80 protein-coding genes and 4 pseudogenes (1 of these 84 cut by a window edge) are annotated in these 115,343 nt (G+C 62.1%); 42 read left to right on the forward strand and 42 right to left on the reverse strand.

Translation table 11 applies throughout. The features are described from left to right. On the forward strand, nucleotides 1-1,696 hold the 3' portion of the coding sequence (gene lapD / locus ACZ5M5_RS01050) for a cyclic di-GMP receptor LapD (RefSeq protein WP_464738458.1). 251 nt of this gene lie to the left of the window's left edge; the window shows 1,696 of its 1,947 coding nt (coding positions 252-1,947); the start codon falls outside the window, past its left edge; the stop codon is at nucleotides 1,694-1,696. Nucleotides 1,697-2,323: 627 nt separating this feature from the next. On the opposite strand, the gene ACZ5M5_RS01055 is transcribed toward lapD, so the two are convergent. Beyond that, entirely contained in the window at nucleotides 2,324-2,662 is a 339-nt protein-coding gene (locus ACZ5M5_RS01055) for a hypothetical protein (protein ID WP_060739744.1), read from the reverse strand. Nucleotides 2,663-2,783: 121 nt separating this feature from the next. Beyond that, entirely contained in the window at nucleotides 2,784-18,323 is a 15,540-nt protein-coding gene (locus tag ACZ5M5_RS01060) for a LapA family giant adhesin (protein ID WP_464738459.1), read from the reverse strand. A 358-nt stretch (nucleotides 18,324-18,681) separates the two neighbouring features. On the opposite strand from ACZ5M5_RS01060, the gene ACZ5M5_RS01065 reads away from it, so the two are divergent. From ACZ5M5_RS01065 to ACZ5M5_RS01095, 7 genes and pseudogenes are all read left to right on the forward strand, one after another. Further along, complete coding sequence (locus ACZ5M5_RS01065; protein WP_060739742.1) at nucleotides 18,682-20,031, forward strand: TolC family outer membrane protein; 1,350 nt, start codon at nucleotides 18,682-18,684, stop codon at nucleotides 20,029-20,031. Between the two features lie 37 nt (nucleotides 20,032-20,068). Further along, the gene (locus ACZ5M5_RS01070; protein ID WP_092169421.1) at nucleotides 20,069-22,225 is read left to right on the forward strand and encodes a type I secretion system permease/ATPase; all 2,157 of its coding nucleotides are present in this window, start codon (nucleotides 20,069-20,071) and stop codon (nucleotides 22,223-22,225) included. Beyond that, entirely contained in the window at nucleotides 22,215-23,582 is a 1,368-nt protein-coding gene (locus ACZ5M5_RS01075; RefSeq protein ID WP_060739741.1) for an HlyD family type I secretion periplasmic adaptor subunit, read from the forward strand. Before ACZ5M5_RS01070 ends, ACZ5M5_RS01075 begins: the two co-directional genes overlap by 11 nt. Before the next feature lie 359 nt (nucleotides 23,583-23,941). Further along, nucleotides 23,942-24,844, forward strand: a pseudogene (locus tag ACZ5M5_RS01080) (TauD/TfdA dioxygenase family protein). A gap of 37 nt (nucleotides 24,845-24,881) precedes the next feature. Then, on the forward strand, nucleotides 24,882-25,907 hold the full coding sequence (locus ACZ5M5_RS01085) for an ABC transporter substrate-binding protein (RefSeq protein ID WP_060739739.1): 1,026 nt from the start codon (nucleotides 24,882-24,884) through the stop codon (nucleotides 25,905-25,907). 5 nt (nucleotides 25,908-25,912) lie between these two features. Continuing rightward, nucleotides 25,913-26,772: pseudogene (locus ACZ5M5_RS01090) on the forward strand (ABC transporter ATP-binding protein). A 12-nt stretch (nucleotides 26,773-26,784) separates the two neighbouring features. Next, complete coding sequence (locus ACZ5M5_RS01095) at nucleotides 26,785-27,651, forward strand: ABC transporter permease (RefSeq protein WP_464738460.1); 867 nt, start codon at nucleotides 26,785-26,787, stop codon at nucleotides 27,649-27,651. A 167-nt stretch (nucleotides 27,652-27,818) separates the two neighbouring features. Here the strand turns inward: ACZ5M5_RS01095 and ACZ5M5_RS01100 are convergent, their stop codons facing one another. Next, nucleotides 27,819-28,190, reverse strand: a complete 372-nt coding sequence (locus tag ACZ5M5_RS01100) for a DUF6124 family protein (protein WP_103310446.1) — start codon at nucleotides 28,188-28,190, stop codon at nucleotides 27,819-27,821. A 405-nt stretch (nucleotides 28,191-28,595) separates the two neighbouring features. On the opposite strand from ACZ5M5_RS01100, the gene ACZ5M5_RS01105 reads away from it, so the two are divergent. The 3 genes from ACZ5M5_RS01105 to ACZ5M5_RS01115 are packed head-to-tail and all read left to right on the forward strand — an operon-like array spanning nucleotide 28,596 to nucleotide 32,979. After that, on the forward strand, nucleotides 28,596-29,084 hold the full coding sequence (locus ACZ5M5_RS01105; RefSeq protein ID WP_464738461.1) for a cell division protein: 489 nt from the start codon (nucleotides 28,596-28,598) through the stop codon (nucleotides 29,082-29,084). Beyond that, nucleotides 29,077-30,519, forward strand: coding sequence for a TIGR01777 family oxidoreductase (locus ACZ5M5_RS01110; protein ID WP_464738462.1), 1,443 nt, complete (start codon nucleotides 29,077-29,079; stop codon nucleotides 30,517-30,519). Before ACZ5M5_RS01105 ends, ACZ5M5_RS01110 begins: the two co-directional genes overlap by 8 nt. A gap of 9 nt (nucleotides 30,520-30,528) precedes the next feature. Next, on the forward strand, nucleotides 30,529-32,979 hold the full coding sequence (locus tag ACZ5M5_RS01115) for an alpha/beta hydrolase (protein ID WP_464738463.1): 2,451 nt from the start codon (nucleotides 30,529-30,531) through the stop codon (nucleotides 32,977-32,979). Here ACZ5M5_RS01115 and ACZ5M5_RS01120 read toward each other — a convergent pair. Further along, the gene (locus tag ACZ5M5_RS01120) at nucleotides 32,960-33,649 is read right to left on the reverse strand and encodes an NYN domain-containing protein (RefSeq protein ID WP_060739732.1); all 690 of its coding nucleotides are present in this window, start codon (nucleotides 33,647-33,649) and stop codon (nucleotides 32,960-32,962) included. The two genes, ACZ5M5_RS01115 and ACZ5M5_RS01120, sit on opposite strands and share 20 nt — an antisense overlap. A 474-nt stretch (nucleotides 33,650-34,123) precedes the next feature. Between ACZ5M5_RS01120 and ACZ5M5_RS01125 the strand changes: the two genes are divergently transcribed. From ACZ5M5_RS01125 to ACZ5M5_RS01140, 4 genes are read left to right on the forward strand one after another with little or no spacing between them, the layout of a single operon-like run. Next, entirely contained in the window at nucleotides 34,124-34,903 is a 780-nt protein-coding gene (locus ACZ5M5_RS01125) for an efflux RND transporter periplasmic adaptor subunit (RefSeq protein WP_464738464.1), read from the forward strand. Continuing rightward, nucleotides 34,900-36,219 (forward strand): efflux RND transporter periplasmic adaptor subunit, encoded by a 1,320-nt coding sequence (locus ACZ5M5_RS01130; protein WP_060739730.1) that lies wholly within the window; start codon nucleotides 34,900-34,902, stop codon nucleotides 36,217-36,219. Before ACZ5M5_RS01125 ends, ACZ5M5_RS01130 begins: the two co-directional genes overlap by 4 nt. Nucleotide 36,220: 1 nt before the next feature. Next, nucleotides 36,221-38,317 carry an efflux RND transporter periplasmic adaptor subunit gene (locus tag ACZ5M5_RS01135; RefSeq protein WP_464738465.1) on the forward strand — a complete coding sequence of 699 codons (2,097 nt, stop codon included), beginning with the start codon at nucleotides 36,221-36,223 and terminating at the stop codon, nucleotides 38,315-38,317. Nucleotides 38,318-38,332: 15 nt separating this feature from the next. Beyond that, a complete protein-coding gene (locus tag ACZ5M5_RS01140) occupies nucleotides 38,333-38,824 on the forward strand; it encodes a GNAT family N-acetyltransferase (RefSeq protein WP_092169367.1) in 492 nt (163 codons plus the stop codon). 132 nt (nucleotides 38,825-38,956) lie between these two features. On the opposite strand, the gene ACZ5M5_RS01145 is transcribed toward ACZ5M5_RS01140, so the two are convergent. Both ACZ5M5_RS01145 and ACZ5M5_RS01150 read right to left on the reverse strand, forming a co-directional pair. Beyond that, on the reverse strand, nucleotides 38,957-39,268 hold the full coding sequence (locus ACZ5M5_RS01145; protein ID WP_060739727.1) for a DUF6916 family protein: 312 nt from the start codon (nucleotides 39,266-39,268) through the stop codon (nucleotides 38,957-38,959). 45 nt (nucleotides 39,269-39,313) lie between these two features. Next, nucleotides 39,314-39,901 (reverse strand): phage tail protein, encoded by a 588-nt coding sequence (locus ACZ5M5_RS01150; RefSeq protein WP_060739726.1) that lies wholly within the window; start codon nucleotides 39,899-39,901, stop codon nucleotides 39,314-39,316. 306 nt (nucleotides 39,902-40,207) lie between these two features. Here ACZ5M5_RS01150 and ACZ5M5_RS01155 point away from each other — a divergent pair, with 306 nt between their 5' ends. From ACZ5M5_RS01155 to ACZ5M5_RS01175, 5 genes are read left to right on the forward strand one after another with little or no spacing between them, the layout of a single operon-like run. Further along, nucleotides 40,208-41,053: a sulfotransferase family protein gene (locus ACZ5M5_RS01155; protein WP_060739725.1), complete on the forward strand. Its 846-nt coding sequence runs from the start codon at nucleotides 40,208-40,210 to the stop codon at nucleotides 41,051-41,053. A 50-nt stretch (nucleotides 41,054-41,103) separates the two neighbouring features. Next, on the forward strand, nucleotides 41,104-48,339 hold the full coding sequence (locus tag ACZ5M5_RS01160) for an Ig-like domain-containing protein (protein WP_464738466.1): 7,236 nt from the start codon (nucleotides 41,104-41,106) through the stop codon (nucleotides 48,337-48,339). Between the two features lie 40 nt (nucleotides 48,340-48,379). Beyond that, nucleotides 48,380-49,891 (forward strand): TolC family protein, encoded by a 1,512-nt coding sequence (locus ACZ5M5_RS01165; RefSeq protein WP_060739723.1) that lies wholly within the window; start codon nucleotides 48,380-48,382, stop codon nucleotides 49,889-49,891. Nucleotides 49,892-49,903: 12 nt separating this feature from the next. After that, nucleotides 49,904-50,689, forward strand: coding sequence for an aspartyl/asparaginyl beta-hydroxylase domain-containing protein (locus tag ACZ5M5_RS01170; RefSeq protein ID WP_060739722.1), 786 nt, complete (start codon nucleotides 49,904-49,906; stop codon nucleotides 50,687-50,689). Next, nucleotides 50,677-51,621, forward strand: a complete 945-nt coding sequence (locus tag ACZ5M5_RS01175; protein ID WP_060739721.1) for a sulfotransferase family protein — start codon at nucleotides 50,677-50,679, stop codon at nucleotides 51,619-51,621. The genes ACZ5M5_RS01170 and ACZ5M5_RS01175 overlap by 13 nt, the downstream gene beginning before the upstream one ends. Nucleotides 51,622-51,757: 136 nt before the next feature. On the opposite strand, the gene ACZ5M5_RS01180 is transcribed toward ACZ5M5_RS01175, so the two are convergent. Continuing rightward, the gene (locus tag ACZ5M5_RS01180; RefSeq protein WP_371919238.1) at nucleotides 51,758-52,513 is read right to left on the reverse strand and encodes a slipin family protein; all 756 of its coding nucleotides are present in this window, start codon (nucleotides 52,511-52,513) and stop codon (nucleotides 51,758-51,760) included. 7 nt (nucleotides 52,514-52,520) lie between these two features. Further along, nucleotides 52,521-53,045, reverse strand: a complete 525-nt coding sequence (locus ACZ5M5_RS01185) for an NfeD family protein (RefSeq protein ID WP_207283284.1) — start codon at nucleotides 53,043-53,045, stop codon at nucleotides 52,521-52,523. A gap of 148 nt (nucleotides 53,046-53,193) precedes the next feature. Here ACZ5M5_RS01185 and ACZ5M5_RS01190 point away from each other — a divergent pair, with 148 nt between their 5' ends. The 8 genes from ACZ5M5_RS01190 to ACZ5M5_RS01225 all read left to right on the forward strand — a co-directional run bounded on the left by ACZ5M5_RS01190 (nucleotide 53,194) and on the right by ACZ5M5_RS01225 (nucleotide 59,740). Next, complete coding sequence (locus ACZ5M5_RS01190) at nucleotides 53,194-53,448, forward strand: DUF2789 domain-containing protein (protein ID WP_060739718.1); 255 nt, start codon at nucleotides 53,194-53,196, stop codon at nucleotides 53,446-53,448. A gap of 205 nt (nucleotides 53,449-53,653) precedes the next feature. Beyond that, the gene (locus ACZ5M5_RS01195; protein WP_060739717.1) at nucleotides 53,654-54,235 is read left to right on the forward strand and encodes an alpha/beta hydrolase; all 582 of its coding nucleotides are present in this window, start codon (nucleotides 53,654-53,656) and stop codon (nucleotides 54,233-54,235) included. A gap of 47 nt (nucleotides 54,236-54,282) precedes the next feature. After that, the gene (locus ACZ5M5_RS01200) at nucleotides 54,283-55,218 is read left to right on the forward strand and encodes a sigma 54-interacting transcriptional regulator (protein WP_060739716.1); all 936 of its coding nucleotides are present in this window, start codon (nucleotides 54,283-54,285) and stop codon (nucleotides 55,216-55,218) included. A 281-nt stretch (nucleotides 55,219-55,499) separates the two neighbouring features. After that, nucleotides 55,500-56,282, forward strand: a complete 783-nt coding sequence (locus ACZ5M5_RS01205; protein ID WP_060739715.1) for a MetQ/NlpA family ABC transporter substrate-binding protein — start codon at nucleotides 55,500-55,502, stop codon at nucleotides 56,280-56,282. Nucleotides 56,283-56,777: 495 nt separating this feature from the next. After that, nucleotides 56,778-57,443, forward strand: coding sequence for an amino acid ABC transporter permease (locus tag ACZ5M5_RS01210; protein WP_060739714.1), 666 nt, complete (start codon nucleotides 56,778-56,780; stop codon nucleotides 57,441-57,443). Then, a complete protein-coding gene (locus ACZ5M5_RS01215) occupies nucleotides 57,424-58,083 on the forward strand; it encodes an amino acid ABC transporter permease (protein ID WP_060739713.1) in 660 nt (219 codons plus the stop codon). The genes ACZ5M5_RS01210 and ACZ5M5_RS01215 overlap by 20 nt, the downstream gene beginning before the upstream one ends. Then, nucleotides 58,080-58,862: an amino acid ABC transporter ATP-binding protein gene (locus tag ACZ5M5_RS01220; protein ID WP_060739712.1), complete on the forward strand. Its 783-nt coding sequence runs from the start codon at nucleotides 58,080-58,082 to the stop codon at nucleotides 58,860-58,862. The genes ACZ5M5_RS01215 and ACZ5M5_RS01220 overlap by 4 nt, the downstream gene beginning before the upstream one ends. Beyond that, the gene (locus ACZ5M5_RS01225) at nucleotides 58,859-59,740 is read left to right on the forward strand and encodes a transporter substrate-binding domain-containing protein (RefSeq protein ID WP_060739711.1); all 882 of its coding nucleotides are present in this window, start codon (nucleotides 58,859-58,861) and stop codon (nucleotides 59,738-59,740) included. Before ACZ5M5_RS01220 ends, ACZ5M5_RS01225 begins: the two co-directional genes overlap by 4 nt. A gap of 109 nt (nucleotides 59,741-59,849) precedes the next feature. On the opposite strand, the gene ACZ5M5_RS01230 is transcribed toward ACZ5M5_RS01225, so the two are convergent. Beyond that, nucleotides 59,850-61,010 carry an AAA family ATPase gene (locus ACZ5M5_RS01230; protein WP_464738467.1) on the reverse strand — a complete coding sequence of 387 codons (1,161 nt, stop codon included), beginning with the start codon at nucleotides 61,008-61,010 and terminating at the stop codon, nucleotides 59,850-59,852. 240 nt (nucleotides 61,011-61,250) lie between these two features. On the opposite strand from ACZ5M5_RS01230, the gene ACZ5M5_RS01235 reads away from it, so the two are divergent. The 3 genes and pseudogenes from ACZ5M5_RS01235 (at nucleotide 61,251) to ACZ5M5_RS01245 (ending at nucleotide 66,458) form a co-directional block, all read left to right on the forward strand. After that, nucleotides 61,251-62,354 (forward strand): efflux RND transporter periplasmic adaptor subunit, encoded by a 1,104-nt coding sequence (locus tag ACZ5M5_RS01235; RefSeq protein ID WP_060739709.1) that lies wholly within the window; start codon nucleotides 61,251-61,253, stop codon nucleotides 62,352-62,354. Next, nucleotides 62,351-63,414 (forward strand): annotated as a pseudogene (locus ACZ5M5_RS01240) (efflux RND transporter periplasmic adaptor subunit). Before ACZ5M5_RS01235 ends, ACZ5M5_RS01240 begins: the two are co-directional and overlap by 4 nt. Continuing rightward, nucleotides 63,411-66,458 carry an efflux RND transporter permease subunit gene (locus tag ACZ5M5_RS01245; RefSeq protein ID WP_464738468.1) on the forward strand — a complete coding sequence of 1,016 codons (3,048 nt, stop codon included), beginning with the start codon at nucleotides 63,411-63,413 and terminating at the stop codon, nucleotides 66,456-66,458. Before ACZ5M5_RS01240 ends, ACZ5M5_RS01245 begins: the two are co-directional and overlap by 4 nt. Before the next feature lie 241 nt (nucleotides 66,459-66,699). On the opposite strand, the gene ACZ5M5_RS01250 is transcribed toward ACZ5M5_RS01245, so the two are convergent. Further along, nucleotides 66,700-68,919: a heavy metal translocating P-type ATPase gene (locus ACZ5M5_RS01250; protein ID WP_464738469.1), complete on the reverse strand. Its 2,220-nt coding sequence runs from the start codon at nucleotides 68,917-68,919 to the stop codon at nucleotides 66,700-66,702. Nucleotides 68,920-69,005: 86 nt separating this feature from the next. Between ACZ5M5_RS01250 and cadR the strand changes: the two genes are divergently transcribed. The 3 genes from cadR to ACZ5M5_RS01265 all read left to right on the forward strand — a co-directional run bounded on the left by cadR (nucleotide 69,006) and on the right by ACZ5M5_RS01265 (nucleotide 70,716). Next, nucleotides 69,006-69,452, forward strand: coding sequence for a Cd(II)/Pb(II)-responsive transcriptional regulator (cadR, locus tag ACZ5M5_RS01255; protein WP_003196623.1), 447 nt, complete (start codon nucleotides 69,006-69,008; stop codon nucleotides 69,450-69,452). 125 nt (nucleotides 69,453-69,577) lie between these two features. After that, entirely contained in the window at nucleotides 69,578-69,883 is a 306-nt protein-coding gene (locus ACZ5M5_RS01260) for an IS3 family transposase (protein WP_060738273.1), read from the forward strand. Then, nucleotides 69,880-70,716 carry an IS3 family transposase gene (locus ACZ5M5_RS01265; protein ID WP_060738274.1) on the forward strand — a complete coding sequence of 279 codons (837 nt, stop codon included), beginning with the start codon at nucleotides 69,880-69,882 and terminating at the stop codon, nucleotides 70,714-70,716. Before ACZ5M5_RS01260 ends, ACZ5M5_RS01265 begins: the two co-directional genes overlap by 4 nt. A gap of 148 nt (nucleotides 70,717-70,864) precedes the next feature. Here ACZ5M5_RS01265 and ACZ5M5_RS01270 read toward each other — a convergent pair whose 3' ends face one another. From ACZ5M5_RS01270 to ACZ5M5_RS01280, 3 genes are all read right to left on the reverse strand, one after another. Beyond that, complete coding sequence (locus ACZ5M5_RS01270) at nucleotides 70,865-71,836, reverse strand: thymidylate synthase (RefSeq protein WP_192262018.1); 972 nt, start codon at nucleotides 71,834-71,836, stop codon at nucleotides 70,865-70,867. 49 nt (nucleotides 71,837-71,885) lie between these two features. Further along, on the reverse strand, nucleotides 71,886-72,695 hold the full coding sequence (gene lgt / locus ACZ5M5_RS01275; RefSeq protein ID WP_030140534.1) for a prolipoprotein diacylglyceryl transferase: 810 nt from the start codon (nucleotides 72,693-72,695) through the stop codon (nucleotides 71,886-71,888). A gap of 68 nt (nucleotides 72,696-72,763) precedes the next feature. Then, nucleotides 72,764-73,546 (reverse strand): sulfite exporter TauE/SafE family protein, encoded by a 783-nt coding sequence (locus ACZ5M5_RS01280; protein ID WP_060743096.1) that lies wholly within the window; start codon nucleotides 73,544-73,546, stop codon nucleotides 72,764-72,766. A 359-nt stretch (nucleotides 73,547-73,905) separates the two neighbouring features. On the opposite strand from ACZ5M5_RS01280, the gene ACZ5M5_RS01285 reads away from it, so the two are divergent. Further along, nucleotides 73,906-74,652, forward strand: a complete 747-nt coding sequence (locus ACZ5M5_RS01285) for an NRDE family protein (RefSeq protein WP_464738470.1) — start codon at nucleotides 73,906-73,908, stop codon at nucleotides 74,650-74,652. A gap of 115 nt (nucleotides 74,653-74,767) precedes the next feature. On the opposite strand, the gene ptsP is transcribed toward ACZ5M5_RS01285, so the two are convergent. Both ptsP and ACZ5M5_RS01295 read right to left on the reverse strand, forming a co-directional pair. Then, complete coding sequence (gene ptsP, locus ACZ5M5_RS01290) at nucleotides 74,768-77,047, reverse strand: phosphoenolpyruvate--protein phosphotransferase (RefSeq protein WP_053180992.1); 2,280 nt, start codon at nucleotides 77,045-77,047, stop codon at nucleotides 74,768-74,770. A gap of 22 nt (nucleotides 77,048-77,069) precedes the next feature. Continuing rightward, the gene (locus ACZ5M5_RS01295; RefSeq protein ID WP_003186867.1) at nucleotides 77,070-77,549 is read right to left on the reverse strand and encodes an RNA pyrophosphohydrolase; all 480 of its coding nucleotides are present in this window, start codon (nucleotides 77,547-77,549) and stop codon (nucleotides 77,070-77,072) included. A gap of 143 nt (nucleotides 77,550-77,692) precedes the next feature. On the opposite strand from ACZ5M5_RS01295, the gene ACZ5M5_RS01300 reads away from it, so the two are divergent. Further along, entirely contained in the window at nucleotides 77,693-78,349 is a 657-nt protein-coding gene (locus ACZ5M5_RS01300; protein ID WP_060739703.1) for a histidinol-phosphatase, read from the forward strand. 106 nt (nucleotides 78,350-78,455) lie between these two features. Here the strand turns inward: ACZ5M5_RS01300 and ACZ5M5_RS01305 are convergent, their stop codons facing one another. Together ACZ5M5_RS01305 and ilvA are read right to left on the reverse strand one after the other, a co-directional pair. Further along, nucleotides 78,456-78,884, reverse strand: a complete 429-nt coding sequence (locus ACZ5M5_RS01305; RefSeq protein WP_060739702.1) for a DUF2269 family protein — start codon at nucleotides 78,882-78,884, stop codon at nucleotides 78,456-78,458. A gap of 47 nt (nucleotides 78,885-78,931) precedes the next feature. After that, entirely contained in the window at nucleotides 78,932-80,446 is a 1,515-nt protein-coding gene (gene ilvA / locus ACZ5M5_RS01310) for a threonine ammonia-lyase, biosynthetic (RefSeq protein WP_072409243.1), read from the reverse strand. A 253-nt stretch (nucleotides 80,447-80,699) separates the two neighbouring features. On the opposite strand from ilvA, the gene rpiA reads away from it, so the two are divergent. Then, nucleotides 80,700-81,374 carry a ribose-5-phosphate isomerase RpiA gene (rpiA, locus tag ACZ5M5_RS01315; RefSeq protein ID WP_060739700.1) on the forward strand — a complete coding sequence of 225 codons (675 nt, stop codon included), beginning with the start codon at nucleotides 80,700-80,702 and terminating at the stop codon, nucleotides 81,372-81,374. Nucleotides 81,375-81,515: 141 nt separating this feature from the next. On the opposite strand, the gene ACZ5M5_RS01320 is transcribed toward rpiA, so the two are convergent. The 4 genes from ACZ5M5_RS01320 to ACZ5M5_RS01335 all read right to left on the reverse strand — a co-directional run bounded on the left by ACZ5M5_RS01320 (nucleotide 81,516) and on the right by ACZ5M5_RS01335 (nucleotide 85,814). After that, entirely contained in the window at nucleotides 81,516-82,430 is a 915-nt protein-coding gene (locus tag ACZ5M5_RS01320) for an SdiA-regulated domain-containing protein (RefSeq protein WP_060739699.1), read from the reverse strand. A gap of 121 nt (nucleotides 82,431-82,551) precedes the next feature. Then, nucleotides 82,552-83,481, reverse strand: coding sequence for an SdiA-regulated domain-containing protein (locus tag ACZ5M5_RS01325; RefSeq protein WP_464738471.1), 930 nt, complete (start codon nucleotides 83,479-83,481; stop codon nucleotides 82,552-82,554). 231 nt (nucleotides 83,482-83,712) lie between these two features. Continuing rightward, nucleotides 83,713-84,378, reverse strand: coding sequence for a fumarylacetoacetate hydrolase family protein (locus tag ACZ5M5_RS01330; protein ID WP_103310236.1), 666 nt, complete (start codon nucleotides 84,376-84,378; stop codon nucleotides 83,713-83,715). A 41-nt stretch (nucleotides 84,379-84,419) separates the two neighbouring features. After that, a complete protein-coding gene (locus ACZ5M5_RS01335; RefSeq protein ID WP_464738472.1) occupies nucleotides 84,420-85,814 on the reverse strand; it encodes an FAD-binding oxidoreductase in 1,395 nt (464 codons plus the stop codon). A 205-nt stretch (nucleotides 85,815-86,019) separates the two neighbouring features. Here ACZ5M5_RS01335 and serA point away from each other — a divergent pair, with 205 nt between their 5' ends. After that, nucleotides 86,020-87,249, forward strand: coding sequence for a phosphoglycerate dehydrogenase (gene serA / locus ACZ5M5_RS01340; RefSeq protein WP_025211258.1), 1,230 nt, complete (start codon nucleotides 86,020-86,022; stop codon nucleotides 87,247-87,249). 190 nt (nucleotides 87,250-87,439) lie between these two features. Here the strand turns inward: serA and ACZ5M5_RS01345 are convergent, their stop codons facing one another. Next, nucleotides 87,440-87,865 (reverse strand): DUF4399 domain-containing protein, encoded by a 426-nt coding sequence (locus ACZ5M5_RS01345; protein WP_060743095.1) that lies wholly within the window; start codon nucleotides 87,863-87,865, stop codon nucleotides 87,440-87,442. Nucleotides 87,866-87,998: 133 nt separating this feature from the next. Between ACZ5M5_RS01345 and ACZ5M5_RS01350 the strand changes: the two genes are divergently transcribed. Then, nucleotides 87,999-88,568: a transporter substrate-binding domain-containing protein gene (locus ACZ5M5_RS01350; protein ID WP_060739695.1), complete on the forward strand. Its 570-nt coding sequence runs from the start codon at nucleotides 87,999-88,001 to the stop codon at nucleotides 88,566-88,568. Between the two features lie 160 nt (nucleotides 88,569-88,728). Here the strand turns inward: ACZ5M5_RS01350 and ACZ5M5_RS01355 are convergent, their stop codons facing one another. From ACZ5M5_RS01355 to ACZ5M5_RS01410, 12 genes are all read right to left on the reverse strand, one after another. Then, nucleotides 88,729-89,358, reverse strand: coding sequence for a class I SAM-dependent methyltransferase (locus tag ACZ5M5_RS01355; RefSeq protein ID WP_103310232.1), 630 nt, complete (start codon nucleotides 89,356-89,358; stop codon nucleotides 88,729-88,731). A gap of 163 nt (nucleotides 89,359-89,521) precedes the next feature. Next, complete coding sequence (locus ACZ5M5_RS01360; RefSeq protein WP_025211262.1) at nucleotides 89,522-90,166, reverse strand: methionine ABC transporter permease; 645 nt, start codon at nucleotides 90,164-90,166, stop codon at nucleotides 89,522-89,524. After that, the gene (locus ACZ5M5_RS01365; protein WP_464738473.1) at nucleotides 90,156-91,280 is read right to left on the reverse strand and encodes a methionine ABC transporter ATP-binding protein; all 1,125 of its coding nucleotides are present in this window, start codon (nucleotides 91,278-91,280) and stop codon (nucleotides 90,156-90,158) included. The genes ACZ5M5_RS01360 and ACZ5M5_RS01365 overlap by 11 nt, the downstream gene beginning before the upstream one ends. Nucleotide 91,281: 1 nt before the next feature. Continuing rightward, nucleotides 91,282-92,091 (reverse strand): MetQ/NlpA family ABC transporter substrate-binding protein, encoded by an 810-nt coding sequence (locus ACZ5M5_RS01370; protein ID WP_464738474.1) that lies wholly within the window; start codon nucleotides 92,089-92,091, stop codon nucleotides 91,282-91,284. A 14-nt stretch (nucleotides 92,092-92,105) separates the two neighbouring features. Continuing rightward, the gene (locus ACZ5M5_RS01375) at nucleotides 92,106-93,488 is read right to left on the reverse strand and encodes an LLM class flavin-dependent oxidoreductase (protein WP_060739691.1); all 1,383 of its coding nucleotides are present in this window, start codon (nucleotides 93,486-93,488) and stop codon (nucleotides 92,106-92,108) included. Next, nucleotides 93,488-94,681 (reverse strand): SfnB family sulfur acquisition oxidoreductase, encoded by a 1,194-nt coding sequence (locus tag ACZ5M5_RS01380; protein ID WP_464738475.1) that lies wholly within the window; start codon nucleotides 94,679-94,681, stop codon nucleotides 93,488-93,490. The genes ACZ5M5_RS01375 and ACZ5M5_RS01380 overlap by 1 nt, the downstream gene beginning before the upstream one ends. A 23-nt stretch (nucleotides 94,682-94,704) precedes the next feature. Beyond that, entirely contained in the window at nucleotides 94,705-95,946 is a 1,242-nt protein-coding gene (locus tag ACZ5M5_RS01385) for an SfnB family sulfur acquisition oxidoreductase (RefSeq protein ID WP_060739689.1), read from the reverse strand. A gap of 333 nt (nucleotides 95,947-96,279) precedes the next feature. Beyond that, on the reverse strand, nucleotides 96,280-97,050 hold the full coding sequence (locus tag ACZ5M5_RS01390) for a hypothetical protein (protein ID WP_464738476.1): 771 nt from the start codon (nucleotides 97,048-97,050) through the stop codon (nucleotides 96,280-96,282). 507 nt (nucleotides 97,051-97,557) lie between these two features. Next, complete coding sequence (tcyN, locus tag ACZ5M5_RS01395; RefSeq protein WP_060739687.1) at nucleotides 97,558-98,319, reverse strand: L-cystine ABC transporter ATP-binding protein TcyN; 762 nt, start codon at nucleotides 98,317-98,319, stop codon at nucleotides 97,558-97,560. A 3-nt stretch (nucleotides 98,320-98,322) separates the two neighbouring features. Then, entirely contained in the window at nucleotides 98,323-98,988 is a 666-nt protein-coding gene (gene tcyL / locus ACZ5M5_RS01400; RefSeq protein WP_060739686.1) for a cystine ABC transporter permease, read from the reverse strand. Continuing rightward, nucleotides 98,988-99,788, reverse strand: coding sequence for a cystine ABC transporter substrate-binding protein (gene tcyJ, locus ACZ5M5_RS01405; RefSeq protein ID WP_060739685.1), 801 nt, complete (start codon nucleotides 99,786-99,788; stop codon nucleotides 98,988-98,990). Before tcyJ ends, tcyL begins: the two co-directional genes overlap by 1 nt. Before the next feature lie 308 nt (nucleotides 99,789-100,096). Continuing rightward, complete coding sequence (locus ACZ5M5_RS01410; protein WP_060739684.1) at nucleotides 100,097-101,089, reverse strand: D-cysteine desulfhydrase; 993 nt, start codon at nucleotides 101,087-101,089, stop codon at nucleotides 100,097-100,099. 507 nt (nucleotides 101,090-101,596) lie between these two features. Here ACZ5M5_RS01410 and betT point away from each other — a divergent pair. After that, nucleotides 101,597-103,558: a choline transporter BetT gene (gene betT / locus ACZ5M5_RS01415; RefSeq protein WP_177431747.1), complete on the forward strand. Its 1,962-nt coding sequence runs from the start codon at nucleotides 101,597-101,599 to the stop codon at nucleotides 103,556-103,558. 152 nt (nucleotides 103,559-103,710) lie between these two features. On the opposite strand, the gene ACZ5M5_RS01420 is transcribed toward betT, so the two are convergent. Further along, nucleotides 103,711-104,451 carry an SDR family oxidoreductase gene (locus tag ACZ5M5_RS01420; RefSeq protein WP_060739682.1) on the reverse strand — a complete coding sequence of 247 codons (741 nt, stop codon included), beginning with the start codon at nucleotides 104,449-104,451 and terminating at the stop codon, nucleotides 103,711-103,713. Nucleotides 104,452-104,581: 130 nt separating this feature from the next. Here ACZ5M5_RS01420 and ACZ5M5_RS01425 point away from each other — a divergent pair, with 130 nt between their 5' ends. Together ACZ5M5_RS01425 and mgrA are read left to right on the forward strand one after the other, a co-directional pair. Next, complete coding sequence (locus ACZ5M5_RS01425; protein ID WP_464738477.1) at nucleotides 104,582-105,472, forward strand: LysR family transcriptional regulator; 891 nt, start codon at nucleotides 104,582-104,584, stop codon at nucleotides 105,470-105,472. Nucleotides 105,473-105,670: 198 nt separating this feature from the next. Then, a pseudogene (gene mgrA / locus ACZ5M5_RS01430) lies at nucleotides 105,671-106,707 on the forward strand (L-glyceraldehyde 3-phosphate reductase). Between the two features lie 185 nt (nucleotides 106,708-106,892). On the opposite strand, the gene tauD reads toward mgrA, so the two are convergent. From tauD to ACZ5M5_RS01465, 7 genes are all read right to left on the reverse strand, one after another. Further along, entirely contained in the window at nucleotides 106,893-107,735 is an 843-nt protein-coding gene (gene tauD, locus ACZ5M5_RS01435; RefSeq protein ID WP_060739679.1) for a taurine dioxygenase, read from the reverse strand. A 49-nt stretch (nucleotides 107,736-107,784) separates the two neighbouring features. After that, entirely contained in the window at nucleotides 107,785-108,624 is an 840-nt protein-coding gene (tauC, locus tag ACZ5M5_RS01440; protein ID WP_464738478.1) for a taurine ABC transporter permease TauC, read from the reverse strand. Beyond that, nucleotides 108,621-109,415 carry a taurine ABC transporter ATP-binding subunit gene (tauB, locus tag ACZ5M5_RS01445; RefSeq protein ID WP_060739677.1) on the reverse strand — a complete coding sequence of 265 codons (795 nt, stop codon included), beginning with the start codon at nucleotides 109,413-109,415 and terminating at the stop codon, nucleotides 108,621-108,623. Before tauB ends, tauC begins: the two co-directional genes overlap by 4 nt. Before the next feature lie 20 nt (nucleotides 109,416-109,435). Next, nucleotides 109,436-110,413, reverse strand: a complete 978-nt coding sequence (gene tauA / locus ACZ5M5_RS01450; protein ID WP_464738479.1) for a taurine ABC transporter substrate-binding protein — start codon at nucleotides 110,411-110,413, stop codon at nucleotides 109,436-109,438. A gap of 249 nt (nucleotides 110,414-110,662) precedes the next feature. Continuing rightward, nucleotides 110,663-112,246 carry a glutamate--cysteine ligase gene (gshA, locus tag ACZ5M5_RS01455; protein ID WP_060739675.1) on the reverse strand — a complete coding sequence of 528 codons (1,584 nt, stop codon included), beginning with the start codon at nucleotides 112,244-112,246 and terminating at the stop codon, nucleotides 110,663-110,665. Between the two features lie 269 nt (nucleotides 112,247-112,515). Then, on the reverse strand, nucleotides 112,516-112,899 hold the full coding sequence (locus tag ACZ5M5_RS01460; RefSeq protein ID WP_060739674.1) for a PaaI family thioesterase: 384 nt from the start codon (nucleotides 112,897-112,899) through the stop codon (nucleotides 112,516-112,518). Then, a complete protein-coding gene (locus ACZ5M5_RS01465; protein ID WP_072409192.1) occupies nucleotides 112,899-115,223 on the reverse strand; it encodes a Tex family protein in 2,325 nt (774 codons plus the stop codon). Before ACZ5M5_RS01465 ends, ACZ5M5_RS01460 begins: the two co-directional genes overlap by 1 nt. Nucleotides 115,224-115,343: the final 120 nt, after the last annotated feature.

Genomic DNA, 115,343 nt, shown 5'->3' on the forward strand with positions numbered 1-115,343 from the left:
GGCCACCGACAAGATCCTGGTCGAGCGCACCGGCACGCCGGACGCTGGCAGCGTGCCGCAATGGTTCGTCAAGCTGATCGGCCTGGAACCGGCCGGTGGCGACGCCATCGTCAGTCGCGGCTGGGAGCAGGCGGCGCGGGTCGAAGTGATCAGCCACCCGATGTTTGCCCTCGCCAAGCTGTGGCAGAGCGCGTTGGGCAGCCTGGGTTGGCTGTTGCTGTGTGGCGCCGTGAGCGCGGTGCTGGGGGCCTTGCTGCTGCGTCGCCAGCTCAAGCCGCTGGACTACATGGTGCATCAGTCCCATGCCATTGCCCGACGTGAGTTCCTGAGCCTGCCGGAGTTGCCCCGTACGCCTGAGTTGCGGCGGGTGGTGCAGGCGATGAACCAGATGGTCGAGAAGCTCAAGGCGCTGTTCCAGGAGCAGGCCGAGCGTAGCGAGAAACTGCGGGTCGAGTCCTACCAGGACACCCTCACGGGCCTGGCCAACCGGCGCTATTTCGAAATGCAGCTCAATGCCCGGGTGAGTAACCCGGAGCAGGCCAGTTCCGGTTATCTGCTGTTGCTGCGGGTCAAGGACCTGGCCGGTTTGAACCAGCGGTTGGGCGGGCAGCGCACTGACCAGTTGTTGATAGCGGTGGGTGAGCAATTGCAGCGTGAGTGCGCCCGCTACCCGGAAACCCTCAACCTGGTCACGCGTATTCGCGGCGGCGAGTTCGCGGTGCTGGCTCCCGGGCTGGTGCGCGAGGAGGCGCTGCAACTGGCGCAGAACCTCGAAGCAGCCCTGGCGAGCCTGCATGCCACTGGCGCGACGGACGTGGCTTCGGTGGCCTCTATCGGGTTGGCGCCGTTTGTCCACGGCGACTCGCCACAAGCGGTGCTCCAGCTTGCCGACCAGGCCCTGGCCCAGGCCGAAAGCCAGGGTGAACCCGGCTGGGCCTGCCTGGACCACAGCCTGGCGGCCAGTGTCGGCGACGATCACCATGCCTGGCACACCTTGCTCGACCAGGCTTTGAGTCATCAGCGCTTCGAGCTGTACTTCCAGCCGGTGGTGGCCGCCCAGGACACCCAGGTGGTGCTGCATTACAAAGTGTTGTCGCGGCTGTTGGACGAGCAGGGCCAGACCATCCCCGCCGGGCGTTTCCTGCCCTGGCTGGAGCGTTTCGGCTGGACCGCACGCCTGGACCGTTTGATGCTCGAACAAGTGCTCAGGCAAATGGCCGGGCATGAACAGTCCCTGGCGTTGAACCTGTCTTCGGCGACCTTGGCCGATCCTCAGGCGCTGAACAAGATCTTTGAGATCCTGCGGGCCCATTCCAACCTTGGGTCGCGCTTGACCCTGGAGATTGGTGAAGAGCAATTGCCGGAGCAGGCCGTGCTGGAGCAGTTGACCCGGCGTTTGCGCGAACTTGGTTTCTCCTTGAGCCTGCAGCGTTTTGGTGGGCGCTTCAGCATGATCGGCAACTTGTCGCGGCTGGGGTTGGCTTACTTGAAAATCGATGGCAGTTATATCCGCGCCATTGATCAGGAAAGTGACAAGCGTTTGTTCATCGAGGCTATTCAGCGTGCTGCTCACAGTATCGATTTACCGTTGATTGCCGAACGGGTTGAGACGGAGGGGGAGTTGGCGGTGATTCGGGAGATGGGGTTGTTTGGGGTGCAGGGGCAGTTGGTTGGGGAGCCTCGGCGTTGGGGGTGAGGTTTGTTGACGAGGTGGCCTGGTAGCCGGCCTGGATGTTGTTGACCGAGTACATATCCGTTCTTTTCGTAACGGCGACTTATGGTTCCGCCCTTACGGCGGCTCACTTTTGAGAAGCGCAAAAGTAAGCAAAACGCTTTATGCCCCACCACTCGGCACCTCGCTTAGGCTCGGTGTGCCCTCACTCCGGCATTGCTCCGTGGGCCCGCCGCGAAGGGCCATCCATGGCCCAGCGCGGCTATCCCGGCATCCATGCCGGGATGCCCACTGCGCAATGCCTGCGTTCGGCCAGCGTGGTTAACGGGGCGCCGAGATCAACGTCCACCGCGAGGCGGCCTTATAGCCGACCTGGTTCTTGATGGGGACCGCGTTTCCCCTGTGGGAGCGGGCTTGCTCGCGAAGGCGGCGGTACATTCAGCATTGATGCAAGCAGACCCACCGCCATCGCGAGCAAGCTCGGCTCCCACGGGGCTCGGCGGTGGACGCTGATCTTGTAATCGACCAAAAACCTATGTGGGAGCGGGCTTGCTCGCGAAGACGGCGGTACATTCAGCATTGATGCAAGCAGACCCACCGCCATCGCGAGCAAGCTCGGCTCCCACAGGGATCGGGTTGTGTCATTTGAGGCTAGATCAACCCCTTCTCATCATCGTCGATCAACCGGCTCAACCCGCCCAAGGCTTCCCGGGCCTGGGTGCGGTCCATCAGCTTGGCCTGGGCCGCCGCGGGCAGGTCGGTGACGCGGATGACGCCTTTGCTGGTCAGCACCTGGATCAAGTCATCGAGTACCCGGATCATTTCCAGGTCGCTCTGCTTGAGCTGCTTGAGGCTGTTTTCCACCGCCTGGTTGGCGAACCAGTCCTGGATCTCGTGGCTGTCGGCCGGCAAGGTCTCGGTGGCTTCGGCATAAGCGGTGGCTTCTACGCGCACCAGCAGGCCTTGTGCATCGCGTTGCACATAAAACATCGGGCATCCCTCATGTATGAAGCGGCGTCATGCTGGGCAGCATAGGCCAACTGTGGGGGAGTATGAACACTTATCCCGTGGCGAGGGAGCTTGCTCCCTCGCCACGGGTTTTGTGTCAGGTTCAGCTGTTGTTGTGATCGACCTTGATGGTCGGGTCACTGCCGGCGATCAACGAGTTCAGGTTCACGTTCGACCAGTTGTTGCCTTCGAGCTTGATCGTCACGTCCGGCGCCGCTGCGGCACCGTTGGCCCCATTGAACTGGCCAGAGGTACTGACCTGCAGCGACGACACGCCATCGACCGTGCTGATCTTCAGGAAGTGGTCGATGGTGCTGCCGGTTTCGCCCTGCAACAGATCCCGCAGGTCGATCCGGTCGCCTTCGCCGGCGTTGAAGTTCTTGATCACGTCGGTGCCGGTGTCGCCGGACTTCCAGACAAAGGTATCGCCCCCCAGGCCGCCGATCAGGGTGTCATTGCCCTGGCCGCCGATCAGCGTGTCGTTACCTGTGCCACCCAGCAGGATGTCATTGCCCTTGCCACCGTTGAGCGTGTCGTTGCCGCCCTGGCCGAAAATGATGTCGTTGCCGGCGCCGCCCAGCAGGGTGTCGTTGCCATCGTGGGCACCGGACACATCGAACGCGGTGTAGTGCTCGGTGATGTACTGGTGCACGTTGCTGGTGGTGACCTTGCTGACGTCCACGCCGTTCTGCTGGGCGACGAACGCCTGGATGGCCTGGTAGCCCTCGCCGGCGATGCCGTTGAAGCTCACCAGGTCGCCGAACAGGATGTCATTGCCGTCGCCACCGTTGACCGTATCGGCGCCCGGCAGGGTCGCTTCGGTGTGGCCGATGATCGAGTTGGCCAGGTTGTTCGGGTCGATGTTGGTCTGTGGTGTCGAGTCCGAATCGTAGGGCTTGAGGTCGTTCAGGGTCACATCACTGTTCAGGCCAATGGCTTCCACGCTGCTCAAGCCTTTGAGCAGCGTGAAGCTGTCGGTCGAGCCCGCTGCTGAATCGACATAGTTCCAGTATTCGCCATAGCCGGTGCCGCCCTGGTTCGACAGTTCAAAGGTGCCATTGCCCTCGGCATGCACCGTGCCCACATAACTGTCGGTCCATTTCTTGCCGCTTTTGGTCGACAGGTACATCTCGCCGTTTTCGTAGATGGTGTACTTGTGCGTGCTGTCGATCGTCTGGGTGTAGTACTTGCCGACGCTGTAATTGGCGGCGCTCAAGACATCATCGAGCTTGACGGTGCCGTAAAGCGTCGGATTGGTCTGTTCGCCGGTCTGGTAGTAAGTCGGCTTGCCGTCGGTAATGAAATACGTCAGGTTCTTCGCCCCAGTATTGTTCAGGGCGTCGGTGCTCTTGAAGAAGTTCGCCGTGGTCTTGAACACGTCTTCATAGTTGGTACCGCCGCCGGACACCATCGAGTCGAGTACGCCCTTGAGCAGGGTCAAGGCGTTCGGGTCGTTGAGGTTGACCGAGACCGTGTTGTTCACCTGGCTGTCGAAGTCCGCCAGGAAGATGTTCACCGTCCCGGAGTTGCTGCCCAAGCTTTGCTTGAGGGTGTTGAACACCGAGGTCAGCGAGGCTTTGGCCGCTGCGATGGACGAGTCGCTCATGCTGCCAGAGCTGTCGACCATGAAGGCGATGTTGTAGTTGACCCCCGGCACCACGGTCAGCCCGCCGATGTCGGCGACCACGATGTCGTTGCTGTCGGTGCCGGTGACGTTGTCGCTGCCAGACGTGGCGGTGACCGCGTTGTAGGTCGCCGGGTAGACGGTGACCGGGATCTGCGCCGTACTGACCGCCGAACCGCCGAGGGCCTCGGTAGAGGTCGACGTCACGGTCAGGTTGAACTGGCCGTTGTAGTAGGTCGGTGGCGTCAGGGTCAGGCTGCCCAGGTTCCAGCCGGTGACCGAGGCCTCGCCGTTGCTGCCCACGGTCGCGGTATGGCCCGCGCCGTCGCTCAGCACGCTGCCTTCCGGGATGCCGCCGATCTTCACGCTCAGGCTTTCGGAGCCGTCGGTGTCGGTCAGGGCGGTGGTGATCTTCGACAGGTGCACGCTGGTGCCTTCGGCGCCTTCGTTGAGCTTGAAGCCGTCGTAGTAGCCTTCGCCGTTGCTGCCGTGCAGGTCGGAGACGGTCACGCCAGCGTTCGCCAGGTCGGTCACGCCGGTGTAGAGCGGCACGCCGGCACTGCTCAGGTCCACGGGTGTGCTGCCGTTGACCGACAGGTTCACGTCGTAGCTGCCCGGGCCGGTCTGGTTGTGGTGGTAGATGTCCAGGGTGTAGTAGCCGCTGGTGGTCGGCGTGAACGAACCGTTCAGCTTGCCGCCTGCGCCCCAGGTAATGCCCGCCACATCCTTGCCGCCAATGGTCACCAGCAGGCTGTCATCCCCCGTGCCGCTGAAGGTGTAGGTCTTGCCGGCTTCGAGGAAGATCAGGCCCGAGGTTTTCGACGCGGTGCCCGGGTTGACGTTGCTGTCGGACTGCACGTTGGTCACGTTGGTGCTGCTGTTTGGCGTGCCGGCGGCATCGATCACCGATTTGAGCGTGCCGGACGGCGCGCCGCTGCCATCAGTGCCCAGGCCCGACAGGCCGGTCCAGACTTCCTTGATCAGACCGGTGGAGGTCACGCTGTTGCCAGCCACGTTGAGGCTCGGTGCGTCGGCGACCGGCGTGATATCGATCTTCACGGTGCTGGTATTGCCCAGCGCCTGGCCGTCGGTTGGTTGGAAGCTGATTTGCGCGTAATCGGCCTTTTGATCGCCCACGCCGGTCGGGTTGCCGTTGGCGCCGGATTCGTTGGCATCGGGGGTAAAGCGCAGCTTGCCGGCGTCGATGTCGGCCTTGGTGAACGTCTGGTTGTTGGCCACGTCCTTCCAGGTTGCGCCGTCCAGGTACTGCAGCTTGCCGTCACCCGGCAGCCCGGTGATTTTCACACCCTGGCTGGCGGCGGCGCTGTCCACGTCACTGATACCGAACGTCGACCAGCCGAGCACCAGCGAAGTGTCTTCGGTACCGGTCACCGCGCCACCGGTGGCTACTGGTGCGTCGTTAACCCCGACCACGTTCACGGTAGTGGTCGCGGTGTTCGAGTAGTTGCTGCCGTCGGTCACCGTCACGGTGATGATGCGCGGTACGGTGCTCGGATCTTCGCTGTTGTTGATGAAGCTGATGTTCTTGATCTGCTGCATGTAGTCAGCCAGCGTCGCGTTGCCCGACAGCGTCAGCACGACCTTGCCGTCGGTGCTGTTGGCGTTGATGCTGACGCCGTTGACGCTGTTGCCCAGGTTCAGCGCATCGCCAGGCTGACGGTTGGTCAGCACGATGGTGGCGCCGGTCAGCATGGTGCTGTCCGGGTCGGTGATCTTCAGGTCGGTGTCGGCGATGGACACGCCCGGGCCAGTGGTGCCTTCGGTGAAGGTCACCTGGTAATCGGCACCCGTCTTGCCGCTGGAGTTGTTGGCATCCAGGTCGAGTACCGGCGGCGCATCGTTGTCGATGATCGAGGTGCTGACGCTGCCGTTGGTGCCGCTGACGCCCAGGTGTTCGAAATTGCCCCCGGTGGCCGAGTCGATCTTGACCACGAAGTTTTCGGTGCCTTCGGTGATCTTGTCGTCCAGCGTCGCCACGTTGAAGGTAGCGCTGGTGGCGTTGGCCGGGATCTTCACGGTGTAGACACCGGTGAAGTCCGTGCCGTCGGCGGCGGTGCCGCTGTAGACGATCTTGACGGTCACTTCCGTCTGCGCCGGGTTGGTCAGGCTGACGGTGTACGTCGCGGTCTGGCCTTCGGTGACGGACGTGCTGCCGCTGATGCTGACGGTGGTGTTGTCGACGGTATCGCCCACCGCCGTCGACGCGCCGGTCTTGTCGACAGCGATGGCTTCGAGGTTGCCGCCGGAAGCCGATTTGATCGTTTCGGTGATGGACGGAGCACCGGTGTAGACATCGTTGCCAGCAGCCACATCCAATACGCCCGAGCTTGCGCCGGCGGCGATGGTGATGGTTTTACCGCTGTCCAAGGTAACCGTCACAGGACCGTTCTGTGCGGTGACGGGTTTGCCGTCGGCGCCGGTCAACGTGGCGGTGTAGGTGATGGTGCCGTTTTCGTTCACGGTTGGTGTGGCGGTCAAGGTCACGGTGGTGGTGTCGTTGACATCGCTAACGATGGTGCTGACTGGCGCGGTGTTTGGCGCGATGGCTTCCAGATTGCCACCGGATGCACCTTTGATCGACTCGGTGACGGTGGTCGGGCCTTGATAGACGTCGTTGCCGACGGCTACGTCCAATACACCCGAGCTTGCGCCGGCGGCGATGGTGATCGTTTTGCCGCTTTCCAAAGTCACGGTGACCGGACCGTTTTGTGCGGTGACGGGTTTGCCGTCGGCACCGGTCAGGGTGGCGGTGTAAGTGATGGTGCCGTTTTCGTTCACGGTTGGTGTGGCGGTCAACGTCACGGTAGTGGTGTCGTTGACGTCGCTGACCACGGTGCTGACTGGAGCCGTGTTTGGAGCAATGGCTTCCAGATTACCGCCTGTGGCGGTACTGATGCTTTCGGTGACGGTAGTCGGGCCTTGATAAACATCATTGCCAACCGCTACGTCCAACACACCCGAACTCGCGCCCGCTGCGATGGTAATGGTCTTGCCGCTTTCCAACGTCACGGTCACAGGACCGTTCTGCGCGGTGACCGGTTTGCCGTCGGCACCGGTCAGGGTCGCGGTGTAGGTGATCGTGCCGTTTTCGTTCACGGTCGGCGTAGCGGTCAACGTCACGGTAGTGGTGTCATTGACGTCGCTGACCACGGTGCTGACTGGAGCCGTGTTTGGAGCAATGGCTTCCAGGTTACCGCCTGTGGCGGTACTGATGCTTTCGGTGACGGTAGTCGGGCCTTGATAAACATCATTGCCCACAGCGACATCGAGCACGCCCGAGCTCGCGCCAGCAGCGATGGTGATCGTTTTGCCGCTGTCGAGGGTAACGGTGACCGGGCCGTTTTGCGCGGTGACCGGTTTGCCGTCGGCACCGGTCAGGGTGGCGGTGTAAGTGATGGTGCCGTTTTCGTTCACGGTTGGTGTCGCGGTCAACGTCACGGTGGTGGTGTCGTTGACGTCGCTGACCACGGTGCTGACCGGCGCGGTGTTCGGAGCGATGGCTTCCAAGTTACCGCCCGTGGCGGTACTGATGCTTTCGGTGACGGTAGTCGGGCCTTGATAAACATCATTGCCAACCGCTACGTCCAACACACCCGAGCTTGCGCCGGCAGCGATGGTGATGGTTTTGCCGCTTTCCAACGTCACAGTGACCGGACCGTTTTGCGCAGTGACGGGCTTGCCATCGGCACCGGTCAGCGTGGCGGTGTAGGTAATCGTGCCGTTTTCGTTCACGGTCGGCGTAGCGGTCAACGTTACCGTAGTGGTGTCATTGACGTCGCTGACGATGGTGCTGACTGGAGCGGTGTTCGGTGCGATGGCTTCCAAGTTGCCGCCCGTGGCGGTACTGATGCTTTCAGTGACGGTGGTCGGGCCTTGGTAGACGTCGTTACCCACAGCGACATCGAGCACACCCGAGCTTGCGCCGGCGGCGATGGTAATGGTCTTGCCGCTTTCCAAAGTTACGGTGACCGGACCGTTCTGCGCGATGACGGGCTTGCCATCGGCACCGGTCAGCGTGGCGGTGTAGGTAATCGTGCCGTTTTCGTTCACGGTCGGCGTAGCGGTCAACGTTACCGTAGTGGTGTCATTGACGTCGCTGACGATGGTGCTGACTGGAGCGGTGTTCGGTGCGATGGCTTCCAAGTTGCCGCCCGTGGCGGTACTGATGCTTTCAGTGACGGTGGTCGGGCCTTGGTAGACGTCGTTACCCACAGCGACATCGAGCACACCCGAGCTTGCGCCGGCGGCGATGGTAATGGTCTTGCCGCTTTCCAAAGTTACGGTGACCGGACCGTTCTGCGCGATGACGGGTTTGCCATCGGCACCGGTCAGGGTCGCGGTGTAGGTGATGGTGCCGTTTTCGTTCACGGTCGGCGTAGCGGTCAAGGTCACGGTGGTGGTGTCATTGACGTCGCTGACCACAGTGCTGACTGGAGCGGTGTTTGGCGCGATGGCTTCGAGGTTGCCGCCGGATGCCGAGGCAATCGATTCAGTAACCGTCGTTGGACCTTGGTAAACGTCATTGCCAACCGCTACGTCCAACACGCCCGAGCTTGCGCCTGCGGCGATGGTGATCGTTTTGCCGCTGTCGAGGGTGACGGTGACCGGGCCGTTTTGCGCGGTGACGGGCTTGCCGTCGGCACCGGTCAAGGTGGCGGTGTAAGTGATGGTGCCGTTTTCGTTCACGGTTGGTGTGGCGGTCAGCGTCACGGTGGTCGTGTCGTTGACATCACTCACCACGGTGCTGACTGGAGCGGTGTTCGGTGCAATGGCTTCCAGGTTGCCGCCGGATGCGGAAGCAATCGATTCAGTTACCGTCGTCGGACCTTGGTAAACATCGTTGCCTACAGCGACATCAAGCACGCCCGAGCTTGCGCCGGCGGCGATGGTGATGGTCTTGCCGCTGTCGAGGGTGACGGTGACCGGACCGTTCTGCGCGGTGACGGGCTTGCCATCGGCACCGGTCAGCGTGGCGGTGTAAGTGATCGTGCCGTTTTCGTTCACGGTCGGCGTAGCAGTCAACGTCACGGTAGTGGTGTCATTGACGTCGCTGACGATGGTGCTGACTGGAGCGGTGTTCGGTGCGATGGCTTCCAAGTTGCCGCCCGTGGCGGTACTGATGCTTTCAGTGACGGTGGTCGGGCCTTGGTAGACGTCGTTACCCACAGCGACATCGAGCACACCCGAGCTTGCGCCGGCGGCGATGGTAATGGTCTTGCCGCTTTCCAAAGTTACGGTGACCGGACCGTTCTGCGCAGTGACGGGTTTGCCATCGGCACCGGTCAGGGTCGCGGTGTAGGTGATGGTGCCGTTTTCGTTCACGGTCGGCGTAGCGGTCAAGGTCACGGTGGTGGTGTCATTGACGTCGCTGACCACAGTGCTGACTGGAGCGGTGTTTGGCGCGATGGCTTCGAGGTTGCCGCCGGATGCCGAGGCAATCGATTCAGTAACCGTCGTTGGACCTTGGTAAACGTCATTGCCAACCGCTACGTCCAACACGCCCGAGCTTGCGCCTGCGGCGATGGTGATCGTTTTGCCGCTGTCGAGGGTGACGGTGACCGGGCCGTTTTGCGCGGTGACGGGCTTGCCGTCGGCACCGGTCAAGGTGGCGGTGTAAGTGATGGTGCCGTTTTCGTTCACGGTTGGTGTGGCGGTCAGCGTCACGGTGGTCGTGTCGTTGACATCACTCACCACGGTGCTGACTGGAGCGGTGTTCGGTGCAATGGCTTCCAGGTTGCCACCGGATGCCGAAGCAATCGACTCAGTCACCGTCGTTGGACCTTGGTAAACATCGTTACCCACAGCGACATCGAGCACGCCGGAGCTTGCGCCGGCGGCGATGGTGATGGTCTTGCCGCTGTCGAGGGTGACGGTGACTGGACCGTTCTGCGCGGTGACGGGCTTGCCATCGGCACCGGTCAGGGTGGCGGTGTAAGTGATGGTGCCGTTTTCATTCACGGTCGGCGTAGCAGTCAAGGTCACGGTAGTGGTGTCGTTGACGTCGCTGACGATGGTGCTGACTGGAGCGGTGTTCGGTGCGATGGCTTCCAAGTTGCCGCCCGTGGCGGTACTGATGCTTTCGGTGACGGTGGTCGGGCCTTGATAAACATCATTGCCGACAGCCACATCCAAGACGCCCGAGCTTGCGCCGGCGGCGATGGTAATGGTCTTGCCGCTTTCCAACGTCACGGTCACAGGACCGTTTTGCGCGGTGACGGGTTTGCCGTCAGCGCCGGTCAGTGTGGCGGTGTAAGTGATGGTGCCGTTTTCGTTCACGGTTGGTGTGGCGGTCAACGTTACCGTGGTGGTGTCATTAACATCGCTGACCACAGTGCTGACTGGAGCGGTGTTCGGTGCGATGGCTTCCAGATTACCGCCTGTGGCGGTACTGATGCTTTCGGTGACGGTAGTCGGGCCTTGGTAGACGTCGTTGCCGACGGCTACGTCCAAGACGCCCGAGCTTGCGCCGGCAGCGATGGTAATGGTCTTGCCGCTGTCGAGCGTGACGGTCACAGGACCGTTCTGCGCGGTGACCGGTTTACCGTCAGCACCGGTCAATGTGGCGGTGTAAGTGATGGTGCCGTTTTCGTTCACGGTTGGTGTGGCAGTCAAGGTCACCGTGGTGGTGTCGTTGACATCGCTGACGATGGTGCTGACTGGAGCCGTGTTCGGTGCAATGGCTTCCAGGTTGCCACCCGATGCCGAAGCAATCGACTCAGTAACCGTCGTTGGACCTTGGTAGACGTCGTTGCCGACGGCCACGTCCAAGACGCCCGAGCTTGCGCCTGCCGCGATGGTGATGGTTTTGCCGCTGTCCAGCGTCACGGTCACCGGACCGTTTTGCGCGGTGACGGGTTTGCCGTCGGCGCCGGTCAATGTGGCGGTGTAAGTGATGGTGCCGTTTTCGTTCACGGTTGGTGTGGCGGTCAAGGTCACCGTGGTGGTGTCGTTGACGTCGCTGACGATGGTGCTGACAGGCGCGGTGTTCGGTGCGATTGCTTCGAGGTTGCCGCCCGATGCCGAGGCAATCGATTCAGTAACTGTCGTCGGACCTTGGTAGACGTCGTTGCCGACGGCAACGTCCAATACGCCCGAGCTTGCGCCGGCCGCGATGGTGATGGTTTTGCCGCTGTCCAGCGTCACGGTCACCGGACCGTTTTGCGCGGTGACGGGTTTGCCGTCGGCGCCGGTCAATGTGGCGGTGTAAGTGATGGTGCCGTTTTCGTTCACGGTTGGTGTGGCGGTCAAGGTCACCGTGGTGGTGTCGTTGACGTCGCTGACGATGGTGCTGACAGGCGCGGTGTTCGGTGCGATGGCTTCCAGATTACCGCCTGTGGCGGTACTGATGCTTTCGGTGACGGTAGTCGGACCTTGGTAGACGTCGTTGCCGACGGCAACGTCCAAGACGCCCGAGCTGGCACCTGCGGCGATGGTGATGGTTTTGCCGCTGTCCAAGGTCACAGTGACCGGACCGTTCTGCGCGGTGACCGGTTTGCCATCGGCGCCGATCAGGGTGGCGGTGTAAGTGATGGTGCCGTTTTCATTCACGGTTGGTGTCGCGGTCAACGTCACGGTGGTGGTGTCGTTGACGTCGCTGACCACGGTGCTGACCGGCGCGGTGTTCGGTGCGATGGCTTCCAGGTTACCGCCCGTGGCGGTACTGATGCTTTCGGTGACGGTGGTCGGGCCTTGGTAGACGTCGTTGCCGACGGCTACATCCAACACGCCCGAGCTTGCGCCGGCAGCGATGGTGATGGTTTTGCCGCTGTCCAGCGTCACGGTCACCGGACCGTTTTGCGCAGTGACCGGTTTGCCATCGGCGCCGGTCAGGGTGGCGGTGTAAGTGATGGTGCCGTTTTCATTCACGGTTGGTGTCGCGGTCAACGTCACGGTGGTGGTGTCGTTGACGTCGCTGACCACGGTGCTGACCGGCGCGGTGTTCGGTGCGATGGCTTCCAGGTTACCGCCCGTGGCGGTACTGATGCTTTCGGTGACGGTGGTCGGGCCTTGGTAGACGTCGTTGCCGACGGCTACATCCAACACGCCCGAGCTTGCGCCGGCAGCGATGGTGATGGTTTTGCCGCTGTCCAAGGTCACAGTGACCGGACCGTTTTGCGCAGTGACGGGCTTGCCGTCAGCACCGGTCAGCGTGGCGGTGTAAGTGATCGTGCCGTTTTCGTTCACGGTTGGTGTGGCGGTCAAGGTCACCGTGGTGGTGTCGTTGACGTCGCTGACGATGGTGCTGACAGGCGCGGTGTTCGGTGCGATGGCTTCCAGATTACCGCCTGTGGCGGTACTGATGCTTTCGGTGACGGTAGTCGGACCTTGGTAGACGTCGTTGCCGACGGCAACGTCCAAGACGCCCGAGCTGGCACCTGCGGCGATGGTGATGGTTTTGCCGCTGTCCAAGGTCACAGTGACCGGACCGTTCTGCGCGGTGACCGGTTTGCCATCGGCGCCGATCAGGGTGGCGGTGTAAGTGATGGTGCCGTTTTCATTCACGGTTGGTGTCGCGGTCAACGTCACGGTGGTGGTGTCGTTGACGTCGCTGACCACGGTGCTGACCGGCGCGGTGTTCGGTGCGATGGCTTCCAGGTTACCGCCCGTGGCGGTACTGATGCTTTCGGTGACGGTGGTCGGGCCTTGGTAGACGTCGTTGCCGACGGCTACATCCAACACGCCCGAGCTTGCGCCGGCAGCGATGGTGATGGTTTTGCCGCTGTCCAGCGTCACGGTCACCGGACCGTTTTGCGCAGTGACCGGTTTGCCATCGGCGCCGGTCAGGGTGGCGGTGTAAGTGATGGTGCCGTTTTCATTCACGGTTGGTGTCGCGGTCAACGTCACGGTGGTGGTGTCGTTGACGTCGCTGACCACGGTGCTGACCGGCGCGGTGTTCGGTGCGATGGCTTCCAGGTTACCGCCCGTGGCGGTACTGATGCTTTCGGTGACGGTGGTCGGGCCTTGGTAGACGTCGTTGCCGACGGCTACATCCAACACGCCCGAGCTTGCGCCGGCAGCGATGGTGATGGTTTTGCCGCTGTCCAAGGTCACAGTGACCGGACCGTTTTGCGCAGTGACGGGCTTGCCGTCAGCACCGGTCAGCGTGGCGGTGTAAGTGATCGTGCCGTTTTCGTTCACGGTTGGTGTGGCGGTCAAGGTCACCGTGGTGGTGTCATTGACGTCGCTGACCACGGTGCTGACAGGCGCGGTGTTCGGTGCAATGACTTCCAGGTTGCCACCGGATGCCGAAGCAATCGACTCAGTAACCGTCGTTGGACCTTGGTAGACGTCGTTGCCGACGGCAACGTCCAATACGCCCGAGCTGGCACCTGCGGCGATGGTGATGGTTTTGCCGCTGTCCAAGGTCACAGTGACCGGACCGTTCTGCGCGGTGACAGGTTTACCGTCAGCACCGGTCAGGGTCGCGGTGTAGGTGATGGTGCCGTTTTCGTTCACGGTTGGTGTGGCGGTCAACGTCACGGTGGTGGTGTCGTTGACATCGCTGACGATGGTGCTGACTGGAGTCGTGTTTGGTGCAATGGCTTCCAGGTTGCCGCCGGATGCGGAAGCAATCGATTCAGTTACCGTCGTCGGACCTTGGTAAACATCGTTGCCTACAGCGACATCAAGCACGCCCGAGCTTGCGCCGGCGGCGATGGTGATCGTTTTGCCGCTTTCCAAAGTCACGGTGACCGGACCGTTTTGTGCGGTGACGGGTTTGCCGTCGGCACCGGTCAGGGTGGCGGTGTAAGTGATGGTGCCGTTTTCGTTCACGGTCGGCGTAGCGGTCAACGTTACCATGGTGGTGTCATTGACGTCGCTGACGATGGTGCTGACTGGAGCGGTGTTCGGAGCGATGGCCTCAAGGTTGCCACCGGATGCATCTTTGATCGACTCGGTGACGGTGGTCGGACCTTGGTAGACGTCGTTGCCGACGGCTACGTCCAAGACGCCCGAGCTTGCGCCGGCAGGGATGGTGATGGTTTTGCCGCTGTCGAGCGTCACGGTCACAGGACCGTTCTGCGCAGTGACCGGTTTGCCATCGGCGCCGGTCAGGGTGGCGGTGTAAGTGATGGTGCCGTTTTCGTTCACGGTCGGCGTAGCGGTCAACGTTACCGTGGTGGTGTCATTGACGTCGCTGACGATGGTGCTGACTGGAGCGGTGTTCGGAGCGATGGCCTCAAGGTTGCCACCGGATGCATCTTTGATCGACTCGGTGACGGTGGTCGGACCTTGGTAGACGTCGTTGCCGACGGCTACGTCCAAGACGCCCGAGCTTGCGCCGGCAGCGATGGTGATGGTTTTGCCGCTGTCGAGCGTCACGGTCACAGGACCGTTCTGCGCAGTGACCGGTTTGCCATCGGCGCCGGTCAGGGTGGCGGTGTAAGTGATGGTGCCGTTTTCATTCACGGTCGGCGTAGCAGTCAACGTCACCGTGGTGGTGTCGTTGACATCGCTGACCACGGTGCTGACTGGAGCGGTATTTGGAGCAATGGCTTCGAGGTTGCCGCCCGATGCGGAGGCAATCGATTCAGTCACCGTCGTTGGACCTTGGTAAACATCGTTACCCACAGCAACATCGAGCACGCCGGAGCTTGCGCCCGCAGCGATGGTGATGGTCTTGCCGCTTTCCAACGTCACGGTGACCGGGCCGTTTTGCGCGGTGACGGGTTTGCCGTCGGCGCCGGTCAGGGTGGCGGTGTAGGTGATCGTGCCGTTTTCGTTCACGGTTGGTGTCGCGGTCAAGGTCACCGTGGTGGTGTCGTTGACGTCGCTGACTACGGTGCTGACAGGCGCGGTGTTCGGTGCAATGGCTTCCAGGTTGCCGCCCGTGGCGGAGGCAATCGATTCAGTCACCGTCGTTGGGCCCTGGTACACGTCATTGCCGACGGCTACGTCCAATACGCCCGAGCTTGCGCCAGCGGCGATGGTGATCGTTTTGCCGCTTTCCAACGTCACGGTCACAGGACCGTTCTGCGCAGTGACCGGTTTACCGTCAGCACCGGTCAGGGTGGCGGTGTAGGTGATGGTGCCGTTTTCGTTTACGGTCGGCGTAGCGGTCAACGTGACGGTAGTAGCGTCTATCGAATCGGTGATCGTAGTGACCGCAGGCGCAGTGCTCGGCACCAGATTCTCAAAGTTGCCACCTGTCGCACCGGTGATGGTGGTGCTGACAGTGCTGCCGTTGTTGTAGACGTCGTTGGCCGGGGTGTCCACGGCAACGGTGCCGGTAGTAGCACCGGCGGCGATATTGATCACCGCGCCATTGCTCAAGGTCACGGTCACTGGGGTTTGAGCGGCATTGGTCAAGGTGGCGGTGTAGGTAATCTGGCCGCCCTCGGTGATGGTGTTGCTGGCCGTCAGGGTCAGGCCAGTGGTATCGACCGAATCGGTAATGGTGGTAACCGCAGGCGTGGTGCTCGGCACCAGGCTCTCGAAGTTGCCACCGGTCGCGCCAGTAATCGTGGTGCTGACAGTGCTGCCGTTGTTGTAGACGTCGTTGGCTGGTGTCTCGACGTTGACGGTGCCGGTGGTTTGGCCCGCAGCGATGGTGATGACCGAGCCATTGCTCAAGGTCACGGTCACTGGGGTTTGAGCGGCATTGGTCAAGGTGGCGGTGTAGGTAATCTGGCCGCCTTCGGTGATGGTGTTGTTGGCCGTCAAGGTCAGACCAGTGGTGTTCACCGAATCGGTAATCGTAGTCACCGCTGGTGCGGTGCTCGGTACCAGGTTCTCGAAGTTGCCACCCGTCGCACCGGTAATCGTGGTGCTGACAGTGCTGCCGTTGTTGTAGACGTCATTGGCCGGTGTATCGACGTTGACGGTGCCGGTGGTTTGGCCCGCAGCGATGGTGATGACTGAGCCATTGCTCAAGGTCACGGTCACTGGGGTTTGAGCGGCATTGGTCAAGGTGGCGGTGTAGGTAATCTGGCCGCCTTCGGTGATGGTGTTGCTGGCCGTCAGGGTCAGGCCAGTGGTATCGACCGAATCGGTAATGGTGGTAACCGCAGGCGTGGTGCTCGGCACCAGGCTCTCGAAGTTGCCACCGGTCGCGCCAGTAATCGTGGTGCTGACAGTGCTGCCGTTGTTGTAGACGTCGTTGGCTGGTGTCTCGACGTTGACGGTGCCGGTGGTTTGGCCCGCAGCGATGGTGATGACCGAGCCATTGCTCAAGGTCACTGTCACTGGGGTTTGAGCGGCATTGGTCAGGGTTGCGGTGTAGGTGATCGAACCGCCTTCAGTGATGGTGTTGCTGGCGGACAGGGTCAGGCCAGTGGTGTCCACCGAATCGGTAATCGTAGTCACCGCTGGTGCGGTGCTCGGTACCAGGTTCTCGAAGTTGCCACCGGTCGCACCGGTGATGGTGGTGCTGACAGTGCTGCCGTTGTTGTAGACGTCGTTGGCCGGGGTCTCTACGGCAACGGTGCCAGTGGTAGCACCGGCTGCGATGTTGATCACCGCGCCGTTGCTCAAGGTCACGGTCACTGGCGTCTGGGCCGGATTGGTCAACGTCGCGGTGTAAACAATCGAACCGCCTTCGGTGATGGTGTTGCTGGCCGTCAAGGTCAGGCCAGTGGTATCCGCCGAATCGGTGATCGTGGTGACCGCAGGCGCAGTGCTCGGAACCAGGTTCTCGAAGTTACCGCCGGTCGCGCCAGTAATCGTGGTGCTGACAGTGCTGCCGTTGTTATAGACGTCATTGGCTGGCGTCTCGACGTTAACGGTGCCGGTCGTCTGGCCAGCAGCGATGGTAATGACCGAGCCATTGCTCAAGGTCACGGTCACTGGCGTCTGGGCCGGATTGGTCAGGGTCGCGGTATAGGTGATCTGACCGCCTTCGGTAACGGTGTTGCTGGCCGAGAGGCTCAGGCCAGTGGTATCGACCGAATCGGTAATGGTGGTAACCGCAGGCGTGGTGCTCGGCACCAGGTTCTCGAAGTTGCCACCCGTCGCACCGGTAATCGTGGTGCTGACAGTGCTGCCGTTGTTGTAGACGTCATTGGCCGGTGTATCGACGTTGACGGTACCGGTGGTCTGGCCCGCAGCGATGGTGATGACCGAGCCATTGCTCAAGGTCACGGTCACTGGTGTCTGGGCCGGATTGGTCAGGGTCGCCGTGTAGGTGATCTGACCGCCTTCGTTGACGGTATTGCCCGCGCTCAGGGTGATGGTGGTGGTGTCGACGGTGTCGGTGATCTGGGTCACGGCCGGCGTGGTGGGCACGGTCACGGCGATGCCGGTGCCGCCGGTGGTGCCAGTGACGGTCACGCTGATTTGAGTGGCGTCGTTATAGACGGTGTCGTTCGGCGCCAGCGGTACGTTGACGCTGCCGGTCGTTTGTCCGGCAGCAATGACGATCACCGAGCCGTTGGACAGGGTCACTGTCAGGTCGGTCTGAGGCGCCTGGGTGACTGTCGCGGTGTACACCAGCACGCCGCCGGCTTCGGTCAGGGTCGGTGTGGCGCTCAGGGTCATCGTCGCGTTGAGCACGGCGTTGGTGGTCGTATCCGTGGTATCGCCACCCAGGATGTTGTTATCGGTGGCGGCAGCCGCAGCGAGACCTTCCGTTGGGAAACCGACGGTAGGGTCGACGCTGCCGGCGGTGGCATCCAGCACCACAAAACTGTGGCCGCCACCGGCGGCACCACCCGTACCCGCGGCAGTGGCGCCGGCAGCGGTGGCTTCCAGGGCGGTCGTCGGGTCGACGCCCGCGGCGATGGCTTGTTGCAGCTCTTCTACCGACGGCGCGGCCTGGGCAGTGGCTTGGGCCAGGTCGGTGGACGAGTCCGGAGCACTGGCGCTCCACTGGGTGTCGCGACCCAGGTCCAGGGTGCGGCCATCGGCCAGTTCCAATGTGACGGCGCCGGCAGGGCCGGTGTCCAACTGGTCGCCTACGTTCAGGCGATCACCTTCAATGAGTACGCGCCGGATGCCCTCTGGGGATACGACGAAAACCTGACCAACAATGCTTTTGACGACGGCAATAACACTGCTCATTGAAGACTTCTCCGGGTGCCACGCTCAGTAGACTTCCATGGACCCGGCAGCCTGTGGGCAGCAGCGGTCTGGACGTTCATGTTCACAAAGTAAGGTTATTTGACGCTTATTTTGTCAATATTTTGGCTGTTCTTTTTTCGATTATTTAGTTTGTGCCAAACTATTGACCTTCTGTCGGCCATCCTAAACAATCGCTTCAGTAATGTCACATTGATATTTAAGCGGCGACCTGTCCTTTCGGTGCTTGATCCAGTTCTTGTTTCGAACTTTCCGACATACGGTCATTCCGGTTGCCATCATCCGATGCAGCGCCACGTTTCGCTGTGATTCAAGACAAGAGTTTCAGGAAAAAACCACCATGCGTCCGCACTTGTTCATGGCTTTACCCTTCGCCCTCGCCGCCAGCTTCGTACAAGCACAAACCTTGCCGCAGGCCATGCAACAGGCGCTGGATGTCCATCCTGAAATCCAGGCCGGTGTGAACAGTCGTCTCGCGGCGGATTACCAACTCAAGGCGGCCAAGGGCGGCTACCTGCCTAGAGTGGACCTTGCAGCCGGGTATGGCCGTGAAGGCACTGACAGCGTCACCACTCGGTCAGGCGGCAACAACCATTGGGAAACCCTGAACCGCAGCGAGTCGAGCCTGCGCCTGTCACAAATGGTTTTTGACGGTTTTGCGACGTCCAGTGAAGTGGGGCGTCAACAAGCCACCGTCAATGCCCGTGCCTACTCGTTGCTGGACGCTTCCGAACGCACCGGTCTGACGGTGGCCCAGGTTTACCTGGATGTGCTGACCCGTCGTGAGTTCGTGCGCCTGGCCGAGGAAAACCTCAAGAGCCACGAACGCATCTTCGACCAGATCAAGCTGCGCACCTCCCGCGGCGTGGGCAGCGGCGCCGACCTGGACCAGGCCGAAGCGCGCATGGCCCAGGCCCGCAACAACCTGATCACCGAACAGACCAACCTGGCCGACGCCGAGACCAACTACCTCAGCGCCGTGGGCCAACTGCCCGATCAACTGGAACGTCCCGCCGATTTTCTGGCGCTGTTGCCGGCCAACCTGACCGAAGCCCGCGCCCAGATGCTGGAAAACAGCCCGGTGCTGCGTTCGGCCGAAGCCGACATCGCCGCCGCCGAGCAACAGTACGAAGCCGCCAAGTCGAGCTTCTACCCACGTTTCGACGCCGAGTTGGGTCGCACGGCCGACAACGACCTGGACGGTCAGAACGGCCACAACAACGAGTGGCAGGCCATGCTGCGCATGCGTTTCAACCTGTATGCCGGTGGCAGCAACAAGGCCGATCTGGAATCCAAGTCGTACCTGTCCAACCAGGCCCTGGACATCCGCAACAACGCGCTGCGCCAGTTGAACGAAGAGCTGGGCCTGGCCTGGAACGCCTTGAACAACGCTAACGCCCAGGTGCCGGTCGCCCAGCAATACGTGGATCGCAGCGCCAATGTGCGCACCGCCTACCAGAAGCAGTTCAGCCTCGGCGAGCGGACCCTGCTCGACTTGCTCGACAGCGAAAACGAGCTGTTCAGCGCTTCCCGTCGCCTGGCGGAAATCAAGAATGTGCAGCTATTCACCCAGTACCGGATCAAGGCAACCATGGGCCAGCTGTTGAAAAGCCAGGGTGTGGTCGCACCGTTGGCATCGGTTGTGCAGAACGACATGAAGCCCAAGGTTCAATTGCCTGGGATGAATTGAGTCCTACCACCCGTTTTAATCAGTCAGAGTGCCGAGCGTGGAATCAGAAGTCAGTCCAGTCGAACTAGTTCATGACCCGCGCACGCTGCACGACGACCCGTTGCTGGACGGTCTGCTGGCGCTCTGCATGCTGCATCAGAAGCCGGCCAGCGCAGCGATGCTCACCACTGGCCTGCCACTGCCCAAGCAACGGCTGAGCGTCGAATTATTGTCGCGCGCGGCGGCCCGTGCCGGTCTGCAAGGCCGGGTGCTGCAACGCAAGCTCGAGCAGATCCCGACCATCGCCATGCCGGCGCTGTTGCTGCTCAAAGACGGCCGCAGCGCCGTGCTGCTGGGCTGGGTCGGTGACGACCAGGCGCGGCTGCTGCTCAGCGAAAGCGACGGCGGTGAGGTGACCGTCAGCCGCGAACTGCTGGCCGATGACTACAGCGGCAAGGTGTTCTTCGCTCAACCGCAGCATAAATTTGACGTTAACCATGGCACGCTCATTCCCCGGGCGCGTTCGTGGTTTCGCGATACCCTCAAACGGTCCCGCTGGCTGTACGCCGATGCCATCGCCGCGAGCCTGCTGATCAACATCATCGCCATGGCCGCGCCACTGTTCGTGATGAACGTCTACGACCGCGTGGTGCCGAACCAGGCCGAATCGACGCTGTGGGTGCTGGCCGTCGGTATCACCGGCGCCTATGTGTTCGACCTGATCCTCAAGATGCTGCGCAGCCTGTGCCTGGACCTGGCGGGCAAGAAAACCGACCTGATCATCTCGGCGACGCTGTTCGAACGCATCGTCGGCATGTCCATGAAGTACCGCCCGGCGCGGGTCGGCAGCTTTGCCCAGAACATCCATGAGTTCCAGAGCCTGCGGGACTTCCTCGCTTCGCTGACCCTCACCAGCCTGATCGACTTGCCGTTCACCCTGCTGATCTTCATGGTCATTGCGATTATCGGTGGGCACCTGGTGTGGATTCCGGTGCTGGCGTTCCCGATTGCCCTGCTGATCGGCTATGCGTTGCAGAAGCCCCTGGTGGCGACCATGGAGCGCACCATGGCCCTGGGCGCCGAGCGCCAGTCCAGCCTGATCGAGACCCTGGCCGGCCTGGACGCGGTGAAGGTCAACAACGCCGAGAGCGAGCGTCAATACCAGTGGGAACAGACCATCGGCACCCTCAGTCGCCTCGAACTGCGGGTGAAGATGCTGTCCGGGCTGGCAATGAACATCACCTTGCTGATCCAGCAATTGGCCGGGGTGATCATGATCGTCTTCGGCGTTTACCTGATCATCGCCGGCAACCTGAGCATGGGCGGGCTGGTTGCCTGCTACATGCTCAGCGGCCGCGCCCTCAGCCCACTGGCGTCGCTGTCGGGCCTGTTGACCCGCTATCAGCAGGCGCGGGTGACCATGACCTCGGTCGACCAGATGATGGAGCTGCCCCAGGAGCGCAATTTCGACGAGCGCCCCCTCAGCCGCAAGGTGTTGCAGGGCGCCATTGAATGCCGTCAGTTGAACTTCACCTACCCGAACCAGCAGAACGCCGCGCTGAAAAACATCAACCTGGTGATCAAGCCCGGCGAGAAAATCGGCATCATCGGTCGCAGCGGTTCGGGCAAAAGCTCCCTCGCCAAATTGCTGGTGGGCCTGTATCAGCCTGACGACGGTGCCTTGCTGGTGGACGGCGTGGACATCCGCCAGATCGACGTCAGCGAGCTGCGCTACAACATTGGCTACGTGCCCCAGGACATCCAGCTGCTGGCCGGCACCCTGCGGGACAACCTGACCTCCGGCGCCCGTTACGTCGAAGACGAACTGGTGCTCCAGGCCGCTGAACTGGCGGGCGTGCACGAATTCGCCCGTCTGCATCCGCAAGGCTATGAACTGCAAGTCGGCGAGCGTGGGCAGAACCTGTCCGGCGGCCAGCGCCAGAACGTCGCCCTGGCCCGCGCGCTGTTGCTCAACCCGCCCATCCTGCTGCTGGACGAACCCACCAGCGCCATGGACAACACCGGTGAAGAACGCTTGAAGCAGCGCCTGGCTGCCGTGGTGGAAAACAAGACCGTGCTGTTGGTGACGCACCGGGCATCCTTGCTGTCGCTGGTGGATCGCCTGCTGGTGATCGACCGTGGACAGATCCTCGCCGATGGCCCGAAAGCCGCTGTCATGGAAGCGCTGAAGAAGGGGCAGATCAGTGTTGCTTAAGCCAGGTTTAAAGGGCGGCGTGGGCCGCTATTTCAAAGGTTCCGACTCGCTGCACGGCCAACCGCTGCCCGAGGTCAACAAAGCCCTGATCGAGGACGCTCCCCGGGTGGTGCGTTTGACGATCTGGGGCATCATCGGCTTCTTTGTATTCCTGATGCTGTGGGCCAACTTCGCCGAGATCGACGAAGTGACCAAGGGCGACGGCAAGGCGATCCCATCGTCCAAGATCCAGAAAATCCAGAACCTGGAAGGCGGCATCGTCGCTGAGCTGTTCGTCAAGGAAGGGCAGATCGTCGACGTCGGCGCGTCGTTGATTCGCCTGGACGACACACGGTTTGTCTCCAACGTCGGCGAAACCGAGGCTGATCGGCTGTCCATGTTGTTGCGGGTCGAGCGCCTGAGCGCCGAAGTCGATGACCGGCCGCTGAACTTCCCGGCCGATGTACTCAAGGCGGTGCCGGGCCAGGCGGCCAGCGAAGAGTCGCTGTACATCAGCCGCCGCCAGCAGTTGCACGATGAAATCGGCGGCTTGCAGGAGCAGTTGATCCAGCGCCAGCAGGAACTGCGCGAGTTCGTGTCCAAGCAGGCGCAGTACCGCTCCGGCCTGGCGCTGCAACGCCAGGAAATCAACATGTCCGAGCCGCTGGTGGCCCAGGGCGCGGTGTCGCCGGTAGAAGTGCTGCGGCTCAAGCGCGCCGAAGTCGAGACCCGTGGGCAACTGGACGCCACGACGCTGGCGATCCCCCGCGCCGAATCGGCGATCAAGGAAGTGCAGCGCAAGATCGACGAGACCCGCGGCAAGTTCCGCAGCGAAGCCCTGACCCAGCTCAACGAAGCCCGCACCGACCTGAACAAGGCCCAGGCCACCGGCAAGGCCCTGGAAGACCGGGTGAGCCGGACCCTGGTGACGTCGCCGGTGCGCGGCATTGTCAATAAATTGCTGGTGAACACCATCGGCGGCGTGATCCAGCCCGGCAGCGACCTGGTGGAAATCGTGCCGCTGGACGACACCATTCTGGTGGAAGCGAAAATCCGTCCCCAGGACATCGCCTTCCTGCACCCCGGCCAGGACGCTACGGTGAAATTCACCGCGTACGACTACACCATCTACGGCGGGATGAAAGCCAAGCTGGAACAGATCGGTGCCGACACCATCACCGATGAAGACAAGAAAACCACCTACTACATCATCAAGCTGCGCACCGAACGCAGCCACCTGGGCACGCCTGAAAAACCCTTGCTGATCATCCCTGGCATGGTGGCGTCGGTGGACATCATCACCGGCAAGAAAACCGTGCTCAGCTACCTGCTCAAACCGATCATCAAGGCCCGGTCCGAGGCGTTGCACGAGCGGTAGTTTCAAGCCTGTGTCCTCCACAGCTGCCCATCGGTGGCTGGATAGCTTTGTGGTGCTTAGCTCTTCAGCTAACCCCCTTGTGTGAGCGAGCTTGCTCGCGATGGCGGTGTGTCAGCGACAGATAAGTGTCTGGCATGTCATCGCGAGCAAGCTCGCTCCCACAGTTTCTGCCACCTGAGCTAAACGCCATATCGTTATTCATTAACGGTATTTAAATTTCAATTCTTATACCCTTAAAGTCATCCCCCTGCGTACCTGCCGACCAATCGGCACGCCGCACGACATAAACCAACACGGTAACCCCGTGAGTTTTGATCGATTGCGCGCCCATTGAAGCGCGCCGTGCGTGGGAGTGATGTATGCCAGCCGTCTCTTTTTCTCCAGATTCAAATGCCGCGCCCATCGCGCCGCAGTCGTTCGCAATCTTCCCGTTTCGCGATGCCGTCGGCGCCGAGATCGTTGGGCTGGACCTGTCCCGGCCCATCAACGACCAGGATTTCGCCCGCATCCATCGCGCGCACCTGGACTATCACGTCGTGGTGTTCCGCGACCAGCGCATCACCCCCGAACAGCACATCGCCTTCAGCCGCCGTTTTGGCGTGCTGCAAATCCATGTGCTCAAGCAGTTCCTGCTGACCGGGCATCCGGAAATCCTCATCGTGTCCAACATCATCGAAAACGGCCAATCCATCGGCCTGGGCGATGCAGGCAAGTTCTGGCATTCGGACCTTTCCTATAAGGAACTGCCCAGCCTCGGCTCGATGCTCCACGCCCAGGAGCTGCCGAGCGAAGGCGGCGACACGCTGTTCGCCGACATGCACAAGGCCTGGGACGGTTTGCCCGAAACGCTGCGTAAAGCGATCGAGGGCCGTTCGGCGGCGCATTCCTACACCGCGCGTTACAGCGAAACCAAATTCGAAGGCAACTGACGCCCGACGTTGACGCCGGAGCAACTGGCCCAGGTGGCCGAGGTCGTGCACCCCATCGTCCGCACTCACCCGGAAACCGGGCGCAAGGCGTTGTTCGTCAGCGAGGGGTTCACCACCCGCATCGTCGGCCTGCCAGAGGATGAAAGCAAAGCCATCCTGACGGAGCTGTATGCCCACAGCGTGTTGCCTCAAAACATCTATCGCCATCAATGGCAGCCCCATGACTTGGTGTTCTGGGACAACCGCTCGCTGATCCACCTGGCTGCCGGTTGCCCGAGCCATCTGCGCCGCAAGCTGTATCGCACCACCATCCAGGGCGACGCCCCTTTCTGATCGGCTGCGCCTCGCGCAAAGAGCCCGGAGAATCACCATGTCCAAACGCATTGCTTTTGCACCGCTGGCCGCCGCCATCGGCCTGGGCTTCAGTTTGCTGGCCGGCAGCCTGGTCGCGCCGGCCAGCGCCCACGCCGAAGGCGAGATTCGGATCGCCGAGCAGTTCGGCATCGTTTACCTGTTGCTGAACGTGGTCCGCGACCAGCAATTGATCGAGAAGCACGGCAAGGAAGAGGGCATCGACATCAAGGTCGATTGGACCCAACTGTCCGGCGGGGCGGCGGTCAACGATGCATTGCTGTCGGGTTCCATCGACATTGCCGGAGCCGGCGTCGGGCCGTTGTTGACCGTCTGGGACCGTACCCGTGGCAAGCAGAACGTCAAGGCCGTGGCCTCGTTGGGCAACTTTCCCTATTACTTGTTGAGCAATAACCCCAACGTCAAGACCATTGCCGACTTCACCGAGAAGGACCGCATCGCGGTGCCCGCGGTGGGTGTTTCGGTGCAGTCGCGTTTCCTGCAATACGCCGCCGCCAAGCAGTGGGGCGACAAGGACTTCAATCGCCTCGACAAGTACACCTTGGCTGTCCCGCACCCGGACGCCACGGCGGCGTTGATTGCCGGCGGCACCGAGTTGACCGGGCATTTTTCCAACCCGCCGTTCCAGGACCAGGCCCTGCAAAACCCCAACGTCCATGTGGTGCTCAACTCCTATGACGTGCTCGGGCCAAACTCGCCCACGGTGCTGTTCGCCACCGAGAAATTCCGCGATGAGAATCCGAAGACCTACAAGGCGTTCGTCGAGGCGCTGACCGAAGCGGCCGAGTTCGCCCAGAAGGACAAAGGTGCGGCGGCGGACACCTACCTGCGGGTGACCAAGGCCAAGATCGACCGGGCGACCTTGTTGAAAATCATCGACAACCCGCAGATCGAATTCACCGTCACCCCGAAAAACACCTACCCGCTGGCGGAATTCCTCTACCGCGTCGGCGCCATCAAGAACAAGCCGGCGTCGTGGGAAGATTATTTCTTCCAGGACGCCAAACCGTTGCAGGGGAGCTGATTGTCATGAACGCGCTTTTGCAAGGCCACGCGGCCAGCAACCCCACCCGCACCGACACGGCATTGTTGTCGGTGGATAACGTCAGCTTGGAATACCGCACCCCGCAGCGGGTGGTGCGGGCCACCCACCAAGTGAGTTTCGAAGTCGACCCTGCGGACCGTTTTGTTTTGCTTGGCCCGTCCGGGTGCGGCAAGTCCACCTTGCTCAAGGCCATTGGTGGCTTCATCACGCCGTGCGAAGGCGAGATTCGCTTGCAAGGCCAAACCGTCAACGCGCCGGGACCGGACCGGATCGTGGTGTTCCAGGAGTTCGACCAACTGCCACCGTGGAAAACCGTCAAGCAGAACGTGATGTTCGCGCTGCTGGCGTCCGGCACCCTCAAGCGTCGCGAGGCCGAGGAGCGGGCGCTGCATTACCTCGACAAAGTGGGCCTGGCGGCGTTTGCCGATGCCTACCCTCACACGTTGTCCGGGGCATGAAAGCTCGCGTCGCGATTGCCCGGGCGCTGGCGATGCAGCCGAAAATCCTCTTGATGGACGAACCCTTCGCCGCCCTCGATGCCCTGACCCGACGCAAGATGCAGGAAGAACTGCTGCTGCTCTGGGAAGAGGTGCGTTTCACCCTGCTGTTCGTCACCCACTCCATCGAAGAAGCGCTGGTGGTGGGCAATCGCATCCTGCTGTTGTCACCACATCCAGGAAGGGTCCGGGCGGAAATCCACAGCCATCAATACGATCTGCACAGCCTCGGCGGCGTGGGGTTCCAGCACACGGCCCGGCGGATTCATGGGCTGTTGTTCAATGAAGGTCAGCCGCCTGAAACCGAGCATGAGCTGGATTTCACCGACATCCGTATCGCGTATTAAGGGGAGCCTTTCATGAGTCAGTTATCGCCTGCGCGCGAAGAATACGAAGTCGACCTGCAACCCCTGACCCACGTGCCATTAGAGCGGGAGTTGCCCTTGGGCCAGCGCCTCTGGCAACAGGGTTGGCTGCGCAAAAGTTTGATCCTGTTATTGCTGGCGGTGGTGTGGGAGGGCGTGGCGCGTTACCAGAACAACGACCTGCTGCTGCCGAGCTTCTTGCAGACCGCCAGCGCGTTGTACGACGGTTTGCTCAGCGGCGAGCTGTTGGGCAAGGTGTGGATTTCCCTGGTGGTGCTGCTCAAGGGCTATCTACTGGGCATCCTCCTGGCGTTTGGCTTGACCACCTTGGCGGTGTCGACGCAGTTGGGCCGCGACCTGCTCAGCACGTTGACGTCGATGTTCAATCCGCTGCCGGCCATCGCCCTGTTGCCGTTGGCGCTGCTGTGGTTCGGCCTGGGGCAGAACAGCCTGATTTTTGTGCTGGTGCATTCGGTGTTGTGGGCGCTGGCGTTGAACATGTATTCGGGGTTTCTCGGTGTGTCGGAAACGCTGCGCATGGCCGGGCGCAACTATGGGCTGCGGGGCCTGCGTTTTGTGCTGTTCATCCTGATCCCCGCCGCGCTGCCGTCGATCCTCGCCGGGCTGAAAATCGGCTGGGCCTTCGCCTGGCGCACCCTGATCGCCGCCGAACTGGTATTCGGCGCCACCAGCGGCAAGGGCGGCCTGGGCTGGTACATCTTCCAGAACCGCAACGAGCTGTACACCGACAAGGTGTTTGCCGGGTTGGCGGTGGTGATTTTGATCGGGTTGCTGGTGGAGAACCTGGTGTTCGACAGCCTGGAGCGGGTGACGGTGAAGCGTTGGGGGATGCAGCGCTAATCGGTGGAGTGAATGAACCCTATAGTGAGGGTTGTCTGGGCTGGCGTCATCGCGAGCAAGCTCGCTCCCACAGTTGACGGGCGTTGATCTCGATATCTCAGTCGACACAAAACCCCTGTGGGAGCGAGCTTGCTCGCGATGGCGGTTTTCAATCCACCACGGGAACGTCAGCCCGAAGCCTGGACCTCAAGCCGATCCATCGCCCGCTCCACCAATAAATGCACGCCATCAGCCATCCGGCTGATCGCCAGGATGACACTGCGGCGGCTGCCCTCAACGTCATCCGCCAGGTCGGCGGCGATGGCGCTGATGGACAGCAGGTCTTCGGAGGCATTGGCCAGCAGGGTTTCGGTGTCGATGTCCGGGGCGACCATGAAGAGGTGGGCGGATTGGGTTTTGCCAGAGGCTTCATCGGTCGGTTTGGGATTGAGGTAGTAGTCGAGGGCGCGTTGGGCGGCTTCGTCGAGCTTTTTGGACTCTGGGGTCTCAGCGCGGGTGTCAGGTGAGACGGGGGGAGGGTTAGGTGTAGGTTTGAACATGGTAGGTTTCCATTGGAGAACCACTTTGAATCGCTTGCACGCGATGGAAGGTGGCAGCTGTGAGCGAGTGTGCAAGACCGGGTAACCATACCAAAACCCCGGCAGACCTTGAGAGTCTCCCGAACACAGCCGCCATAAAACGCGGGCACGAATGCACCATAAATGGCCGGAGGCATTATGATTCGGTTGTTGTACCCGGACTTGCACGTCCGTGTCACCGTTTTTTCAGTGACAAACTCAGACTAGCGGCGGGCCCGAAGCCGGACAAGTTCACCAATATCGCTACAACTTGAAGGAAATCTCCTAGGACCCAACTGTACGAGTGCACCCAATCCAAATAGCCAGATAAAGCCTCCTCCTTTTCCATTAGACTTGCGACCCTCCAGCAAGCCTTCAGGACACGGAATGCCAGTCCCTCAAAGCCCCCTTCGCAAAGCCCTGGTCGCTTGGCTTTATGCTGCCGCCCTGATGCATCTGCTTGCCGGCATTACCCTGAGCTGGGCAGGCCATTCGGGCTTGCTCGATGGCTATCTGCAGAGCATCGAACAGGCCTTCTGGGGCGCCGCCGCAGTGCCCGCGACGGCCCGCGCACAGCAGGTATGGTGGCTGGCCTTGTTCGGCGCCACGTTGCAAAGCTACGCGCTGTACATGCTCGCCCTCGTGCACATCGGCAATCGACTGAAAAGCGCCATGCCTTGGGCCTGGATAATCGCCGGCATCCTGCTCTGGGCGCCCCAGGACATGTTGATTTCCGCCCAGGCGCGCGTCTGGTCGCACTTGTGGCTCGACAGTCTCGCGCTGCTACTGTTACTGCCGCCGCTGTTCTGGCTCTATCGCCACGACCGCCGCACCTCCCTGACTGACCACGCGCCGAGTGATTCAACGCATGCCTGACTTTTCCCTGCTGGACTGGGCCATCACGCTGTTGATCGCGCAGGCGATCCTGGGGGCGCTGGATACCCTGTATCACCACGAACTCACCGTCGCCTTGCCCTATCGCCACAGTGCTCGCCTGGAACTCTCCATCCACGCCCTGCGTTCGTGTTTCTACGGGATTCTGTTCCTGGGCATGGCGCACCTGGCCTTCCAGGGGACGTGGGCGATTGTCATTGGCTTGCTGTTCGCGCTGGAGATCGGCCTGACGCTCTGGGATTTCGTGGTCGAGGACCGGACCCGCAAGTTGCCCGCCATCGAGCGCATCATGCACACGGTGCTGGCGGTCAACGGCGGGGCGTTTTTCGCGCTGTACGGTGTGCAACTGGCGCAGTGGGCGAGTTTGCCGACCGGCCTGGTTGCGATCGATTTCGGCTGGCGCGGCTGGCTGCTGACCTTGTTCGCCATCGGCGTCACGGCCTCGGGGATTCGTGATGGGTTAGCGGCATTGCGCATGCAGCGTCAAGGCCGACCGGCCAATCCATTCGCGGGCGGTGCCTATAAGCGCGTGCTGGTGACGGGAGGCACCGGGTTTATCGGCGAGGCCCTGGTCAACCAATTGCTCGACGCCGGGCACACGGTCAGCGTGCTGGCCCGCGATCCCTTGAAAGCGGCCTATCTGTTCGATGGCCGTGCCCGGTGCCTGCGTTCGTTGGGCAAGCTGGGCCATGACGAAACCTTCGACGTTGTGATCAACCTGGCGGGCGCGCCGGTGGCCGGGCCGCGCTGGAGCCCCAAGCGCCAGGCGCAACTCATCGCCAGCCGGGTCAATACCACCGATGCGCTGATGACGTGGTTGAAGAACGCCCGGCATAAGCCCGTGTTGTGGATTCAGGCCTCGGCCATCGGTTTCTACGGCGTACGTGATGCCAGCGAGAGCCTCGATGAAAGCGCCACCCGGGGCGAGGGCTTCATGGCTGAACTCTGTGTGCGTTGGGAGGCTTCAGCGCTGCCCGCCACCGAACTGGGCGTGCGCCAGGTGGTGATGCGCCTGGGCGTGGTGTTCGGCCCCGGCGGTGCGCTGTTGCCGTTGCTGATTCCGTTTCGCCTGGGGTTCGGCGGGCGGATGGGCGATGGTCGGCAAATCATGAGTTGGGTGCACCGCGACGATGTCATCCAAGTGATCGCCCGTGCGTTCGATGACGAAAGCCTGAGCGGCACCTACAACCTGGTGGCGCCGGAAACCGTCAGTCAGGCGCTGTTCGCCGAGCGCGTGGGCAAGGTGCTCAAGCGTCCGGTGTGGTTCCACATCCCAGCCGCGCCGGTGCGTGCCCTGGCGGGTGAGATGGCCCAGTTGTTTTTCGACGGCCAGCGCGTGGTGCCCAATCGTCTCGTCGAGGCCGGTTATACCTTCCGTTACCCGACCCTCGACGCTGCCCTGCGCGACCTGGCCTGAGGACCGTCCATGAGCAAGCCCCGGATGTACCTGCTGGCCGGCAACGGTAGCGCCGCCGATTGGTGGGACGACGCGTTGCCGCATTTTCAACACCACGACGTGGTGCCGCTGGAATTGCCCGGCTTCGGCAACAACCCCCAAGCCCCTGGCGAGGACCTGACGGCCTACGCCCAGGCGTTGCTGGCGGCGACGGTCAAGGGCAGCGCGATCATGGCGGTGGGGGTGAGTGCGTTGCTGGTGCTGCATGCGCTGCAACGTCAGCCGGGACACTTTTGCCGCAGCGTGTTGCTGGCGCCGGTGGGCGCGTTTTTGTGGCAGCGACGATTGCCGGCGTTGATGTCGCCGTTGCCGATTCGCAAGACCATTCACTGGTTGCTCTCGAATAAGCCGACACTGTTTGCCCACAAATTCTCCCGCCAGACCTGGACGTCCGCGCAATACCAACGCATGGGCGCCGGGTATGCTCGCTGCCGCGCCTTTGTGCCGCTCTGGGATCAACTGCGTGCGGACACCGCGTTGCCACTGCTGGAATGGATCACCGACCCGGTCGAACTGGTCTGGGGTGATCAGGACAAGGTGCTGGGCGTCGCCCAAGCGGCGGCCTGGTCCGCCATTCTGGCCCGTGCCGATCTGACCATCAGCCTGAAACCCGGCTGGGGTCACTACCCGTGGATCGACTCCCCGGCCGAGTTCGCCGCATGGCTGGAGTCCGGCGAGCGTGGGTTCGTTGCGCACACCAAGGGTGGGCGCTTGTGCCTGGCGGAGCTGGCCGGGCAAGCGGTGCCTGCGGCGCTGTCGCTCAACGACTGTCATGATCCGCGCTTACCAGGTTTTTTGAAGAGCCAGCCGGAAGCTATCTGGGCCGTGCGTTCCTCCAGTTATGGCGAAGATCAGGCCGATGCGGCGAATGCCGGCCTGAGCACCACGTTCCTGCGTGAACCGACGCACAACGTGCCAGTGCGCATTGCCGAGTTGACGGCAGCGGGTGTCGAGGAAGTGGTGGTCCAGCGCTTCATCACGCCGCGGTTGTCGGGGATCGCCTTCGTGCGCCACCTATCCGTCGAGCTGGAGTGGGTCGAAGGTCATCTGGAGTCGTTGGCCGATGGTCAGGTGAGCCCCGAACGCGCGATCCTTTCCTGCCTCGGCGAGTCATGGAGCAGCGGCACATTCAAGCCCGCCCATGGCCTGACCGAAGACGTGCTGTGGCGTTTCCTGCAAGGCGTGCTGCGGGTCTTCCACTATGTGCCCGGCGACGTTGAATGGGCCTGGGACGGCACTCAGCTGTGGCTGCTGCAATACCGGCCGATCAGCGACTATGGCTGGCGCCGGCACCTGACCGCCGCCAACATCGCCGAGATCCTGCCGCCGCAACCCAGCGCCTTGGTGGAATACGCCCAGCGCCGTGCGGCGGCGAGCATTCCGGCGATCATGGCACGCTGGGATTCGCGGGTGTTGCAGGACAACGAGCCGTTCACGGCGGTGTTTGGCGGTGCGTCGTACATCAACAATGATTTGTTTCTCGCCCGACTGGCTGACTGGGGCATCAGCGCCAGCAGCTACGCGGGCGAGGTCGGCGGCGCGACACCGCACCTGCCTTGGCGGCCACTGCGCCTGTTGCGCTCGCTGCCGTTGTTCCTGCGCATGCAACGCATCGCCCGTGGGCATTTGCTGACGTTGGAAAACGGCTTGCGACGTTTTGACCGAGAGCTGCACGAACTGACCACACAAGGCATCGACGGCCAGCAATTGGCCGACTGGTTCACCCGCTTCTATGTGTTTGTGGTGCAGGGCAACCTGTGCATCGCCAGCGCCTTGGCCAGCAGTGGCGGCGACCTGTTGGGGCGACCGCCGACCGCCTATGACGACCTTGAACACAGCCCCCATCGCCTGCCCTGGGAGACCGACCCGGCGACGCCACGCCCAGCACCAACCGAGTTGCCCTTGCAGGCCTTTCCACAATGGCCCCTGGCGATTCGCCTGGCTCATTCGACCGGCCTGCCGGGCTTGCGTGGTTACTACCTGCAAGTGCGCGAATGGTATCGCGACAACCTGATGCGGATGTTCTTTCGCCTGCACCACGCCATGCCGACGGCTGACCGAGGGCATTGGTTCGCGCCGCACCCGGACATCCGTACCCGCGATGGCAGCTTCTGGCAGGACGGTCGTGAAGGCACCGAGCAGGCCAGCGGCTTCATGATTTATCCGGGGCAGGCCCAGGGGATTCTGGGCGAGGACATTTTGTTGGAAGACACCCTGGACCCTGGTCGCCATGCACACTATCAAAGCGCCCGGGCCGTGATTGCGCGAATGGGTGGGCGTTTGTCCCACGGCTCGACGCTGCTGCGTGAGTTGCGCAAACCCTCGGCGGTGCTGCCGCAGGTGGATGTGACGTGGCTGGGGCGTGAGGTGGTGTATCGGGATGGTGAGTTGACGTTGGTTGCTACCAATAGTCCGGCTTGATGGCGGGGGCTTTGTGCGTGGGCACTCGGTTGGGGAACTGGTGCGATTGGAGTTCGTCGCAAGTGACAACGCGGCGCATCCAATGGGCGTGCTCTTTTAAGGAGCCGGGCGCCAAGCGTTTAGATCCAGCCCGATAGGGGAGTACAACGCCGATTTTCAAGTGAGGATAATCTTCTCGAATAGCCCTCAAGGCTGGAGCCATGTCGGTGTCACCCGAAACCAGCACGAGCTGTTCGATACGCTTCTCCCACGGCAATGTTTCTTGTCTTGAGGCCGTGCGATACATGCTGATCGCAATATGAACGTCGGTTTCCTTTTCTTCCAGCTTCCAAATAGCGACCGTGTCCTGGCGTGAGGCCCCGATCTTCCTGCTGACAAAGCGAGGGGCGTTGGCGCGTTCGAGCTGATGGCGTCCGTAATGTACGGCGACTTTGCTGGCCTTTAGCGCGCGGACATATGAATCTTGAGCCTCTTTGGAAATGATTCCGCGCGTTGCCAGTTCCGGTTTGACGGAAGACGTGAAGTAATCAACGGACGCGAGTGAGCTCTGGGGATTCTCGACGTGGGCTATGTGTGTCAATAGCTGCGCCAGGTTCAGCCATTTGTAGGGCGTGCCGGCGAGCAACCCATAAAAAACGTTATAACCGTCAACGAAAAAAGCGGTGCGCACAAACTCAATCCCCAGAAACGAAAAAACCGGCCGAAGCCGGTGTTTTCACCCCAACGGCCAGAGAATTTAATCTCTGCGTACGAGGTTGAGCAGTGAGCGAATCCTAAGCCTGGGTTGACGCTACGTCAACCATGGGTAAATAAGCTCCGGCACCGGCGGACTGAGTTTTGTGTGCATTGAGGACGAAGGGTCAAGGCGTTTCTGGCTCGGTTTGTCAGCGATTATTTCAGCCTTTGTCCAACGGAACGGAAGCGGTTGAGTGACACAAATAATCCATCGCTCGGTACTGTTTTGAATGAACGGATTTTCCTAAATCACTGTGGGATTTATTACGGATATACCTCAGTAAAAAAACCAAGCGTTTTTACTGTTTTTCAGTTTTTTGAAACAAGAGTTTTCTCACTCCTGACCGCTACTCCCTTGACGCCCCCCACCGCTGTCGTAGACTCCGCCCATCCGTCAGGGAGTAACGGCATGGGACGTTTGAGTAGTTGGGTTGTGGGATTGACCTTTGTAACGTGCGGCGTGCAGGCGCAAACGCCTGTCGCGGACGATCCTCTGCTGGAAAGCGGTGTCACGGCCAGTGCGCCGAGTGGCAATGAGGCGCGTGGGGTGCTTCGGGCGCGAGACCAGGCGGTGCTGGCCAGCGAGTTGGCCGGACGCATCGTCGAGTTGCCGTTCAGCGAGGGCGAGTCGTTCAAGAAGGGCGATACCCTGGCGCGGTTCGATTGCTCGGCCTATCAGGCCCAGCTCAACGCGGCCCAGGCGGCAAGCCGGGGGGCCGGTGAAGAGCTGGCGCATAATCGGCAACTGGCGGCCCTGAAGTCGGTCGGACGTTTTGAAGTGTCACGGGCCGAAGCCCGGCTCAATGAAACCCAGGCTCAATCCCAGGTGTACCAGGTTCAGGTCAAGCGTTGCAGCGTCGTTGCGCCCTTCGACGGGCAAGTGGTGGCGCGCAAGGTCCAGCGCTATGAAAGCGTGGCGGCCGGCGCGCCGTTGCTCGATGTGGTCGACAACCGCACCCTGGAGATCCACCTGTTGGTGCCTTCACGCTGGATGGACCGGCTCAAGCCTGGCCAGCCCTTTACCTTCGTCCCCGATGAAACCGGCAAGCCGTTGCAAGCGACGGTCAAGCGCCTGGGCGCGCGCATCGACGAGGGCAGCCAGACCCTGTTGCTGGTGGCGAGCGTGCCGGATGCCAGCGGCCTGCTGTCCGGCATGAGCGGCACGGCGCGTTTCGCGGAGCCCAAGTGAACGCGCCGGTATCGGGCAGCGCCGAGCAGGTGTTTGCCCGCTTCCTTGACCTTGAACGCCAGACCCGGGCCGCACGAACGCCGGCACAATTGAGCTACAGCCTGGTCAATGACGGCCAGGCCCTGTTCGGCTTTCGTCATGCCGCGTTGTTGATCGCCGGCAAGGTCCAGGCGGTGACCGGCGTCAGTACCGTGGAGCCGAATGCGCCATTCGTGGCATTTGTCGAGCAGGCGGTGGCGCAGCTATTCAAACAGGGCCTGTTGAATCAGGCTCGGGTGATCGCCGCCGATGGGGTGAGTGAATCCGTCCGGGCGGACTGGCAAAGCCTGTCCGCCGGGCAAGTGTTCTGGTTGCCGTTGATCGATCATCAGGGCCAGGTATTCGGCGGTTTGTGGCTGGCCCGGGACTTGCCCTGGACCCCACCCGAACAAGTGCTGCTGTCGCAACTGGGGGACACCTACAGCCATGCGTGGCTGGCGCTGCAACCGCGCAAGCCGTGGCGCCTGCGTTGGACGCGCAAGCGCCAGGTCGCCCTGGTGGCGGTGTTGCTGCTGGGCTTGCTGATCCCGGTACGCCAGTCCGTGTTGGCCCCGGCCGAAGTGGTGCCGCTGGGCGGGCAGGTAGTGGCGGCGCCGTTGGATGGGGTGATCGCCGAGTTCCTGGTCAAGCCCAACCAGACCGTCAAGAACGGCGACCTGTTGCTGCGTTTCGAAAGCACCAGCCTCAAGGCCCAGGCCGATGTGGCCGAGCGTGCGTTGGGCGTGGCTGAGGCCGAACTCAAGGCCAATTCCCAGCGCTCGTTTGCCGACGCCGAATCCAGTTCGAAAATTGACTTGCTGGCCGCCCGCGTCGAACAGAAACGCGCCGAGCGCAACTACGCGCTTGAATTGCTCAAGCGCAGCGAAGTACGCGCCGAGCGCGACGGCATTGCGGTGTTCGCCGACGCCGAGCGCTGGCTCGGCAAGCCCGTGCAGACTGGCGAGCGACTGATGGAAATCGCCGACCCGAACCAGGCCGAGCTGCGTATTGAATTGGCGGTGGGCGACGCGATAGCCCTGGAGCCTGGTGCGCAAGTGGCGTTGTTCCTCGACAGCGACCCGTTGCAGCGGCACCTGGCCTGGCTCGAGCGCTCGGCCTATGAAGCGCAACCTACCGCCGCCGGGCAGTTGGCGTACCGGTTGGACGCGCGTTTCGATGCCACGGCGCCTCGCATCGGCCTGCGGGGCACGGCGAAGGTCTTTGGCGACCGCGCGCCGCTGGCGTTGTACCTGTTGCGTCGGCCATTGGCCGGCCTGCGCCAGAGCGTAGGCCTGTAGCATGGACTTGCCGAGCCTGCGGCCGGACCTGCAATTGTCCCCGGCGGCGCCGGACCCGGACGGTTCGCCGCAGTGGACCTTGGCCGATCCGGTGCGCGGGCGCTATTTCAAGCTTGGCGCGGCAGCAATGCGCATGTTGCGGCATTGGTCCCTGGGCGATCCGGAACAGGTGCTGCAAGCCGCAAACCGCGAGCCGGGCCTGCCGCTCAATGGCGAGTCGCTGGAGCAACTGCTGGGTTTCCTGCGCGGCCATGACCTGATCAGCGCGATGGACCCACAACAGCGCGACAGTTACCTCTTCAAGACCGCCGCACAACGCCAGAGCCTGTGGCAGATCCTGCTGCATCAATACCTGTTTTTTCGCATACCGCTGTGGCGCCCGGACGCCTTTCTCAACCGGGCCTGGCCCTGGTTGGCGCGGTTCGGCCCCGGAATACTGCGCTATGGCCTGCCGCTGACCCTGGGCCTCGGCATCTTCCTGGTGTCGCGGGACTGGCAGCGCTTCATCGCGACGTTTCCGCACCTGTTCAGCCTGGGCGGTGCGCTGGCCTTCGGGGCGGCGTTGCTCTTCGCCAAGCTGTGCCATGAGTTCGGCCATGCCTTCATGGCCAAGCGCGCCGGTTGTCGTGTGCAAAGCATGGGCGTGGCGTTCATGGTGCTGTTGCCGATGTTCTATACCGACGTCAGCGACGCCTGGCGGATCAACGATCGTCGCGCACGGTTGCTGATCGGTGCCGGCGGAGTCCTGGCCGAATTGCTGCTGGCGTGCATCGCGCTGCTGGCCTGGTCGCTGCTGCCTGACGGGCCGGCACGCACCGCGGCGTTCATGCTCGCCAGCGCCACCTGGATCACCACGCTGATCATCAATTTGAACCCTTTCATGCGTTTTGACGGGTATTTCCTGCTCAGTGATTTCTGGGCGGTGGATAACCTGCAGGGGCGGGCGTTCGCCCTGTGCCGCTGGCGCCTGCGCGAAGCCTTGTTCGGTTATGGCGCGGCGGCGCCGGAACCCTGGTCGCCGAAGATGCGCCGGCGTTTGCTGGTCTGGGGATACGGCTCCTGGCTGTGGCGGGCATTGTTGTTTTTCGGGATTGCCCTGGCGGTCTATCACCTGTTCTTCAAGGTGCTGGGCATTTTTCTGATGATGGTGGAATTGGTGTGGTTCATTTTTATGCCCATCGTGAGTGAGTGGCGGCAATGGTGGAGTCGCCGTGAGCAAGCCCGCGGTGGGCGGATGCTCCTGAGCGGCCTGGTGTTGCTGGCGTTGCTGTTGGCGTTGCTGTTGCCCTGGCGCAGTGCGGTGGAAGTGCCGGCCATGCTCGAGGCCGGGCGGGCCAGTGCCTTGCATGCGCCCGTGGCGGCACGGGTCAAGCAGGTGAATGTGCACGACGGCCAGACCGTGGCCCAGGGCGATGTATTGATTGAACTGGAATCGCCGGACATGACCTCGCGCCTGGCCATCGTGCGCCGGGAAATCCAGATCCAGCAGTTGCAGATGCGCCGTCAGGCCGGGCGCAGCGAAACCGCGGCTGACGCCGGCATCATCGAACAGCAACTGGCCGAAGCGGTGGCCGAGTACCGGGGCCTGGTGGCCCAGCGTGAACGGCTGTTGTTGCGTGCGCCCCATGCCGGCCAGGTGCGCGACGTGTTGCCGCAACTGTCGGTAGGGCGCTGGCTGTCACCGACGCAGGTGCTGGCGCGGGTGGTGCAGACCGATTCGCGGTTGCGCGGGTACCTCACCGAAGCCGAGCTTTGGCGGGTCGGGCCGGGCGCAACGGGACGGTTCATCGCGGACGATCCAATGCACACGTCGATTGCCGTGCAGTTGAATGAAATCGACACCAACGGCGTGGCCTGGGTCGAACAACAAGCGTTGACGTCCGACCACCATGGGCCGATTGCGGTGCGCCGCGATTCGCAGCAACGGGCCGAGCCGGTGCAGGCTCAGTACGGTGTGCGGCTGAGTGCAGTGGACGACGCGTCCGCTCCGGTGCAGCCGCTGCGTGGCGTGGCGGTGTTGCAGGGCAAGGGCGAGTCGGTGTTGGGAGCGGCCTGGCGACGATTGGCGGCGTTGGGTGTCAGGGAAAGCGGGTTCTAGTCCTAGGGAGCGAGCATGGATTCAGTGGCGGCAGAGGGATTGGTGGTGCGTCCATCGCGGGTCAGCGATGGTCCGTTCCTGCAGGGCCTGTACCAGGCGGCGCGGCCGGACCTGCAATGGATCGACGGTGACCCCGAACAGGTGCAGCAGGTGATTGCCCAGCAGTTCCAGGTGCAGGAGCAAGGGTTGGGCGAGAACTTCCCCGACGCCATGCATTACGTCGTGGAAAAACTCGGCACCGCGATCGGTGCCTTGAGCACGGATTTCGGCCCCAATGAAATTCGCGTGCTGTACCTGGCGTTCATCCCCCAGGCGCGCGGGCAGGGGTATGGCCGGGCGGTATTGCAAGGGGTACAGAAAGCCGCGCAACAGATCCGTTGCCCGGTGGCGACCGTGGTCTGGGCCAGCAACCCCCATGCGCGCCGGCACTACCTGGCGCTGGGCTTCGAAGTGCAAGAGCGCAACCCGGCGGCGGAGCGGTTGGTCTGGTATCCAAAAGGCAACTGAACAGTGCCTGACTTGCCACCTGTTCAATGTGGGAGCGAGCTTGCTCGCGATGAGGGCGGTAAATCCAACATGGATGCAAGCTGACCGTCCGCCATCGCGAGCAAGCTCGCTCCCACAAGGGATCATCAGTCTTTAGTTAAACGCGATGTAGAAATATCCCAGCGCCGGATCCCGTCCCATGGGCGGTATCCGTGACACGAACACCCCCTCGATCTTGCCCAGTTCCGGTACCTCCAGCCCGCAGAGGCCGTCCACGAACGCGGTGCTCTCCAGGCTGTTGAACTCGACGCTGAAGGGCATGCGCTCGGTGCTCGGCATCTTCGCCCGAGGTGTTTCTTCAAGGGTTTCGAAGCGCACCGGCAGGCAGCTGCCATCGGGCAGGATCAGGCTGCCGGTCTGGCCCAGCAGCGGTTGGAAATGGCGGCTATGAACCTGTTGCAGCATGTCGACACTCCAAAGGCCGGAGGACCGCAGCCCTCCGGCGGTTCATCAGTTACGGGACGGAAAGTAGCCTTGAAGGGCGATGCTGAAGTTGATGGCCAGGAAGGGGTTCATGACGGCCAATGGCATTCCGTTGCCCGCCGGGGAAATCGTGCCGCTGACGGTCGTGCTGACACCTTGCAGCGGTACTGGCGAGGCACCGATCTGGTCGGAGTAGATCGCCGCCGAGCCTGGCCCGGTGCCCGAGGTGCCGATGAATGAGTTGGTGGCCGTGGGAGTGTTCACGGGATTGCTGGCCGGGTTCGCCAGTTGCAGGGTGGTCGAGGCGGTGACGCCCGAGAGGGTGTGGGTGTGGAGGGGCAGGTTGTTCAGCGTCGGGGTGACGTTTTCGGTGCCGGAGATCTCGCCGATGACGCGCGGGGTCAGGCCCAGGCCGTTGCCTTGGCCCAAGGGCAGGCGACCTTGCAGGTTGGGTAGCATGAAGGTGGTCTGGCCATTGCCTCCGTACGTCACGCCGATCAAGGCGAACAAGGTCTGGTATTGAGAAAGGGAAAGCGTCTGCCCGTTGCACAGGGCCCAGTCCCTGGGGGCAAAGTTAAAGGCGAATGACTGGATAGTGCCGATGAATACTTCCATAGATTCCTCATCCTTCAGGTGATTGGGTTTTCGCAATGCCCGGCGCGTCAAAGGACAAGAGTGCGATCAGCCCGACTCCTTTACTCCCTGGCCTGGTCACGCACGGCTGAGCGTAGACCGGGATGTTTGATTTTGCCGAGCGAAGCGGGCGGAAAAATCTCGCGAATCGGCTTAATCGATTCAGGTTCACGAGGATTTCTACCGTCCATCTTTATTTTTAGCCTAGGTGAATCTGATATCAAAGTACTACTAGGCGAAGATTATTTCATCGGCTACGCTTGGCGCTACAAAAGGACTACAAAACAGGTGAAGGGATTGCCGCAGTTTCACTTTATTTCCGGTTTACCGCGCTCAGGCTCGACCCTGCTTTCTGCCATTTTGCTGCAGAATCCGCGCTTTCATGCCGGCATGACCAGTCCCGTCGGTTCGCTGTTCAGCACCGTCCTGCAGCAATGCAGCGCCGGCAGCGAGTTCGGTTCGGTGATCGACACCGACCTGCGCCGCCGCCTGTTGCGTGGCCTCTTCGATTCCTACTACGCCGACAAAGCCGATAAACCGGTCATCTTCGACACCAATCGCCAATGGTGTGCCCGTTTGCCTGCCCTGCAGGACCTGTTTCCCCAGGCCAAGACCATCGCTTGCGTGCGCAACGTCGCCTGGATCCTCGACAGCCTGGAGCGCCTTTATCGCGCCAATCCGTTCGAGAACACCAAGCTGTTCAATGACGATGACGAGCGCAACACCGTCTACAGCCGCTGCGAAACCCTGGCCCAGCGCAATCGCCTGGTGGGGCTTGCCTGGACGGCGCTCAAAGAGGCCTATTACGGCGAGAACGCCGAGTCGCTGCTGATCGTTGACTACGATCTACTGAGCCAGGCCCCCGAGCGGGTCATGCGCCTGGTGTACGAGTTCATCGGCGAGCCCTGGTTCGAGCACGATTTCAATCACTTGACCTACGACGCACCGGCCTTCGACCAGGCCCTGGGCGTTGCCGGCCTGCACAAGGTCAAGCCCAAGGTCGCGCCGCAAGCCCGGCGGACCCTGTTGCCGCCGGATCTGTTTGAAAAGTATGCCGAGTTGTCGTTCTGGCGCGATGGGTCCGCAAGCGCCGCCAATGTCATTCGTATGAAATCCGACGCCGCTGTCAGCTGACAGCGGTTTTTTTCATTTGCGTTCAAGAAGTTCGAGTCCAGGTGATCGTCATGTGGTGGAGCAAAGGCAAATCGCGGGTAACCGAGGGCGCACAGGCCCTGGCATCGCCAATGATCATGTCCCTGGAGCCGCGAATGCTGTTCGACGGCGCGGTGGCGGCAACCGTGGCCGATGCCGCGCAAGCAGACGCGCAACCCAATGCCGAGGCAGCCAAGACGCCCACGGCGGACCAGCCGGCCGACACTCATGCGCCCCAAGGCCAGGTCGATGCCACCCAGGCTGCCGTTCCGGGCAAATCCGTGGTGTTTGTCGATTCCCGGGTCAAGGATTCCGCCAACCTGCTCGAAGGCGTGGCGCCCGGGACCCAGGTGGTGCAACTGGATGCCACCAAGGACGGCCTGCAACAGATCGCCGATTACCTGGACACCCACCAGGGCATCAGCTCGGTGCAGATCATCGCCCACGGCAACGCCGGTGATTTGTGGCTGGGCAACAGCTACCTGTCGGCGGACAACGTCCAGGCCCGCAGCGAAGTACTGGCGCAGATCGGCCAGGACATGAACGCCGGCGGCGATATCCTGATCTACGGCTGCTACACCGCCGAAGGCGAGCGTGGCCTGAGCCTGGTGGATTCATTGGCGCAGTTGACCGGCCGTGACGTGGCCGCGTCGAACGACCGCACGGGCCTGGGCGGTGACTGGGACCTGGAAATCGCCACCGGTAACATCGAAAGCGCCAACGTGCTGTCGGCCAGTGCCATGAGTGAATACCAGTGGGGCCTGGCCACCTGGACAGCCACCAACAATGCCAACTCCGGCGTGGGCTCCCTGCGCGCCGCCCTGGCTTCCGCCCAGAACGGCGATATCGTCACCTTCAACAGCAGCATGACCGTCGCCTTGACCCAGGTGCTGGTGGTGAACAAGAACGTCACGATCGACGGCGATCTCAACAACGACAACGTCGCCGATGTCACCCTGGACGGGCAGTTCCGCACCCAGGTGATCAACGTGACGGCCGGCACCACGGCCACCCTCGATGGCTTGGTGATTACCCGCGGCGTTGTGTCGGGCAACGGCGGTAACGGTGGTGACGATGCGCTGGTGGCCAAGGGCGGCGGGATCAACAACGCGGGTACCTTGACCCTGCGTAACGTCACCGTCACGGCTAACGTGGCGGCGGGCGGTGGTGGCGGCGGTGGTGTGACGCCGGAATACGCAGGTGGCGGTGGCGGCGGCGGTGGCGCGCTCGGCGGCGGGATCGGCGGGCGTGGCGGCGATACGCTCAACTCCTCAGGTTCCAACGGCTCGGCCAACCAGGGCGGTGCCGGTGGCGGCTTCTTCAACATCGGTGGCCGTGGCGGCTCCGCGACCGGCGGTACCGGCGGCGCTGTCTATGCCGGCTACAGCACCGGTTCCTCCGGTGGCACGGCCAGCAGCGGTGGGTTGTCCATCGGCGGCGGCGGTGGTGGCGACGGCTATAACGACATCGGTGGTGCCGGCGGTGGCGCGGTTGGCGGTATCTACAACGACACGGGCGCAACCCTGCGGATCATCGGTAACTCGGTCATCTCCAACAACATCGGAGCGGGCGGTGGTGGCGGTGGCGGCGGTGCCGGTGGTGGCTACACCCAGGCGGGCGGCGCCGGTGGCGTGGGTGTCGGTGCTATCTGGAACAAGGGTTCGATCCTGATCACCGCGGCCAACTTCGCGGCCCTGGCCGGCAACGTCGGCGGCAGCGGTACCGGTGGAACGAGTGCCGGCACGGCAGGTGTCTCGCCGAGTTCGGTGGCCAACGTCTATGGCGATGGCGGCACCATCAATACCAACTACACGCCGGACGAAACGCCGCCCACCGCGACCGTCGTCGTAGCCAACACCAACCTGAATTCTGGCGGCACGTCGCAGGTGACCATTACCTTCTCCGAGGCGGTGACCGGGCTGACCGCGGCGGACCTGACCGTGCAGAACGGCACCGTCGGCACGCTGACCAGCGGCGACGGCGGCATCACCTGGACCGGCACGCTGACGGCGGCAAGCAATATCGCCGATACCACCAACATCATTACCTTGAACAACACCGGTGTGGCGGACCTCGCCGGTAACGCCGGCGTGGGCACCACCGATTCGAACAATTACGTGGTCAACGACACCGTGGCACCGACGGCGTCCATCGTGGTATCTGACACGGCCCTCAGGAGCGGCGAAACCTCACTGGTGACCATCACCTTCTCCGAGGCGGTCAGCGGGTTGACCACGGCTGACCTGACGGTGGCCAATGGCACCCTCAGCGGCCTGAGCAGCAGTGACGGCGGTATCACCTGGACAGCAACCCTGACACCCGACGCCGCTGTTACCGACACCACCAATCTGGTGGTGCTGAACAATACCGGTGTCGCAGACCTGAGTGGCAATGCCGGTGTCGGCACCACCAACTCCAACAACTACGCTATCGACACCCTGCGCCCGACGGCCACTATCGTGGTCGCCGACACGGCGCTGAGCGCCGGTGAAACGTCCTTGGTGACCATTACCTTCAACGAGGCGGTGAGCGGTTTCACCGTCGCAGACCTGACGGTGGCCAACGGTATAGTTACCGGGCTGAGCACCAGCGACGGTGGTATCACCTGGACCGCAACCCTGACACCTGACGCCGCTATCACCGACACCACCAATCTGGTGGTGCTGAACAACAGCGGCGTTGCCGACCTGTCCGGCAACGTCGGTACCGGCACCACCGACTCGAACAACTACGCCATCGACACCCTGCGCCCGACCGCCACGATCGTGGTGGCCGACAACGCCCTGAACATCGGTGAAACCTCCCTGGTGACGATTACCTTCAGCGAGGCGGTGACGGGTTTCACCCTGGCCGACCTGACCGTTGCCAACGGTTCTCTGAGCGGACTAAGCAGCAGCGACGGTGGCATCACCTGGACCGCGACGCTCACCCCAAGTGCTAGCACCACGGACGCCACCAACCTGATTGTCCTGGCCAATACCGGCGTACTGGACGCGGCCGGTAACGCTGGCACCGGCACCACCAGCTCCAACAACTATGCCGTCGACACCGCGCGCCCGACCGCGACCATCGTCGTCGCCGATAACGCCCTGAGGGTCGGCGAAACGTCCCTGGTGACCATCACCTTCAACGAAGCAGTGACCGGTTTAACCACCGCCGACCTGACGGTCGCCAACGGCACCCTGACCGGGCTGAGCACCAGCGACGGCGGTATCACCTGGACCGCGACACTGACCCCGAGCGCCAGTACCAGCGACGCCACCAACCTGATCACCCTGGATAACACCGGCGTGGCGGACGCTGCCGGCAACGCCGGCAGCGGTACCACCGACTCCAACAACTACGCCATCGACACGGCGCGCCCCACCGCCACCATCGTCGTCGCCGATACCGCCGTCGCCCTAGGCGAAACCTCGGTGGTGACCATCACCTTCAACGAGGCGGTGACCGGCTTCACTCTGGCTGATCTGACGGTCGCCAACGGCAGCCTGAGCGGGCTGAGCACCAGCGACAACATCACCTACACCGCGACCTTCACCCCGAGCGTTGGCACCAGCGATGCCACCAACCTGATCACGCTGAACAACACGGGCGTCGTGGATGGGGCGGGCAACGCTGGCACCGGCACCACCGACTCCAACAACTACGTCGTCGACACGCTGCGCCCCACCGCGACCATCGTGGTGGCCGACAACGCGCTGAGCGTCGGCGAAACGTCGCTGGTGACCATTACGTTCTCCGAGGCGGTCAGCGGTTTCGACAATTCGGACCTGATCGTGGCCAATGGCACCCTGAGCGCCGTCAGCAGCAGCGATGGCGGCATCACCTGGACCGCCACGTTCACCCCGGCCCTGGGGGTCAGCGACACTTCCAACGTCATCACCCTGAACAACACCGGCGTCAGCGATGCCGCGGGCAATACCGGCACCGGCACGACCAACTCCAACAACTACCAGGTCGACACCAACGTACCGACGGCGACTATCGTGATTGCCGATACCAGCTTGAGCATCGGCGAGACTTCAGTGGTTACCGTGACCTTCAACTCGGCGGTCAGTGGGTTCGACAATGCAGACCTGACCGTCAGCAACGGTACCCTGAGCACCATGATCAGCACCGACGGCGGCGTCACCTGGACGGCCACGTTCACGCCGAGTGCGAGCATTTCCGATACCAGCAACGTGATCACCCTGGACAATACCGGCTTGATCAACGGCGCGGGCAACGCAGGTGTCGGCACCACCGATTCCAACAACTACGCGGTCGACACCGTGCGCCCCACCGCGACTATCGTGGTGGCCGACCCAACCGTCGCCATTGGCGAAACCTCGCTGGTGACCATTACCTTCAGCGAGGCCGTGACGAGCTTCACCCTGGCTGACCTGACCGTGGCCAATGGATCCCTGAGCGGGCTGAGTACCAGCGACAACATTACCTTTACCGCGACCTTCACCCCGAGTGCGGGAGTCAGCGACAGTACCAACCTGATCAGCCTCAACAGTGGTTCGATCGCCGATGTGGCGGGCAACATCAACACCGGCACGGCGGATTCGAACAACTACGTTGTCGATACCCTGCGTCCGACCGCGACCATCGTAATGGCCGATAGCAACCTCAGCGTCGGCGAAACCTCACTGGTGACCATCACCTTCAGCGAGGCGGTCAGTGGTTTCGACAATTCGGACCTGAGCGTGGCCAACGGCACCCTGAGCGCCGTGAGCAGCAGCGATGGCGGCATCACCTGGACGGCGATCTTCACCCCGGCCACCGGCACGCGGGACGCCACCAACCTGATCGTCCTGAACAACAGCGGCGTGAGCGACGCGGCCGGCAACGCCGGTACCGGCACCAGCAACTCCGCCAACTACACCGTCGATACCCAAGTGCCGACGGCGACCATCGTGGTGGCCGATACGTCCCTGAGCATCGGTGAAACCAGCCAGGTGACCATCACCTTCAACGAAGCGGTGAGCGGTTTCGACAACAGCGACCTGACCGTCAGCAACGGCACGCTGAGCAACGTGTCGTCCTCCGACGGCGGCGTCACGTGGACGGCCACGTTCACACCGAGTGCGAGCATTGCCGATACCAGCAACCTGATCACCCTGGACAATACCGGTGTCGTCAACGTCTCAGGCAACGCTGGCGTCGGCACCACCGATTCGAACAACTACGCGATCGACACCGTGCGCCCGACCGCGACCATCGTCGTCGCCGACACCGCCATCGCCGCGGGCGAGACCTCGCTGGTGACCATCACCTTCAGCGAGGCCGTGACGGGCTTCACCACTGCCGACCTGACCGTCGCCAACGGGACCCTCAGTGGGCTGAGCAGCAATGACGGCGGCATTACCTGGACCGCGACCTTCACGCCTGCCGCTGGCATCACTGACTCCAGCAACCTCATCACCCTCGCCAATGGCGGCGTCGCCGACCTGGCGGGCAACGTCGGCAGCGGCACCACCGATTCGAACAACTACAGCGTCGACAGCCAGCGTCCGACCGCCACCATCGTGCTGAGCGATTCGGTGCTGAAGCCGGGTGAAACCGCCCAGGTGACCATCACCTTCAGCGAGGCGGTAACCGGCTTCAGCAACGCTGACCTGAGTGTGGCCAACGGCACCCTGAGCGCCGTCAGCAGCAGCGATGGCGGCCTGACCTGGACCGCGACGTTCACACCAACCCTGGGCGTGACCGACGCCACCAACCTGATCAGCCTGGATAACACCGGCGTAAGCGATGCGGCTGGCAACACCGGGACAGGTACCACCGATTCGGCCAACTATGCGGTCGAGACGCAGGTACCGACTGCCACGATCGTGGTGGCTGACAGTGCCCTGCAAATAGGGGAAACCTCACAGGTCACCATAACCTTCTCGGAAGCGGTCAGCGGTTTCGACAACACTGACCTGAGCGTGAGCAACGGCACGCTGAGCAACGTCTCGTCCTCCGATGGCGGCGTGACCTGGACGGCGACGTTCACCCCGAGCGCGAGCATTACCGACACCAGTAACCTGATCACCCTGGACACCAGCGGCGTGGTCAACGCCTCGGGCAACAGTGGTGTCGGCGTGGTGAGCTCCAACAACTACGCGATCGACACGGCCCGTCCTGGCGCGACCATCTCCCTGGGCGATACCACCCTGGGCATCGGCCAGAGCACCACCGTGACCATCACCTTCACCGAGGCGGTGTCAGGTTTCGACTTGTCGGACCTGAGCGTGGCCAATGGCGTGCTGTCCAACCTCGCCAGCAGCGACGGCGGCCTGACCTGGACCGCGACCCTGACGCCCACCGCGGGCGTCAGCGATGCCACCAACCTGATCCTGCTGGACACTGGCAACGTGCAGGACCTCGCCGGCAACGTCGGGGCAGGCATTGCGATCTCCAGCAACTACGCACTCGATGCCTCCCGGCCGACAGCGACCATCGTGGTGGCCGATCCGAACCTGACCGTGGGCGAGACGACCCAGGTCACCATCACCTTCAGCGAGGCGGTGAGCAATTTCGATCTGTCGGACCTCAGCGTCACCAACGGCGAGCTGACCAACTTGACCAGCAGCGACGGCGGCAGGACCTGGACCGCGACGTTCACGCCCACGGTGAACCTCACTGACCCGAGCAATTTCATTGCCCTGGACACCAGCAACGTCAACGACCTGACCGGCAACACCGGGGCCAGCGTGGCGGTGTCCAACAACTATGCGATCAACACCGTGGTACCCAACGATGTGAAGCCGCCGCCGGAGTTCCTGACGTCCGACCCGGTCACGGTTACCCCGCCGTCCGAGGTGCCGCTGCAACCGATCGTCTTTACCCCGCCGACCGGCAACCTCGGTTCGCCGCTGGGCTTCCCGCCGCTGTTCGAGCAGCGGGACGTGGGCGGTGGCCTCAAGCCGATTGGGGATATTTTCATCAACCGGGGCCAACTGGCGCCTAGCTATATCGCTCAGGTGTTCAGCAACGATGCCTCTGGCGATGGTTCTGGCCAGGGGTTCCTGGGCTTTGGCGGGGGCGATGGCGGGGTGTTCGGCAGCAGCACGCTTTCGACCCTGTTCACCCAGGACTCCGCTTCCGAGGGCGACTCGATGGATGCCTTCGGCAGCCAGTCGATGCAGGGTGGCGATGTGTCCCAAGGGCTGCGCGGAATGTTCGGCGCACCGACCTTGGGCCAGCAGCTGCAACAGCTCAAGGATACTGAACAAGGTCAGGTCGACAGCCTGGCAACGGCGTTACGACAGGTCGGCATCAGCCAGGCGCAGGCCTGAATTCTAAAAAATATTGGGGCAGCCAGGGGCAATCCAGGGAATGAATAGAAGTCAGAAGTTATTCGGTATGAGTTTGCTGGCGCTGGTGGTGAGTGGATGTGCGGTCACCAGCGAGCCGATCGATCGCAGCGTCAGCGAACAGCGCGCTCGAACCGATCTGCAGAATATGTACAAGGATCAGGAGCCGCTGAGCGGCCCACTGACCTTGCACCAGGCCATGGCCCGGGCGGTGAAGTACAACCTCGAAGGTCGCTTGAAGATCATGGAGGAGGCCCTGGCCAAGCGTCAGTTGGACCTGGCCAGTTTCGACATGCTGCCACGCATGGCCCTGGACGCCGGGTATGTGGGCCGCAACAACGTCAACGCCTCCAGCAGCCAGAGCGTGGAAACCGGTACCCAGTCCCTGGAACCGTCGACCTCCCAGGACCGTGACCGTGAAGTGGCGGACCTGACCATGGTCTGGAACGTGCTCGATTTCGGTGTCAGCTACATCAGTGCCAAGCAGGCCGGGGACCAGCGCCTGATCGTGCAGGAACGCCGGCGCAAGGTGATCAACACCATCGTCCAGGACGTGCGTTCGGCCTACTGGCGCGCCATGGCCGCCGAGCGCCTGCTCAAGCAGATCGACAGCCTGATGGCCCGGGTCGACGCGGCGCGTGGCAACAGCCAGAGCATGAGCGAACAGCGCATCGGCGACCCGGTGCAGGCCCTGGGTTACCAGCGCTCGCTGATCCAGGCCACCCGCCAGCTTGAAGAACAGCGCCGGGCGTTGTCCCTGGCCAAGACCGAACTGGCGACCCTGATCAACTTGCCCCTGGGCACCGAGCTGACCCTGGCGACCCAGGATGAATACACCATCCCGGAACTCAAGGTCGACCTGGCCCGTCTCGAACAGGAAGCCCTGGCCAGCCGCCCGGAACTGCGCGAGCAGGATTACCAGACCCGCATCACCGCCGCCGAAACCCGCAAGGCCATGCTGCGCCTGCTGCCGGGCCTGGAGTTTTCCGCCGGCGGACATTACGACAGCAACTCGTTCCTGGTGGAGCAGGGCTGGGCTGACTATGGTGTGAAAGTCACCTGGAACCTGTTCAACGTGATCTCCGCCCCGGCGGCCATCGACGTGGCCAAGGCCGGTGAAGAAGTCGCGTCGGCGCGGCGCCAGGCGATGTCGATTGCCGTGCTGGCGCAGTTGTACGTGGCCAACGCCAACTATCGCGAAGCCCTGCGCCAGTTCAAGACCAGCCAGCAACTGTCGGACATCGACGGGCAGATCGTTGGCCAGTTGCGCAGCCGTCACCAGGCCGCAGGCATTGGCGAACTGGACCTGATCCAGGGCGAACTGAACACCCTGCAGGCTGATCTGCGCCGGGACCTGGCTTATGCCGACCTGCGCAACGCCTACGGTCAGATCTTCGCCAGCGCCGGCCTCGATCCAATGCCGAACGAAGTGCAATCGACCGCAGTGCAATCGATCGCTACGGCGCTGGCGAACCGCGAAGCGGCCTGGGCCCAAGGGAACATCAACGTGCCAATGGCCGCCGTGCCCCAGTAACGGGCCTTGGGCATGACGCGCCCGGCGTTTTCCCGGCTGCCAGTGGCGGTGAACCTGCCGTTGCTGTTGCAGGCACTGGCGGCCATTGACGACGCGCGCTGGCAAGGGCATTTCAACAGTGCCTATTACAGCGGCGACTGGAGCGGGGTGGCGCTGATTTCGGCGGCGGATGCCGTCACCGAGCTGTCGCCCGGGCGCGGTCAGCCAAGCCAGCGTGAGCCTTGGCTAGCGGACGGTCGCTGGCGTGAGGCGTTGCGCGACTGGCCCCTGGAGATCGTCTCGGCCCGGCTGCTGCGGCTGGGGCCTGGTGGGTGCATTCACGAGCATCGTGACTACGATCTGGGCGGGCCGGACGCCGACCTACGCCTGCACGTTCCGTTGCTCAGCCCACCTGACGTGGACTTTTTCCTGGATGAACAAATCATTCCGCTGACGGCCGGCGAGTGCTGGTTTCTCGACCTGGCGCGGCCTCACCGGGTGGTTAACCGAAGTGCTCATTCGCGGGTTCATCTGGTGCTCGATTGTCGCCCCGGGCCGTGGCTGGCCCAGCAGATTACCGATGGGCTGCCCACCACGCCCGCCGCGGGCGTCAGGCAAAGCGACTTCGCCCGTTTTCAGCAGCGTGTGGAAAGCGATCCTGAACTCGCCCGTACCTTGCAGAGCCTGCACGACCTCGACGCTTTCATTGAGTCCAGCCTGGCGCTGGGGGCCGAACGAGGGCTTCATTTCACCCGGGAAGAATTGCGGGCCGCGATGCGCAACGGTCGCCAGCAGTGGAGAAACCCGTGGAAGACCTGAACCTGCACGGTTGGTTGCCGATCCGCCTCTGGCAAGAGGCCGGACAGTGGTGGGTCGATTGGTGCTGGTTCGGCGACGCGCGACTGTCACAGCCGTTCTTTGGCGATGCGGTGGAAGACGCCCTGCGCCTGCCCTTCAACCAGGCGTTCCGCCGCCGGACGCCCTTGGGCGCACTCAGTCAGTGGCAACGACAATCCCCGGGACTTGAGCCCAGCGCATTCATTTTCCATGCCTCCCGTTGTGGCTCGACATTGATCAGCCAGATGCTCGCGCAGTTGGACGACCATATCGTTATCTCGGAACCGCCACCGCTGGATACGCTGCTGCGCAGTGATTTGCCAGCGGCCGAGCGGTGTGTGGCACTCAAGGGCTTGATGTCGGCCTACGGGCAGCGCCGCCGAGGTGTGGAGCAACGCCTGGTGGTCAAGCTCGACGCCTGGAACATCGGTGAACTGCCGCTGCTGCGTGAGTGCTTTCCCGACACACCCTGGCTGTTCGTGTACCGCGACCCCTTGGAAATTTCGGTCTCCCACCTGCGGCGTCCCGGCATGCACATGGTGCCGGGGATGATCGGGGCGACGGTCCTGGACGATGGATTGCCGTTCGGCAGCCAGGAAGATTTCATCCCGCGGCGGGTGGGGCGGCTGTTGGGAGCCGGTCTGGAACACTGCCGGGCATTGGCTGGGATGGCGGTCAACTACACCGAACTGCCCGAGGCGATGACGGGCAGGTTGGCGGCGTTGTTCGGCCTCGATGATGAGCAATGCGAGCAAGTGTTCGCCACGGTGGGGCAGCATGCCAAGCAGCCGGCGCAGGCGTTTGTCGGCGACAGCGAGGACAAGCGCCGGGAGGCTTCGGCGCTGTTGCGGGAGCGGGTCCTGCGCTGGGCGCAGGGGCCTTACGAAGCGCTCGAGTGTCTGAGAAGGTCTTGAATTCAGGAGTGTCCTGTGGCGAGGGAGCTTGCTCCCGCTGGGCTGCGTAGCGGCCCCAAGATCTTGCGGTTGCTGCGCAACCGAGCGGGAGCAAGCTCCCTCGCCACAGGGGCACGCTTGTGCCTTGTCTAACCCATCACGGCTTGTTGGGCGACAACTCCGCCATCCCCTTGAGCAATTCGATCGGCAAGGGGAAGACGATGGTGGAGCTTTTATCCCCGGCAATCGAACCCAGCGTCTGCATGTAGCGAAGTTGCATGGCGCCTGGCTGGCGCCCGAGCATTTCGGCGGCCTGCATGAGTTTTTCCGAGGCTTGCAGCTCGCCTTCGGCGTGGATCACTTTGGCCCGGCGTTCCCGCTCGGCCTCGGCTTGGCGGGCGATGGCGCGGATCATGGATTCGTTGAGGTCCACGTGCTTGATCTCGACGTTCGCCACCTTGATGCCCCAGGCGTCGGTCTGGGCGTCGAGCACTTGCTGGATGTCACCATTCAATTGCTCGCGCTCGGCCAGCAGTTGGTCCAGGTCATGCTTGCCGAGGACTGCGCGCAACGTGGTCTGGGCCAGTTGGCTGGTGGCCATGAGGAAATTTTCGACCTGGATGATCGCCTTCTGCGGGTCGAGCACACGGAAATACAGCACCGCATTGACTTTCACCGAGACGTTGTCCCGGGTGATCACGTCCTGGGGCGGTACGTCGAGGACAATGGTGCGCAGGTCGACGCGGATCATCTGCTGTACCACCGGAATCAGCAGGATCAACCCCGGTCCCTTGACCTGCCAGAACCGTCCTAGCTGGAACACAACCGCGCGTTCGTATTCGCGCAGGATCCGGAATGTCGCTCCCGCCAGCGCGATCACCAGCAGCAACAGCAGCACAAAACCGATTTGCATGCCCATCTCATACCCCTCCGGAGTCAGCGGCGGCCACTTCCAGCAGCAAACCCTTGCGGGCGATGACCCGCACCGCTTGCCCAGGCCGCAGCGGCGTCGCGCTTGCCACTTGCCAGCGTTCGCCTTCCAACTGGACCCAGCCATGATGATTGTTGCCGGCCTGCAACGCGGTCACCGCCGTGACGCTGCCCAGCAGTCTGGCATCGCCGCTGATGGGTTGGCGCGGCCGCGTTTTCAATGCACGGACCAGCAGTGCGAGCAACAGCAAGGCACTGATCAGGCCCAGGCCGAGCATCAGCGGAACCGGTACATCGGCGTTGGTCAGGATGACCGCGCCAATCACACACAAGACAATGCCACCCAGCCCCGCGACGCCGTAATTGGGCAAGGCTGCCTCGAAGACCAGCAAGGCCACGCCAACGGCGATCAGCCAGAAACCCAGGGGATCGGTGCCTGGCGGCATGAGGCCATCGGCGCCGAACGCGGCTCCGCTGATCGCCAGCAGCGCAACCGTCAACCAGTGAATGTTCACGGGATCCTCCGCAACGTGTCGTCGTCGGGATGTTATTCAAAGTCTAGTCGAGTCGGGGGTTGATTGAATTTTGATCAGTCTGGCGGTCGGCGAGGGGCTAGACTGCCTAGGAACAACCCCGTCATCCACTCATGTCCAGGAGCCCCCTATGGAACCGCCGATCCACACCCTTCGCGCATTGTTCAAGCAACTGGGCTTGCCCGATGACGCCATTGGCATTGATCAGTTCATCGCCACGCATTCACCCCTCAAGCCCGGATTGCACTTGGCCGATGCGTTTTTCTGGAATGAGGGCCAGCGGCAAATGCTGCGCGAGGAAATCCTCGAGGATGCGGACTGGGCGGAAGTGATAGACCAGTTGGATGTGTTGATGCGCAAGGGGCGTAGCGAGCGACCTGCCTGAGAGACCTGTGGGAGCGAGCTTGCTCGCGATGGCGGTATGTCTGTTACATCAATGTCGACTGACCGTTCGCTATCGCGAGCAAGCTCGCTCCCACAGGGGATTACCTGTTATTCGTTTTAAGTATTAACAAATAGCTTCTTATTCCTTAAATAATATAGCTCTCCTCCCTATACTCGTCCGGGAACAGACACGCAGGAGAGCACCCATGCGCAACGAATCGATTCGCTACCTGATTGTGCCGGGCTGGCAAGGATCGCCGGAAAATCATTGGCAAACCCACTGGCAGAACAGCCTGCCCAACAGTGCCAGGGTCGAGCAGGCCGACTGGGTGACGCCTCGGCGTGAAGACTGGGTCGCGGCGCTGGCCGAGGCCGTGGCCGCTGACAGCACGCCGGTGATCCTGATTGCCCATAGCCTGGGTTGCATCACGGTGGCCCATTGGGCCGCCACCGCGCCGGTGCAGTTTTTGCGGCAGGTGCGTGGGGCGTTACTGGTGGCGCCGGCGGATGTCGAGCGGCCAGCCTGCGTCCCGGCGCTGCGCAACTTCGCGCCGATTCCCAGCGATCTGTTGCCGTTCCCAAGCCAAGTGGTCAGTTCCGACAACGACGACGCCGTGAGCGCCCCACGCGCTCTGGAACTGGCGCGCAACTGGGGGGCCGAGGCCGGAATCCTGGCCGGGGCGGGGCATATCAACGTGAAGTCCGGCCACCAGCGTTGGGAGCAGGGTTTCGCTTATCTCTATCGTCTGCAAAACCGCATGGAGCATCACGCCCTGCGTCGCGCCTGAATTTTTAGCGCCCCCCGTCTCCCGGCGGTCTGGGGCGGGAGCCTGCCATGAGTTTGCATGAAACCTTCGGTCAGCCCTTGCTGACCTTTCCCGATGCGGAAAAAAGCCCCCTGAGCATTCGCGCCAAGGCGCTGGTGTTTGTCGACCCCCGTTCACGGCAGTTGCGCCAGGAGTTGGAGCAACTGGCGCCCCGTGCGATCTCGGTGCTGATACGCGGCGAAACCGGTAGCGGCAAGGAACTGCTGGCCCGGCATATCCATCGCGAAAGCGATCGCGGCGGATTGTTTGTGTCGGTCAACTGCGGCGCCATCAGCCCGACCTACGCCGACGCCGAACTGTTCGGGTATGCCGCCGGCAGCTACAGCGGCTCGGCCAGCAGCCGGGCCGGTTGGTTCGGTTCGGCCAACGGCGGCACCCTTTACCTGGATGAAATCGGCGATTTGCCGCTGCCGATCCAGATCAAGTTGCTGGCGGCCCTGGAGAACCACGAAGTCACCCGTGTCGGCGCCCACCAGCCCAGTCCGGTGGATGTCCGCCTGGTCGCGGCCACCAGCATCGACCTGGCGCAAGCGGTGGCAGCCGGGAAATTCCACGAACGGCTCTACCACTACCTGGGCGAAGGCCGACTGGAACTGCCAGCCCTGCGTGAACGGGTGGGCGATATTCTGTCCCTGGCCGAATACTTCCTGGGCATCTACAGCCAGCGACTCGGCCTGGCCGTGCCGCTGATCAGTGAGGCGGCGCAGCATGCCCTCGAACAGCACAGTTGGCCGGGCAACACCCGCGAGTTGGAAAACGTCATTCATTTCGCATTGCTGGTGAGTACGGGCGAGGAAATTTTGCCGGAGCATTTGAATTTGCCGCCCCAGCCTTCAGTGCCGGAACTGATCGAGCAGCAAGTGGCGCAGGTCATCGCAGGGGGATCGGAAGGTGAGCGTGCCGCACTCAAGGTGCTGCTCAGTCGATTGGGCTCGACGCTGTAAGCGTGGCTGACCCGCTCTTGTGGCGAGGGCGCTTGCTCCCGCTGGGCTGCGTAGCGGCCCCAAGATCTTGCGGTTGCTGCGCAACCGAGCGGGAGCAAGCTCCCTCGCCACAAGAGCGGTGTTAGCTATATGAGAAAAATGAATATGAACTTGAACAAAAGATATTGTTAAGGAATAAAAAATATCGGTATTGTCCGCATCACGCCAGCGATAGCACTTCACTGGCACACCCTCATTTAGCCGTCGTCCATGACGACTGTGATTTTCGATAAGGACACTGCATGAAAAAGGTTCTGTTGTTCACCGCATTGGCGGCAGCCCTGACGTCGGGCCTGGCCCAGGCCGCAGAGAAACTGGTGGTGGCCGCCACGCCGGTGCCCCACGCTGAAATCCTCGAACTGATCAAGCCAACCCTGGCCAAGGAAGGCGTGGACCTGGAAATCAAGGTCTTCACCGACTACGTCCAACCCAACGTGCAGGTTGACCAGAAACGCCTGGACGCCAACTACTTCCAGACCCTGCCGTACTTGAAGAACTTCAACGAAGGCAAAGGCACGAACCTGGTGACCGTGATCGGTGTTCACGTCGAACCGTTCGGTGGCTACTCCAAGAAGTACAAGACGCTGGCTGACCTGCCAGACGGCGCGACCATCGCGCTGCCCAACGAAGGCAGCAACAGCGGCCGTGCGCTGATCCTGTTGCAGAAGGCTGGCCTGATCGAGTTGAAAGACCCGAAAAACGCGTTGGCGACGCCGAAAGACATCGCCAAGAACCCGCGCAACTTCAAGTTCAAGGAGCTGGAATCGGCCATGCTGCCGCGGGTGCTGGACCAGGTCGACCTGGACCTGATCAACACCAACTATGCCTTGGAAGCGGGTCTTAACCCGGCCAAGGATGCCTTGGTGATCGAAGGTTCGGATTCGCCTTACGTCAACTTCCTGGTGGCCCGTCCGGACAACAAGGACAGCCCGGCCATCCAGAAACTGGCCAAGGCCTTGACCAGCCCTGAAGTGAAGGCGTTCATCGAGAAGAAATACAGCGGCGCGGTATTGCCGGCGTTCTGATTCGCGCGGTACACCCTTTCATGGTTTCAAACGCCGACGGCTGATACAGCGTCGGCGTTTTTTACTGTGGGAGCTTGCTCGCGATGACGGTTCATCAATAAACACTGATGTGACTGACAGGCCGCTATCGCGAGCAAGCTCGCTTCCACAGGGGATGGATCAGGTCTCCCCGCTCTTCAACGCCCTGCGCAACGCCATCAACAATTTCAATATGTCCTGCGGTTCCAGTCGCTGCGGCACGTTTACGTCAGCCATGTTTTCTTCCTTGTAATGGTGAGGGGGGATGGCGAAAAAGATCCTCCCTGCGGCGCAAGGAAAATAGTCGTCTTTGTTCTTCGCGGCAAATCCGGGGATAGTTTTTTGCGTGATATCAATATGCTTTAACGGTATTTAAATTACAGTTCTTATGCCATTAAAGTCAGTGCCTGCCGAGTAGCTATCCGCTGCCCATGGACCGCACGACCGCCGCTTACCGAGCGGCGTCCAGGATGTTCAATGAACTTCGATTACGCTTTTATCCTCAGCACCCTCCCGGCGTTTCTCAAGGCCGTGGGCGTGACGCTGCAAGTTGGCCTTATCGCCATCGCCACCTCGCTGCTGGTGGCGCTCGTGAACGCAACGATCCTGGTGTTGCGCACACCTTACCTGCAACGCCTGGTGGGGCTGTATGTGGAGCTGGCCCGCAACACCCCGCTGCTTATTCAGTTGTTCTTCGTCTACTTCGCCTTGCCGGCGCTGGGCATCAAGGTGTCGGGGTTTGCCGCAGCGATCATCACCATGACGTTCCTGGGAGGCGCCTATCTCACGGAAGTGCTGCGGGCGGGCGTGGACGCGGTGCCCCAGGCGCAATTGGAATCCGGCCGTTCCATCGGCCTGTCCCACGGGCAGTTGCTGCGCTACGTGATCCTGCCGCAGGCCGGGATCCTCAGCTTGCCGTCGCTGTTCGCCAACTTCATTTTCCTGCTCAAGGAGACCACCGTGGTCTCGGCCGTGGCGGTGCCGGAGATTCTCTACACCACCAAAAGCTACATCGCGCTCTACTACAAGACCTACGAAATGCTCGCCGTGCTGACGCTGATTTGCGTGCTGCTGTTCTTGCCGCTGTCGCTGCTGCTCAGCCGCCTGGAAAGGAGGCTCCAGCATGGCCAGTTCGGGTCTTGAGTTGCTGTGGGTGTCGTTGCCGCAACTGGGCAAGGGCGCCGCGCAAACCTTGTCGATTTCCTTCCTGAGCATCGCCCTCAGCACTGTGGGCGGCGTGCTTTATGGGGTGTTGCGGACGTTGGGTGTGAAAGGCGTGGATGTCGTTCTGCGGGTCTACCTGGAGTTGTTCCGGGCGATCCCGGTGCTGGTCTGGTTGTACCTGCTGTTCTTCGGCCTGCCGATCTTTTTCGGCTTGAGCCTTCCAAGCTTTTGGTGCGCGGTCCTGGTGTTGTCGTTATGGGGCGCAAGCGAGGTGGGTGAAGTGGTACGCGGTGCATTGCATTCGTTGCCGCGCGGCCAGCGCGAGGCGGGCTTGTCCATTGGCTTGAACGGTCTGCAACTCTACGGCCATGTGTTGTTGCCGCAAGCGCTCAGACGCATGACACCGCCGACCATCAACGTCTACACGCGCATCATCAAGACCAGCTCCCTGGCCGTGCTGATCGGCGTGGTGGACGTGATCAAGGTCGGCCAGCAGATCATCGAGCGCACCTACGAGTCCGTGCTGATCTACGGCGCGCTGTTCCTGTTTTTCTTCTTTATCTGCTACCCGCTTTCGGCCGCCTCCCGCGTGCTGGAGCGGCGCTGGACGCAAGCATGAGCGCATTGATCGAGTTCAAGGGTTTCAACAAGTTTTTCGGCGAACAGCAGGTGCTGGATGGCATCGATCTGCAAGTGCAGTCGGGCGAAGTGATCGTCATCCTCGGCCCCAGTGGTTGCGGAAAAAGTACCTTGCTGCGTTGTCTCAACGGGCTGGAGGTGGCCCACAGCGGCAGCTTGGCATTCGCCGGTCGCGAGTTGCTGGACAAGGGCACCGACTGGCGCGAAGTGCGGCAGCAGATCGGCATGGTGTTTCAGAGCTATCACTTGTTCCCGCACATGAGCGTGCTCGATAACCTGCTGCTCGGCCCGGTCAAAGTGCAAAAGCGCGACCGCCGCGAAGCACGCGCACAGGCCGAAGCCTTGCTGGCGCGGGTTGGGCTGCTGGACAAGCGCGATGCCTTTCCACGTCAGCTCTCCGGCGGCCAGCAGCAACGCATCGCCATTGTGCGTTCGCTGTGCATGAACCCCAAGGTCATGTTGTTCGATGAGGTCACCGCCGCCCTCGACCCGGAGATGGTCAAGGAAGTGCTGGAAGTCATCCAGGGCCTGGCCCGCGAAGGCATGACGCTGTTGATCGTCACCCACGAAATGGCCTTCGCTCGCGCCGTGGCTGACCGCATCGTGTTCATGGACGCCGGGCGGATCCTTGAACAAAACCCTCCCGAGATTTTCTTTACGAACCCGCAAACCGCACGAGCGCAGCAGTTCCTGGAGAAGTTCTCCTACGTCGCCGCACTACCCAAAACGACTCAAACAAAGGAACTGGAACTGTCATGAAAACTGCCAAGTCTTCTCTGCTGCTACTGCCGTTGCTCGCCGCCGCTTTGCTGGTCGGCTGCAATAAAACCGAAGAACCGCCGAAGCCGAACGTGGCCAGCCCAAGCGCTGCGTCGACCAGCTATCTGGACAAAATCAAGGCGCGGGACAAATTGATTGTCGGCGTCTTCACCGACAAGCCGCCGTTTGGCTTCGTCGATGAGGCGGGGCGTTATGTCGGCTTCGATACCGACATCGGTCGTCGATTCGCCAAGGACCTGCTCGGCGATGAAAACAAGGTCGAGTTCGTCGCGGTCGAACCGGCGAGCCGGATTCCGTTCCTGCAAAGTGACAAGGTCGACCTGATCCTGGCCAACATGACCGTGACCCCGGAGCGCAAGGAGGCGGTGGAGTTCACCAACCCGAACCTGAAAGTCGCGGTGCAGGCGCTGGTGCCACAAGCCAGCGCGGTGAAAAGCCTCGATGACCTGGCGAGCCGCACCACCATCGTCACCACCGGCACCACGGCGGACATCTGGCTGACCAAAAATCACCCGGACTGGAAGCTGCTCAAGTTCGAGAAAAATTCCGAGTCCTTGCAAGCTCTGGCCAACGGGCGTGGCGATGCCTATGCCCAGGACAATCTGGTGCTGTTCAGTTGGGCCAAGCAGAACCCCGGCTATCGCGTGCTGGAGCAGACACTGGGCGCCGAAGCGCCGATTGCACCGGCGGTGAAGAAGGGCAATATCGAGTTGCGTGATTGGGTCAATGCCGAGTTGGCGAAGCTGGGTGAAGAGAAGTACTTGCTCAAGCTGTACGACCAATACGTGCGCAAGGAACTGAGCGATGACACCAAGCCGGAGAGTGTGATTGTCGAGGGTGGCAAATGGCAGGGGTGATTCTCTGAGGGGTGTGTAGACCTTCAGCGCGCCTTCGCGAGCACGCTCGCTCCCACAGGGTTAATTGTGTGGGAGCGAGCTTGCTCGCGATCCGGTTTACAGGCACCACTCAATCCGGCCAGTGCCACGCTGGCTCATCCAGCGCCCGCTGCCCGACGATCCCGGTCTGTCCAAGGTCTTTCTCCAGCACGATGCAATTGCACTGCTCATCCTGTTCCAGGGCGGCGATCAGGCGCGTGGCGTGGGACACGACCCAGACCTGGCAATTTGCCGAGGCGCGGATGATCAACCGCGCCAGGGCCGGCAACAGGTCCGGGTGCAGGCTGGTTTCCGGTTCGTTGAGCACCATCAGCGAAGGCGGTCGTGGGGTGAGCAGGGCGGCCACCAGCAACAGATAGCGCAGGGTCCCGTCCGACAGTTCGGCGGCGGACAGCGGCCGCAGCAGGCCATGTTGTTGAAACGCGATGGCGAAACGTCCGCCTTGCAGTTTCTCGATGTTCAGGCGGGCACCGGGGAACGCGTCGCCGATGGCGGCATGCAGGGCTTCGTCTTCGCCGATTTCAAGGATGGTCTGCAGGGCCGCGGCCAGGTCACGTCCGTCGTGGTGCAGCACCGGCGTGCGGGTGCCCAGTTGCGGTTGGCGCACCGGGGCGTCGGCGTCGCTGCGAAAATGGTCATAGAAGCGCCAGCGACGGATGAACTCGCGCATCTGCAGGACCTCCGGCGAAGTGCGCAGGCTGCCGACCTGGTCGAACAGGCTGTCGAAGGTGGGCGTGTGCTGGGCCAGCACATCCCAGGAACGGCCTTCGCGGGCACGAATCATCGGCCCATTGCGGTCCACCAGCAGGCTGGCGGGCCGAAACACCGGGCCGGCCCAGATGCATTCGCGCTTGATTTCAGGGTCCAGCGAGAACGCTGAACTGCTGGGCTCCGGCAAGCCCAGGGCGATCGAATAGCTGAAGTCTTCCCCGGCGAAACCCAGGCGCAGGCGCTTGGTGCCCTGGCGCACAATCGCCTGGACCGGCACCTCGCCGTTACACATGCGGCGGCTGATTTCCTCCGGGCCGGCCCAGAAGGTCGAATCGAGTCCGCCTTCACGGGCCAGGGCATTGACCACCCCACCCTGGGCCGTCTCGGCCAGCAGGCGCAGGGCACGGTACAGATTGGATTTGCCGCTGCCGTTGGGGCCGGTGATCAGGTTCAGCCGGCCCAGGGGAATGACCAATTTATTGATCGAACGGTAGTTGGCCACCGCCAATGTCTTGAGCATGAGCAGACTCCTGCTGCATGGGTTCGTAGGAGCTGTCGAGCGAAGCGAGGCTGCGATCTTTTGATCTTTCGCTTGAGATTCAACTGTCAGGGGAAAGATCGCAGCCTCGCTTCGCTCGACAGCTCCTACAGGAGGCGATCAGTTTGCCTGATTTGCTGCACCCATTGTATTCGCGGAACCCTGTTCTAAGCTCACAGTCGTATCGTCACTGGTACGTCCGTACAACGCAAAGGAGTCTGCATGACTGGTCCCGGAATCAAATGGGTTATTGGTTTGGGCGTGTGTGCATTGTTGACGGGGTGCGGTGATAAGAAGCCCGAAGAAAAAGCCCTGCCACGGGTTTTCGTGCAGCAAGCCGTGCCCAGTGAATACGCAGCCTCGGTGACCTTGACCGGCGATGTCCAGGCGCGGGTGCAGGCCGATCTGTCGTTTCGTGTGGGCGGCAAGATCATCGAGCGCAAGGCCGATGTCGGTGACCGGGTCTCGGCCCGGCAAGTGCTGGCCCGGCTCGATCCCCGGGACCTGCAGACCAACGTCGACTCCGCCGAGGCCCAGGTGGCCGCCGAGCAGGCGCGGGTCAAGCAGAGTGCGGCGGCGTTCGTACGCCAGCAGAAACTCCTGCCCAAGGGCTACACCAGCCAGAGCGAATACGATGCGGCCCAGGCTCAACTGCGCAGCAGCCAGAGTGCGCTGGCCGCCGCCCAGGCCCAGTTGGCCAACGCCCGTGAGCAATTGAGCTACACCGCGCTGATTGCCGAGGCACCGGGCATCATCACCGCGCGCCAGGCAGAAGTCGGCCAGGTGGTGCAGGCCACGGAGCCGATCTTCAGCCTGGCCCGGGACGGCGAGCGCGACGCGGTGTTCAACGTCTACGAATCGCTGTTGAGCGAACCACCGTCGGACCCTGCAATCACCATCAGTCTGCTGGATGATCCCGCCATCAAGACCACCGGCACGGTACGCGAAATCACTCCCGCGGTGTCTGCCCAGACCGGTACCGTGCAGGTCAAGGTCACCCTCAATGATCTGCCCGAAGGCATGCGCCTGGGGTCGGTGGTCAGCGCCACGGCCAAGTCCGCCGGCAAGACCGCTTTCGAGCTGCCTTGGTCGGCCCTGACCAAGAACCTCAGTGAGCCGGCCGTATGGCTGGTGGACGGCGAGGGCAAGGCGCAGCTGCAAACGGTGACGGTCGGCCGCTACCTGACCGGCAAGGTCATCATCAGCGACGGCCTCAAGGGCGGTGAGAAAATCGTCACTGCGGGCGGGCAATTGCTGCACCCCGGCGTAGGCGTCGAGATCGCTGAAGACACTTATGGAAAATCCAAGCCGGGAGTCCAGCCATGAAGCGTTTGTGGATGGTCTCGGCCGGCCTGTTGCTGGCCGCTTGCTCCAAGGAAGAGGCGCCGCCCGAACCGGTGCGCCCGGTGTTGTCCGTTGAGGTCCGGGCCCTAGACCAGCAGGCACTCGGGCGGTTTGCCGGGAATATCCAGGCGCGATACGAGAGCAACGTGGGTTTCCGCGTGCCAGGACGTATCGCCAGCCGCAACGTCGATGTCGGTGCTGAAGTGAAGAAGGGCGACTTGCTCGCCACGCTCGACCCCACCGACCAGCAGAACCAGTTGCGCGCCTCCCAAGGCGACCTGGCGCGGATCGAGGCGCAGTACATCAATGCCCAGGCCAATGCCCGTCGCCAGCAGCAATTGTTCGACCGTGGCGTTGGGGCCCAGGCGCAACTGGACATCGCCCAGACCGATCTGAAAACCACCGGCGCCTCTCTCGAACAGGCCCGGGCCTCGGTGGAGCAGGCCCGCGACCAGCTCAACTACAGCGAGCTGCGTACCGACCACGATGCCGTCGTCACGGCCTGGAATGCCGAAGCGGGGCAGGTGGTCACCGCCGGCCAACAAGTGGTGACCCTGGCCCGTCCGGACGTCAAGGAAGCGGTGATCGACCTGCCGGCCGGGCTGGTCGAGCGCCTGCCCACGGACGTGGTGTTCGAGGTCGCGGCGCAATTGGACCCGACGATCCACACCAGCGCCATCGTGCGCGAGATCGAACCCCAGGCCCAGAGCGCTACCCGCACCCGCCGCGCGCGCCTGACGCTGACCGACACACCGCCAGGTTTTCGCCTGGGCACGGCCATCAGCGTGACCCTGAGCTCGACCATCGAACCGCGCATCGAGCTGCCGCTCAGCGCCCTGCAAGAGATCGACGGCAAGGTGCGCATCTGGCTCATCGACCCGCAGAACCAGACCGTCTCCCCCGCGAAGTCCGGATTCTCGAACGCTCCAATGACGCGGTGCTGGTGGCCAACGGCATCAAGGCCGGCGACCGCGTGGTCAGCGCCGGCGTGAACAGCCTCAAGCCGGGGCAGAAAGTGAAACTCGACGAGGACGCACGATGAAAGGGCCTTTCAACTTATCCGAATGGGCCCTGCGGCATCAGTCGTTCGTCTGGTACCTGATGTTCGTGGCGCTGTTGATGGGCGTGTTCTCGTACATGAACCTGGGGCGGGAGGAAGACCCGTCGTTCACCATCAAGACCATGATCATCCAGACCCGCTGGCCGGGCGCGACCCAGGAAGAAACCCTCAAGCAGGTCACCGACCGCATCGAGAAGAAACTCGAAGAGCTCGACTCCCTCGACTACGTCAAAAGCTACACCCGTCCGGGCGAATCGACGGTGTTCGTGTACCTGCTCGACACCACCGGGGCCAAGGACATCCCCGAGATCTGGTACCAGGTACGCAAGAAGATCGACGACATTCGTGGCGACTTCCCCCAGGGGCTGCAAGGCCCGGGTTTCAACGACGAGTTCGGTGACGTGTACGGTTCGGTATACGCCTTCACCGGCGACGGTCTGTCGATGCGCCAGTTGCGCGACTATGTGGAGCAGGTGCGCGCCGAGATTCGCGACGTGCCCGGGCTGGGCAAGGTGGAAATGCTCGGCGAACAGGATGAAGTGCTGTACCTGAACTTCTCCACGCGCAAACTCGCTGCGCTGGGCATCGATCAGCAGCAGGTGGTGCAGAGCCTGCAGTCGCAGAATGCCGTGACGCCGGCCGGGGTGATCGACGCGGGGCCGGAGCGGATTTCCGTGCGTACGTCCGGGCAGTTCCAGTCGGAAAAAGACCTGGCCAACGTCAACCTGCGGCTCAATGACCGGTTCTATCGACTGGCCGACATCGCCGACATCAGCCGCGGTTATGTCGACCCCGCCACACCGATGTTCCGCTTCAACGGCACGCCGGCCATCGGTCTCGCCATCGCGATGAAGAAGGGTGGCAACATCCAGGATTTCGGCAAGGCGCTGCATTCGCGCATGAACGAACTGACCGCCGACCTGCCGGTGGGCGTTGGCGTGCACACCGTGTCGGACCAGGCCGAGGTGGTGGAGGAGGCCGTCGGCGGCTTTACCAGCGCCTTGTTCGAGGCGGTGATCATCGTCCTGGTCGTCAGCTTCATCAGCCTTGGCGTACGGGCCGGGCTGGTGGTGGCCTGTTCGATCCCACTGGTGCTGGCGATGGTCTTCCTGTTCATGGAATACAGCGGCATCACCATGCAGCGGATTTCCCTCGGCGCGTTGATCATCGCCCTCGGCCTGCTGGTGGACGACGCGATGATCACCGTGGAGATGATGGTCACGCGCCTGGAAAAAGGTGACAGCAAGGAGCAGGCCGCGACCTTTGCCTATACCTCGACGGCGTTCCCGATGCTCACCGGGACCCTGGTGACTGTCGCCGGTTTCGTGCCCATCGGCCTGAATGCGAGTTCCGCCGGTGAGTACACCTTCACCCTGTTCGCGGTCATTGCCGTGGCGATGCTGGTGTCGTGGATCGTCGCGGTGCTGTTTGCCCCGGTGATCGGCGTGCATATTCTCAGCACCAACGTCAAACCTCACAGCGCCGAGCCGGGGCGGATCGGCCGGGCGTTCAACGGCGGCCTGCTGTGGGCGATGCGCAATCGCTGGTGGGCCATTGGCATCACGGTGTTGCTGTTCGTGCTGGCGGTGTTTTGCATGCGCTTCGTGCAGAACCAGTTCTTCCCTTCCTCGGACCGACCGGAAATCCTGGTGGACCTCAACCTGCCGCAAAACGCCTCGATGGACGAGACCCGCAAAGCCGTCGACCGCCTGGAAGCGACCCTCAAAGGTGACCCGGACATCGCGCGCTGGAGCACCTACATCGGCGAAGGCGCGATTCGCTTCTACCTGCCGCTGGACCAGCAATTGCAGAACCCCTACTACGCGCAACTGGTGATCGTCAGCAAGGGCCTGGAGTCGCGCAACGCCCTGACCGAGCGCCTGCAAAAGCGTCTGCGCGAGGATTTCGTCGGCATTGGCAGCTACGTGCAGGCCCTGGAAATGGGCCCGCCGGTGGGCCGGCCGATCCAGTACCGGGTCAGCGGCAAGGACGTCGACCAGGTGCGCAAGCACGCCATCGAGCTGGCCACCGAGCTGGACAAGAACTCGCACATCGGCGAAATCATTTACGACTGGAACGAGCCGGGCAAGGTCCTGCGTATTGATATCGCCCAGGACAAGGCGCGGCAATTGGGCTTGTCTTCCGATGATGTGGCCAGGCTGATGAACAGCATCGTCAGTGGCTCGCCGGTGACCCAGGTCAACGACGATATCTACCTGATCGATGTGGTCGGCCGCGCTGAAGATGCCGAGCGCGGTTCGCCGGAAACCCTGCAGAACCTGCAGATCGTCACCCCGAGTGGCACCTCGATTCCGCTGCTGGCGTTTGCCACGGTGCGCTATGAACTGGAGCAGCCGTTGGTGTGGCGTCGTGATCGCAAGCCGACGATCACCATCAAGGCCGCGGTGCGCGACGAGATCCAGCCCACCGACCTGGTCAAGCAACTGCAACCGGACATCGACAAGTTCGCCGCCGGCCTGCCGGTGGGTTACAAGGTCGCCACGGGCGGCACGGTGGAAGAAAGCAGCAAGGCCCAAGGGCCGATCGCCAGCGTCGTGCCGCTGATGCTGTTTCTGATGGCGACCTTCCTGATGATCCAGCTGCACAGCGTGCAGAAACTGTTCCTGGTGGCGAGCGTCGCGCCCCTCGGGTTGATCGGCGTGGTGCTGGCGCTGGTGCCGACGGGCACGCCCATGGGCTTCGTGGCGATCCTCGGGATCCTGGCCTTGATCGGCATCATCATCCGTAACTCGGTGATCCTGGTGACCCAGATCGATGAATACGAACGTGACGGCTACGAGCCCTGGGATGCCGTGGTGGAGGCCACCGAACACCGGCGCCGGCCGATCCTGCTCACGGCCGCCGCGGCGAGCCTGGGGATGATCCCGATTGCCCGGGAAGTGTTCTGGGGGCCGATGGCCTACGCGATGATCGGCGGGATCATCATCGCCACCCTGCTGACGCTGCTGTTCCTGCCGGCGCTGTATGTGGCCTGGTACAAGATCCGCGAGCCCAAGCGCGATTGACCGTCATTGCGACGAGAACGGCCATGCACTGCTGACGAGAGTTGCCATGCACTGCTTCTGTGGCGAGGGAGCTTGCTCCCGCTGGGCCGCGAAGCGGCCCTATAAGGGCTGCTGCGCAGCCCTATCGCGAGCAAGCTCGCTCCCACAGGGATCCTCAGTGAGCACATATTCTGCGAGCAAAAGAGAACCACTGTGGGAGCGAGCTTGCTCGCGATGAGGCCAGTCCGGTCACCCTGGCCTTTTACTTGCGCAACAACCGCAACCCATTGAACACCACCAACAAACTCACCCCCATGTCGGCAAACACCGCCATCCACATGGTGGCAAGCCCGGCGAAGGTGACCCCAAGGAAAATCGCCTTGATCACCAACGCCAGGGCAATGTTTTGCTTGAGGATGCTGGACGTCTGCCGCGACAGGCGAATGAACGCTGGAATCTTGCGCAGATCATCGTCCATCAGCGCGACGTCGGCAGTCTCGATGGCCGTGTCGGTGCCGGCCGCCGCCATGGCGAAGCCGATTTCCGAGCGGGCCAGGGCCGGGGCGTCGTTGATGCCGTCGCCGACCATGCCGACGCGGTGACCCTGGGCATACAGCGCCTCAATGGCTTGCAGCTTGTCTTCCGGCAACAAGTCGCCCCGCGCCTGATCCATGCCCACCTGCGCGGCAATCGCTTCGGCGGTGTGGGCGTTGTCGCCGGTGAGCATCAGGGTCTTGATGCCCAGGTCGTGCAATTGCCGGATGGCTTCGCGGCTGGAGTCCTTTACGGTGTCGGCCACGGCAAACAGCGCCAAGGGGCCTGTAGCGTCGAGCAGCAGCACCACCGACTTGCCTTGTTTTTCCAGGGCGAAGAGTTTTTCTTCCAGCTCGGGAGAGCACAGGCCGAGGTCTTCTACCAGGCGGTGATTGCCCAAGTGATAGGTCTGGCCGCCGATGTCGCCGCGCACGCCGCGTCCGGCAAGCGCCTCGAAGTTATCCACAACCTGCGGGGCCAGTTGCTTATCCACCGCCGCATTGGCAATCGCCCGGGACACCGGGTGGTCGGAACGGGCGGCGAGGCTGGCGGCCAGGGCCGGGGCGGTGCTTTGCACTGTCGGGTCGAGGGCCACGTAGTCGGTTTGCACCGGTTTGCCGTGGGTGATCGTGCCGGTCTTGTCCAAGGCCAGGTAGTCGAGCTTGTAGCCGCCCTCCAGGTACACGCCGCCCTTGACCAGGATGCCTTTGCGCGCCGCGGCGGCGAGGCCGCTGACGATGGTCACGGGCGTGGAAATCACCAGCGCGCAAGGGCAGGCGACCACCAGCAGCACCAGCGCCCGGTAGATCCAGTCGAACCACGCCGCGCCCATGAACAGCGGTGGGATGACGGCCACGGCCAAGGCCAGGGCGAACACCGCCGGGGTGTAGATTTTCGAGAACTGATCGACGAAACGCTGGGTCGGTGCGCGGGAGCCCTGGGCTTGCTCCACGGCGTGGATGATCCGCGCCAGGGTGGATTGGTCGGCCGCCGCGGTCACGGTGTATTCCAGTTCGCCGGCCTGGTTGATGGTGCCGGCGAACACTTTGTCGCCAACGGTTTTCTCCACCGGCAGGCTTTCGCCGGTGATCGGTGCCTGGTCGAGGGTGGAGCGGCCGGCGACCACGTCACCGTCCAGGCCCACGCGTTCGCCGGGGCGCACCCGCACCCGCGCACCCAGGGCAATGGCCTTGACCTCTTGCACCTGCCAGCTGCCATCGGCCTGTTGCACGGTGGCCTGTTCCGGGGCCATCTGCATCAGGCCACTGATGGCGTTACGCGCCCGGTCCAGGGATTTGGCCTCGATCAGCTCGGCCACGGTGAACAGGAACATCACCATCGCCGCTTCCGGCCATTGGCCGATCAGCACGGCACCGGTCACGGCGATGCTCATCAGCGCATTGATGTTCAGGTTGCGGTTCTTCAGGGCGATCCAGCCCTTCTTGTACGTACCCAGGCCACCGCTGAGGATCGACACCAACGCCACCAGCGCGACCACCCAGTTGGGCGCGGCATTGGTGAGATGGATCAGCTCGGCGCCCAAGGCCGTCACGCCGGACAGCGCCAACGGCCACCAGGGTTTGGCCGGGGCGGGCAGGTCGTTGGTTTGCGATTTCTGGCCCGGGGTCAGCGGGTCGGCCTGCATCCCTAAGGACTCGATGGCCTGGATGATCGGCGCGTCGCTGGGCAAATCGTGAGTCACGCCCAGCACACGGTTGATCAGGTTGAATTCCAGTCGCTGCACGCCTTCGAGCTTGCCGAGCTTGTTCTGGATCAGTGTCTGTTCGGTGGGGCAGTCCATGGCTTCGATGCGGAAACTGCTCAGCCGCGCACCGTCCGTCGGCGTTTTGCCGAGGTTGACCACCGCTGGCGCCGCTTTCGAGGCGCAGCAGGAATGCCCGTGGTCATGGCCGTGCTCGGGTTTGTGGGTGTGAAGGGAATCGCTCATCGGGTGACGTCCGTGAAAAGTGCCTGTTGCGCAGTAAAGACCCTGTAGCCACTATAGGGTCAAGCACCTATTTCGGAGGCCGCATCATGAAGATCGGAGAACTGGCGAAAATCACCGACTGCCAGGTCGAAACCATCCGCTATTACGAGCGTGAGGGCCTGCTGCCGGAACCGGCCCGCAGCGACGGCAATTACCGCGTCTACACCCAGGCCCATGCCGAGCGGCTGACGTTCATCCGCAACTGCCGCACCCTGGACATGACCCTGGAAGAAATCCGCAGCCTGCTGGCCCTGCGTGACAGCCCCCAAGACCAATGCGAAAGCGTCAATGCGCTGATCGACGAACACATCCAGCACGTCAAGGCCCGTATCGATGGCCTACTGGCCCTGCAGACACAACTGATTGACCTGCGCCATCGCTGTGGCGAAGGGCCGGACCTGGATCAATGCGGGATCTTGCAGCGGCTGGAGGTGAGCGGGGCGGTGGCGCCGGAGGTGGAGCATTCGCATGTGGGGCGCAGTCATGGGCATTGAGTCCTTGCCCCCAATCCCAATACACAGAGCCGCCGATGGGCGAGCCTGTGGGAGCAAAGCTGAACTGGCCTAATAATTCCGGACACCTCTTAAGGGCGATATGATTTCGCCAACTTGGAGGTTCCATGAACGAAAGAAAGGTCTATACCCGCGAGTTCAAGCTGCATGCTGCCAGCATGGTGCTTGATGATAACTGCCCGGTACCAGAAGTTTGTGCATCTCTGGACATCGGACCCACCGCTTTACGGCGCTGGGTTGATCAGGTTCGTAAGGAACGCGAGGGCCAGCCAGTTAAAGGCACCAAGGCGATTACTGACGATCAGCGCCAGATCCAGGAGCTAAAAGCCAAGATCAAGCGCATGGAGATGGAAGCTGAAATCCTAAAAAAGGCTACCGCTCTCTTGATGTCGGATCCCGATCGTTTCCGATGATCGCAGAGCTAAGAGAGTCATTTCCGACGGCCGTGGTGTGTCGTGTTTTCGGCGTGAAGCGCAGCAGCTTTTATGAGTGGATTCAGCGGCGATCCAAGCCGCGGATCAGACGTGAAGAACTCAGGCTGAAAGTCGTTGAACTGCACAGTGAAAGTCGCGAAGCCATGGGCTCCAGGATGATCAGCAAGGGCCTGAAATCGCAAAATATTGCAGCGGGAAGAAGCCTGGTCAGAGCGCTGATGAGGGAAGCCAACATTGTCAGTAAACAACGCCAGCCGCATCCATTTAGATCCAAAGGCGTGGAGGCATTTGTCGCGCCTAATCGGCTCAAACGCAACTTCAAACCGACTGCAATCGATCAGGTTTGGTGTGGCGACGTTACCAGCCTGATGGTGGGTAAACGCTGGATTCATCTGGCCATCGTGATCGATTTGTTTGCTCGCAGGGTTATTGGTTGGGCTTTTTCTCTGGTTAATGAGGCCAACCTAGTCAGCAAAGCGCTACGCATGGCGACAGCTGTACGAACGTGTCCTCCAGGGCTGATGTTTCACTCAGACCAAGGATGTCAGTACACCAGTCGCAAGTTTCAAGAAGAACTGACCCGCCACGGCATTGTGCAAAGCATGAGTCATCGGGGACAGTGCTGGGACAACGCTCCAATAGAGCGTTTTTTCGGCACACTGAAGTCAGAGTGGGTACCTCGCAACGGCTACAGCCTGATCGAGGAGGCAAAAACGGACATGGTGCGTTTCTTCATGTACTACAACCGCACCAGGCTCCACAGCTACAACAACTACCTGTCGCCAATAGCCATGGAGCAAAAAGCGGCATAAACACCGTAATCGGTGTCCGGGATTACTTGACCAGTTCAAGCTTGCTCGCGATGGAAGCACCTCGATCCGTCAGAAGATCGCGTTATCGTTCGTCGCGAGCAAGCTTTGCTCCCACAGGCCCCCACACAGGGGTGATAGTGGGATTCTTTTAGACCGCCATCGGCGCGGTCATTGGCGCATGGTGCTGGTAGCCTTCCAGGGAGAAGTCGCCCGGCTCCACCAACTCCAGCCACTCCGGCTGGTACACACCGGTCTTGGCAAACTCCGGCACACGCTCGGAAATCACCAGCTTGGGCATTGGGAACGGCTCACGCTTGAGCTGTTCGTTGAGCATGTCCAAGTGGTTTTCGTAGACGTGGGCATCGCCGATGAAATAGGTGAACCAGCGCGGCGTGTAGCCGGTCAGGCGACCGATCAGGCTCAGCAGGGCGGCGCCTTCGGTGAGGTTGAACGGCGTGCCCAGGCCCAGGTCGTTGGAGCGGATGTAGAGGGTCAGGGAGATTTCCCTGGTCTCGACATTCGGGTGGAACTGGTAGAGCAGATGGCACGGCGGCAGGGCCATTTCATCGAGCTGGGCGCAGTTCCAGCCGTGGAACAGGATACGGCGGCTGCCGGGGTCCTTGATGATGGTGTCGACGCACTGGCGAACCTGGTCGATGGCCTTGTACAGCACCACGTAGGCCTGGCCGTTTTCTTCGCCTTCGGCGATTTGCCGGTAACCCTGGGCCAGCGTCTGCTCGATGGCCGCCGGGTTGCTCAGGGGGATCTGCTTGTAGGCCGGCCATTTGCGCCATTGCACGCCGTAGATCTCGCCCAGGTCGTCGTCGCCCTGGCGGAACGGGTTGGCCAGCCACTGGGCGTTTTCGTTGGCGTTCTGGTCCCAGACCTTGCAGCCCAGGGCACGGAACTCGGCGGCATTGTTCACGCCCCGGAGAAAACCACACATTTCGCCGATGGCCGACTTGAAGGCCATCTTGCGGGTGGTGATGGCCGGGAAGCCGTCCTTCAAGTCATAGCGCAGCATGGCGCCGGGGAAGCTGATGGTGTTCACGCCGGTGCGGTTGGCTTGCTTGGTGCCGTTCTTGATGACGTGGGCCACCAGATCGAGATATTGCTTCATGGGTTACCTGTGTCCTTGAACCCGAGGCCAGCGCCCCGGGGTTCGAATTTTAAACCTTGGCCGCCGCAGCCGGTGCACGACGATAAGCCAGCCAGATCAGCGCCAGGCCACCGATGATCATCGGCAGGCACAGCACCTGGCCCATGGTCAGCCAGTTCCACGCCAGGTAGCCAAGCTGGGCATCCGGGACGCGGACGAATTCAACGATGAAACGGAAGATGCCATAGAACAGCGCGAACATGCCCGACACCGCCATGGTTGGCCGCGGCTTGCGCGAGAACAGCCAGAGGATCAGGAACAGTGCCACACCTTCGAGGGCGAACTGGTACAGCTGCGATGGGTGGCGCGGCAATTGCGCCGGGTCGCTGAACGGCGGGAAGATCATCGCCCATGGCACGTCAGTCGGCTTGCCCCACAATTCGGCATTGATGAAGTTGCCGATGCGTCCGGCGCCCAGGCCGATCGGCACCATCGGCGCGACAAAGTCCATCAGCTCGAAAAACGACTTGTTGTTGCGCTTGCCGAACCACAACGCCGCCAGCATCACGCCGATGAACCCGCCGTGGAACGACATGCCGCCTTTCCAGACTTCGAAGATCAGCGTCGGGTTGGCCAGGTAGGCGCTCAGGTCGTAGAACAGCACGTAGCCCAGGCGTCCGCCGACGATCACGCCCATGGACAACCAGAACACCAGGTCGGAGAGCTTTTCCTTGTTCCAGGTCGGGTCGAAGCGGTTGAGCCGGCGCGACGCCAGCAGCCAGGCGCCGCCGATGCCGATCAGGTACATCAGGCCGTACCAGTGGATTTTCAGCGGGCCGATGGCCAGGGCCACCGGATCGATCTGCGGGTAAGGCAGCATTGATATTCCTCGTAAACGTCAAAAATGCCCGGGCGACGCTGCCACCTCGGGATTAAGCCAGGATTGCGTCAGAACAGAAAACTCAAGCCCACGCAGAATAGCAAGGCGGCGAACAGCCGCTTGAGCAAGCGCGGCGACAGGCGATGGGCCAGCCGCGCGCCGAAACGGGCGAAGACCATGCTGGTCAGGGCGATGCCCAGCAGCGCCGGCAAATACACAAAACCGAGACTATGGGCCGGCAGCAGCGGATCGTGCCAGCCCAGCATCATGAAACTCAAAGCACTGACCACGGCGATGGGCAGTCCGCAGGCCGATGACGTCGCGACCGCTTGCTGCATCGGCACGCTGCGCCAGGTCAGGAACGGCACGGTCAGCGAACCGCCGCCGATGCCGAAAATCGCCGAGGCCCAGCCGATCACGGTGCCGGCCACGGTCAGCCCGGCCTTGCCCGGTACGGTGCGGCTGGCCTTGGGCTTGACGTCCAGGGCCAGTTGCACGGCAACGATCAGGGCGAACACGCCGATGATCTTTTGCAGGTGCGGGCCGGAAATCGCTTCGGCGGTGATCGCGCCGAAACCGGCACCGATCAGGATTCCCACCGTCATCCAGGCGAAAATCGGCCAGCGCACCGCGCCTTTGCGCTGATGCTCGCGCACGGCGTTGACCGAGGTGAAGATGATCGATGCCAGGGACGTGCCGACGGCCAGGTGCGTCAACACCTGCGGATCGAAACCCTGCAGGGTGAAACTGAACACCAGCACCGGGACGATGATGATCCCGCCCCCCACGCCGAACAGCCCGGCCAGCACCCCCGCGCAGGCGCCAAGCAGCAGATAGAGCACAAATTCCACCAGACTCTCCCCGCCCATCCCCGAAATAAGAGCGGCATGGTAACGGATCCAGGGCCCCAGGCTCCACTGAAGGCGATGGATGCCGGGGCGATGTGTGGGTAGAGTGGGCTGAGAACCCTGGAGATATTGGGTGGCGAACTGCTGTTGTGGCGAGGGAGCTTGCTCCCGCTGGGTGTAGGAGCTGTCGAGTGCAACGAGGCTGCGATCTTTCCCCTGACACTTGAATCCCAAGCGAAAGGTCAAAAGATCGCAGGCTTCGCCAGCTCCTACAGAGCCCAGCGGGAGCAAGCGCCCTCGCCACAAAGGCTGTGTTCGGCTCTACTCTTTCAATGGATTGGCATTATTAACAGGACGACCTGATGTGCCTGATCGTATTTGCCTGGCGCCCCGGCCACGCCCAACCGCTGATCGTGGCGGCCAACCGCGACGAGTTCTACGCCCGGCCGACCTTGCCCCTGGCGCAGTGGCCTGACGCGCCCCATGTTCATGCCGGCCGCGATCTCGAAGCCGGTGGCACCTGGCTCGGCATTGGCGCCGAAGGTCGTTTTGCCGCCCTGACCAACATTCGCGACCCAGGCCAGGTGCCGGCCTTCAAGTCGCGCGGTGAGCTGGTAGCGCGGTTCCTGACCGGGAATCTGTCGATTGCCGATTACCTCAGCGAGATCGTGCCCCGCGCCAACGAGTATGGTGGCTTCAACCTGCTGCTCGGCGATGGCACCGAGCTGTGGCACCACAACGCCCGCGATACCCAGCCCCAGCGGCTGGCCGAGGGCGTCTATGGTTTGTCGAACGCTGGGCTGAACACGCCATGGCCCAAATTGCTCAAGGCCCGGGCGGCCCTGGGCGAGGTGCTGGACGATCCGCAGCCCGAGGCCTTGTTGGCGCTGCTGAACGACCCGCAACCCGCGCCGGTGGCGGAACTGCCAGACACGGGCGTGGGCCTGGCGACCGAGATGCTGCTATCGAGTGTGTTCATTGCCAGCCCGGCCTACGGGACGCGGGCGAGTACGGCGCTGATTGTCCATGCCGATGGGACGCGGCAGATGGTCGAGCGCAGTTTCGGGCCGCATGGGGGGCATTTGGGGGAGGTGGAGGTCAGGGCTTAGTTTTGCTGTGTCATTGCGGGCCTCATCGCGAGCAAGCTCGCTCCCACAGTCGATTTTGTGAACAACTGAGATCCACTGTGGGAGCGAGCTTGCTCGCGATAGGGGCGCCGCAGGATCAGAGCGTCTTGTTCGAAGCCGGATTGATCATCCGCGCCAACCCAAGGTTCTTCAGCGCCAGTTGCAGGGAGCTGTGGATCACCTGCGGATTGTCGATGGTCATCACTTCCGCCAGCAATTCCTGGGCCTTGCTGAGGTTGATCTGGCGCAGCATCCACTTCACTTTCGGCAGGTTGGTGGCGTTCATCGACAGGCTGTCGAACCCCATCGCCATCAGCAGCACCGCGGCCGCCGGGTCGCCGGCCATCTCACCGCAGATGCTCACCGGCTTGCCTTCGGCATGGGCGTCACGCACCACGTTCTGCAGGGCTTGCAGCACCGCCGGGTGCAGGTAGTCGTACAGGTCGGCAACCCGTGGGTTGTTACGGTCCACGGCCAGCAGGTACTGGGTCAGGTCGTTGGAGCCCACCGAGAGGAAGTCCACCTGCCGCGCCAGTTCCTTGGTCTGGTACACCGCCGCCGGGATCTCGATCATCACCCCCACCGGCGGCATCGGCACGTCGGTGCCTTCGTCGCGGACTTCGCCCCAGGCCCGGTGGATCAGGTGCAGGGCTTCTTCCAGTTCATGGGTGCCGGAGATCATCGGCAACAGGATGCGCAGGTTGTTCAGGCCCTCGCTGGCCTTGAGCATGGCGCGGGCCTGGACCAGGAAGATTTCCGGGTGGTCGAGTGTCACGCGGATGCCGCGCCAGCCGAGGAACGGGTTGTCTTCCTTGATCGGGAAGTAGGACAGGGACTTGTCGCCGCCGATGTCCAGGCTGCGCATGGTCACCGGTTGCGGGTGGAACGCGGCCAGTTGTTCGCGGTAGATCGCCAGCTGTTCCTTTTCGCTGGGGAAGCGCTGGTTGATCATGAACGGCACTTCGGTGCGGTACAGGCCCACACCCTCGGCCCCACGCTTCTGCGCCCGGGCCACGTCGGCCAGCAGGCCGGTGTTGACCCACAAGGGCATGCGGTGGCCGTCGAGGGTCACGCACGGCAGGTCCCGCAGCGCGTCCAGTCCCAGGGACAGTTGCTTTTCTTCCTCCACCACGTCGGCAAACTGCTTGCGCAGCACGTCGCTGGGGTTGGTGTAGACCTCGCCGTGGTAGCCATCGACGATCATCTGGATGCCGTCGACCTTGGAATACGGCAGGTCCACCAGGCCCATCACCGTCGGGATGCCCATGGCCCGGGCCAGGATCGCCACGTGGGAGTTGCCCGAGCCCAATACCGAAACCAGCCCCGCCAGCTTGCCTTCGGGCACTTCGCCGAGCATGGCCGGGGTCAGCTCTTCACTGACCAGGATGGTGTTGTCGGGGTAGACCAGGGTCTGCTGGCGCTCCTGCTGCAAGTAGGCCAGCAACCGGCGGCCAAGGTCCTTGACGTCCGAGGCGCGCTCGCGCAGGTAGGCGTCGTCCATCAGTTCGAAGCGGTTGACGTGGTCGGTCACCACCTGGCGCAGCGCGCCCTGGGCCCACTGGCCGGTCTTGATGACGGTGGTCACTTCGCTGCCCAGGGAGGCATCGTCGAGCATCATCAGGTAAACGTCGAACAGCGCGCGCTCTTCAGGGCGCAACTGCGTCGCCAGCTTGGCCGACAGGGCCCGCATGTCGGCCCGCACGCCTTCGATGGCGGTCTTGAACAGGCCCAGCTCGGCGTTGATGTCGGTGATGGTCTTGTCCGGCACCACGTCGAGGTCGGCAGGCGGCAACATGACCACGGCCGTGCCCACCGCCGCGCCCGGCGAACCCGGCACGCCGACGAACTTGGCTTCCTGGATGCCCTTGCCCTGGCGACCCAGGCCGCTGATCGAGCCGGTGGCCTCGGCGTGGGCGATAACGCCGGCCAATTGCGCGCTCATGGTCACGAGGAAGGCTTCTTCACCTTCGTCGAACTGGCGGCGCTCTTTTTGCTGGATGACCAACACGCCGACGACGCGGCGGTGGTGGATGATCGGTGCGCCGAGGAACGAGGCATAACGCTCTTCGCCCGTTTCGGCAAAGTAGCGGTAGCGCGGGTGATCCGCGGCGTTTTCGAGGTTCAGGGGTTCTTCGCGCGTGCCGACCAGGCCGACCAGGCCTTCATTGGGGGCCATGCTGACCTTGCCAATGGAGCGCTTGTTCAAGCCCTCGGTGGCCATCAGCACGAAACGGTTGGTCTCGGGGTCCAGCAGGTAGACCGAGCAGACCTGGCTGCCCATGGCCTCTTTGACGCGCAATACAATAATCCCCAACGCCGCCTTGAGATCCTTGGCGGAGTTAACTTCCTGGACGATCTTGCGCAGCGTATTGAGCATGGCTCGGGGTCGAACTCCGTCGTCAGTCGCGCGTCAGCAGGCGCGGGGCAAGCTCTTTGAGAGCGCGTCGATACACTTCGCGCTTGAATGTCACCACCTGGCCCAACGGATACCAATAGCTGACCCAGCGCCAGCCATCGAACTCCGGTTTACCGGTCAAATCCATCCGCACCCGCTGCTCGTTGGAGATCAGGCGCAGGAGAAACCATTTCTGCTTCTGGCCGATGCACAGCGGTTGGCTGTGCGTGCGGACCAGGCGTTGCGGCAAACGATAGCGCAACCAACCTCGGGTGCAGGCGAGTATTTCGACATCTTCTCGCTCAAGCCCCACTTCTTCGTTCAACTCGCGGTACAAGGCCTCTTCCGGCGTCTCCTGGGGGTTGATCCCACCCTGGGGAAACTGCCAGGCGTCTTGATTGATACGGCGAGCCCATAGCACCTGCCCAGCATCATTCGTAAGAATGATCCCCACATTGGGACGGAAACCATCGGGATCGATCACGGCAACAACCTCGCAAACGCATGTCGCCGCATTGTTCCACAAAGGTTGTGAAAGCAGCAACGAGCGCCCCTAGCTTATGTGCACTCTTGTGAAAAGTCCGTATTCTGGACGCCTTTCTTCAGATTTTTCAGCGAGTAACTGCAATGCGGCTGGCTTTATTCGACTTGGATAACACATTGCTGGGCGGCGACAGCGACCACGCGTGGGGCGATTACCTGTGTGAGCGCGGTTTTCTGGACGCTGTCACGTACAAGGCACGCAACGACGCGTTCTACGAGGATTACCTGGCCGGCAAGCTCGACAACGCCGAGTACCTGAACTTTTGCCTGGAAATCCTCGGCCGTACCGAAATGCACGTGCTGGCCCAGTGGCACCAGGACTACATGCGCGACTGCATCGAGCCGATCGTATTGCCCCAGGCCATCGAACTGCTGGAAAAGCACCGTGACGCTGGCGACAAGCTGGTGATCATTACCGCCACCAACCGCTTCGTCACCGCGCCGATTGCCGAGCGCCTGGGCGTCGAAACCCTGATCGCCACCGAATGCGAGATGGTCGACGGGCGCTACAGCGGCCGCAGCACCGACATCCCGTGTTTTCGCGAGGGCAAGGTGACGCGCCTCAACCGTTGGCTGGAAGAAACGGGGCATTCCCTGGAGAACAGCTATTTCTATAGCGACTCGATGAATGACTTGCCGTTGCTGGAGGTGGTGACGCACCCGGTGGCGGTGGATCCGGATCCGAATCTTCGGGCCGAGGCCGAGAGGCGGGGTTGGCCGGTGATTTCGTTGCGCGGCTGAAAATGGCTATCGCGAGCAAGCTCGCTCCCACAGGGGATTTGCGTCGATCACGCAACCTCTTGTGGGAGCGAGCTTGCTCGCGATGAAGGCGACACGGTCCAAAGCCTTAAACCGGCTTGGCCCCCATCAACCCCGCAATGGCGATAAAGCAGACGACGCTGAACAGCGCCAGGGCCAAGGTGAATTTGCCGTTGCCCGCCGTCGGCAGCTTGCGCAGTCTGTTCAACCGTACCAATAGCCAGAACCCGGCCAGCGCCGCCACGGTGTACAGCACGCTGGAAGCCAGCAGCCAGGTCTGGCCCAGTGGCCAGCCGACTTGATGCACCATCCACCAGCCGGTGAAGGGCAGGCTCGCCAGTGCCAGGATCATCACCAGCCAGACGAACAGTCGCGGCCGTTGTAGCGTGCGCGCGGCCGCCGTGGCATCGCCGTTGCGTCGCGTGCGCCAGACCCAGACGGCCAGCCCCAGGGCACCTGCCAACAGCAACACCGTGGCGACGACGTGAGCGATTTTCAGCGCGGTTAACGTTTCCATCGTTCGATTTCCTTATGACGTGCTCAACAGCTTAGCCTCTGTAGGGTTCACCCCAGGAACAGCTGATACGCCGGGTTGTCACTTTCATCCCAGTACGGATAGCCGATTTCCTCCAGGGCCGCCGGTACCAGGTGGCGTTCATCGTGAGGCACTTGCAGCCCCGCGACCACGCGGCCGTCCGCGGCGCCATGGTTGCGGTAGTGGAACATCGAGATATTCCAGCGCCCACCCAGCTTGTTGAGAAAGTTGAACAGCGCGCCCGGGCGCTCCGGGAACTCGAAGCGCAGCACCACTTCATCGATGACATGGGCCGCATGCCCGCCGACCATGTGGCGGATGTGCAACTTGGCCAGCTCATTGTCGGTCAGGTCCAGCACCGGGAAGCCTTGTTCGGTCAGGCTGGCGATCAGCGCGCTGCGCGGGTCGTTTTCCGGGTGGGTCTGCACGCCGACGAAAATGTGCGCTTCACTGCCGGTGTTGTAGCGATAGTTGAACTCGGTGATCTGGCGCTTGCCGACGGCTTCGCAGAACGCCTTGAAGCTGCCCGGCTTCTCGGGGATGGTCACGGCGATGATCGCTTCGCGGCCTTCGCCCAGCTCGGCGCGCTCGGCGACGTGGCGCAAGCGGTCGAAGTTGACGTTGGCACCGGAGTCGATGGCCACCAGGGTCTGGCCGCTGATGCCCCGTGACTCGACGTATTTCTTGATCCCGGCCACGCCCAGGGCGCCGGCAGGTTCGGTGATCGAGCGGGTATCGTCGTAGATATCCTTGATGGCGGCGCAGATTTCGTCGGTACTGACGGTGATCACTTCGTCCACATGATGCTTGCAGATATCAAAGGTGTGCTGGCCGATCTGCGCCACGGCAACGCCGTCGGCGAACAGCCCCACGGTCGGCAGCACCACGCGCTCGCCCGCGGCCATGGCCGCTTGCAGGCAATTGGAGTCGTCCGGTTCGACGCCGATGATCTTGATGTCCGGGCGCAGGTATTTCACGTAGGCCGCGATCCCGGCAATCAGCCCGCCACCGCCCACCGGGACGAAAATCGCATCCAGGCGTCCAGGGTGCTGGCGCAGGATCTCCATCGCCACCGTGCCCTGCCCGGCAATGGTGTGGGGGTCGTCATACGGGTGGATGTAGACGTAGCCCTTTTCGTCCACCAGTTTCAGCGAATAGGCCAGGGCTTCGGGGAACGAATCGCCGTGCAGCACCACTTTGCCGCCACGGGAGCGCACGCCTTCGACCTTGATTTCCGGCGTGGTCTTGGGCATCACGATGGTGGCCTTGACCCCCAGCACCTTGGCCGCCAGGGCCAGGCCCTGGGCGTGGTTGCCCGCCGAAGCCGTGACCACGCCGCGGGCGCGCTCTTCGTCGCTGAGCTGGGTCAGCTTGTTGTAGGCGCCGCGAATCTTGAACGAGAACACCGGCTGCAAGTCTTCACGCTTGAGCAAAATGCTGTTGCCCAGCCGCTCGGAGAGCTGGCGAGCGGTCTGCAGCGGGGTTTCTACGGCAACGTCGTAAACGCGCGAGGTGAGGATCTTTTTGACGTACTGTTCAAGCATCGGAAAGCATCACTGAGCGGGTTGGGCAGGGCCAAGGAGTCTAACCCGGCTTTTGGCCGGGCGACCACACGAATTAAGGGGTTTGAAGGCAGCGAGCCCCCGCTGGCGAGGGTGCCTACTCCCGTTGGGCCGCGCAGCGGCCCCAGAAAAAGCGATGAGCCCTTCGCACTCAAGCGGGAGCAAGCTCCCTCGCCACGGTTTCTACGCCTATAATGCCGGCCTTTCGTTCCCTCTCGGCACCTTCGGAGCCCGCATGACCCAGGATCAACTCAAACAGGCCGTGGCCCAGGCCGCCGTCGACCTCATCCTCCCGAAACTGGATGACAAGAGCGTCGTCGGGGTCGGCACCGGCTCCACGGCCAATTGCTTCATCGATGCGCTGGCGCAACACAAGGGCGCGTTCGACGGTGCGGTCGCCAGCTCCGAAGCGACTGCCGCGCGCCTCAAGGGCCACGGGATCCCAGTGTACGAGCTCAACACCGTCAGTGACCTGGAGTTCTACATCGACGGCGCCGACGAAAGCGACGCGCACCTGAACCTGATCAAGGGCGGCGGCGCGGCCTTGACCCGCGAGAAGATCGTCGCGGCGGTGGCCAAGACCTTCATCTGCATCGCCGACGCCAGCAAGCTGGTGCCGGTGCTGGGCGCATTCCCATTGCCGGTGGAAGTCATTCCCATGGCCCGCAGCCACGTGGCCCGGCAACTGGTGAAGCTGGGCGGCGACCCGGTGTACCGCGAAGGCGTGCTGACCGATAACGGCAATATCATCCTGGACGTGCATAACCTGCAGATCACCAACCCGGTGGAGCTGGAAAGCCAGATCAACGCCATCGTTGGCGTGGTCACCAATGGTTTGTTCGCGGCGCGTCCGGCGGATGTGCTGTTGCTGGGAACCGCTGAAGGGGTGAAGACCCTGCGGGCTGAGTAAGTTGGCGAAACAGTTCTTTTGAGTGAAGCAGTCCCTGTGGGAGCGAGCTTGCTCGCGATAGCGGTCTATCCAACACGCTAATGTTGGCAGACTCACCGCCATCGCGAGCAAGCTCGCTCCCACATTAGGTTTTGTGGTGCATCAAGGCTGTGGCTTCTTGAACACATAGAACAGGTTCGGCTCGCTCACCAGGTACAGGTTGCCATCATCGTCCATGGCCAGGCCTTCGGCCTGGGGCACGGTTTTTTGCAGGCCCTGGCCACCCTTGCTCAACGACAGCGTGCTCAGCGGCCGGCCGTCGATATCCAATTCGATAATCAACCGCGATTCATCGGACAGCGCCAGCAAGTGGCCGCTGCGTTCATCGTATTGCAGGCTTGAAAGGTCGCGCACGAACAGCCCCGCATCGCGCTTGGGGTTGTTGATCACATGGACCGCGTAGGATTTTTCCGGATTGTGGTGGGGAAACCCATGCACTTCATAAATCAGCATCGGGTCGCGTTCCTTGGCCACGAACAGGCGTTTGCCCACTGAGTCGTAGGCCAGCCCTTCGAACCCCTTGTTGCCGCTCATGTGCACGCCGAGGGTCATTTGCTCGGCGTCGGCGGCGTCAAGGAATTGGGTGTCGTCCTCCAAATGAATCTTGATCAGGCGCTGCTGGCGTTCGTCAGTGATGACGTAAGTGTCTTCGCTGATGAATTCCACCGCCTCCGGATCGCCAAAGCCGATCAGGGCGATGCGCCGCAAAATCTTGCCGTCCAGCGACAGCTCGATCATCTCGGCGTTTTTATTGGTCACGGTGAACAGGCTCTTGCGGATCGGATCGAACGTCAGCGCGGAAACGTCATCGTCCAGCCCGTCGATCACCTGCGCCTCCACCGTGACCCGGTATTGGTCCAGGGCGATGGTTTCTTCGCTGATGGGTTTCCAATAGGTGTGGAGGTTGAACCAGGCGCGTTCGAACAGGCGCAAATACTGGCCGGCGGCGATCAGGAAGATCAGCGCCAGCGTCAGCAATATCAGAATCACGGGTTTGGGACGGGCGAGTCGACGCATGTTGGGGTGGGCTCGGATGAGAACAGGTGAGTGGAAATACCACGGCTGCCTGAACTGAAACTTAATGGCGGTGTGCCACACCCTACAACGAAAGGGAACTTACCTTACAGAGTTAGTCCTGTCAGCGCTGTTTTTCGAGACGATAGAACAGATTCGGCTCGCTGACTATGTACAGGTTGCCGGCATCGTCGATGGTGACGCCTTCGGCGCGAGGGATCGTGTCTTTCAGGCCGTTGAAGCCACCCAGCAAGGTCATGAAGCTGACTTGCTCGCCTTTTTCGTCCAGTTCCAGCAGCAGGTGGGAGTCGGCCGAAAGCACCAGCGTATGGCCAGTGCGCGGGTCGATCGCCAATGCCGAGAGGTTGCGCAGGTCCAGTTCATTGTTGACATGGATCTGCTTGTCGCCCTTGAGCAGTTGGCTGCCATCGCTTTTCCAGGTGAACAGTGCCGGCGGGCGTTCTTCGCCGAGCACCAGTTGCTGGTTGCGCGGGTCCCAGGCGATCGCTTCGAACCCTTTGTTCTGGTTCTGCGAGGCGCCCAGGTCATAGTGAGGAAAGTCAGTGCTGTTCAGTTCGCGGGTGTTGGCATCCACCTGGACGATCGACAGCATGTGATTGCGTTCGTCGGTAATCGCCAACAGGCCATTGGTCATGCAGGTCACGCCTTCGGGGTTGTTCCAGCCCACCAAAGGCATCTTGCGCAGCACGTCGCCCTGCAGGGTCAGTTCCACCAGGAACGGGTTCTTGCCCATGACCGCGAACAGGGTCTTGGTCTGTGGGTTGTAGGCCACATCGGACGCCTCGTCCTTCTCCATGTCCGGTAGCGGTTTGGCGTCGATCACGACGTGGTAGTCCGGCAACCAGATGCTTTCCTGGCGCTGGGCCGGGCTCTGGAAGTGTTCCGATAGCCAAAGCAGGCCACGGTCGTCCCAATGCATCGCAACCGCCAGGCCATAGGCTGCGGCCACCGCCAGCAGCGACCAGGCATACCAGGGCAGGGCGAAGCGCGAGCGGCGGGCAGGTTTGGCAGACAGTGCTTGGGTTTTGGCCATCGGGGAATGCGTTCCAGAAAATTCGGCTAGGGGAGTGGCTGGCTCAGATGCCGCATTCCCCGGAATTATCCAGATGGCATGTGAAAAAAACGGTAAATGATCGCAGATGCGCCATACATGCCTGTGGGAGCGAGCTTGCTCGCGATGAGGCCATCACCTTCAACAGGGATGTTGGCTGACACACCGCTATCGCGAGCAAGCTCGCTCCCACAAGGAGGCAAAGGTTGGCCGTTAGCGAACGCTGCTTTCGAAGCGGCTCGTCCCTGGCAGTTCCAGGATCAGCTCATCGCCTGCATTCAGCGGCCCGACGCCTGCCGGGGTGCCGGTGAGGATCACGTCGCCGGCCTGCAGCGAGAAGCAACCGGCCATGTATTGGATCATCGGCACGATGGGGTTGAGCATCAGGCTGCTGTTGCCGTCCTGGCGCACTTCACCGTTGATGGTCAAGCGCACGGGAATGTCGGTCAGGTCGGCAAATGTGGCGTTCGAAACAAAGGGGGCAATCACCGCCGCGCCGTCAAAGGACTTGGCAATCTCCCAGGGCAGGCCCTTGGCCTTGAGCTCGGCCTGTTTGTCCCGCAGGGTCAGGTCCAGGGCCGGGGCGAAGCCGGAGATCGCGTCCAGTACTTCTTCAGCGCTGGGCTTGGTGGACAGCGGCTTGCCGATCAGTACGGCGATTTCCGCCTCGTAGTGCACCGAGCCACGGTCGGCAGGAATGCTGAAGCCGCCTTCCAGTGGCACCACACAACTGCCCGGCTTGATGAACAGCAAGGGTTCGGTGGGCACCGGGTTGTCCAGTTCCTTTGCATGTTCGGCATAGTTACGGCCAATGCACACCACTTTCCCCACCGGGAAATGAATACGTGTACCGTCGACATACTGGTGCTGATAGCTCATTACCGACTCCTGCTTCTGGGGTTCATCAGGTGTTTTAGGTATCAAATCGGGAAAATCTTGCCCGGGTTCATGATGCCGTTCGGGTCGAAGACGGCCTTCACGGCTTTCATGTATTCGATTTCTACCGGCGAACGACTATAGGTCAGGTAGTCGCGCTTGGTCATGCCCACGCCGTGTTCGGCGGAAATCGAGCCGTTGTACTTCTCGACGGTTTCAAAGACCCATTTGTTCACGGTCGCGCACTTGGCGAAAAACTCATCCTTGCTGAGGTTTTCCGGCTTGAGGATATTCAAGTGCAGGTTGCCGTCGCCGATGTGGCCGAACCAGACGATTTCGAAATCCGGGTAGTGTTCGCCGACGATCGCGTCGATTTCCCGCAAGAAGGCCGGGACTTTCGAGACAGTCACCGAAATGTCGTTCTTGTACGGCGTCCAGTGGGAAATGGTTTCGGAGATGTACTCGCGCAGCTTCCACAGGTTCTGCAGTTGGGTTTCGCTCTGGCTCATCACACCGTCCAGCACCCAGCCCTGCTCCACGCAGTGCTCGAAGGTTTCCAGGGCGTGGTTGGCGACCTCTTCGGTGGTGGCTTCGAATTCCAGCAAGGCGTAGAACGGGCAGTCGGTTTCGAACGGTGCCGGAACGTCGCCACGACCGAGGACCTTGGCCAGGGCCTTGTCGGAGAAGAATTCGAAGGCGGTCAGGTCCAGCTTGCCTTGGAAAGCGTGCAGCACCGGCATGATCGAGTCGAAGTCCGGGGTGCCGAGCACCATGGCGGTGAGGTTTTTCGGCGCACGGTCCAGGCGCATGGTGGCCTCGACCACGAAGCCCAGGGTGCCCTCGGCGCCGATGAACAGCTGCCGCAAGTCGTAGCCGGTGGCGTTCTTGATCAGGTCCTTGTTCAGCTCCAGCAGGTCGCCCTTGCCGGTGACGACCTTCATGCCTGCCACCCAGTTGCGAGTCATGCCGTAGCGAATGACCTTGATACCGCCGGCATTGGTGCCGATATTGCCGCCAATCTGGCTGGAACCTGCCGAAGCGAAGTCCACCGGGTAGTACAGGCCATGTTCCTCAGCCTGGTTCTGCAGCTGTTCGGTGACCACGCCCGGCTGGCACACGGCAGTACGGTCGGTCAGGTTCACGTCGAGAATCTGGTTCATGTAGTCGAATGACACCACGACTTCGCCGTTGGCGGCCACGGCCGCGGCGGACAGCCCGGTGCGCCCGCCCGATGGCACCAGCGCGATTTTGTGCGCATTGGCCCAGCGCACGATGGCCTGGACCTGTTCGGTGGTCTTGGGAAAGACAATGGCCGAAGGCGCCGGGGCGAAATGCTTGGTCCAATCCTTGCCGTAAGCGTTCAGGGAGTCGGCATCGGTCAGGACCTTGCCAGGCTCAACCAGGGTCTTCAGCTCATCTATCACGGCAGGATGGGTCATCGATAGAACTCTCGAACAATTCATGGTCATCCTGAGAACGCTTCACGTCGCAGGAATGAGTGTTTAGCGGGGTGCGTATGCTAGCATACCGACCCCGCAGCGTAGTGCCCAACGGCTGTTCTGCGGCGACGGCTGTCACGCCGGTCGGGCCAGCATGCGCTGTCCGATTCCCTGCCATTTTTCTCCGGGACACAGGTTTACGCAGATGAGCAAGACTTCTCTCGATAAGAGCAAGATCAAGTTCCTTCTTCTCGAAGGCGTCCACCAATCGGCTGTCGACGTCCTCAAGTCGGCGGGCTACACCAGCATCGAGTACATCACCAGTTCTCTGCCGGAAGCCCAGCTCAAGGAAAAGATCGCCGATGCTCACTTCATCGGCATTCGCTCCCGTACTCAACTGACCGAAGAGATCTTCGACCACGCCAAGAAACTGGTGGCGGTCGGCTGCTTCTGCATCGGCACCAACCAGGTTGACCTCAACGCGGCTCGCGAGCGCGGTATCGCGGTGTTCAACGCGCCGTACTCCAACACCCGTTCCGTCGCCGAGCTGGTGCTGGCCGAAGCGATCCTGCTGCTGCGCGGCATCCCTGAGAAGAACGCTTCCTGCCACCGTGGTGGCTGGATCAAGAGCGCGGCCAACTCCTTCGAAATCCGCGGCAAGAAGCTGGGTATCGTCGGCTACGGCTCGATCGGCACGCAGTTGTCGGTACTGGCTGAAGGCTTGGGCATGCAAGTGTTCTTCTACGACACCGTGACCAAGCTGCCCCTGGGCAACGCCACCCAGGTCAACGACTTGCACGAGCTGCTGGGCATGTCCGACATCGTGACCCTGCACGTACCGGAAACCGCCGCCACCCAGTGGATGATCGGCGAGAAGGAAATCCGTGCCATCAAGAAGGGCGGGATCCTGATCAACGCCGCGCGTGGCACCGTGGTCAAGCTCGACGCCCTGGCCGAAGCGATCAAGGACAAGCACCTGATCGGCGCCGCCATCGACGTGTTCCCGGTGGAGCCACGCTCCAACGACGACATCTTCGAAAGCCCGCTGCGTGGCCTGGACAACGTGATCCTGACCCCGCACATCGGCGGTTCCACCGCTGAAGCCCAAGCCAACATCGGCCTGGAAGTGGCGGAGAAACTGGTCAAGTACAGCGACAACGGTACGTCGGTATCGTCGGTGAACTTCCCGGAAGTGGCCCTGCCGGCACACCCTGGCAAGCATCGCCTGCTGCACATCCACGAGAACATCCCGGGTGTGATGAGCGAGATCAACAAGGTCTTCGCCGAAAACGGCATCAACATTTCCGGTCAGTTCCTGCAGACCAACGAGAAAGTCGGCTACGTCGTGATCGACGTCGACGCCGAATACTCGGACCTGGCGCAAGAGAAGCTGCAGCACATCAATGGCACGATTCGTTGCCGCGTGTTGTTCTAAGCAGGCTGGCTTTGCAGTAAAAAAAACGGGAGCCTCGCAAGGGGCTCCCGTTTTTTTGTCGAGCACATAACCTGTGGGAGCGAGCTTGCTCGCGATAGCGTCGGTCCAGTTGGCCGATCTATCCACTGGCACACCGCTATCGCGAGCAAGCTCGCTCCCACCGGGTTGTGTTGTGTCAGCCAGTAATACGTTATTTCACGTTGACAGTGATTTTCTCGGACACGATCGACGGCTCGAACGGCATGTGGCCACTGTCGCCCAGGATCAATTGCAAGGTGTGCTTGCCCGGGGCCAGTTTGATGGTGGCCTGGGTCTGTGCCTTGCCGAAGTGCATGTGGTTGGCGTCGTTTGGAATCGCTGCGCCTGCCGCAGGCAACGTGTCGACATCGATCAGCAAATGGTGATGGCCAGTGTTCTTGGTCACATCGCCGGCGGGGGCCAGGGCGATGTCCTTGACGCCGAACTTGACCGTGAATTCCTGGGCGACGGTGTCGCCGTCTGCCGGGGAAACGATGAACACTTCAGCACCTTTAGGCGCCGGTGTCGCGGCGCTTGCCAGCATCGAAGCGCCCAATAACAGACCGGCCAACGCGGCACGAGACATAAAGCTTTTCATTTTTTTCTCCAGTTTTTCCATGAAATCCGCCTGGCCATCACAACTTCATGACCAATCGTTGTCGAAGCCTGCAACAACCATAGCAAAGCGAGCCTGAAACGAGCGTCGCTTGTATAAATACAAAGGAGTGACCATGCGCTTTCTGCCTGGCCTGATTTGCCTGCTACCCCTTTTGAGCCCCCTGGCTCATGCCGAACTGATCGATGACATCAATGACCGTGGCGAACTGCGCATTGCCCTTGAGGCCAACACCGCGCCCTTCAACTTCAAGGAAGACGGCAAACTCACCGGCTTCGAAGTAGAACTGGGTGAAATGCTCGCGGCGGAACTCGATGTACGGCCCGATTTCGTGGTCACCGATGCCGGGGATCTGCTGCCCGGTGTGGAGAGTGGCAAGTACGACGTTGCCATCAACCACATAGCAATGACCCCGGAACTGGCCGAACGTTTCGACCTCAGTGCCGCTTACAGCCATCCGGATGCACAATTGCTGGCGAGCAAGGAGGAGCCGCAGCGTCCGTTGGTCATGGCGCAGTCGTTCCAACCGGAAGAAGAGAAGAGCGGCCCGCCGCCGAGCCTGGTGATTCCGTTCCAGAAGGGCAACCCGGCGTTCAAGGCCAGCCTGGATAACGCCCTGACGCGTATCAAGGATGACGGGAGGCTGGAGCAGTTGTCGCAGAAGTGGTTGAAAAAACAGGAGTGAAGCTTCCAGGCGATGAGGCCAAGCCATCAAGCTTCATTGACTGTTGGACCGCTATCGCGAGCAAGCTCGCTCCCACATGGGAGCTGCGGTGCTCACAGATCATGAGTTCGGAACTGATCGAGTGTGGGAGCGAGCTTGCTCGCGATGGCGCCCTCGAATCCTAAGCAGGTCTGCGCCAGACACTCGCCAACCAAGGCTGTTGCTCCCGCGGCAGCCCCGCCGGCCGGTAATAATGCTCCAGCTCTACAAAACCCGCTTGCGTGAGCAATGTGCGCCAGGCCGCGAGGTCGTGATAGGCGCCGAAGCGCTGGCCGTTCCAGCCTTCCTGGTTTTCGCCCCGAGGGTTGGAGCTGAACAACACGCCGCCGGGCTTGAGCGTGGTGTGCAGTTGCTTGAGTACCCGAGGCAGTTCCTGGACGGGGACATGAAACAGCACCGCGTTGGCGAAAATCCCGTCAAAGCGTTCGGCCGGCAGGTCGAGTTCCAGGAAGTCCTGCTGCCACACCTCACAACCGCTGTCCTGGCGTGCCATGCGGGCAAATTCCGCTGAACCGTCGAGGCCGACCGCGACATGGCCCATGGCTGTGAATGTGCGCAGGTCGCGCCCCGGACCGCAGCCGAAATCCAGGATGTGCAGCGGTGCCTGGCCCTGGATATGGCGCAGCAAGGCGTCGATGTTCTGGCTGACATCATGGTCGCGGGTGCCTTCGCGGAAGCTTTCTGCCACGGCGTTGTAATGGCTCAGGGTCGTGGCGGTGATGGTGTGCAGGTCGTCGGCGGTGTGTTTCATGGGTATTGGCTTGGGTGGGAAACGTTGGGCTGACTATACCGCACATCCACGGGTCACCCCCTGTGGGAGCAAAGCTTGCTCGCGATGAACGATGACACGGTATTGAAGTTGAAACCATGTCGCCTGTTCGCGAGCAAGCTGTGCTCCCACAGTCCCTACAAACTCAGCGCTTGTTCAAGCCCCGCGCCAGGCGGTCACCCCCCAATTGGATCACAGCGACCAACGCCACCAGCAACACGATCACCGTGAGCATGATCTGGCTGTCGAAACGCTGGTAGCCATAGCGGTAGGCGATGTCGCCCAGGCCACCAGCACCGATGGCCCCGGCCATGGCCGAGGAGTTGATCATGGTCACCAGCGTGATGGTGAAACCGCCGACGATGCCCGGCAGGGCTTCGGGCAGCAGTACATGCCAGACGATGTGCCAGCGGCGGCAACCCATGGCCTGGGCCGCTTCGATCAGGCCATGGTCGACTTCCCGCAGGCTGACTTCGGCGATACGGGCGAAGAATGGCGTGGCGGCGATGGTCAGCGGTACGACCGCGGCCCACACGCCATAGGTGGTGCCGACGATCAGCCGGGTGAACGGAATCAGCGCCACCATCAGAATCAGGAATGGTATCGAGCGGAACAGGTTCACGAACGCGCCCAGGGCCCGGTTCAAGGCCGGCGCTTCATAGATCCCGCCCTTGCCGCTGGTGACCAGGATCACCGCCAGCGGGATGCCCGCCAGCAGCGCGATCAACGATGACACGCCGACCATCAGGAACGTGTCGATGAAACCTTGCAGCAACCGATCAAACCACATAACCCAGCACCTCCACCCGTTGCGCCCAATTGCCCGCCCGTTGCCGCAGTTCCTCGGCGCCCCACGACGAACCGCTCACGGCCAGCAGCAATTGCCCCAGCCCGTGGCCCTGAATCCGTTCGATGCCGCCGTGCAGCAAGCGCACTCGCCCACCGAGGGCGCTGAACAAGGCGGCAAGATCCGGTTCCTCGCGATCTATGCCGGTGAATTGCAGGCGCAGCACCGTAGCCGCGTCCGCCGACGCCGGCAGCGCCTGCAAGCGACTTTGCAGTTCTTCCGGGATGGCGTGTTGCAACGGCGCCAGCAGCGTCCGGCTGACCTCGTGTTGCGGGTTGCCGAAGACTTCCCAGACCGGTCCCTGCTCGACGATCCGCCCCTGCTCAAGCACCACCACCCGGTCGCAGACTTCGCGAATCACCGCCATTTCATGGGTGATCAAGACGATGGTCAGGCCCAGCCGCTGGTTGATCTCGCGTAGCAGGCCGAGGATCGACTGGGTGGTCTCCGGGTCCAGGGCCGAGGTGGCCTCGTCGCACAACAGGATCTGCGGGTCATGCACCAGCGCCCGGGCAATCCCGACGCGTTGCTTCTGCCCGCCCGAAAGCTGCGCCGGGTAGGCCTTGTGCTTGCCGTGCAGCCCCACCAGCTCCAACAGCTCGCGGACTTTGCGCTGGCGCTGCTCCTTGGGCACGCCGGCGACCTTGAGCGGCAGTTCGACGTTCTGCCACACGGTCTTGGCCGACATCAGGTTGAAGTGCTGGAAGATCATGCCGATGCGCCGACGCAGCGCCACCAGGCGGTCTTCATCGAACTCGCCGATGTCCACCCGGTCGATCAACACCCGGCCACTGGTGGGTTGTTCGAGCCGGTTGATGGTGCGGATCAGCGAAGACTTGCCAGCACCGCTGCGGCCGATGATGCCGAACACTTCGCCGCGCTGGATCGCCAGGTCGATGCCCTGCAGCGCGGCCACCGGGCCTTGGCTGCCGTTGTAGGTCTTGCCCAGGCCGATGAAGCGCACGTGGGCACGGTTCAACTCTGGATGCAGTTCAGTCTGGTCGGCGCTTTGCGGCGCGGGGGCTTCGTCGCGCAGTCGCGCGTTGACGGCGTTCATGTCAGCCTTCCCAACCGGCCTGGTAGAGCTTGCCGTGGGCCTTGTCCAGGGCGGCGCGCACGACTGGCGAGTGCTGGTAGATGTCGACGAACTTGATCAGCCGTGGATCGTTCTGGCTCTTGGGCTGGATCACGAACTGAATCACGTATTCCTTGTGATCGAGGCCGTCGAACAGCAAGGCCGAGCTGGCATCGAAGGTCTTGGCCAGGCGGATGTAGGCCGGGTAGCCCTGTACCAGGTCGGCGTCTTCATAGGCGCGCACCAGTTGCACCGCTTCGACTTGCAGGATCTTGAGTTTCTTCGGGTTGGCGACGATGTCGTCTTCGGTGGCCTTGTAGCCGACGCCCGTCTTGAGGCTGATCAGCCCGGCCTTGGCCAGCAGCTGCAGGCCGCGACCGCTGTTGATCGGGTCGTTGGCAATGGCGACGCTGGCGCCTTCGGGCAGTTCGTCGAAGCTTTTGTATTTTTTCGAATAGAGACCAACGTTGTTGATGATCCCCGGCGCAAATGGCACCAGGTCGAACCCGGCGGCGGCCTTGGCATTTTCCAGGAACGGGATGTGCTGGAAGTAATTCACGTCGATGTCACCAGAGGCCAGGCTGACATTGGGCGCGATCCAGTCGCTGAACTCCACCAGTTCGACCTTCAGGCCTTGCTTGCCGGCCTCTTCGACCGCTGCCTCCAGGGGAATGGCGAACGCGGCGGTGGTGCCGATCTTCAACGGTGCGTCGGCGGCAAACAGCGCCGAGCTGAACAGGCCGAGGGCCAGGGCCAGTGCTTTGACTGGCAGGGTCAGGAGTTGCGTGGTCATGTCGGTTATTCCAGTCATTGATTAATTGAGCCGTGCGCTTTTTGGCGGTAGGTCGAACCGGTGTGTTGTTCGGGTAGATGGGCCTCTGCGCGGAACAGCTTTTCCCGCAAGGTGCCGTTGTCGTATCCGGTCTTGTACGAGCCGCGTCGCTGCAACTCGGGGATCACCAGGTCGATGAAGTCCACGTAGCTTTGCGGCGTCACGATGCGAGTCAGGTTGAAGCCATCGAGGCCGGTTTCGGCAATCCACGACTCCAGCTCATCGGCCACCTGTTCGGGCGAGCCCACCACCGTGATGTAGCGACCGCCCAAGGCGTGTTGCTGCAACAATTTGCGCCGGGTCCAGTCGTTGTTCTGCAGGGTCTTGGTGGCGGACTGGATGGCGTTGCTCTTGACGTACTGGATCGGCTCGTCCAGTTCGTACTGGGAAAAATCGATCCCCGTCGACGCGGAAAAATGCGCCACCCCGGCTTCGGCACTGGCGTAGCTGAGGTACTCGGCATGCTTGGCCCAGGCGGCCGCCTCGGTCTCGCCGACGATCACGTTCAGGCCCATGAACACCTTGATGTCCCCGGGGTTGCGTCCAGCCTCGATGGCACTGGCGCGGACCTTGTCCACCTGGGCCTTGGTCGCCGGTTTGTTCTGGCCGCTGATGAACACGCACTCGGCGTGCCGCCCGGCGAACAGCAAGCCACGCTCGGAACTGCCGGCCTGGAACAGCACCGGGGTGCGTTGGGGCGACGGTTCGCACAGGTGATAGCCCTCGACCTGGTAGAACTCGCCTTGGTGGCGGACCTTGTGCACTTTCTCCGGTTGGGCATAGATCCGCTGCTCGCGGTCGTTGAGCACGGCGTCGTTTTCCCAACTGCCCTCCCACAGTTTGTAGAGCACTTGCAGGTATTCATCGGCCTGGTCGTAGCGGCGGTCATGCTCGACTTGCGCCGTCAGGCCCATGGCCTTGGCGGCGCTGTCGAGGTAGCCGGTGACGATGTTCCAGCCGACCCGGCCGCGACTCAGGTGGTCGAGGGTGCTCATGCGTCGGGCAAACAGGTAGGGCGGTTCGTAGGTCAGGTTGGCGGTGAGGCCGAAGCCCAGGTTTTTCGTCACGGCGGCCATCGCGGAGACCAGCAGCAATGGGTCATTGACCGGCAGTTGGATCGACTCCTTGAGCGTGACATCCACCGACTGTTGGTACACGTCATAGACGCCAACGATGTCGGCGATGAACAACCCGTCGAACAACCCGCGCTCGAGCAATTGCGCCAGGGCGGTCCAGTATTCGAGGGTGTTGAACTGAGTAGAAGTGTCCTGGGGATGAGTCCACAGCCCATGGTTGATGTGCCCGATGCAGTTCATGTTGAACGCGTTGAGCAGGATCTTTTTCTTGCCGGCCGCCATCAGATGGTCCCCCGCAGCGGCGGTTTTTCGTCGTTGAGGTAGAAGTTGCCCACGGCGTGGTATTTCCAGCGCACCGGGTCATGCAGGGTGTGCACCCGGGCGTTGCGCCAGTGACGGTCGAGGCCATGTTCGGCCAGGGTCGCCTGGCTGCCGGCCAATTCGAACAGCGTGCTGCTGGCGGCCAGGGATATTTCGGTGCTGATGGCACGGGCTTCGGCCACGGCAATCGAGGCGGCGGCGACCGTGTCGGCCCCGGTGTCGGCCTGGGCCCGGTCGAGGAATTCACCGGCGCGTTCCAACAGGGCTTCGGTGGCATGCAGGCGGATGCTCAGTTGGCCGAAACTCTTGAGGGTGTGCGGGTCTTCGGTGGCGACGTCGCTGGTGGCATCGATCCAGGGACGGGTTTTGCTGCGGACAAAATGCAAGGCGTCTTCATAGGCGGCGCGGGCGATGCCGGTGTCGATGGCGGCGTGAAGAATCTGCGCCAGTGGCCCCACCGGTGTGGGACGTTCGAAAGCACTTTGGAAGGGCACGATGTCGTCGGCGGCGACATACACGTTTTCAAACACCACCGAGCCACTGCCTGTGGTGCGCTGGCCGAAACCGCTCCAGTCGTCGATCACCGTCAGGCCTTTGCTGTCACGAGGGACGAATGCCAGTTGTTGCACGCCGTTTTCATCCACCACCGAGGTGGGGATACGCTGGGCATAGATAGCCCCCGTGGCGTAGAACTTGCGGCCGTTGATGCGATAGCCCTCGCCGTCGCGGCGCAGTTGGGTGGTGCGGTCATGGGCAGTCTTGGTGCCAAGTTCGGCCAGGGCGTTACCAAAACGTTGCCCGGCGAGCACGTCGGCGTACAGGCGTTGTTTTTGCGCTTCGGTGCCGTTTACCCGCAGCACCTCCAGGGCGTAGAAATGATTTTGCGGAATCTGCCCCAGCGAGCCGTCGGCCTGGGAAATCAGGGCAATAACTTTGGCCAGGGTAACGTTGGACACACCGGCACCGCCGTAGGCCTTGGGTACACTGATGCCCCATAGGCCAGAGCGGGAGAAGGCCTCCAGTTCCGGGTACGGCAAGCGCCGCTCGCGGTCGCGCAGGGCACTGTCGCGCTTGAAGTCATCGGCCAGGTCACTGGCCACGATCAGGGCTTGTTCATCGCTGGTGATCACCGCGACGTGTTGAGAAAACGTCATGTACTGCTCCAGAGGTCGGGTCGTCAGATCCAGGAATGCCGGGCCGGCAAGGTGCCGTTCAGGTGGTAGGCGCCTATCGCGTGATACTTCCAGCGCACCGGATCGTGCAGGGTATGGACCCGTGCGTTGCGCCAGTGGCGGTCAAGATTGAATTCGGCGAGGGTGGCGCGGCTGCCGGCCAGCTCGAACAGTTTTTCGCTGGCTTGCAGGGCGATCTCGGTGGTGAGTGCCTTGGCTTCGGCCACGGCAATCGAGGCGCGGGCGGACGATTGCGCGGTGATGGGAGCAGCACTGACTTGGTCCAAGACTTGTCCAGCCTTGCGCAGCAACGCTTCGGCGGCGTGCAACTCGATTTTCAGCTTGCCGATGTCGGCGATCACGTAGAGGTCATCACTGGCCCGCTCGACCTTGGCGTCGATCCAGGGCCGGGCCCGTTCGCGCACAAAGGCGATGGCATCGTCGATGGCGCCACGAGCAATGCCTGCATCGATGGCGGCCTGGATCAGTTGGGAAATCGCCCCTTGTACACCGGGCGTTTCGTTGATGCGCCAGTTTTCCAGTACCAGTTCGGCATCCACCCGCACATTGTTCAGCAGTACGGTGCCGCTGGCTGTGGTGCGTTGGCCGAAGCCCGACCAATCGTCAACGATCCGCAGGCCCGGGGTGCCGCGCCGCACGAACGCCAGCACTTGCCGGCCCTCGTCATTCAGTGCCTTGACCGCGACCCAGTGAGCGAACAGTGCGCCAGTGGAATAGAACTTCTGGCCATTGATGACGAAGCCGTCGCCGTCGGCGGTGATCCGCGCCTTGAGTTCAAGGGTGTTGCGAGTGCCACGTTCGGGCCCGGCATTGCCGATGCGCCAGCCTTCGAGCACGCTCTGCAACAGGATTTTTTTTTGCCGTTCGGTACCGGTACCGAGAATCAACTGGAGCACGCCGAATTGGTTCTGGGGGATCTGGCCCAGGGCCGGGTCGGCGGCGGAAATGATTGCGAACACGTCGGCCAGGGTGACGAACGAAACCTGCGGGCCGCCGTAAGCCCGGGGAACGGCGATGCTGCCCAGTCCGCTGCGGGTGAATTGCTCGATTTCCGCCCAAGGCAACTTGCGTTGCTGGTCACGACGCGCGGCTTGCTGGCGGGCGACCTGTGCCAGTTCATGGGCGGCCTTGATCGCCTCGGCATCGTTGCGCAACACCTGTGCGGGCAACAGCAGGGGGGCGATGTCCAGGTCGCTCTGGACCTTTGCTTGCGCCAAATCCGACATTACAGCCACTCCGTGGCTGCGGGCAGTGCCTTGGCATACTGCACTGGGGCGATTGTGTTCCGTTCCATACCCACCTCACATCTCAAGAAACGCCGCGATGAAGACGGCGAGCAAAAATCTAGAATGTCCGGTGGTCCGGTTTATATACCCTAAGCGTGTGTAAATTATTTTTGAACTAACTTTTAGGAATATATATAGGTTAGATTCAATTGGAAGGAGTCCTCTGTGGCGAGGGAGCTTGCTCCCGCTGGGTTGCGCAGCAACCCTTCTGTTACCGGTGGGCGCTGCGCACCCAAGCGGGAGCAAGCGCCCTTGCCACCAAAGCGCTCTGTATCAAGGCGCTCGATGTCGCGGTTCAGCGGCCATGAGGGCCTCTTTCGAGGGCTTCTTCGGATAGGGATTGGCGCAACCGATCTTCAACGTCCGTGGCGGTGCCCAGTGGGAATTGTTGCCCACGCGGTCGAGGATGCAGTAGGTCACTTCCAGGCGCAGGTCTTCTCCCGCCTCCAGGATGATCTGCGGCGGGACCCAGATATTGATCGGCTGGCCGACCTCGCTGGCGGTGAGTGCAGGCAGGTCCATGCGCACATCGCCCCAGCGCAGGGTCACGGCATCGCCGACGGCCATGTTCAGGTAGGGTTCGATGGTCAGCGGTACGCCGCGCTTGATCTGGCTCGGGTTCACCCCTTGGCGCCGGATGGTGGTGGGAATGCGCACCGGCGCCAAGCCCTGGTTTTCATCGCCGCTCAGGGCCAACGGTTGGCCGCCGGGGCAATCGAGCTTCACCAGCACCTGTTGCTTGGCCGACAGCGCCGGCCCGCGTCCGACCTGCATCACCCGATAATGGATGCGCGAGGTGCCGTTGACGATGAAGCTCTCCGGGACCCGCATCGTGATGTTGCCCAGCACGTCGGCCTGGGACAGCACGCGCGAACCGACGTAGCAGTTGTCCCAGAACAGTTCGATCAGGTCACCGGTGTCCATGCCGGGGTAAGGCGCAATAGCCACCTCCAGGTGAGCGGCGTTGGTGATATTGATGCCAGTAGGGTGGGCATTGGCCAGTGTGGGGGCGGCCAGTTCAGGACTCTTCGACTTACATGTCATGGTGTTCTCCTTGATGCTTGAAAACTAAGTCCGTTTCGGGAAGATCAAAAGGCGATAGATCATCGCGATGTATATGTTATGGGTGTAGTCATAGGGGCTGTCTGCGCTTAGTCACTGCGCAAACTAAAATACGGTGCGTCGCCTGTCGGGCACTAGATAAGGGCTCTACAGTTTCAGTGTCAATAGAGCCGATTGCTTAATAACTCGTTGTGAAAGGCTTCAGAAACGTCCTACGTGTGCATGTTAAGAATGCGCGGCGCGGCAGGCCAATTTCCTAGGCGTATCGGCTTTTTCGAAAAGGGCTAGAAGCCGCGTCTGACAACTAAATTTGTGAGGTGGCTGGAGGGAAAATGTTGCGAGAGTTATATATAGGTTACTTCCTATATAAAAACGGAGGCTTTTAGTCGGGTGTAAATTGCAAGTTGTGTCGTTCGGATAAAAGAGCGGCGATGTCGTGTTAGTTGTGCGGCGGCCTCACTTCCATCCCTGGAAGTGATAACACTGGATTTACTGGTCGCTGTGTCCGGCAGAGAGGAACTTGCTGAGGAACTGTCGCGTGCGTTCTTCCTTGGGGGCCGCAAACAAGGCCTTGGCTTCGCCTTGTTCGACGATCACGCCTTTGTCGAAAAACACCACACGGTTGGCCACGTCCCGGGCGAAGCCCATTTCGTGGGTCACGATGACCATGGTGCGCTTTTCTTCGGCCAGGCCGCGAATGGTTGCCAGGACCTCGCCTACCAGCTCCGGATCGAGGGCCGAGGTCGGCTCGTCGAACAGGATCACCGCTGGTTCCATCGCCAACGCCCGGGCAATCGCCACGCGCTGTTGCTGGCCGCCGGAAAGGCGCCGTGGGTAGGCGTTTTCCTTGCCGGCCAGCCCGACCTTGGCCAACAGCTTGCGCCCCAAGGCTTCGGCGTCGGCGCGGGGAATTTTCTTCACCACTTGCGGGCCTTCGGTGACATTTTCCAAGGCGGTGCGGTGGGGAAACAGGTTGAAGTTCTGGAACACGAAGCCCACCTGCTGGCGCAAACGGCGCACCAGGCCTTGTTGCTGGTTCAGCGGACGACTGCCATCGATCTCGATGTCGCCGACCTTGATCCGGCCACTGGTAGGCTCTTCGAGGAAGTTCAGGCAGCGCAGGAACGTCGTCTTGCCCGAGCCGCTGGGGCCGATGATCGCAACCACTTCGCCTTCTTCGATCTTCAGGTCGATGCCGTTGAGCACCACCTGACCCTTGAACTGCTTTGTCAGTTTTTCCACGACAATCATGGGTCAGGACTCCTGGTCATGCCGATTGACCCGGGCTTCCAGGACGTTCTGCAGGTGCGAGAGCACGGTGGCAAGAACCCAATAGATCAGCGCGGCGGCAAGGTACATGGTGAAGATTTCGAAGGTTCGCGCGGTGATCAACTGCGCCTGGCGGAACAGCTCCGGCACCTGGATGGTCGCCGCCAGCGCGGTGTCCTTGACCAGGGAAATGAAGCTGTTGCCCAACGGTGGCAGGGCCGTGCGTGCGGCTTGCGGCAGGATGGCCCGGCGCAGGGTCTGGGCGCGGGTCATGCCGATACTCGCCGCCGCTTCCCACTGGCCGCGCTCGATGGAACTGATGGCGGCCCGCAGGATTTCACACGCATAGGCGGCCATGTTCAGCGAGAAGCCGATCAGCGCCGCAGGCAGCGGATCCAGCTCGATGCCCAGTTGCGGCAACCCGTAATAGATCACGAACAACTGCACCAGCAACGGCGTGCCGCGAAAGAACGACACGTAGATGCGGGCAATCCAGCTCACCAGTTTGAAGCGCGACAGGCGCATCAGCGCCAGGCCGAACCCCAGCAGCAAGCCGAAAAACATGCCGCCCAGGCTGAGGATGACCGTGTAATACGCGCCCTTGAGCAGGAAGGGCGCGGAGTCCAGTGCGAGTTGAAGAGCTGCTTCCATTATTGAGTAACGTCAGCGCTGAAGTATTTTTCCGAAAGTTTCTTCAGCGTACCGTCGGCGCGCAGTTTCTCGATGGCCTTGTTCACGGCTGCCAGCAGTTCGGGCTCGCCTTTGCGCAGGGCAATACCGGCTTCCTGGCGGGAGAAGGCTTCGCTGGTGACGGTGGTGTCCTTGGCTTTCTTGGCGTATTCCAGTGCGGCCAGACGGTCGATCAGGATGGTATCGATACGGCCGACGCGCAGGTCTTGGAACTTGGTTGGGTCGTCATCGTAGGTTTTGACTTGGGCGCCCGGTACTTCAGCTTTTACCCACTGTTCGTAGTTGGTGCCCAAGCCCACGCCGACTTTCTTACCGTCCAGGTCAGCGGCCTTCTTGATGTTCAGCTCGTCGGCTTTCTTGGTCAGTACCAGCGCTTGAATCCCGGAAACGGTGTACGGCTCGGAGAAGTCATACTTTTTCTTACGCTCCTCGGAGATGGTCACCTGGTTGACCACTGCGTCCAGACGCTTGGATTCCAACGCCGCGAGGATGCCGGCCCATGGGGTCGTCTGCAGCTTGACCTTCACACCCAATTCCTTGGCCAGGGCTTCGGAGAATTCCACTTCGAAGCCGGTCAGCTTGCCGCTGTCATCAACGAAGCTGAACGGTGGATAAGTGCCTTCCAGGCCGATCTTGATTTCACCGGCATCCTTGATTTTTTGCAGTTGCTCACCGGCAACCGCTTGCCCCAACAGCCCGGCGCTCAATGCCAGGCCCAGCGAACCGACCAACAGGTTGCGACGTAATGCAGAAAAATTCATGACAAGCCCCTGTGTTTTCTTATGAAGAGATATTTTGGCTGAGATAAGGCGTAGCCGCGATCCGAAAAGATTGCCACATCCTGCCTTAAAGCAACCTGGGCGTCTCGCGGCAAATACGCCTGCGGCGAGACTATAAGTTGGCTTTTATAGATTGGAAAATAATATTAAATCAACCATATATGCCTGTTTGGAATGACCCCCTGTGGGAGCGAGCTTGCTCGCGATAGCAGTGGGTCAGCCCAATTCCAATCAGCTGACACACCCTCATCGCGAGCAAGCTCGCTCCCACATTGAGGGTTTCCACATCTTCAGAAGACGGTGTTATAGGCAAACAACGCCGGTGCGCCGCCGGTGTGCAGGAAGATGATCGGGCCTTCGTCGAAGCGGTCGCGGCCAATGCCATCGAGCAGGCCGGCCACGGCCTTGCCGGTGTAGACCGGATCGAGCAACAGGCCTTCCAGGCTGGCCAGCAGCTTGACCGCCGCCAGTGTCCCGGCGTTCGGTTCGCCGTAGCGGGGGGCAAAATATTCATCCCACAGGATCACTTTGAACGCTTCCGGAAGGGCGACTTCGAGTAACGCTGCCGTGCGCTCGGCCAGGCCCTGGACCTTCGGAAACTGGTCCTCCTCGCTGCGCGAAACCGTGACGCCAATGACCGGAAGCGCCGGCAGGCTTTCACTCAACGCCAGCGCCAGGCCGCTGTGGGTCCCGGCACTGCCCGAGGCCAGTACCACGGCAGCGAACTCGATTCCGGTGTCCTTGATCTGCTCGGCCAGTTCCAGGCCGGCGCGCACATACCCCAGTGCGCCCAAGGCGTTCGAACCGCCAATCGGCACCAGGTAGGGCTTTTTCCCATTGCTGCGCAGGCGTCCGGCGAGGGCCTGCAATTGCTCGTCGGCGTTGTCCAGGTTTTCCACTAGCTCGACCTTGGCGTCGAACAGCTCCAGCAGCAGTCGGTTGCCGTTGCCCAGGTAATTGCTGTCTTCGGTGCCGATGGGGTTTTCCAGCAAGGCCACGCAACCCAGGCCCAGCTTCGCGGCCAGGGCGGCGGTCTGGCGTACGTGGTTGGACTGGATCGCCCCGGCGGTGATGAGGGTATCGGCGCCTTGGGCGATGGCATCGGCGGCCAGGTATTCGAGCTTGCGCAGTTTGTTGCCGCCCAAGGCGAGGGGCGTCAGGTCGTCGCGCTTGATGTAGATGTCCCGGCCGAGCCAGTTGGAGAGGCGGTCGAGTTTTTCCAACGGTGTCGGATGGCTGAGCAGGTCGAGACGGTTAAAGCGAGACAACTGTTCTTTGATCATGGGTCCGTACTGGTTGTAGGCGATGTCTGGACTATAGGCACGCGGATATTCGTGGGCAACCGGCAATCATTTGTTTGGAAGTAAACCAGCGACGGGCAGGGAGTGACACATGATTTATGAACACCTCAAATCCTGTGGGAGCGAGCTTGCTCGCGATAGCGGTGGTTCAGTTGGCCTCTGTATTGACTGACATACCGCCATCGCGAGCAAGCTCGCTCCCACAGGGGGCGGTGTATATGGCTTAGGCACTGAACGAATGCTCACCAGGCAACGTCATACCCTCCCGTAGGCTAGCGTAGGAAACATGCCGTTGAGCCCTGCGATTAGTCCTTAGCTGCCTATTCATGTTTAACTTGAACGTTCATTCAAGTTAAACCGTCGGTTTGCTGCCCGCTCACAATAAGGAGGCTTGCTTTTGCCGAGTCCGTTTTCGACCCTCGCCGTTTCGCTGCCCGGGGTGCCTCGCCCATGAGTGCTTCGTCCCTGCCACCCAGCGGCCTGGTCCGCATGAACCCGCCGGTGTTTTACTTCGCCGCGACCTTCATCCTGCTGTTCGGTCTGGTGGTGATTGCCATGCCCGCCCAGGCCGGTGCCTGGTTGCTGGCCGCGCAGAACTGGGCGGCCAATACGGTCGGCTGGTACTACATGCTCGCGATGACGCTGTATCTGGTCTTCGTGGTGGTCACCGCCTTGTCCGGCTACGGCAAGATCAAGCTCGGTGCCGACCACGACGAGCCCGAATTCAGCTATCTGTCCTGGGCCGGCATGCTGTTTGCCGCCGGCATCAGCATCACGCTGTTTTTCTTCTGCGTTTCCGAGCCGCTGACCCATATGGTGCAGCCGCCCCAAGGCCAGGCCGGTACCGCCGAGGCGGCGCGCCAGGCCATGCAGATCCTGTTCTTGCATTGGGGCCTGCACGGCTGGGGCGTCTTTGCGTTCGTCGGCATGGCCTTGGCATATTTCGCCTACCGGCACAATTTGCCGCTGGCCCTGCGTTCGGCGCTGTACCCGCTGATCGGCAAGCGCATCAATGGCCCCATCGGCTACGCCGTGGACGGTTTCGGCATTATCGCGACGGTGTTCGGCCTCGGCGCGGACATGGGTTTCGGTGTGCTGCACCTCAATTCCGGGCTCGACTACCTGTTCGGCATTGCTCACACCCAGTGGATTCAAGTTGGTTTGATCGTGCTGATGATGGGCGCGGCGATCATCGTCGCGGTGGCCGGTGTCGACAAGGGCGTGCGGGTCATGTCCGACATCAACATGCTGCTGGCCTGTGCGTTGTTGCTGTTCGTGCTGTTCGCTGGGCCCACCCAGCATTTGCTCAATACGTTGATCCAGAACATCGGCGATTACCTCGGCGCCTTGCCGATGAAAAGTTTCGACCTGTACGCCTACAACAAGCCCAGCGACTGGCTGGGCGGCTGGACGGTGTTCTACTGGGCCTGGTGGATCGCGTGGTCGCCGTTCGTGGGCCTGTTCATCGCGCGGATTTCCCGTGGCCGCACCATCCGCGAATTCGTGTTTGGCGTGCTGCTGATCCCCCTGGGTTTCACCCTGGCGTGGATGTCGATCTTCGGCAACAGCGCCATCGACCAAGTGCTGAACCACGGCATGAGTGCCCTGGGCATGTCCGCCCTGGAAAACCCGTCGATGAGCCTTTACCTGCTGCTGGAAACCTACCCGTGGAGCAAGACCGTCATCGCGGTCACCGTGTTCATCAGCTTCGTGTTCTTCGTCACGTCCGCTGACTCGGGCACCGTGGTGCTTTCGACGCTGTCCGCCAAGGGCGGCAATCCCGATGAGGATGGACCGAAATGGCTGCGGGTGTTCTGGGGCGCGATGACGGCCCTGGTGACCAGTGCGTTGTTGTTCTCCGGCAGCATCGATGCCTTGAAGTCGGCGGTGGTGCTGACGTCCTTGCCGTTCTCACTGATTCTGCTGTTGATGATGTGGGGCCTGCACAAGGCGTTTTACCTGGAGTCCCAGAAGCAGATCGCGCAATTGCATTCCCTGGCGCCGGTGTCGGGATCGCGCCGGGGCACGGGCGGCTGGCGTCAGCGCTTGAGCCAGGCGGTGCATTTCCCCTCCCGTGACGAGGTGTACCGTTTCCTCGATACCACGGTACGCCCGGCCATTGAAGAGGTGACCGCGGTGTTCGTCGAGAAGGGGCTGACGGTGGTGACCCAGCCCGACCCGGCCAACGACAGCGTCAGCTTGGAGATCGGTCACGGCGAGCAGCATCCGTTCATCTACCAGGTGCAGATGCGTGGCTACTTCACCCCGTCCTTCGCCCGCGGCGGCATGGGCTCGAAGGAGCTCAACAACCGGCGCTACTACCGTGCCGAGGTGCACTTGAGCGAAGGCAGCCAGGATTACGACCTGGTGGGCTACACCAAGGAGCAAATCATCAACGACATCCTCGACCAGTACGAGCGGCACCTGCAGTTCCTGCATTTGGTGCGCTGAGCGAGGCCGTAGGTTTTCCATCTTTACCGGCCTCATCGCGAGCAAGCTCGCTCCCACAGGGGCAAGTGATTCCTTCTTGGTGGGCCGCTGACTCCCTTGTGGGAGCGAGCTTGCTCGCGATAGCGGTTTGCCGGACCCCGCCGGGCGAAGCTTCAGACAAGCCCGCCATTGGCCCGCAGGACCTGCCCATTCACCCAGCCAGCGGCCGGGCTCACCAGGAACGCGATGATGCTGGCAATGTCCTGCGGCTGGCCGAGGCGTTCCAGGGGCGGCATCTTGGCGTAGTGCTGCACCTGTTCTTCGCTCTTGCCGTGCATGAACAGTTCGGTGGCGACCGGGCCGGGAGCCACGGCATTGACCGTGATCTGGCGACCGCGCAGTTCCTTGGCGAATACCTGGGTCAGGGATTCCACCGCCGCCTTGCTGGCGATGTACACCGAGTAGCCGGGCAGGTTCAGGCCTACGGTGCTGCTGGAAAAATTCACGATCCGGCCACCGTCGTTCAGGCGGGTCGCGGCTTCGCGCAAGGTGTTGAAGGTGCCACGGGTGTTGATGGCGAACGTCTGCTCGAACAGCTCGTCGCTGTGTTGCGCCAGGGGCATGACCTGGAGGATGCCGGCGTTGTTGATCAACACATCGACCTTGCCCAGTTTCGCTTCGGTTTCATCGAACATCCGCCGCACATCGGCGGAAGAGGACACGTCTGCCTTGACCGCTATGGCTTGGTGGCCGGCCTGGCGCAGTTGAACCACCAGTTTCGAGGCTTCGGTGGCGCTGTTGGCGTAATTGATGACCACGGCAAAACCTTCGCTGGCCAATTGCTTGGCAATCTCTGCTCCGATGCCGCGGGAGGCGCCGGTCACGATGGCAACTTTCGAGTTTTGAACAGTCATGTGAGATTCCTTTGAGGTTGAAGTGTCTTGATTCGTTGAAACCAGATTCACATGTTTACTCTTGGCGATAAATGCCCGAGAGTTGCCTTGACTGTTCAATATTTTCCAACAATCAAGGCACGGGGTTCAGATGGACCAGGTCAAGGCGATGAGGGTATTTGTCCGCATATACGAGCGCAGCAGCTTCACCCTGGCCGCTGAAGACTTGAATATGCCCCGGGCCACGCTGACCCATACGCTCAATCAATTCGAAGCCTGGCTGGGCATTCGTTTGCTGGAGCGCAGCACCCGCAAGGTGCGCCCGACCCTCGACGGCGAGGCCTACTACCCGCGCTGCGTGCAATTGCTGGCGGAGCTTGAAGAGGCCGAACTGGCGTTTCGCGGCGTGGCGCCCAAAGGCAAACTCAGAGTAGACCTGCACGGCACCCAGGCGCGGTACTTCGTGATTCCGGCGTTGCCGCAATTCATGGCCCGCTACCCCGAAATAGAACTGTTCATCAGCGAGGCGGATCGTTTCGTCGACCTGATTGCCGAGGGCGTCGATTGCGTGCTGCGCTCCGGTACGCTGGCGGATTCGTCATTGATCGGCCGCCGTGTCGCCAATCTTCGCCAGATCACCTGTGCCAGCCCCGGTTACCTGCGCCAGTATGGCGAGCCGAAGAGCCTCGATGACTTGAAGCATCACAGGGCGGTGAATTACGTCTCGCGGACCACCGCCAAACTCTATCCGTTCGAGTTCATGGTCGATGGCGAACTCCATGAGGTGCCGATCGGGGGCTCGTTGTCGGTGTCCGGCGCCGAGATCTACGCCGCCTCGGCCATCGCCGGCATGGGCCTGATCCAATGCCCGCATTACCGAATGGAAGAACCGATCCGGCAGGGAATGATCCAGGAAGTCCTCACCGCCTACCCGCCGCCTTCCATGCCGGTGTCGGTGCTCTATCCCCACAACCGACACATGTCGCCACGGGTTCGCGTATTCGTGGATTGGGTGACGGAGGTGTTTGCGCAGGCGCGTTAGTGGGGCCCGTGGTTATCGCTGGCCTTGTGGGAGCGAGCTTGCTCGCGATGAGGCCTTTGCCAATCGATATTTTCGTTGGCTGATCCACCGCTATCGCGAGCAAGCTCGCTCCCACCCTATTGCGAACTTTCAACCTGACCGAGGCGTCTGTGAAATGTTAGCTTCTGACACCAGCCGTCCGAACAGAGAGCCTTTTCGATGACCTACACCGCTGCGCAAAACCGCTACGATTCCATTCCTTACCGCCGCGTCGGTCGCAGCGGGTTGGTGCTGCCGGCGTTGTCGCTGGGGTTGTGGCATAACTTTGGCGACAGTACGCCCATCGACACCCAGCGTGCCTTGCTGCGCACGGCGTTCGACCTGGGCATCAACCACTTCGACCTGGCCAACAACTACGGCCCGCCCTACGGCAGCGCGGAGATCAATTTTGGCCGGTTGCTGAGCGAAGACTTCAAGCAGTACCGCGATGAGTTGATCATCTCCAGCAAGGCCGGTTGGGACATGTGGCCGGGACCTTACGGCCAGGGCGGCGGTTCGCGCAAATATGTGCTGGCCAGCCTCGACCAGAGCCTGCAACGCCTGGGGCTGGACTATGTGGATATCTTCTATTCCCACCGCTTCGACCCCGATACGCCACTGGAAGAAACCGCCAGTGCACTGGCCACTGCGGTGCAGCAGGGCAAGGCGTTGTACATCGGCATTTCCTCGTATTCCGGGGTGAAGACCCGGGAAATGGCGGCGCTGCTCAAGGAATGGAAAGTCCCGCTGCTGATCCACCAGCCGGCCTACAACCTGCTCAACCGCTGGGTGGAAAAAGACCTGCTGGACGCCACCGACGAATTGGGTACCGGTGTGATTGCCTTCACCCCACTGGCCCAAGGGCTGCTGACCGACAAGTACCTCAAGGGCGTTCCGGCCGATGCGCGGGTGAATCGTCCGGGGGTGGCTCGTTGCAGGCTTCGCACTTGTCGCAGGAGAACCTCGCCCACGTGCGCGCCCTCAATGAGATCGCCCAGCGTCGTGGCCAGAGCCTGGCGCAAATGGCCCTGGCCTGGACCTTGCGCGATCCCCGGGTCACCTCCGCCCTGATCGGCGCCAGCCGGCCGGAGCAGATCATCGAGAACGTCGGAGCCTTGCAGAACCTGAACTTCAGCGCCGAAGAGCTGGCCGAGATCGACCGGTTTGCCCAGGAAGGCGGGATCAATCTTTGGGAAAAGCCTTCGTCAGCTGAGTAACACAACCCCCTGTGGCGAGGGAGCTTGCTCCCGCTGGGCTGTAGGAGCTGTCGAGCGAAGCGAGGCTGCGATCTTTCCGCCGATGCTTGAGTCTCAAGCGAAAGATCAAAAGATCGCAGCCTTCGGCAGCTCCTACAGCGCAGTCGAGCGGGAGCAAGCTCCCTCGCCACAAGTGAGTGGTGGGTTCAGCGAAAAAACGGCACATCCCCCAACACCGTCGCCCGGTGCATCACCCGCCGGGCCGGGCGGTAGTCGTCCACGGCGAAATGCTGGGTCACACGGTTATCCCAAAACGCCACGTCGTTGACCTGCCAGCGCCAGCGCAGGGTGAACTCCGGGCGGGTGGCGTGGGCGAACAGCAGTTTCAGGATCGCCTCGCTTTCGCTTTCCGACAGCTCGTTGATCCGTGTCGTGAAGCCTTCATTGACGAACAGTGAACGACGCCCGCTCACCGGATGGGTGCGGATCACCGGATGGGACAGCGGCGGGTTTTTCCGCCGTGCCTCTTCCCAGCGCGCCAGGTCTTCGGCGGTGTTGCCAAAGCGCTCCAAGGGAAAGGACCGGGTGAAATCGTGGGTCGCCGTCAGGCCTTCCAGCAAGCGTTTCAACGGTGTCGACAAGGCTTCATAGGCGGCGATACCACTGGCCCACAATGTATCGCCACCCACCGCCGGCAACAGCTTGGCGCTGAGCACCGCGCCGAGGGCTGGCGTCGGCAGAAAGGTCACGTCGGTGTGCCACACGGCGTTGTCGCGGACATCGGTGACGGCGGTGTCGAGCACCAATACTTCAGGCTGCTCCGGCACGTTGGGGTAGATCGGATGAATGTGCAGGTCGCCAAAATACCCGGCGAAACGCGCCTGCTGTGGCGGTTCGATCGGCTGGTCGCGGAAAAACAGCACCTGGTGTTCGAGCAGCGCCTGCTCGAGGGTGTCGCGGTCGGCCAGGCTCAGCGGCTGGCGGATATCGATTCCTTCGATCTGCGCGCCGAGGGCGGTGCTCAGAGGCGTAATGGTCGGGCGGTTCATCGCAGTGTTCTCGGTCTGGGCGCCGAATGGTCGGCGTGGTCATTGGGTATCAATGGGTCTGGCCGTGCCACGGCACCAGTTTGCGTTGCAGGGCGCGCAGGCCCATTTCCATGGCGAAGGCAATCAGCGCGATCACCAGGATTCCCAGCACCACCACATCGGTGACCAGGAACTGCGCCGCGGACTGCACCATGAATCCCAGGCCGCTGGTGGCGGCGATCAGTTCGGCGGCCACCAGTGTCGACCAGCCCACGCCCAGGCCAATGCGGATACCGGTGAGAATGTCCGGCAGGGCACTGGGCACGATTACATGGCGAATCAACTGTGCCCGCGTGGCGCCCAACGATTGCGCCGCGCGCAGCTTGGCCCGGTCGACGGTGCGCACGCCGGTGGCGGTGGCAATGGCAATCGGGGCGAAGATCGCCAGGTAGATCAGCAGCACCTTCGACAACTCGCCGATGCCGCACCAGATCACGATCAATGGCAGGTACGCCAACGGTGGAATCGGCCGGTAGAACTCGATCAACGGATCGAGCACACCGCGGGCGATGCGGTTGGCGCCGATGGCGATGCCCACTGGCACCGCCGTCAGCACCGCGAACAACAGGCCCAGGCCGATGCGTTCAAGGCTGGCGGCCAAGTGTTGCCAGAGGGTGGAGTCCATGTAGCCTTGGGTCGCCAGCAGCCAGCCTTTTTGCAGTACGGCCGAGGGCGGGGGCAGGAACAGCGGTTCGATCAGGCCGCTGGCGGTGACGGCCCACCAGGCTGCCAGCAACGCGATCAGGGTCAAGCCGCTGATCCAACGCGTACTCAGGTGGGGCCTCAAACCGCTGGCCGCGGGCCGGGTCGTCGCGTCACGGACCCCGGCGGGAATTTCGTAGCTGCTCATGCGCGCTCCTGGGGTCGAGTGGCGCTGCGTTGGGAAAACACTTTGGCGAGCACATGCTCGCGGGTTTCGATGAAGCGCGGGTCGGACTTGATCGACCGTGCCGATTCCCCGGCCCCGTAGCGCTGGCCGAAATCCAAGCTCAGGCGTTCGACGATCTGCCCCGGGTTCGGTGCCAGCAGAATCAAGTCCGTGGCGAGGAAGACGGCTTCTTCAATGTCATGGGTGATCAGGAACACCGGCTTGGCGGTGCGCTGCCAGACCTGCAGCAACAGTTCCTGCATCTGCTCGCGGGTGAAGGCGTCCAGCGCGCCGAACGGTTCGTCCATCAACAGCACACGCGGGTCGGCCGCCAACGCCCGGGCCAGGCCGACGCGTTGTTTCTGGCCGCCGGAGAGCTGCCAGACGCGGCGTTGCTCGAAACCGGCCAGGTCCACCAGGGCAAGCATTTCCCGGGCGCGAGCCTCGCGTTTTTCCTTGGGGACGCCGGCCAGTTCCAGGCCGAACCCAACGTTTGCCAGCACGTCTTGCCACGGCAGCAGCGCATCGTCCTGGAACACCACGCCGCGTTCGGCGCTCGGGCCCTTGACCGGCGTGCCGTCGAGGGTGATCTGCCCGGCGCTGGGCTCGACGAACCCGGCAATCAGGTTCAACAGCGATGTCTTGCCACTGCCGGATGGACCGAGGGCAACCAGCAACTGCTTCGGCCCCAGGGTCAGGGAAATATCCGCCAGCACCGGTTCCGCTGCGCCGGGGTACTGTGCGCTGATGCGCTCCAGTTGTAGCAAGGCCATCGCATGTCTCCTTTTTTTGATCAGCGAGTGATGTATTTGGCGCTGACGTAAGGCGCGTAGTCCGGCAGCACGGCTTCGACTTTGCCTTGCTCCTTGAGGAACGCCGCGGTATCGGTGATGGCTTGGGTGGTCGGTGCGCCGAGGCTCACGACCTGATCGGCCGCCAGGGGAAAGACGTTGCCTTGCAGCAACAACGGGATATCGCTGGCCTTGGCACCGGAGAGCTTCGCCAGTTTGTCGACGTTGGACGCATCGGCCAGCCAGGCTTGTGGGTCCTTGCGGTACTGGGCGTAGGCGTCCAGGGTCACTTTGGCGAAGGCGGTGACGATTTCAGGGTGCTTCTGGGCGAAGTCCTTGCGCACGATCCAGGCGTCGAACGTCGGTGCGCCGAACTTGGCCAGCTCCGCGGAGGTGATCAGCACCTTGCCGTTTTCCTTGGCCACACCCAGGGCTGGGTCCCAGACGTAGGTGGCGTCGATGTCGCCACGCTTCCAGGCGGCGATGATGGCCGGTGGCGCCAGGTTGAGCACGGTGACTTTCGACGGGTCGATGTTCCAGTGCTTCAACGCGGCGAGCAGGCTGTAGTGACCGGTGGACACGAACGGCACGGCGATCTTCTTGCCGATCAGGTCTTGCGGGGAATTAATGCCGGAGCCGTCACGAACCACCAAGGCCTCGGCGGCGCCGATCTGGGTGGCGATGAGGAAGGTTTCCACCGGGACCTTGCGGGTGATGGCCGCGGTCAACGGGCTGGACCCGAGGTAGCCGATCTGCACATCGCCCGAAGCGATGGCGGTGATGACGTCGGCACCGTTGTCGAACTTGCGCCAGTTGATCTTGGCTTGGGTGGCTTTTTCGTAGGCGCCATCGGCCTGGGCGACTTTGGCCGGGTCGACGGTGGTCTGGTAAGCGACGGTCAGGTCGGCTGCCTGGGCAAAAAGACTCGTGGCTGCCAGGGAGGCGGCCGCGAGAAGGCGAAGGGGGAAACGCAAAGACATGGAAAATCTCCTCAACAGGCCGCCGGACGTTCGGCGTTCGAGGAGACTAAATGATCTAAGAATTCAAAAATAAATAACTTTTTCGAATTAGCTTATTTGCGAAAAAAACATCCGGAAATGACTGAGGCCTCCGTGGCGAGGGAGCTTGCTCCCGCTGGACTGCGCAGCAGGCCCCATTTCACGACTGCTGCGCAGCCGAGCGGGAGCAAGCTCCCTCGCCACAAGAGTATCCCCGCCAAGGCGGGCTGATCAGTTACTGATCGCCAGGATGCTTGCCTGGTAAGAACCCACGAACACATCGAAATCCCCCACCTCGTTCTGTTCCAGCTCAGCTTGCTGGACCAGCGACTCGCGTGCGGTCTCTTCGAATGTCGCTTGTTCCTGGGCAGGCAACGGCTCGGCGCGGAAGAATTCGGCGTGGGCCTTGCTTTGGCGCAGGGAGAATTGGGCGAAGCTTTCCTGGTGTTCGGCCATGGCGGCCAGCACCTGGGCGGAAGGCGTCAGGGACGGATCACGGACTTTCGCCAATTGCGCGTCCAGTGCCTGGCGATGGGCATCGCCACCCTGGCTCTGGTCGAGCAGCGCGGCCAGCGGAGCGATTTTTTCCAGCAATTCCACGGCCCAGGCCTGCATGTCCACCGCTTGACCCTGGCGCTGCAATTGCAGGCCTGGCTTGCGACCTTCCTTGACCACGGTCAGGAAGTTGCTCGTGGCGTTGCCGCATTCGTTGTTTTCCAGCTGCGGGCTGTCATTGAGGCCGCAATACAGCAGGAACGCATCGAGGAACCGTGCTTCGGTGAGGTCGATGCCCATCGGCAGGAACGGGTTGATGTCCAGGCAGCGCACTTCGACGTACTGGATCCCCCGGGCCATCAAGGCCTGGATCGGTCGCTCGCCGGTGTAGGTCACGCGCTTGGGACGGATGTTGGAGTAGTACTCGTTTTCGATCTGCAAGATGTTGGTATTGAGCTGCACCCACTCGCCGTTCTGGTGAGTGCCGACTTCGACGTACGGCGCGTAGGGCGTCGCCACCGCTTTGCGCAGGCTGTCGGTGTAGCTCGCCAGGTCGTTGTAGCATGGCGTGAGGCCGGCCTGGGCGTTGCTCTGGTAACCCAGGTCGCTCATGCGCAGGCTGGTGGCGTAGGGCAGGTACAAGGTGTCCGGGTCCAGTTGTTCCAACTGGTGCGGACGGCCCCGCAGGAAACCGACGTCCAGGGCCGGCGAGGCACCGAACAGGTACATCAGCAACCAGCTGTAGCGGCGGAAATTACGGATCAGCGCGATGTAGGCTGACGATTGGAAGTCCCGGTCGCTCACCTCGGCGGCTTCGTTCTGACGGAGCAGCGGCCAGAGCTTTTCCGGCAGGGAAAAGTTGTAGTGGATCCCGGCGATGCATTGCATGGTCTTGCCGTAGCGCAGGGCCAGGCCCTTGCGATAGACGTACTTGAGCTGGCCGATATTCGAGGTGCCGTAGTAGGCGATCGGAATCTCTTCTTCGGCCGGCAGTGGGCACGGCATCGACGGGCTCCACAAGTACTCGTCACCCAGTTTGCTGTAGGCAAACCGGTGGATCTTGTCGAGGCTGCGCAAGGTATCGGCCGGGTTGGCCAGGGCCGGCGTGATGAACTCCAGCAGCGACTCGGAATAGTCGGTAGTGATCTGTTCGTTGGTCAGCGCCGAACCCAGGGCCTTGGGGTGCGGAGTCTGCGCCAGGCGCCCATCGTCCGTGACACGCAGGCATTCACGCTCGATGCCGTGCAGGCACTGTTCGAGCAGGGAGAGGTTGGCGCGCTCGCCGAGCAAGGCCAGGCGGCGGTTTAAAAGGTCGCTCAAGTTGAATTCCTTCACGCGTCAGTCGCCCCAATATGGGGGTGGGCAAGACGGTCTACAAGGGTGAAGTTAAAACTGGCGTTTTCGCCTGGTTTTCGTGCCAAAAGCTAGCCACCGCAACCCCACTGTGGGAGCGAGCTTGCTCGCGATGGCGGTGGATCAGCAACGTTGATCTTGACTGACCCTCCGTTATCGCGAGCAAGCTCGCTCCCACAGGAAAGCCCGACACTGCATTCATGGCGTCGAAATTAACTCAAATCGATGACAGGGAGCTATAGGACAGCGAACGTGCCTTGCGCTTTTGCGACCAGTTTGTCGCCTTGCATCACCTCGGCCTCGACCACCAGCGTGCGCCGGCCCGGGTGGATGACCCGGGCAGTGCACAGCACTTCGCCGTCGGACACGGCGCGAATGTAGTTGATCTTGCATTCGATGGTCGCGCTTTGCTGGTCAAAGCCATGGACACTGGAGCAGGCCAGGCCCATGGCGATGTCCACCAGGCTGAACAGTGCGCCGCCGTGCAGCTTGCCGCCGCGGTTGCGCAACGGCGGCTCAAGGCCCAGGGCGACTTGCGCCACCCCGTCCCCCAGGCTCTGCAAGCGGCAGCCGAGCAGCTTGAAAAAGGCGCTTTCCACCAACCCGGCCGGCACGTCCATCAGCGCTTCTTCAACTGCTTGGCGTTGGCGAACAGCGAAGCCATGGCGTTGTTCGCCGGGGCCGCGGTGGCGGTTTCCTTGCGCGGCGCGGTGTTCTGCGACTGACGCGGGGTCGAGCCAGGGCGAGCACCGCGGGCACCGTCGACTTTCTCGCCCGGTGTGTCGCTCATGCGCATCGACAGGCCGACGCGTTTGCGCGGGATGTCGACTTCCATGACCTTCACTTTCACCACATCGCCAGCCTTCACCGCTTCGCGCGGGTCCTTGATGAACTTCTCGGACAACGCCGAAATGTGCACCAGGCCGTCCTGGTGCACGCCGATGTCGACAAAGGCACCGAAGTTGGTGACGTTGGTCACCACGCCTTCGAGGATCATGCCCGGTTGCAGGTCCTTGAGGTCTTCGACGCCGTCCTGGAACTCGGCGGTCTTGAACTCGGGACGCGGGTCGCGGCCCGGTTTTTCCAGTTCCTGGAGGATGTCGGTGACGGTGGGCAGGCCGAAGGTTTCGTCGGTGAATTTCTTCGGGTCCAGGCGCTTGAGGAATGCGGCATCACCGATCAGCGAACGAATGTCGCGGTCAGTCTGGGCGGCAATGCGTTGCACCAGCGGGTAGGCTTCGGGGTGGACGGCCGACGAATCCAGCGGGTTGTCGCCGTTCATGACCCGCAGGAAGCCGGCGGCCTGTTCGAAGGTTTTTTCACCCAGGCGTGGGACTTTCTTCAACGCGGCGCGGGTCTTGAACGCGCCATGTTCGTCACGGTGGGTGACGATGTTCTGCGCCAGCGTGGCATTCAGGCCGGAGATCCGCGCCAGCAGCGCCACCGAAGCGGTGTTCACGTCCACACCCACGGCGTTCACGCAATCTTCCACCACGGCGTCCAGGCCACGGGCCAGTTTCAGTTGGGAAACGTCGTGCTGGTACTGGCCGACACCGATGGATTTGGGGTCGATCTTCACCAGCTCCGCCAGTGGATCCTGCAGGCGACGGGCGATGGACACCGCGCCACGGATCGACACATCCAGGTCGGGGAATTCCTTGGAAGCCAGTTCCGACGCCGAGTAAACCGAAGCGCCGGCCTCGGAGACCATGACCTTGGTCATTTTCATGGCTGGGTATTTCTTGATCAGTTCGGCGGCCAGTTTGTCGGTCTCGCGGCTGGCGGTGCCGTTGCCGATGGCGATCAGGTCCACCGAATGCTTGGCGCACAGGGCGGCGAGCACGGCGAGGGTCTGGTCCCACTTGTTGTGCGGCACGTGCGGGTAGACCGTGGCGTGATCCAGCAGCTTGCCGGTGGAGTCCACCACCGCCACCTTGCAACCGGTGCGCAGGCCCGGGTCCAGGCCCAGGGTGGCACGGGGGCCGGCCGGTGCGGCCAGCAGCAGGTCGTGCAGGTTGTGGGCGAACACGTTGATCGCCTCAGTCTCGGCGTTGTCGCGCAACTCGCCCAGCAGGTCGGTTTCCAGGTGGGTGTAGAGCTTGACCTTCCAGGTCCAGCGCACCACTTCGGCCAGCCATTTGTCGGCGGCGCGGTTCTGGTTCTGGATGCCGAACTGCTGGCCGATCATGCCTTCGCACGGGTGCATGGTGCCCGGCAATTCTTCACCGACCTTCAGGGCGGAGCTGAGGATGCCTTCGTTGCGACCCCGGAAAATCGCCAGGGCGCGGTGGGACGGCATGCTCTTGAGCGGTTCGTCGTGTTCGAAGTAATCGCGGAACTTCGCGCCTTCCTCTTCCTTGCCCGCGATGACCCGGGCGCTGAGGATGGCTTCCTGTTTGAGGAAGTTGCGCAGTTTTTCCAACAGGTTGGCGTCTTCGGCGAAACGCTCCATGAGGATGTACTTGGCGCCTTCCAGCGCGGCTTTCACGTCCGCCACGCCTTTTTCGGCATCGACGAAGCGCGCAGCTTCGGTTTCCGGGGCCAGGGTCGGGTCGTTGAACAGGCCGTCGGCCAGCTCGCCGAGGCCGGCTTCCAGGGCGATCTGGCCCTTGGTGCGGCGCTTTTGCTTGTAGGGCAGGTACAAGTCTTCGAGACGAGTCTTGGTGTCGGCCAGCTTGATGTCGCGTTCGAGTTGCGGGGTCAGCTTGCCCTGCTCCTGGATGCTGGCCAGGATGCTGATGCGCCGTTCGTCGAGTTCTCGCAGGTAGCGCAGGCGCTCTTCCAGATGCCGCAGTTGGGTGTCATCGAGGCTGCCGGTCACTTCTTTCCGGTAACGGGCGATGAACGGCACCGTGGAACCTTCATCGAGTAGCGCGACGGCCGCTTCGACCTGTTGTGGGCGTACACCGAGTTCCTCGGCGATGCGGCTGTTGATGCTGTCCATAAAACCACCTGACAAATTGTGAAATCAGGCTCGCCACCACAGAAACCGGGCTCGGCGAGACTGGTTGAGCGGCCTGGCATGCGCCGCTGCCTGGGTCAAAAGGCTGCCTGTTGACCCGCG

The sequence above is a fragment of the Pseudomonas sp. Van50 genome, assembly GCF_055390755.1.

Bases quoted from the DNA above. Each gene is read 5' to 3' on its own strand.
- ACZ5M5_RS01250 (WP_464738469.1), bottom strand. From the start codon at position 68,919: ATGAGCGATTCCCTTCACACCCACAAACCCGAGCACGGCCATGACCAC.
- ACZ5M5_RS01225 (WP_060739711.1), top strand. From the start codon at position 58,859: ATGAAAACTGCCAAGTCTTCTCTGCTGCTACTGCCGTTGCTCGCCGCC.
- ACZ5M5_RS01465 (WP_072409192.1), bottom strand. From the start codon at position 115,223: ATGGACAGCATCAACAGCCGCATCGCCGAGGAACTCGGTGTACGCCCA.
- ACZ5M5_RS01420 (WP_060739682.1), bottom strand. From the start codon at position 104,451: ATGACTGTTCAAAACTCGAAAGTTGCCATCGTGACCGGCGCCTCCCGC.
- ACZ5M5_RS01355 (WP_103310232.1), bottom strand. From the start codon at position 89,358: ATGAAACACACCGCCGACGACCTGCACACCATCACCGCCACGACCCTG.
- ilvA (WP_072409243.1), bottom strand. From the start codon at position 80,446: ATGCTTGAACAGTACGTCAAAAAGATCCTCACCTCGCGCGTTTACGAC.
- ACZ5M5_RS01065 (WP_060739742.1), top strand. From the start codon at position 18,682: ATGCGTCCGCACTTGTTCATGGCTTTACCCTTCGCCCTCGCCGCCAGC.
- ACZ5M5_RS01060 (WP_464738459.1), bottom strand. From the start codon at position 18,323: ATGAGCAGTGTTATTGCCGTCGTCAAAAGCATTGTTGGTCAGGTTTTC.
- ptsP (WP_053180992.1), bottom strand. From the start codon at position 77,047: ATGCTCAATACGCTGCGCAAGATCGTCCAGGAAGTTAACTCCGCCAAG.
- ACZ5M5_RS01190 (WP_060739718.1), top strand. From the start codon at position 53,194: ATGGAACCGCCGATCCACACCCTTCGCGCATTGTTCAAGCAACTGGGC.
- ACZ5M5_RS01180 (WP_371919238.1), bottom strand. From the start codon at position 52,513: ATGCAAATCGGTTTTGTGCTGCTGTTGCTGCTGGTGATCGCGCTGGCG.
- ACZ5M5_RS01345 (WP_060743095.1), bottom strand. From the start codon at position 87,865: ATGAAAAGCTTTATGTCTCGTGCCGCGTTGGCCGGTCTGTTATTGGGC.
- ACZ5M5_RS01305 (WP_060739702.1), bottom strand. From the start codon at position 78,884: ATGGAAACGTTAACCGCGCTGAAAATCGCTCACGTCGTCGCCACGGTG.
- ACZ5M5_RS01150 (WP_060739726.1), bottom strand. From the start codon at position 39,901: ATGGAAGTATTCATCGGCACTATCCAGTCATTCGCCTTTAACTTTGCC.
- ACZ5M5_RS01390 (WP_464738476.1), bottom strand. From the start codon at position 97,050: ATGACATGTAAGTCGAAGAGTCCTGAACTGGCCGCCCCCACACTGGCC.
- ACZ5M5_RS01320 (WP_060739699.1), bottom strand. From the start codon at position 82,430: ATGCGTCGACTCGCCCGTCCCAAACCCGTGATTCTGATATTGCTGACG.
- rpiA (WP_060739700.1), top strand. From the start codon at position 80,700: ATGACCCAGGATCAACTCAAACAGGCCGTGGCCCAGGCCGCCGTCGAC.
- ACZ5M5_RS01210 (WP_060739714.1), top strand. From the start codon at position 56,778: ATGAACTTCGATTACGCTTTTATCCTCAGCACCCTCCCGGCGTTTCTC.
- ACZ5M5_RS01200 (WP_060739716.1), top strand. From the start codon at position 54,283: ATGAGTTTGCATGAAACCTTCGGTCAGCCCTTGCTGACCTTTCCCGAT.
- ACZ5M5_RS01410 (WP_060739684.1), bottom strand. From the start codon at position 101,089: ATGATCAAAGAACAGTTGTCTCGCTTTAACCGTCTCGACCTGCTCAGC.
- ACZ5M5_RS01460 (WP_060739674.1), bottom strand. From the start codon at position 112,899: ATGGACGTGCCGGCCGGGTTGGTGGAAAGCGCCTTTTTCAAGCTGCTC.
- ACZ5M5_RS01205 (WP_060739715.1), top strand. From the start codon at position 55,500: ATGAAAAAGGTTCTGTTGTTCACCGCATTGGCGGCAGCCCTGACGTCG.
- ACZ5M5_RS01385 (WP_060739689.1), bottom strand. From the start codon at position 95,946: ATGTCGGATTTGGCGCAAGCAAAGGTCCAGAGCGACCTGGACATCGCC.
- ACZ5M5_RS01260 (WP_060738273.1), top strand. From the start codon at position 69,578: ATGAACGAAAGAAAGGTCTATACCCGCGAGTTCAAGCTGCATGCTGCC.
- ACZ5M5_RS01100 (WP_103310446.1), bottom strand. From the start codon at position 28,190: ATGTTCAAACCTACACCTAACCCTCCCCCCGTCTCACCTGACACCCGC.
- ACZ5M5_RS01145 (WP_060739727.1), bottom strand. From the start codon at position 39,268: ATGCTGCAACAGGTTCATAGCCGCCATTTCCAACCGCTGCTGGGCCAG.
- ACZ5M5_RS01140 (WP_092169367.1), top strand. From the start codon at position 38,333: ATGGATTCAGTGGCGGCAGAGGGATTGGTGGTGCGTCCATCGCGGGTC.
- ACZ5M5_RS01105 (WP_464738461.1), top strand. From the start codon at position 28,596: ATGCCAGTCCCTCAAAGCCCCCTTCGCAAAGCCCTGGTCGCTTGGCTT.
- ACZ5M5_RS01055 (WP_060739744.1), bottom strand. From the start codon at position 2,662: ATGTTTTATGTGCAACGCGATGCACAAGGCCTGCTGGTGCGCGTAGAA.
- ACZ5M5_RS01215 (WP_060739713.1), top strand. From the start codon at position 57,424: ATGGCCAGTTCGGGTCTTGAGTTGCTGTGGGTGTCGTTGCCGCAACTG.
- ACZ5M5_RS01350 (WP_060739695.1), top strand. From the start codon at position 87,999: ATGCGCTTTCTGCCTGGCCTGATTTGCCTGCTACCCCTTTTGAGCCCC.
- tcyJ (WP_060739685.1), bottom strand. From the start codon at position 99,788: ATGAATTTTTCTGCATTACGTCGCAACCTGTTGGTCGGTTCGCTGGGC.
- ACZ5M5_RS01165 (WP_060739723.1), top strand. From the start codon at position 48,380: ATGAATAGAAGTCAGAAGTTATTCGGTATGAGTTTGCTGGCGCTGGTG.
- tauD (WP_060739679.1), bottom strand. From the start codon at position 107,735: ATGAACCGCCCGACCATTACGCCTCTGAGCACCGCCCTCGGCGCGCAG.
- ACZ5M5_RS01230 (WP_464738467.1), bottom strand. From the start codon at position 61,010: ATGCTCAAGACATTGGCGGTGGCCAACTACCGTTCGATCAATAAATTG.
- ACZ5M5_RS01330 (WP_103310236.1), bottom strand. From the start codon at position 84,378: ATGAGCTATCAGCACCAGTATGTCGACGGTACACGTATTCATTTCCCG.
- betT (WP_177431747.1), top strand. From the start codon at position 101,597: ATGAACCCGCCGGTGTTTTACTTCGCCGCGACCTTCATCCTGCTGTTC.
- ACZ5M5_RS01095 (WP_464738460.1), top strand. From the start codon at position 26,785: ATGAGTCAGTTATCGCCTGCGCGCGAAGAATACGAAGTCGACCTGCAA.
- ACZ5M5_RS01265 (WP_060738274.1), top strand. From the start codon at position 69,880: ATGATCGCAGAGCTAAGAGAGTCATTTCCGACGGCCGTGGTGTGTCGT.
- ACZ5M5_RS01300 (WP_060739703.1), top strand. From the start codon at position 77,693: ATGCGGCTGGCTTTATTCGACTTGGATAACACATTGCTGGGCGGCGAC.
- tauB (WP_060739677.1), bottom strand. From the start codon at position 109,415: ATGGCCTTGCTACAACTGGAGCGCATCAGCGCACAGTACCCCGGCGCA.
- tauC (WP_464738478.1), bottom strand. From the start codon at position 108,624: ATGAGCAGCTACGAAATTCCCGCCGGGGTCCGTGACGCGACGACCCGG.
- ACZ5M5_RS01285 (WP_464738470.1), top strand. From the start codon at position 73,906: ATGTGCCTGATCGTATTTGCCTGGCGCCCCGGCCACGCCCAACCGCTG.
- ACZ5M5_RS01380 (WP_464738475.1), bottom strand. From the start codon at position 94,681: ATGACGTTTTCTCAACACGTCGCGGTGATCACCAGCGATGAACAAGCC.
- ACZ5M5_RS01370 (WP_464738474.1), bottom strand. From the start codon at position 92,091: ATGACCACGCAACTCCTGACCCTGCCAGTCAAAGCACTGGCCCTGGCC.
- ACZ5M5_RS01160 (WP_464738466.1), top strand. From the start codon at position 41,104: ATGTGGTGGAGCAAAGGCAAATCGCGGGTAACCGAGGGCGCACAGGCC.
- ACZ5M5_RS01125 (WP_464738464.1), top strand. From the start codon at position 34,124: ATGGGACGTTTGAGTAGTTGGGTTGTGGGATTGACCTTTGTAACGTGC.
- cadR (WP_003196623.1), top strand. From the start codon at position 69,006: ATGAAGATCGGAGAACTGGCGAAAATCACCGACTGCCAGGTCGAAACC.
- tcyN (WP_060739687.1), bottom strand. From the start codon at position 98,319: ATGATTGTCGTGGAAAAACTGACAAAGCAGTTCAAGGGTCAGGTGGTG.
- ACZ5M5_RS01425 (WP_464738477.1), top strand. From the start codon at position 104,582: ATGGACCAGGTCAAGGCGATGAGGGTATTTGTCCGCATATACGAGCGC.
- ACZ5M5_RS01220 (WP_060739712.1), top strand. From the start codon at position 58,080: ATGAGCGCATTGATCGAGTTCAAGGGTTTCAACAAGTTTTTCGGCGAA.
- ACZ5M5_RS01195 (WP_060739717.1), top strand. From the start codon at position 53,654: ATGCGCAACGAATCGATTCGCTACCTGATTGTGCCGGGCTGGCAAGGA.
- tauA (WP_464738479.1), bottom strand. From the start codon at position 110,413: ATGTCTTTGCGTTTCCCCCTTCGCCTTCTCGCGGCCGCCTCCCTGGCA.
- ACZ5M5_RS01335 (WP_464738472.1), bottom strand. From the start codon at position 85,814: ATGACCCATCCTGCCGTGATAGATGAGCTGAAGACCCTGGTTGAGCCT.
- tcyL (WP_060739686.1), bottom strand. From the start codon at position 98,988: ATGGAAGCAGCTCTTCAACTCGCACTGGACTCCGCGCCCTTCCTGCTC.
- serA (WP_025211258.1), top strand. From the start codon at position 86,020: ATGAGCAAGACTTCTCTCGATAAGAGCAAGATCAAGTTCCTTCTTCTC.
- ACZ5M5_RS01245 (WP_464738468.1), top strand. From the start codon at position 63,411: ATGAAAGGGCCTTTCAACTTATCCGAATGGGCCCTGCGGCATCAGTCG.
- ACZ5M5_RS01110 (WP_464738462.1), top strand. From the start codon at position 29,077: ATGCCTGACTTTTCCCTGCTGGACTGGGCCATCACGCTGTTGATCGCG.
- ACZ5M5_RS01325 (WP_464738471.1), bottom strand. From the start codon at position 83,481: ATGGCCAAAACCCAAGCACTGTCTGCCAAACCTGCCCGCCGCTCGCGC.
- ACZ5M5_RS01115 (WP_464738463.1), top strand. From the start codon at position 30,529: ATGAGCAAGCCCCGGATGTACCTGCTGGCCGGCAACGGTAGCGCCGCC.
- ACZ5M5_RS01375 (WP_060739691.1), bottom strand. From the start codon at position 93,488: ATGGCGGCCGGCAAGAAAAAGATCCTGCTCAACGCGTTCAACATGAAC.
- ACZ5M5_RS01360 (WP_025211262.1), bottom strand. From the start codon at position 90,166: ATGTGGTTTGATCGGTTGCTGCAAGGTTTCATCGACACGTTCCTGATG.
- ACZ5M5_RS01170 (WP_060739722.1), top strand. From the start codon at position 49,904: ATGACGCGCCCGGCGTTTTCCCGGCTGCCAGTGGCGGTGAACCTGCCG.
- ACZ5M5_RS01235 (WP_060739709.1), top strand. From the start codon at position 61,251: ATGACTGGTCCCGGAATCAAATGGGTTATTGGTTTGGGCGTGTGTGCA.
- lgt (WP_030140534.1), bottom strand. From the start codon at position 72,695: ATGCTGCCTTACCCGCAGATCGATCCGGTGGCCCTGGCCATCGGCCCG.
- ACZ5M5_RS01135 (WP_464738465.1), top strand. From the start codon at position 36,221: ATGGACTTGCCGAGCCTGCGGCCGGACCTGCAATTGTCCCCGGCGGCG.
- ACZ5M5_RS01365 (WP_464738473.1), bottom strand. From the start codon at position 91,280: ATGAACGCCGTCAACGCGCGACTGCGCGACGAAGCCCCCGCGCCGCAA.
- ACZ5M5_RS01270 (WP_192262018.1), bottom strand. From the start codon at position 71,836: ATGAAGCAATATCTCGATCTGGTGGCCCACGTCATCAAGAACGGCACC.
- ACZ5M5_RS01085 (WP_060739739.1), top strand. From the start codon at position 24,882: ATGTCCAAACGCATTGCTTTTGCACCGCTGGCCGCCGCCATCGGCCTG.